Source organism: Streptomyces sp. NPDC052114 (genome assembly GCF_040680155.1).
In the GTDB taxonomy this organism is placed as follows: domain Bacteria; phylum Actinomycetota; class Actinomycetes; order Streptomycetales; family Streptomycetaceae; genus Streptomyces.
This window is the reverse complement of sequence record NZ_JBFAWC010000005.1, coordinates 340,261-453,220: the sequence shown is the minus strand read 5'-3', so window position 1 is coordinate 453,220 and position 112,960 is coordinate 340,261. Positions and strand designations below refer to the sequence as shown.

The following is a 112,960-nucleotide window of genomic DNA, read 5'->3' as shown; positions in this document are numbered from 1 at the left end:
AGCGTCTCGTCGACGCCTGGAAGAAGCAGGCCCCGCTGCTGCCGCCCGGCGGCCCGGTGTACTTCGCGCACTCCGCAGCCGACGAGCTCGGCGAGGACCTGATGACGGTCGCCTACCTGCGCGAGACGGCCGACCAGGCGGGCCTCGCCACGGAGTCCATCTCCATGGAGGACATCGGCTGGGACCGCCTCTCGCACCGCTTCGTCGACAAGAAGCTCCGCTTCATGCGGAGTTGCTTCAAGCTCTACCCGTGGGAGTGGCTGACCACGGACCGCTTCGCGCCGCACGTCCTGGACACCCTCGACAACGGCGGCGGCACGGGCTCGACCCTGTGGATCGAGCCCGCCTGGAAGATGCTCCTGTCCAACAAGGCGCTTCTCGCGGTGTTGTGGGAGCTGTACCCGGGCCACCCGAACCTGCTCCCCGCCTACCTGGACGGCCCGCGCGAGCTGGCCGCCGAGGGCGCCCGCGGCTACGTCGCCAAGCCCCTGCTCGGCCGCGAGGGCGCGGGCGTGACGGTCCACGAGCCCGGCGCCCCCGCCGTCGTGCGCGAAGAGGCCTGCTGTTACCAGGAGTTGGCGCCGCTGCCCGACTTCGACGGCAACCGGGTCGTGCTCGGCGCCTGGGTCGTGGAGGACGAGGCGGCCGGGCTCGGCATCCGGGAGTCGTCGGGCCTGATCACGGACGAGTACGCGAGGTTCATTCCGCACGTCATCCTGTGAGGCCGCCTTCCGGATCCTGTGAGGCCGCCTTCCGGGGCCGGGGCCGCGGCTCAGGAGGCGGCGCCCGTGTCCAGACGGACCAGCATCTTGCCGGTGTTCGCCCCGCGCAGCACCCCGAGGAAGGCCTCCGGCGCCCGGTCGAGTCCGTCCACGACGGTCTGCTCGGTGCGCAGGGTGCCGTCGGCGAGCAGGGGGGCGGCCCGGCCGATCCACTCCGGGAACAGGTCGAGGTGGCTGGTCACGAGCATGCCGCGCAGGGTGGCCTCCTGCTTGGCGGCCTGGAAGAGGTTGTCGGGACCTGGCGCGGGTGACGTCGAGTTGTACGTGCTGATGGCGCCGACCAGCGCGATGCGGCCGCCGGGCCGGATCGCCCCGATCGCGGCCTGGAGGTGATCGCCGCCGACCGAGTCGAGGTAGACGTCCACGCCGTCGGGCGCGGCCTGCGCGAGCTGTTCGGCGAGGCCGCCCGCGCGGTAGTCGATGGCCGCGTCATAGCCGAAGGTGTCGAGGAGCTTCTTCGTCTTCGCCGGGCCGCCCGCCGAGCCGATCACCCGCGAGGCGCCCAGCTCACGGGCGATCTGCCCGGCGACGCTGCCGACGGCGCCGGCGGCGGCGGACACGAACACGACGTCGCCCTCGCGCACCGGAGCGGTGCGGGTCAGCGCGGCGTACGCGGTCAGGCCCGTCGCGCCGAGCGGGCCGAGGTAGGCCTCGGCGGGCGCGACCGCGATGTCGACGACCGTCACGGCGGCGGCGTCGAGCACGGCGTACTCCCGCCACCCCAGGAAGTGCGTGACGGTCGCGCCGACCGGGACCTCGGGGGCGTTCGAGGCGACGACCTCGCCCACCGCGCTGCCTTCGAGCGGGGCGTCCAGCTGGAAGGGCGGGATGTACGAGGGGGCGTCGTCCATGCGGCCCCGCATGTACGGGTCGACCGACATCCACAGGTTGCGGACGAGGACCTGACCCGCGCCGGGCCGGTCGGGCACCTCGGTGGTGGCCAGGGCGAAGTCGGCGGTGGTGGGCTCGCCGGAGGGGCGGGCGGCGAGACGGATTTCGCGGGAGGCGGGCATCGGGGGCTCCTTGGGCGGTGGGTCTGTGGGTGGCTGTTGTCCGGGTGGCCGTGTGGCTTCCCGGGTGACCGCGGTGTCGCGATCACGGGAACACCGTGCCGGGGAGCGCGCACGGAACACTGACGGTTCACGCACGGGCGGCCGTCAGCGGGGTGTGAGCTGGTGGTGGGGGGAAGGGCGCGGGCGCAGGTGCGGGATGCCGTGGCGGGCCCGCGTCGGCGGTGGCGAGGGCCGATTAACGTGGGCGTATGCGATTCGAGGTGCTCGGCCCGTTGACGGTGCGCACGGAGGACGGGGCGGTCGTGCCCGCTCCGGAGCCGAAGGTGCGCACGCTGCTCGCCGCGCTCCTCGTGCGGGCGGGCCGCCCGGTCCCGGTGGACACCCTGGTCGACGACCTGTGGGGCGCGCGGCTGCCCTCGTCGCCCGCCAACTCCCTCCAGACGAAGGTCTCCCAGCTGCGCCGCACCCTGGAACGGGCCGAACCGGGTGGCCGCGCCCTCGTGGCGTACGGCCCCGCCGGATACGAGCTGCGCGTCCCGAGCGAACACGTCGACGCCACGCGGTTCGAGGCGCTGACGGCGAGGGCGTACGGAGAGGGGGCGCGGGAGGGGGCGGTGACCGGGGCGGCCGCCGGGGCGAACCCTCACGCAGGCGCGGACCCTCACGCAGGCGCGGACCCTCGCACGCGCGTCTCGCTGCTGACCGACGCCCTGGCGCTCTGGCGCGGCCCCGCCTACGCCGACTTCCGCGACGCCGACTTCACGCGGCCGACGGCCTCGCGCCTGGAGGAACAGCGCCTCACCGCGCAGGAGACACTGGCCGAGCTGCGCCTCGACCTCGGCGAACACGCCGTACTCGCCGACGAGTTGGCGGCCCTGGTCACCCGCGAGCCGCTCCGCGAACGGCTGCGGGCCGCCCAGATGCGCGCCCTCTACCGCTCCGGCCGCCCGGCCGAGGCCCTGGACTCCTACCGCGCCCTGCGCCAGCGCCTCGCCGAGGATCTCGGCATCGACCCGGGCCCCGAACTCGCCTCCCTGCACGAGGCCATGCTCCGCCAGGACGCGCGGCTGTCGGCACCGGTGCCCACGTCCTCCGCGCCCACGCCCGCACCTACGCCCACGCCTGTGCCCGCACCCACGCCCGTGCCTGAGCCCATGCCCGAGCGTTCCCTGACCAACCTCCCCGCCCAGGTCACGGGCCTCATCGGACGCGAACAGGCCATCACCCGTATCCGGGCCCTGATATCTGCCGGGCGCCTGGTCACGCTCACCGGCCCCGGCGGCGTCGGCAAGACCCGCCTCGCCCTGGAGTCGGCGACGGGCCTGGCGGCCGACTTCCCCGACGGCGTCTGGCTCGCCGAACTCGCGGGCACCCGCGGCGAGGTGACGTCCACAGTGGCGGCGGCCCTCGGCATACGCGACGACGCGTGGACGGGGGAGGAGAAGCCGGAAGCGCCACGGGAAGCGACCACGACCACGACCGCCACCACGGGCGCCGCCATCGCGACCGCCACCACGGGCACCGCCACCGCAGCCACCCCCGACACCGGCACCGTCGCCGACCCCCTGTCCGGTCCCGTCCGCCTCGGCCGCGCCCTCGCCGACCGTCGCCTCCTCCTCGTCCTCGACAACTGCGAACACGTCCTCGCCCCCGTCGCCGAACTGACCACCCAACTCCTGCGCCACGCCCCGCACCTGCGCATCCTCGCCACCAGCCAGGAACCCCTCGCGCTGACCGGCGAGACCCTGGAGGCCGTCGCCCCGCTCGACGGGGAGGACGCGCTGCGTCTGTTCGCCGCCCGCGCCCGGGCCACCGCCCCCGGCTTCGCCCTGGACGACACCAACCGCGAGGCCGCCGCCCTCATCTGCCGCCGCCTGGACGGCATCCCGCTCGCCGTCGAACTCGCCGCCACCCGCGTACGCGCCCTCGGCGTCCACGCCCTCGCCGACCGTCTGCACGACCGCTTCCGCCTCCTGAACCAGGTCCGCCGCGACGCCCCCGCCCGCCAACGCACCCTGCGCGCGATGATCGACTGGAGCTGGGAACTCCTGACGCCCCCCGAACAACGCGCCCTCCGCCGCCTCGCGGTGTTCGGCGGCGGCTTCACCCTGGAGAGCGCGGAAGCAGTCCTGCCCTCACGGCCCTCCCCGGCCCACCCCGAGGCCAGCGTCGAGGACGACGACGCCCTCGACCTGATCACCCGCCTGGTCGACCGCTCCCTCCTCGCCCCCACGACGACGAGTCCCGGCACCGGCGACACCGCCGACACCGCCGACACCCCCGAACTCCGCTACCGCATGCTCGAATCCGTCACCGCCTACAGCCTCGAACGCCTCGACGAGGCAGCGGAGACCGCCACCACCCGCCACCGGCACGCCCTCCACTTCGCCGCCCTCGCCGAACACGCGGCCACCGCCCTGCGCGGCCCCGAGCAACGCACCTGGCTCCGCCGCCTCGACCGCGAGACGGTCAACCTCCGCGCCGCCCTGGACTGGTCCATCACAGACGCCGACGCCCCCACGGCCCTGCGCCTGGTCAACTCCCTCACCTGGTACTGGTTCCTGCGCGGCCGTCTCCGCGAAGCCATGCGCTCCCTGGACCGAGCCCTGAACCTGCCCCTGCCCCCCGACTCGACCGCCGCTCAGACCCCGGACCCACTCCCGTCCCCGCCACCGCCCCCTTCGCTCTCCCTCTCCTCCCTCCGCACCGCCGCCGCCTCGGCGTACGCCGCCTTCGCCCTGCTCACCGGCGAGGACGGCTGCGCGCACGGCAGGACCTGCGAGCGCGCGACCACCACTCCCGCCGACGCCCGCTCGCGCTGGCTGCTCGCCTTCGCGCGCTGCGGCTTCGACCACACGCCCCGCGAGGCCGCCCGCGTCGACGCGCTGCTCGCGGAGTTCCGGGCGGCGGGCGACCGCTGGGGCGAGGCCGCCGCCCTCTCCACCCGGGCCACCCGCGCCCTCTACCGCGGCGATCTCCCGGCCCTGCGCCGCGACGCCACCCGCAGCGCCGCCCTCTTCGCCGAACTCGGCGACCGCTGGGGACAGTTGCAGTCCTCCGAACAGCTGGGCGTCCTCGCCGAGATCGCCGCCGACTACGACACCGCCGCCCGTCTCCAGCACGACGGCATGCGCGGCGCCGAGGAACTCGAACTCTGGACCGACGTCTCCTTCCGCCTCTCCCGCCTCGGCAGACTCGCCCTCCTCACCGGCGACGACCCCGCCGCCACCGACTTCCACCGACGCGCCGCCCGCCTGGCCGCCCAGCAGTCCCACCGCCCCGCGCAACAGTTCGCCGAGACGGGCCTCGCCATCGGCGCCCGCCACCGCGGCGACCTGGACACCGCCGAGGAACTCCTGCTGCCGTGGCTCGACTTCAACCGCCGCTTCGGCGTCGACTCCGGCACGGCCCTGATCCTGGCCCAGCTCGGCTACGCCGCCGAACAGCGCGGCGACGCGACCCGCGCCGAGGCCCTCCACCGCGAGGGCCTGGCCGTGGCCCGCACGACGGGCGACGAACGCGCCGTCGCCCTGGCCCTGGAAGGCCTCGCCGGCGCCCACTCCCTGGCCGCCGACCCGGACGACCACACCTACGCCGCCGGTCTCCTCGGCACCGCCGCCCGCATCCGCGCGTCGGAAGGCGCCCCCCTGCCACCCGCGGAACGCACGGACGTCGACCGGGCCACCCGCCGACTCCGCGCCGCCCTCGGCGACACCGCCTTCGAAGCCGCCCACGAGAAGGACACCGACGCCTGACCCCACCCGACCGTCGACCTGCCGCCGGGGCCCACCCGGACCCGCCCAGAGCGGCCGGAGCCGCCCGGCGCACCGGCGACGCTAGGACTGGTCGTAGTACCCCTCGGTCATGACGACGCCGATCCCCTGGGACGTGTCACCCCGGCCCGCCCCCTTGTGCCGCATCTCCATGGACAAGGGCTTGGCCTCACCCTTGAAACGGAACTCGACGAACCACGTGTCGATGGGGTCGCTGCCGAAGTCCACGACCACCGGCTTCTGCGCGGCATCCCCCCATTCCTTCACCCAGTCCCGTGCGGTCGACGCGGCCCCGCCGCTCTCCCGCGCCAGCTCCGCAAGCCCCTCGGCATCCCGCTCCTTGAGCCGCGCCACGACCTGCTCGGCCACGGCCAACGTCTCCGGGATCGGCCGCCCCGTGACCGTCAGTTCGAGATCGACGGTCCCGTCCTTCACATAGCGCGGCGCCTTGTCCTCCTCACCGAACGCGACCTGGCAGGCGACGAACAGCCCCGCTGCCGCCGCCACCAGAACCATCCAATGCCACGCCCGCACCCCGAGCCCCAGCCTCACCGAAAACCCACCCCGCCACACAAACTCACCCATCAGGACAAAAGAGGAGCAAATCTATGCGGCGACAAGAGCCCCGGCCAGGGGCGAACGTCCCGAAACGGACACCGGCGCGCGGGGCTAGCTCAGCACCGCCCTCAGCTGATCGAGCCCCCAGTCCAGATCCTCCTTGCTGATCACCAGCGGGGGAGCGATACGGATCGTCGACCCGTGCGTGTCCTTGACCAGCACCCCCTTCGCCATCAACTTCTCCGAGATCTCCCGGCCCGTGCCGTACGACGGGGCGATGTCCACGCCCGCCCACAGCCCGCGCCCCCGCACCTGCGTCACCTTGCCGGCCCCGGTCAGCAGCCCCAGCTCGGCGTGCAGATGCTCGCCCAGCTCCGTGGCCCGCTGCTGGAACTCACCCGTCGACAGCATGGCGACCACCTCGAGCCCCACGGCACAGGCGAGCGGATTCCCGCCGAACGTCGACCCGTGCTCACCCGGCTTGAACACCCCGAGGACGTCCGCGTCGGCCACCACCGCCGACACCGGCACGACCCCGCCCCCGAGCGCCTTGCCCAGCACATACACGTCCGGCACCACGCCCTCGTGCTCACACGCGAACGTGCGTCCCGTCCGGCCGAGCCCCGACTGGATCTCGTCCGCGATGAAGAGCACCCCGCGCTCCCGGGTCAACTCGCGCACCCCCGGCAGATATCCGGCCGGCGGCACCAGCACCCCGGCCTCACCCTGGATCGGCTCGATCAGGACCGCCACGGTGTTGTCGGTGACCGCTTCCCGCAGCGCCGCCAGATCGCCGTACGGCACGATCTCGAAGCCGGGCGTGTACGGCCCGAAGTCCGCCCGTGCCTCGTCGTCCGTGGAGAAGCTGACGATGGTCGTGGTCCGGCCGTGGAAGTTGTCGGCCGCGACGACGATCTTCGCCTGCCCGTCCGGCACCCCCTTGACCCGGTACCCCCACTTCCGCGCGGTCTTCACGGCCGTCTCCACGGCCTCCGCGCCCGTGTTCATGGGCAGCACCATCTCCTTGCCGCACAGCTCGGCGAGGCGCGTACAGAACTCGGCGAACCGGTCGTGGTGGAAGGCCCGCGAGGTCAGCGTCACCCGGTCCAGCTGCGCCTTGGCGGCGTCGATCAGCCGGCGGTTCCCGTGCCCGAAGTTGAGCGCCGAGTACCCGGCGAGCATGTCGAGGTAGCGACGCCCCTCGACGTCGGTCATCCACGCCCCCTCGGCCGAGGCGACCACGACGGGCAGCGGATGGTAGTTGTGCGCGCTGTGCGCCTCGGCCGAGGTGATGAACTCCTCGGTCGTCGGCGACGGTGCGGTCGACGACGATGACGAGGGCGTACGGGGAGATGACGTAGTCGACACGGGTTCTCCGATCGTCCTGCGGCGTGGGGCGGATGTGGCGCCCATGTTCTATCGTCGCTCGCATCGCGGACGAAGAAACCTGCCGTGTCGGCGTGCCAGCTATGGTGACCCCTACAGCACGGCGACTGGCGTACGGGGAACGGACCCCGAGGAAGCCGTGTGAGGCAGAACCTTCGAGGTGCCGCCCGCCTGGGCACCCCGGGACCACGACCGGACACTCACCGCTCGCCCCGGAGGACGCCATGACTCTCCCTGCCACTTCCTCTCCTTCCTCTTCCGTTTCCTCATCCGCCGGGCACCATCCCGCCCTCGCCGCCGAGGACCCCGAACTCGCCGCCCTCGTCGGCGCCGAGGAGCAGCTCCAGGCCGACACCCTGCGGCTGATCCCCAGCGAGAACTACGTCTCCGCCGCGGTCCTGGAGGCCTCCGGCACCGTCCTGCAGAACAAGTACAGCGAGGGCTACCCCGGCCGCCGCTACTACGAGGGCCAGCAGAACATCGACCCCGTCGAGCGCCTGGCCATCGCCCGCGCCAAGGCCGTCTTCGGCGTCGAGCACGCCAACGTCCAGCCCTACTCCGGCTCCCCGGCCAACCTCGCCGTCTACCTCGCCTTCGCCGAGCCCGGCGACACCGTGATGGGCATGGCCCTGCCGATGGGCGGCCACCTCACCCACGGCTGGGGCGTCTCCGCCACCGGCAAGTGGTTCCGCGGTGTGCAGTACGGCGTGCGCCAGACCTCGGACCCCGAGACGAACGGCCGCATCGACCTGGACGAGGTCCGCGATCTCGCCCTCAAGGAACGCCCCAAACTGATCTTCTGTGGTGGCACCGCCCTTCCTCGCACCATCGATTTCGCCGCCTTCGCCGAGATCGCCCGCGAGGCCGGCTCCGTGCTGGTGGCCGACATCGCGCACATCGCCGGCCTGATCGCGGGCGGCGCCCACCCCTCACCGGTGCCGCACGCCGACGTGATCTCCACGACCACCCACAAGACCCTGCGCGGCCCGCGCGGCGCGATGCTCATGTCCCGCGAGGAGCACGCCAAGGCCATCGACAAGGCCGTCTTCCCCGGGCTCCAGGGCGGCCCGCACAACCAGACCACCGCGGCCATCGCGGTCGCCCTCCACGAGGCGTCCCGGACCTCCTTCCGTGACTACGCCCACGCGGTCGTCGCCAACGCCAAGGCCCTCGCCGACGCCCTGCTCGCCCGCGGCTTCGACCTGGTCTCCGGCGGCACCGACAACCACCTGATCCTGATGGACCTCACCCCCAAGGACGTCCCGGGCAAGATCGCCGCGAAGGCCCTCGACCGGGCCGGGATCGTCGTCAACTACAACACCGTGCCGTTCGACCCCAGGAAGCCGTTCGACCCCTCGGGCGTCCGGATCGGCACCCCCTCTCTCACCTCCCGCGGACTGGGCACCGAGCACATGGCGACCGTCGCCGACTGGATCGACCGCGGTGTGGCCGCCGCACGCACCGGTGACGAGGACGCCCTGACGAAGATCAGGTCCGAGGTCTCCGACCTGATGGCCGCCCACCCGGCCCCGGGCCTGCCGACGGCCTGACCGCGGCCGCGCACCTGGAGCCGCGCACCCGCAGCCGCCCGGCCGCTGTCCCGCCCCCGTGGCGGGGCAGCGGCGGGGGAGCGGTCGTCGGTCAGATGTCCCGCAACTCCTGCCGGGGCCCCGTCTCCTTGGGACGTCGGCGCCATGCCACCGCGGTCGCCCAGCGCTCGGCCACCGGCCTCCGCAGCAGCAGCGCGGCGACCGCGCCGGCCCCGGCGCCCGGTATCGCCCACCACCAGTCCGTGCCGGCACTGCCCGGTCCGCCGCCTGCCGCGGTGCCCGCCTGTTCGTCCGCGCTCTCCTCGGAGGCCGCAGGGGGCGGATACTCCCCGGTCTCGGGCGGGACCCCGCTGGTGCCCTGGTCGGACGCCTTGCCCATCAGGCCGAGCTTCTTGAACAGGGAGGCCAGGCGCTCGGGATCCTTGGCGCGGTACCAGTCGCCGTTCAGGCTCTTGGTGTCCGTCGACCTGTGCACCCAGACATCGGCCCCCTTCTTGGCCGGCAGCGGCGGATAGACCCGGTCGATCCGCCAGGGCCGCACGTCGTGGACCATCCACGTGATGTTGATCTGACGGCTGCCGTCGCCGATGTTCAGCCCCGGCGGGGTCTCGCTCTGCGTCGTGCCGGATCCTGCGGGCTCCAGCCAGCGCTCCAGCTGGTCGTACTTCTCGTCGTTGTAGTACAGCGACGCGCTCCGTGTGCTTTCCGGCGCGACCAGCAGCACGCTCGTCGGTCCGCCCGCCACCGCCTGCGGCGCGCTCAGCAAAACCAACGCCGCCGCGGTCCCCAGCCCCGCCGCAGACCCGCACAGCCCCATTGACGTCCGCATTCCCGATCCCCCCAGCCGCCCGCCGGCGCGGCCCTTCCGCGCCGGTTCACTTCTGGTACACCGCCCGAGCCGCTCAGGTTCCCTATTCGGGCCGACCGGTCGGAGCGGGTTCCGGCGGCACCGATTCCGCGATCTCCAGCGCCCGCTCCTTCGACGCCACGCCTTCGAGCCGCAGCGTCAGCTCCTGCCCGCGCGCCCACAGCAGCGTCGGCCCCGCCGTCCGCTCGGACCGTTGCCAGGGCTCGCCGTCGCCGTCCATCAGCCGGAGCGTGAGCCGGTGCGGCCGCGCGAACCACAGGCCCGGCTCCCGCCCGACCTCGACCCACTCGGGCTGCACCGGCACCGTCTTCGCGAAACCGGGGTCGAGGAGCGCCCCGAACTCGTCGAGGCGTATCGTCCGGCCGGCCTCGCGCCAGCAGAGGCTGACCAGGGCGCGGGAGCCCGGCTCGCGCGTCACCGACATCGTGTCCGGCGCGCCGAGCGCCTTCGGCACCGCGGGCGTGAACCCGGCCAGGCGCCGGGCCCGGGCCGCCGTCACCGGATCACCGCACCCGGGCGCGCCCGGCCCGGCCGACGGGGTCGCCGCGGGGTCGTACCGCACCTCGACCCCGCCGAAGTCGAGCCACTCGAAGACCGCCGCGCGCACGGGAGGGGTGAGCGCGAGCACCGTGAACAGCCCGCACAGCGCGGCCGTCACCGCCCGCCACCGCACCCGAAGCCCGCGCCGCAGCCGGCGCAGCCGCTCCGCGGGGCCGGGCGGCTCGGCCACCGGCACCGGCACCTTCTCCGCGAGTATCTGCGCGAGGACCCGCTCGGCCATCGACTCGCCCCCCGCGCCTCCTGAATCCATCGACCGGCCGAGCGCCCGCAGCTCCTCGCGGAGCCGCGCCGCCTCGTCGGCCCGGCCCGGTCCGTCCTCGCGCCGCCGCTCATCCATGCTCCTCACCTCCCTCCGCCGCCACCGATCCTTCCGCGACCAGCAGCCCGCTCAGCTTCTGCAGCGCGCGGTTCAGCCGTGACTTCACGGTGCCTCGCGGACAGTCGAGCGCCTGCGCCGTCTCCGCCTCGTCCATCTCCAGGAGATAGCGGTAGGTGACGACCAGGCGGTGTCCCTCGCTGAGCTGGTCGAGGACGGTCATCAGCGCCGCCTTGCGCTCGTGCTCCAGGGCCGCCACCGCCGGGTCCGCCGATTCCGGTATCAGCGGCTCGGCTTCGGCGAGCGCCGCCTCCCGTCCGACGACCGACCGCTGCCGGGCCGCCGAACGCACTGTGTTCCTCGTCTCATTGGCGACGATCGCGAGCAGCCACGGCTTGAACGCCGAACCGTCCCTGAATCGCCCCAGCGAGCAGTACGCCTTGAAGAAGGCCTGCTGCACCACGTCTTCCGCGTCCGATCCCGCGCCGAGTGCCACCGCCGCCCTGAGTGCGATGCCGGTGAACGCGCGCACCAATTCCGCGAACGCCTCGGTCTCCCCGGCGCGCACGCGGGCGATCACCGCACCCTCGTCGACGACGCGGCCCCCCTCCAGGACCTCCCCCTGTGTCCTCACACCTTTGATACACCGGCCGTGCCCGATCGGTTCCCACCCGTCACACACCTGTTTCCGAGCTATGAGAGTCACCTGAGAGAATGGGGACCATGGCCTCTGACCGACCCCGTGTGCTCTCCGGAATCCAGCCCACCGCAGGCTCGTTCCACCTCGGCAACTACCTGGGCGCGGTGCGCCAGTGGGTGGCGCTGCAGGAGTCCCATGACGCCTTCTACATGGTCGTGGACCTCCACGCGATCACGGTCGCGCAGGACCCCGCGGACCTGCGTGCGAACACGCGACTCGCCGCGGCGCAGCTGCTCGCCGCCGGCCTCGACCCGGAGCGCTGCACGCTCTTCGTCCAGAGCCATGTGCCGGAACACGCCCAGCTCGCGTGGGTCATGAACTGCCTCACCGGCTTCGGCGAGGCCTCCCGCATGACGCAGTTCAAGGACAAGTCCGCCAAGCAGGGTGCCGACCGCGCCTCCGTCGGCCTCTTCACGTACCCGATCCTCCAGGTCGCGGACATCCTGCTGTATCAGGCCCACGAGGTCCCGGTCGGCGAGGACCAGCGCCAGCACATCGAGCTCACCCGTGACCTCGCCGAGCGCTTCAACGGCCGCTTCGGCGAGACGTTCACCGTGCCGTCGCCGTACATCCTCAAGGAGACGGCGAAGATCTACGACCTCCAGGACCCGTCGATCAAGATGAGCAAGTCGGCGTCCACGCCGAAGGGCCTGATCAACCTCCTCGACGAGCCCAAGGCCACCGCGAAGAAGGTCAAGAGCGCCGTCACCGACACCGACACGGTGATCCGCTACGACGCGGTGGAGAAGCCGGGTGTCAGCAACCTCCTCGGCATCTACTCCACGCTCACGGGCACCGGTATCGCGGAACTTGAGCAGAAGTACGCCGGCAAGGGCTACGGTGCGCTCAAGACCGACCTCGCCGAGGTCATGGTCGAGTTCGTGACCCCGTTCCGGAACCGCACCCAGGAGTACCTGGACGACCCGGAGACGCTCGACTCGATCCTGGCCAAGGGCGCGGAGAAGGCGCGTGCCGTCGCGGCCGAGACCCTCGCGCAGGCGTACGACAAGGTGGGCTTCCTGCCCGCCAAGCACTGAGTCACCGCACTGAGCACACCAGCTGTATCCGCGCCGCCCACCGGGCGGCGCCGCCCTGCCCATCGACACGACGACAGGAGTACGACGTGGGGACCGTAACGATCGGCGTCTCGATCGCGGTCCCGGAGCCACATGGCAGCCTGCTCCAGGAGCGGCGTGCGGGCTTCGGGGACCCCGCGGCGCACGGCATCCCCACGCACGTGACCCTGCTGCCGCCCACCGAGGTGGAGGCGTCGGCGCTGCCCGCGGTCGAGGCGCATCTCCTCTCGGTCGCGGCGGCCGGGCGGCCCTTCCCGATGCGGCTGTCGGGGACGGGCACCTTCCGTCCGCTGTCGCCCGTCGTCTTCGTGCAGGTCGTGGCGGGCGGCTCGGCCTGCTCGTGGCTGCAGGAGCGCGTGCGGGACGCGTCGGGGCCGGTGGCGCGTGAGCTGCAGTTCCCGTACCACCCGCATGTCACGGTGGCGCACGGCATCTCCGAAGAGGCCATGGACCGGGCGTACGAGGAACTCGCCGAGTACGAGGCCGAGTGGCCCTGCACCGGTTTCGCGCTGTACGAGCAGGGCCCCGACGCCGTCTGGCGCAAGCTGCGCGAGTTCGTCTTCGGCGGCCCTGTAGTGCCCCCTCAGGCCCCGGCCCCGGCGGCCCGGGGTACGCTGCCCGCTCGCTGACCGGGGGCGGCGCCCCCGGCCGATCGTGTCGGGGGGACCATGCGCAGAACGCGGAAGGCGGCGGCTTTCGCCGTCGTGCTCGCCGTCGTGGCGGCGGGCTGCGGTACGGAGCGGTCCGGCAAGGACGCCGACTCCAGGCCGAGGCCCCGCGCGACCGGGCTCTCCTGGGAGTACGAGCGCATCGACGACGTCGACGGCGACCTGATCGACGGGGCCGCCCTGGCTCCGGACGACATCTGGGCCGTGGGCGCCGACCGCGTCGACGACGGGCGGTTCGCCAAGGGGCACCTGCTGCACTTCGACGGCAAGAAGTGGTCGCGCGAGCCGATGCCGATCAAGGGCAAACCGTTCCTCTCGCGGATGGAGTCCCTGGGGTCGGCGGGCATCTGGCTGCAGACTACGGAGAACAGCGCGTCGGCCCCGACGAACCCGCGGTACACGCTCTGGGACGGCACCCGCTGGGGGCCCGTGGGGGACGCTCCGGCCGGGCCGATCAAGGATGTCGAGCTCATCTCCCCGGACGACGTGTGGGTGCTCCAGGACGACGGCAGGGTGACGCACTGGGACGGCCGCCGCTGGACGGTGACGCCCATGCCGGCGCAGAAGATCGTCGCCCTCGGCGGTTCGGCCAGGGACGACGTGTGGGCGGTCGGCGCCCGGACGACGGGCCCCGGCGTCGGTGGTCCCGGCGGCGAGGTCAGACAGCTCGCCGCGGCCCACTTCGACGGTGAGAAGTGGTCGCTCACCAAGACCCCCACGTTCCGTTTCCCCGACCCGGTGCCGCCCGAGCCGTACGCCGAGTTCACCGGGATCGACGTCGCCTCCAAGACGTTCGCCCGTGTCTACGGAGGGCACTCCTACAAGGGGTACGACGGCGAGGAGGTCCGCGATCCGGAGTCGGAGGGTGTCCAGCTGAGCTGGGACGGCTCGCGCTGGACGGACTCCGAGCCGTTCCCCGGAGCTTGTGAGTACCGCACTCCCGTGATGCGGGACGGCAATCGCGGCTTCTTCATGAACGGCAACTGGCACCTCACCACCGACGGCACCTGCACCAAGATCAAGAAGCATCGGCTGCCCGCGGCGACCGCCGGTGTGCGCCCGGAGTCGGGGCAGCAGCTCTGGCTCAAGCGGATCATTCCGGTGCCGGGCACGGACAAGGTGCTCGGCGTCGGCAAGGTCGACATCACGCAGTCGGGATCGCCCACCTACAAGGCCGTCGTCGTCACCCTCAAGCGCTAGGAGCAGGCCGTGAGGAAGGCCGCCGCGATCCTGGCCGTGCCGGTTCTCGCCGCGGCGGGCTGCGGTGGTGACGGCGGCGGACCCGCCCGCACGGCCCACAGCGGCCGCCCCTCAGGCGGTGACGCCGCTGTGGGAAGGGCCGCTGCGTCGAGCCGTCCTGGCCGCGCCTGCCCGCGGAGGGCGAGGTCACGGCCAAGGGCAAGCAGCAGCTGTGGCACGACCCGATCGTGCCGGCGCCGGGCACCGGCCGGTTCGTCGGCGTGGGCAAGGTCTACGTGATGCGGAGCGGCAACCCGCTGACCCTGCCCGCCGTCGCCCCGTACGAACCGGCCAAGGGCTGACCCCTAGACGGGCAGGCGCCGGAACACGGGCCTCGGCACGTGGCGCAGCGCCGACATGACCACCCGCAGCGCGCCCGGCACCCACACCGTCTCCGAGCGCCGCCGCAGCCCGGTCTCGATGGCCGCCGCCACCGCGTCCGGGGTGGTCGCCATGGGCGCCTCCTCCAGGCCCGCCGTCATCTTCGAGCGGACGAAGCCGGGGCGGACGACCATCACGTGCACTCCGGTGCCGTGCAGCGCGTCCCCGAGGCCCTGGGCGAAGGCGTCGAGGCCCGCCTTGCTGGAGCCGTAGATGAAGTTCGAGCGGCGCGCGCGCTCGCCCGCCACCGAGGAGAGCACCACCAGGGAGCCGTGCCCCTGGGACTGCAGGGCGCGTGCGCAGACCAGCCCGGCCGAGACGGCGCCGGTGTAGTTGGTCTGGGCGACGCGCACCGCGGCGAGCGGCTCGTCCTCGTCGCGGGCCTGGTCGCCGAGGATGCCGAAGGCGAGCAGCACCATGTCGATGTCGCCCTCGGTGAAGATCTTGCCGAGGGCCGCTTCGTGGGACTCGGAGTCCAGCGCGTCGAAGGGGACGACGTGCACGTCCGCGCCCATGTCGCGCAGCCCGGCCGCGGCCTTCTCCAGGTCGGGCGAGGGGCGGCCGGCCAGCCACACCGTGCGGGTGCGGCGGGCGACCAGGCGTCGCGCGGTGGCGAGGCCGATCTCGGAGGTGCCGCCGAGGACGAGCAGGGACTGAGGGGTGCCGAAGGCGTCTTTCATGAGTACCGGTCTCCTAGAGGGCGAGGCGGCGGGAGAGGTCCGAGCGGAACACGCCGCGCGGGTCGAGATCGGCCCGCAGGGCGCGGAAGTCGTCCAGGCGCGGGTACATGGCGGCGAGCGTCTCGGGCCGCAGCCGGGAGTCCTTGGCGAGGTAGACGCGCCCGTCGGCGGCGGCCACCTCCTCGTCGAGGTCGTCGAGGAAGGCGCCGAGTCCGGGGAGGTTCGCCGGGATGTCGAGCGCGAGCGTCCAGCCGGGCATCGGGAAGGACAGCCACCCGGGATCGCCCTCTCCGAAGCGCTTCAGTACGGCGAGGAAGGACGGGCAGCCGCGCTCCGAGATGCGCCGCACGATGTGGCGCAGGGCGTCCTCCTTGCCGTATCCGACGACGAATTGGTACTGCACGAAGCCGCTGCGTCCGTAGATGCGGTTCCAGTGCGGGACGCCGTCCAGGGGGTGGAAGAAGGTGGAGATCTTCTGGAGCTCGCCGGTGCGGGAGCGGGGCGCCTTGCGGTACCAGAGTTCGTTGAAGAGCCCCACGGAGGCCTTGCCGAGCAGGCCCTCCGGTACGAAGGAGGGGGCGGCGGGGAGCTGTCCCGGGCGGAACGCGAGGGGGGCTCTACGCGCGCGTGCCCGCTCCGGAAGGGCGTCCAGGGGAGCGTGGTCGCCACGGGTCAGGACCGAGCGGCCCATCGACGCCCCGCGCGCGAGGAGGTCGATCCAGGCGACCGAGTAGCGGTAGCGGTGGTCGGTGGCGGTGAGGCGGGCCATCAAGTCGTCCAGGTCCGCCGCGCGTTCGGTGTCGACGCTCATCAAGGACGTCTCGACCGGCTGCAGTTGGATGGTCGCCGACAGGATCAGGCCGGTCAGGCCCATGCCGCCCGCGGTGGCGTCGAACAGCGGGCTGCCGGGGGCCACCGTGTGGACCGCCCCGTCGGCGGTGAGCAGGTCCATCGCGAGGACGTGGCGGGAGAACGACCCCGAGACGTGGTGGTTCTTGCCGTGGATGTCGGCGCCGATCGCTCCGCCGACCGTCACGTAGCGGGTCCCCGGGGTCACCGGCACGAACCAGCCGAGGGGGAGCAGGACCTCCATCAGGCGGTGCAGCGAGACGCCCGCGTCGCAGACGACCGTGCCCGCGTCGGCGTCGATGGTGCGCACCCGGTCGAGGCCGGTCATGTCGAAGACGGCACCGCCCGCGTTCTGCGCGGCGTCTCCGTAGGCACGGCCCAGGCCCCGGGCGATGCCGCCGCGCTCCCCGCAGTCGCGCACCGCGGCCGCGGCCTCCTCGTGCGTACGGGGTCTCACCAGCCGCGCGGTGGTCGGTGCCGTGCGGCCCCACCCGGAGACGGACACGCAGGGCGACGCGGGGACGGGGGCGAGGGAATCGGCGGGGGAGTCGGCAGGCATGAAAGCGACCGTATCGTCCGGAGAAGTGCGGTTCGCTCTAAACCGTTCCAGCCCTCACCGAAATGGGTGATTGATGGAGTGTCACCCAACATTGCCGGAATTATCAGTGCGTTGCCTAGAAGAGTCGAGATGCCCAGCTCTCGAAATGTCTTCGAAAACGAGGCCACATGCACGACATGGACCACCGGTTGCTGTCGGCCCTGCGCGACTGCGGCACCGATCCGCGCGTGGCGGCCGCCGCACGCGCCCTGTCCTGGAGCGGTGAGCACGGCGCGCTCTGGATCGCCGCGGGCCTCGCGGGCGCCGCCGTGGACCGCGAGCGCCGCGGCGCCTGGCTGCGCGGCACCGCCCTCACCGCCGCCGCCCACCTGGCCAGCATGGGCGTCAAGCGGGTCGTCCGCCGCCCGCGCCCCGGCACTCACGTCGGCATCGAACCTCTCGTGCGCACCGCGGGCCGCCACTCCTTTCCGAGCTCGCACGCCACCTCGGCGGCCGCGGCCGCCGTCGCCTACGGAGCGCTGCGCCCGGCCGGTGCCCGCCTCGTCCCGCCGCTGGCCGCCGCGATGTGCGTCTCCCGGCTGGTCGTCGGCGTCCACTACCCCACTGACGTGGCCGCGGGCGCGGCGCTCGGCGCTCTCACCGCGCGCGTGGGCGCCGCCTGGATGAACGGAGGCAGCGATGCCTGAACGTATCTCCGCAGTCCTGGAGCGGCCCCGCCCGCCCCAGGACTCCCGGCCGGGCCCCGTCGGCCTGCCGCTCGGCCTCCTGAAGACCGCACGCCCCCGCCAGTGGGTGAAGAACATCCTCGTCGTCGCGGCGCCCGCGGCCGCGGGCGAGCTCTTCTCGCGGCACGCCCTGACACAAGTGGCGATCGTCTTCGTGCTGTTCACGGCCGCCGCGTCCGCCGTCTACCTGATCAACGACGCGCGCGACGCAGACGCCGACCGGGCCCACCCCACCAAGTGCCGAAGGCCGGTCGCCGCCGGACAGGTGCCGGTCACCGTCGCGTACGCCGCGGGGGGCGTCCTCGCCGTCCTCGCGCCCGTGGCCGCCGTCGTCCTGTGCAACCCGCTGACCGCCGCGCTCCTGACCGCGTACGTCGGCATGCAACTCGCCTACTGCGTCAGCCTCAAGCACGTCCTCGTCGTCGACCTCACGATCGTCACGACCGGCTTCCTGATGCGCGCCATGATCGGCGGCCTCGCGCTCGAGATCCCGCTCTCGCGGTGGTTCCTGATCACCACGGGCTTCGGCGCGCTCTTCATGGTCTCCGCCAAGCGCTACTCGGAGGCCGTCCAGATGTCCGCGAGCAACGAGAAACCGGGCGCCACGCGCGCGTTGCTCACCGAGTACACCACCGGCTATCTGCGCTTCGTGTGGCAGCTCGCCGCCGGAGTCGCCGTCCTCGCCTACTGCCTGTGGGCCATGGAGGAGGGCGGCACCGCCAACGGTCTGCTGCCCTGGCGCCAGCTGTCCATGGCCGCCTTCATCCTCGCGATCCTGCGCTACGCCGTCTTCGCCGACCGGGGCACCGCGGGCGAACCGGAGGACGTCGTCCTGCGGGACAGGGCGCTCGCCGTGATCGGCCTGGTGTGGATCGCGATGTACGGACTCGCGGTCGCGGACTGGTGAGTTCACTTCTCCGACGGGACTCTCCAAGGAGTGGCCGCCCGTGAACGTGCACCGTCTGCGCGAGCGACTGCGGTCGCTCGGGCCCGAACTGCTCGGCTTCGCCGCCGCCGGGATCTGCGCGTACGCCGCCGACCTCGGCCTCTTCATCTGGCTGCGCGGGCCCGTGGGCCTCGATCCGCTGACCGCCAAGTCGCTCTCCTTCGTGGCGGGCTGTTCGGTGGCCTACGCCGGCAACGCGCTCGGCACCTACCGCGACAAGACCGCCGGGGTCCCGCGGCTGCGCCAGTACGCGGTGTTCTTCGCCGTCAACATCGCGGGAGCCCTGGTCCAGCTGCTGTGCCTCGCCGTGTCCCACTACGGACTCGGCCTCACCTCCCAGCGCGCGGACACCGTTTCCGGTGCGGGAATCGGTATGGCACTCGCCACAATTCTGCGGTTCTGGGGTACCCGGACCTTGGTCTTCCGATCAACGGGCAGGACCTCGGGCAGGACAGCAGGCACGGAGGCGTCATGGACTGGCTGAAGAAACTGCCCGGCATCGGGCCGCTGGTGGAGAAGGGCATGCGCACGCACGCGTGGCAGGCCTACGAGCGGCTGGACCGCGTGCACTGGGCACGTCTCGCGGCCGCCATGACGTTCATCAGCTTCCTGGCGCTCTTCCCGCTGCTCACCGTCGCGGCCGCGGTCGCCGCCGCGACGCTCTCCAAGAAGCAGCAGGACGCCATCGAGGACAAGCTCACCGAGCAGGTCCCCGGCATCTCCGACCAGCTGGACCTGGACGCCCTCGTCGCCAACGCGGGCACCGTCAGCCTCGTCGCGGGCGCCCTGCTGCTCTTCACCGGCATCGGCTGGGTCGGCTCGATAAGGGAGTGCCTGCGGGCCGTCTGGGAGCTGGAGGACGAGGAGGAGAACCCCGTCCTGCGCAAGGTCAAGGACGCCGGGGTGCTCATCGGGCTCGGCGGCGCGGGCCTCGCGTCGTTCGCCGCGTCCGCGCTCGCCTCGACCGCCGTCGGCTGGACCGCCGACCTCATCGGCATCGACGAGAAGGGCTGGGGCGCCGTCCTGCTCCAGGTCATCGGCTTCGCCGTCGCCGTCCTCGCGGACTTCCTGCTGCTGCTCTACGTCCTGACGCTGCTGCCCGGCGTCCAGCCGCACCGGCGGGACCTCGTGACCGCCGGGCTGATCGGCGCGGCCGGGTTCGAACTGCTCAAACTGCTGCTCGGCGGCTATATGAAGGGGGTCGCCGCGAAGAGCATGTACGGCGCCTTCGGAGTGCCCGTCGCGCTGCTCCTGTGGATCAACTTCACCGCGAAGCTGATGCTGTTCTGCGCCGCCTGGACGGCGACGCAGAGAGCCTCACGTACGGAAGAGACAGCACCCTCCGAAGAGGCGTCTTCCGAAGAGGGGACACCCTCCGAAGAGGAAACAGCCTCTCCGGAGGATGCGCCCTCCGTCAGTCCTGACGCGCGCGACGGCCGGCCGGGCCCGGCAGGGGCATCCGGCGCCTGATCACGAAGACACCCCCGGCGAGCACCACGAGCACGCCGCCCGTGATCGCGAGGGCGGTGCCCATGCCGCTCGACCCGCTCTCGGAGGCGTGCGCCGCCTTCTCGGCCGCGCCGCTGCCGCCGTTGCCCGGGGCGCCCTTGCCCGCGCCGCCCGTGGCGGTGCCCTTCGGCGCGACCAGCTCACCCACCGGGTCGACCTTGCCCGCGGCCTTGAAGCCCCAGTCGAAGAGCCGTTCGGTCTCCTTGTAGACCGCGTGGGGCTCTCCGGAGGACGGGTTCATGACGGTGACAAGGAGAACCTTGCCATCGCGCTCGGCAACACCGGTGAAGGTGTTTCCCGCGTTCGTGGTGCTGCCGTTCTTGACGCCGGCGATGCCCTTGTAGGGGCTGATGCCGATGTCGCCGGTCAGCAGTCGGTTGGTGTTCTGGATCTCGAAGGACTCGCGCTTGGTCTTGCCCTTGTCCTTCCCCTTGGTGACCTTCTTGGTCTCACCGGGGAACTTGGCGGTGGCCGTCGCGCAGTACTCCCGGAAGTCCTTCTTCTGCAGGCCGGAGCGGGCGAACAGCGTCAGGTCGTACGCCGAGGAGACCTGCCCCTTCTCGTCGTAGCCGTCCGGGGAGACCACATGCGTGTCGAGCGCCTGGAGCTCCTCGGCGTGCTTCTGCATGTCCTTGACGGTCTCGTCGACGCCGTCGTTCATCGCCGACAGGACGTGCACCGCGTCGTTGCCGGAGCGCAGGAAGACGCCGAGCCACAGGTCGTGGACGGTGTACGTCTCGTTCTCCTTGACGCCGACCATGCTGCTGCCCGCGCCGATGCCCGCCAGGTCGGAGAGCTGGACCTTGTGCTTCTGGGTCTTGGGGAACTTGGGCAGAACCGTATCTGCGAAGAGCATTTTGAGGGTGCTCGCCGGGGGCAGGCGCCAGTGCGCGTTGTGCGAGGCGAGGACCTCGCCCGACTCCGCGTCCGAGACGATCCAGGAGCGTGCCGACAGCTCCTTGGGCAGGACGGGGGCGCCGGCCTTCAGTCGCACCTGGGTGCCCGGCTTGCCCAGCTGGGCACCGCCGACGGTCGACATCGAGGCGGGCGGCTTCGGCTGGTCCTTGTCGCCGGGCTTGTCGTCCGCGAAGGCGGGTGCGGTGGCCGACATGGTGAGCAAGGTCGCGCCAGCGAGCAGCATGGCGGCTTTTTTCGAGGCAGGCACGGACGAGAACGTACAGGGCTCGGCAGGTGAAGTCGTCGCCGAGGTGCGCTGTGTCCCGTCGTCCCCACCCCGGCGGCGGTGCGGAAGAGAGCCTCGCGATACTGAGGGTATGAAGCTCAGCCGACCGGTCTCCTGGTTCCTGCTCGCCTTCGGGGTGTGGAGCTGGTTCATCTGGATCACTTTCGTCAAGAACCTGTGGAAGGACGGCAGTGGGCTGGCCTTCGATGATGCGGACAACCCGACCGGGTACTTCTGGGTGCACCTGACGCTCGCCGTTGTCTCCTTTGTCTTGGGGACGGTGGTAGGGACCATCGGGTTCCGTGGAGTCCGTGCTCTGCGCAGAACTTCATAGCCGTGGCCGCCGTCCTCATGGTTCTCGCGGTCATCGCCGTCCTCGCGGCCTTCGCCGGACTCCACTGGTACGCGTGGCGCAGGCTGGTCCGTGACACCACGGCCGGACCCGGGCTCGCCCGGCGCGCCGGCACGGTGGTCTTCGTGGCCGGACCGCTGCTCCTGTTCGCGGCCCTCGTGGCCGAGCGGACCGGGGCGCCCTTCCTGCTGCAGCGGATCCTCGCCTGGCCCGGCTTCATGTGGCTGGCCCTCTCGCTCTATCTGCTGCTCGCGCTGCTGGTGGGGGAGCTGGTACGTCCCCTGCTGCGGCGCTGGGCGGAACGCGAACGGGCGGTCCCCGCGCCGGTGCCCCCGGCCGAGCCCGCCCCGGCCTCCGGGACCGCCCCGGCCCCCGATCCGGCGCCGGTCCCGGAATCCGTGCCGAAGCCCGGGCCCGAACGGGCATCCGAGCCCGAACGGGCGCCCGTGTCCGAACGGGCACCCGACCTGGAACCGGCACCCGACCTGGAACCGGCGCCCGAGCCCGATGCGGAGCAGGCCGCCGCGACCCCCGCCCCGGCCCGTACGCCCGCCCCCTCCCGCCGCCTCTTCGTCTCCCGCATCGTCGGCGGGACCGCCGCGGCCGCCGCCGTCGCGACCGTCGGCCACGGGACGTACGGCGTGCTGCGCGGTCCCCGGGTCAAGCGCGTCACCGTGCCGCTGGCGAAGCTGCCGCGCGCCGCGCACGGGTTCCGGATCGCGGTGGTCAGCGACATCCACCTCGGACCGATCCTCGGCCGCGGCTTCACGCGGCGCGTGGTCGACACCATCAACGCCACGCAGCCCGATCTGATCGCCGTGGTCGGCGACCTGGTGGACGGCAGCGTCGAGGACCTGCGCCCGGCCGCCGCCCCGCTCGCCGGGCTGCGGGCGCGGCACGGCGCGTACTTCGTCACGGGCAACCACGAGTACTTCTCCGGCGCCGAGCAGTGGGTGGACCACGTGCGCGAACTCGGCCTGGTCCCCCTGGAGAACGCCCGCACCGAACTCCCCGCGTTCGACCTCGCGGGCGTCGACGACGTGGCGGGCGAGAACGAGGGGAAGGGCCCCGACTTCGCCAAGGCGCTCGGCGACCGGGACCGTTCCCGGGCCTCCGTGCTCCTCGCGCACCAGCCCGTGGTCATCCATGACGCGGTCGAGCACGGCGTGGATCTGCAGCTTTCCGGGCACACCCACGGCGGCCAGCTCTGGCCGGGCAACTTCGTCGCCGAACTGGCCAATCCGACCCTCGCGGGCCTTGAACGATACGGCGACACGCAACTTTATGTGACGCGCGGAGCGGGTGCGTGGGGGCCGCCGGTGCGGGTCGGCGCGCCGTCGGACATCACGGTCGTCGAGCTGGCGTCGCGACACGCCTGAGCAGGCAATAAGCGCGTACGGCCGCCCTATGGCAGGCAGTTGGCCCGTACCTGGCCAGATAAGGGCGGGCCAGAGCGTGACGCAGTGACACCGAGCGACTCCTCTGCGCAGCATTAGTGCCGGATGTTTGTGCGGTTCTTGAAGTGATCTGAGCCGGAGGGGGAACGAGGACTTGTTAAGACGTGATGCCTTCAGACTGCCACCGCACCCGGCGTCCGTGCCGCTCGCCCGGACGCGGGTGCACGAGCATCTGTCGGCCTGGGGCCAGACGGAGGAGGACGGAGCACGCGACGACGCCGTGCTGCTCGTGTCGGAGCTCGCGACCAACGCGATCGTCCACGGGCTCGTACGCGAGAGGGAGTTCGAAGTCGCGGTGACGGTGCTGGCCGACGGCTCGTGTTTCATCGAGGTCTCCGACGAATGCGCGTCGGGCCCCGAGATGCACAAGGCCGAGAGCTGGGAGGACGAGAACGGCCGGGGCGTATGGCTCCTCGACACGCTCGCCGAGGCATGGGGGGTGTGGCGGCGCGGCCGGTACGGGAAGACGGTGTGGGCGCTGGTCCGAGGGTGAACGCCGCAGGTCACGCGGTGCGGGGGCGGGTGCCGCCGGTGCCGGGGGGCGCGGAGCGGGGCCGTTGTCAGTGGCGGGCTCTACCTTCGAGACATGGGAATGGTGACCTTCGTCGACGAGACGACATCGGGGGAGCGCGGCACGGCCTGGAGGCTGGAGGTCGCGGAAGAGCGGCTCGCGCTGCGGGAGTTGGTCCGGCGGCGGGTCTTCCAGGAAGTCGCGGAGTACAACGCCCGTACGCCGGGCGTGTTTCGCGGGCTCGTCCGCCCGACGGACGCGGAGCAGACCCTGAACGGGTACGCGCTGCGCACACCGCGCCGCATGGATCCCGAGCGCCAATTCGAGCGGGCCGTGGATGCGTTCGGGCGCAACGGCTTCCTCGTGCTGGTCGGCGAGCGGCAGGTGGAGGACCTGGACGCACAGGTCGAGCTGTCCCCCGGCACGGAGGTCACGTTCCTCAAGCTCGTCCCCCTGGTGGGTGGCTGATGAGCAGGCACTACCCGGATCGGGTGCGGAACGTCCGGCGGCTGACCGCCGAAGGCGACATGCCGGGCCTCGCCGAGGAACTCCTCAAGACGGCGATCACCAACGACAACCAGTGGAGCCACGACGGCGAGAAGATCCTCGCCACCGTCGCCACCCTGCCCCCGGAGCAGCGGCTGCGGCTCACCGACTCCCTTGTGGAGCTGAGCAGTCCGTACCACGTGACGTCGCCGACGCGGATCAACGCGCTCACGCTCGTGGATCTCGTCGGCAAGGACCTGCCGGGCGACCCGCTGGCCGCCGAGCGGACCGCACTCCTGGAGGAGATCGGCGGACTGTACTGCGTGGAGTCGACGAGCGCGGCCGTCACGCTCTTCGAGGCCGAGCGGTCCGCAGGACGCACCCCGCCGGGCCTGGCCGTCGCCGCCCTGCGGCGCACCCTCCTCGTTCGGTACTGGGAGGGGAACGCCTCCCTGAAGAAGGCCGTCGACGCGCTGGCCGAGCCCCCGCTCAACCCGGGCGAGGCCTGGTCGGACCGGGTGCTCGCGGACCTCGCCGACCGGGACGAGGCCTGGCGCGCGCTCGTGCGGCACGCGCTCACCGCCACGTCCGCCAAGCCCACCACCAAGTGGGAGAAGACGGCCCGCGCCCTGGTCGAGCCGCTGGACGCGGACAAGGTGCGGGACGCCCTGGTGGGCTGGCTCGCCCTGGTCGGCCGGCCCCGCACCCGGCCGTTCCTGACCGTCGCCCCCGTGTACTGCGCCGCGCCGAACGACGAGTACGACCCGTTCAACGCCAACGCGATCCGCGGCCTGGCCTGGACCCTCGCGCTGCTCCCGCCCCACCCGGAGACGGCGCGCGCCCTCGGCACCCTCGTCGAGACGTCCCTGCGCAAGGTCCCGGGCCTCGGCCCGCGCAACCCCAAGGTCGCCAACGCCGGCGTCGTCGCCCTCACCCGGACCGGGGGCGAGGCGTCCCTCGCCGAACTGGCCCGCCTCGCCTCCCGGGTCACGTACAAGACCACGCTGAAGATGATCGGCAGCGGTCTGGAGGCCCGCGCGCGGGCGCTGGGGCTGACGCGTGCCGAGGTCGAGGAGATGGCCGTTCCGGTGTACGGCCTGACGGAGGTCGGGAGGTCCGAGCACCGGCTCGGCGACTGCGCGGCCGAGGTGACGGTCACCGGCTCGAAGGCCGTCCTCCGCTGGCGCAACGGCGCGGGCAAGCAGGTCAAGGCGGCGCCCGCCGTCGTCAAGCGCGACCACGCGGACGAGCTGAAGGAGCTGAAGGCCGCCGTCAAGGACATCGACAAGATGCTCTCGGCGCAGACGGAGCGGCTCGACCGGCAGTTCCTGGCCCGCCGTGAGTGGACCTACGCGGCCTGGCGCGAGCGCTTCCTCGACCACCCCCTGGTCGGCACCCTTGCCCGCCGTCTCCTGTGGACGGTCGACGGGACGCCCTGCGGATACGCCGACGGGGAACTGCGCACCCTCGCCGACGAACCGGTCACCGCGGGCGGGACGGTCGCGCTGTGGCACCCCGTCGGCCATCCGCCCGAGGAGGTCGTCGCCTGGCGGGACTGGCTGGAGCGGCACGGCATCACCCAGCCCTTCAAGCAGGCCCACCGCGAGGTGTACCTCCTCACCGACGCCGAGCGGACCACGGGGACGTACTCCAACCGCTTCGCCGCGCACGTCCTGCGCCAGCACCAGTTCAACTCGCTCGCAGCGGTGCGCGGTTGGCGCAACAAGCTGCGGCTGTGCGTGGACGACGAGTATCCGCCCGCCGTCCGCGAGCTGCCGCAGTGGGGGCTGCGTGCCGAGTACTGGATCGGGGGCATAGGGGGCGAGAGCTGGACCGAGGACCTCACCGACGCGGGCAGCTATCTGCGGGTCCGTACCGACCAGGTCCGCTTCTATCCGATCGACGCCCCGGAGAACTTCGCGCACGCGGGCGGCGGTGAGTACCGCATGTGGCCGCGCGACGGCCAGGAGCGGGTCGGCGCGCTTCCCCTGACGGAGATACCGGACCTCGTCCTGAGCGAAGTCCTGCGCGACGTCGACCTGTTCGTCGGGGTGGCCAGCGTGGGGAACGACCCCACCTGGCAGGACGGCGGCCCCGCAGGACGCTTCCGCGAGTACTGGACCGCGTACGGCTTCGGTGAGCTCGGGCCGAGCGCCGAGACGCGACGGGACCTGGTCGCCCGCCTGGTGCCGCGGCTCGCGATCGCCGACCGGTGCTCGGTCGAGGGGCGCTTCCTGCACGTGCGGGGCGCGTTGCACACGTACAAGATCCATCTGGGTTCGGGGAACGTGCTGCGGACGCCGGCGGACCAGTACGTCTGCATCGTCCCGGCCGCGGCGGGGGCGGCGCCCGTGGGCGGGACCGGCTATCTGCCCTTCGAGGGCGACCGCACGCTGGCGGTCGTCCTCAGCAAGGCGATGATGCTGGCCAAGGACGACCGAATAACGGATCCGACGATCCTCAGCCAGCTCTGAGGGCGTCGGGCCGGTCGACGTGGCGGGGCGGGGAGGTCCGCTCGGGTGTCTGCTCGCTTTGTGTCTGCGGGTGCGTCTTGGCTGATCGCGCAGTTCCCCGCGCCCCTGACGGGGCGCGCCCCTTTCGGGGCGCTGTTGTCGGTCGGTCAGGTGTTGCGGGCCAGTTCCGGGCGTTTGAGGTAGTCCGTGAAGCCGGTGACGTTGCCCCAGGCGTCGGCGATTTCCACGGTCCAGCCCGTGGCCACGGAGAACGGTTCGGTGAGCAGGGGGATGCCCGCGGACGCGAGGGCCCGGCCCTTCGCGCGGGCGTCCCGTACCTCCAGCCAGAGGCGGGGCGAGGGCCACGGCGGCGTGCGCGGCACGATGCCGTCCTCCACGCGCAGCAGCACGCCCGGCGTCTCCTTGCCCACCTTCAGGATGGCGAGCCCGATCTCGTCGAGCCGGAAGGCGACGGGGAAGCCGGCCCGCTCGTAGAAGGCGACGGCCTCGCCGAGGTCGCCGACGGGGAACAGGACGTTGTCGAAGCCGAGCAGGTCCGCGTGGTGCTCGGCGGACTGGTCAGCGGACAGGCCGACCGACTGGTTGTCTGACATTCCGTCAGGCTAGGGCGGTGGGCGCCGCAGGGGCGCAGGCGCGCATGGGGCGTGCCGTCGGCGGCCACAACTTCGGCCGTCCGGCGGATGGCCGGCGGACGTGCGCGGGCCCTCGCCCGAACTCCGAAGACCCGACTGGCCCCGCTTCGCGGTGCCCCCGTGAGCCCTACCGCCCCCGCACCACATCCAGCTCCGCCACCGACGCGTACGTGCCCTCGCCGCCGTGTTCGCTCAGCACGCGCAGCACCACGCGCCGGGCGTCCGTCGCGGGGAACGGCACGATGAACTCCGTACGGTCCGCGGGAAAGGCCCCACGGGCGACCCTCCGCCAGCCGTCCCCCGGAGTCGCCCCCGGCGCTGCGCCCGCCGCCTCGTCGGAGACGAGGACCTCGTACTCCTTCACCATGCCGTTCACGCCGCCGTCCTGGCGCGGCATGTAGCGGAGGCCCGCGATGCGCCGGTTGTCGCCGAGGTCCACCGTCAACTGCTGCGGCAGCGTGGCGTCGTAGGCGGAGTGCCAGTGGGTGTACGGGTCGTTGTCGACGGCGCGCGAGGCGTGGCCGGGCTCGCCCGCGTGCTCCTCGCTGGTGGCGGTGGCGGTGAAGCCGGTCCCCGGGAGCATCCCGGGGTTCGCCCCGATCTGCGACTCCAGGTCGGCCGGGTCGGGGTCGCGCACCGGCGTCGCGTCGCCCACCTGGTCGTAACGGTCGAGGAAGGGACGGACGTCCGAGCCGGCCGGCGTGGCCCAGGTGCGGTCGGCGACCACGGCGAGCGGCCGCCGCGCGAAGTGGTCGACCCAGCCCACGGCGAAGCTCTGGGTGCGGTCGGACCAGCGGGAGACGCGGTAGCCCTGGATGCCGGGGGCGGCCGTGAACGGGTAGTCGCGGTAGGTGGTCCTGACGTCGAAGAAGCCGTAGCTGCCGGGCTTCGCGCCGAAGCCGGGGGAGACGTACAGCGGCCCGTCCTGCGAACCGACGACCTGGTAGCCCTGCGCCGCGCGGTCCTCGGGGCCCGACAGCCATTCGTTGACGACGATCCGCTGGTCCGGGTCGATGCTCGTCTCCTGGCCGAAGTCCCACCACTGCCAGATCTGGGTGGTCTTGCCGTGGGAGCGGACGGCGGCGTCGAGTTCGTCGATGAACTCCACGAGGACGTCGCCGGGGTGCGGGTACCCCTTCGCCTTCTGGTACGCGACCAGCTCCGGGCAGGCGTTCTGTGCCGCGGTCTGCGGGATCTCGTCGGTGCCGATGTGGACGTAGGGGCTGCGGGGGAAGGTCCGGGCGACCTCGGCGATCAGGTCCTTGGCGAAGGCGCGGGTCTGCGGCTTGGTGTAGTCGAGCGTCCAGTGGCCCCGGTCGGAGCCCTCCCAGCTGTTGGCGGGGCGGGACATCGGCTCGCAGCGGAAGGCGAGGTCGGGCCGTGCGTCGCCGATCGACACGGCGTGGCCGGGGAGGTCGATCTCCGGGACGATCGTGACGCCGTAGCGGGCGGCGTACTCCTCCAGGTCCCGCAACTCCCGCCGTGTGTAGTGCTGTTCGGCCACAATTTCCGGGTGGGAGGGGCTCTCGACGCGGTAGCCGTTCCAGTCGGACAGGTGCAGGTGGAAGGTGTTCAGCTTGTACCAGGCGGACTGGCGGATCTGCTGCTTCAGATAGGCGACGGGGAAGTACTTGCGGCCCACGTCCAGCATCTGGCCGCGTGAGGACTGCGTGGGCCAGTCGGCGGCCGTGCCGCGGGCCACGGTGCGGGGGACGGGGGCGGTGCGCAGGGCCTGGAGGAGGGTGCGGGTGCCGTGGAGGACGCCCTGGCGTTCGCGGGCGGTGATGCGGAGTTCGGCGTCGATGTCGAGGGCGTACCCCTCGGCCGCACGGGACGTCGGGACACCGGTGGCGGTGCCGAGGCCGAGCACGATGTCGTGGGTCCGCGGTCTGCCGTCGACCACGGCGGGGCGGATGCCCTCCTGGTCGGCGAGTTCGCCGGCGAGCAGGGCCGCGGTGGGCCGCAGCGCCTCACCGGCACCGCGCGGCACGACGATCCGCGTGGCGCGGCTCAGCTCCCACGTCCCGCTGCCGCCCTGCCAGTCGCGCAGGGCGGGCACGGTGACGGGCACGGGATTGGCCGCGTCCTTGGCCTCGGCACCGGACGGCACGGCCAGCGCGCACCCGAGCAGCACGACGGCGAGAGCGGCCCTGACGACAAGGGAACGGGGTCTGCGACGGGGCATGGGCGGGTCCTCCGTGGCGCGGCGGCGGGCGTCCGTTCACGTCCGAGTCCCCTTCAGGTGAAGGGGACTTGAAGTGGAGTGTGGCGGGGCGCCGACGCCGCGTACATGGAGGGACCGACGTACCGCTTGGACTTACTGGTGGGCGCCGGAAGTCAGCGGTTGATCGACTGGATCTCCTGGACGTTCACGTCCTGGGTGCCCTCGAACGTGCCGTTGGGGAGGTCGTGCACGCCGTCGTTGTCGGAGCCCTCCCAGGTGATCTCCCAGGTGATGGAGGCCTTCATCTGGAACGGGGCGCCGCCGGTGGCGCGCTCGTACTTGATGCCGCACGGGGGGTCCTCCTTCGAGGAGCCCTTCCTGTACGGGGTGCCGATGCTGCCGTCGTCGTTGACGGCGCACTCGCCGTCGGAGGGGAACGTTTCGGCGTCGGCGGTGCCCGGGTCCAGGTGGAGGCTGACCGGCTTGGCGGTGGTCTCCGCCCAGATGCCCGTGCCGGGCAGCTCCGCGCGGACCTTGACCGGCTCGAACTTGCCCTTGTCCAGCCACACCCAGGTCGGCAGGTTCACGGTCGACTTGCCCTGGGGCTTCATCTCGACCTCGGTGTCCGGGACGTTGATCTTGTCGTAGGCGTAGGAGGCCAGCACCTCGGGGTCCGGAGCGTTGGCGATCTTGGGAACCGCTCCGGCGTCCTGCCAGAAGAGGTTCTTCTCGCAGTCGAAGAAGTCGAGCTCGTCACGGCGGTTCTCGTTGATGACGCCCCGCCAGAACATGCCCTTCTTGCCGGTGTTGAAGTCCTTGTAGCCGTCGTCGCCGTCGGACTGGGTCTTCCCCTTCTCGTAGTGGTCGACCATCAGCTCCTCACCCCAGCTGAGGGTGGGCGTGACCGGCACGAGGTTCTCGTTGGGGTTCTTCTTGAGCTGCTCCACGGCAGCCTTCAGCTGCTCGGGCGTCGCCACGGGCTCGTACCAGCAGACGGGCGGCTCCCAGTTGGGGTCCACCGGCGTGAGGGGCTTGGTCCCCTTGCCCCCGCTGCCGCCACTGACCTTCGACACCTTGATGTTCGACTTGCCTGCGCCGGCCATGAGCGTGTTGCCGGAGGCTCCGCCGGAGGGTCCGGTCGGCGTCGTCGGCTCCTTGTCGCCCTCGCCGCCGACGGCCGAGGCCAGCGGGGCGCCCGCGGCCACCAGCGTTATCGCCAGCAGGCAGGAGCCCAGTGCGGTACGGGACTTCCTCATCGTCAGCAACCTCCCCGTTCGGTCTGCGACCTGGTCGTCTTCCACACTCCGTCGGCGGACTTGTGCAGCATGGTCCGGTAAAGGATGTGCGGGTTGTCGCCGGGCGGCGTGCCCTCCTTCTTGCCGGTCTTGCGGTCCTTGGTGAACGCCTTGCCCTCATCGAGGCAGTAGAAGAGCACGCCCGCGCCGCTGTCGTTGATCTCGACCTTCGGGTTGAAGATCCGCATCTTCCCGACGAGGGTCAGGTCGTCGTCGACGTACTGCTTGATCCACTTGCGTGAACCCTGCAGGGACGCGTCGCTGTTGTAGAAGTTCACGTACGAGGCGTCGGCGTCGCCGTCGATGATCGCGGCGTGGTCGCCGCGCAGCTGCTCCTTGCCGTCGTCCAGGATGGCCTGGAGCTTCGGGTCGCTGTTGGCCCAGCTCTCGAAGTCCATCCGGAACGAGTCGGGCAGCTTGATCTCGGGCCGCTTCGCGCCGCCGGACCCGGCATCAGCGGACGCCGAGGCAGACGCCTTCGGCTTCCCGCCGTCGTCCGCCCCCTCGATCTTGTCCGAGGAGCCGCCGTCACCCCCTCCCGAGCCACACGCGGTCAACAGCAGGGCCGCGGACGCGGTCAGCGCGGCCGTCATGAGACGGAGGGGGCGGTTCACTCTGGGACTCCCGTGGAAGAGGTGGGGGGAACGCACAGGGACCCACGCTATCCGTGGGTCCCTTGGGTACTTCAACCGCAGGGGTGAAGCCGTGAACGCACTGATACACAGCTGAACCGAAGCGGATACCGGGCAGGGCAGGGACGAGGGCGAGGGCGAGGACGGAGCGAGAACGGGTGCCGATGCGGACGTGGGCCCCGCTCCCGGGAAAGGGAGCGGGGCCCACGGAGCCGTACGCGCGGAGGAAGGATCAGAAGCGGCGCGTGATCAGCGCGCGCTTCACTTCCTGGATCGCCTTGGTGACCTCGATGCCACGCGGGCACGCGTCCGTGCAGTTGAACGTCGTGCGGCAACGCCACACGCCGTCCTTGTCGTTGAGGATCTCCAGCCGCTGCTCGCCCGCCTCGTCACGCGAGTCGAAGATGAAGCGGTGGGCGTTCACGATCGCGGCCGGACCGAAGTACTGGCCGTCGTTCCAGAACACCGGGCACGAGGACGTGCACGCCGCGCAGAGGATGCACTTCGTCGTGTCGTCGAAGCGCTCGCGGTCCTCGGCGGACTGCAGACGCTCGCGCGTGGGCTCGTTGCCCTTGGTCACGAGGAAGGGCATGACGTCGCGGTACGCCTGGAAGAACGGGTCCATGTCGACGACCAGGTCCTTCAGGACCGTCAGACCCTTGATCGGCTCGACCGTGATCGGCTTCGCCGGGTTGATGTCCTTGATCAGGGTCTTGCAGGCCAGACGGTTCTTGCCGTTGATCCGCATGGCGTCCGAGCCGCAGATGCCGTGTGCGCAGGAGCGGCGGAACGTCAGCGTGCCGTCCTGCTCCCACTTGATCTTGTGGAGGCCGTCGAGGACGCGCTCCTTGGGATCGATCTCCAGCTGGAAGTCTTCCCAGACCGCGTCCGCCGAGACCTCGGGGTTGAAGCGGCGGACGCGGAACGTGACCGTGATGAGGTGGGAGGACGTGGAGTCCTTCTCCAGGGCCTCCAGCTTGTCCATCGTCGGGGTAGCCATCAGTACTTACGCTCCATCGGCTGGTAGCGGGTCTGGACGACCGGCTTGTAGTCGAGCCGGATCGACTCGGCGCCGTCGTCGCCGACCTCGCGATACGCCATGGTGTGGCGCATGAAGTTGACGTCGTCGCGGTTGGGGAAGTCCTCGCGGTAGTGACCGCCGCGGGACTCCTTGCGGGCGAGCGCGGACTGCGCCATGACCTCGGCCAGGTCGAGCAGGTTGCCCAGCTCGATGGCCTCCAGGAGGTCGGTGTTGAACCGCTTGCCCTTGTCCTGGATGGAGACGTTCTTGTAGCGGGCGCGGAGTTCGGCGATCTTCTCCACGGCCGTCTTGATCGTCTGCTCCGTGCGGAACACCATGACGTTGGCGTCCATGGTCTCCTGCAGCTCCGTGCGGAGCGCGGCGACCCGCTCGGTGCCCGTGGCGTCGCGCAGCCGCTCGACCTGGGAGACGACCAGCTCCTCCGGGTTCTCCGGGAGCTCGACGAAGTCGTGCTTCGCCGCGTAGTCGGCGGCGGCGATGCCCGCGCGACGGCCGAAGACGTTGATGTCCAGGAGCGAGTTGGTGCCGAGGCGGTTGGCGCCGTGCACCGACACGCAGGCGACCTCGCCCGCCGCGTACAGACCCGGGACGACCGTCGTGTTGTCGGCGAGGACCTCGCCCTCGACGTTCGTCGGGATGCCGCCCATGGCGTAGTGCGCGGTCGGCTGGATCGGGATCGGGTCCGTGTAGGGCTCGATGCCGAGGTACGTGCGCGCGAACTCGGTGATGTCCGGGAGCTTGGCGTCCAGCTGCTCCGGCGGGAGGTGCGTGAGGTCGAGGTAGACGTGGTCGCCCTCGGGACCGCAGCCGCGGCCCTCACGGATCTCCGTGTAGATGGAGCGGGACACGACGTCACGGGACGCGAGGTCCTTCATGACCGGCGCGTACTTCTCCATGAAGCGCTCGCCGTCCTTGTTGCGGAGGATGCCGCCCTCACCGCGGGCGCCCTCCGTCAGCAGGATGCCCATGCGCCAGATGCCGGTCGGGTGGAACTGGAAGAACTCCATGTCCTCCAGCGGCAGGCCGCGCCGGTAGCAGGCCGCCTGGCCGTCACCGGTGAGCGTGTGCGCGTTGGAGGTCACCTTGAAGAACTTGCCGGTGCCGCCGGAGGCGTAGACGACCGCCTTCGCCTGGAAGATGTGGATCTCGCCGGTCGCCAGTTCGTACGCGACGACGCCCGCGCTCTTCTTGACCCCGTCGACCTCGACGATGAGCTGGTCGAGGACGTAGAACTCGTTGAAGAACTCCACACCCTCCTTGACGCAGTTCTGGTAGAGCGTCTGGAGGATCATGTGGCCGGTGCGGTCGGCCGCGTAGCAGGACCGGCGCACGGCGGCCTCGCCGTGGTTGCGGGTGTGGCCGCCGAAGCGGCGCTGGTCGATGGTGCCGTCCGGCGTGCGGTTGAACGGCAGGCCCATCTTTTCGAGGTCCAGGACCGCGTCGATGGCCTCCTTCGCCAGGATCTCGGCGGCGTCCTGGTCGACCAGGTAGTCACCGCCCTTGACCGTGTCGAAGGTGTGCCACTCCCAGTTGTCCTCCTCCACGTTGGCCAGCGCCGCGGCCATGCCGCCCTGCGCGGCGCCCGTGTGGGAGCGGGTGGGGTAGAGCTTGGTGAGCACGGCGGTGCGGCTGCGCTTCGTCGCCTCGATGGCGGCGCGCATGCCGGCGCCGCCCGCGCCGACGATGACGGTGTCGTACTTGTGAATCTTCACGGAAGTCGCCTCGGCTTTAGCGGATGTTCGGGTCGAAGGTGAAGATCACCAGCGTGCCCAGAAGGATGGTGAACACCGTGGCGGTGTACAGCAGGCCCTTGAGCCACAGACGCGTGTTCGGCCGCTCGGCGTAGTCGTTGATGACCGTGCGCAGGCCGTTGGCGCCGTGCAGCATCGCGAGCCACAGCATCAGCAGGTCCCAGACCTGCCAGAACGGCGAGGCCCAGCGGCCGGCGACGAACGCGAAGCCGATCTTGGAGACACCGCCGTCGAGCACCAGCTGGATCAGCAGGTGGCCGAGGACGAGGACGACCAGGACGACGCCGGACAGGCGCATGAAGAGCCATGCGGCCATCTCGAAGTTGCCGCGGGTCGAGCGCGGGGTCTTGGAGGTCCGCTTGCGCGGGGCCTCGATGACCGGGGCCGGGTTGTCGACGTCGTAGAGCGACACGCCCTCGACGGGACCCACACCGGACGTTCCGGACTTCTCAAGCGTGGTGTCGGACATGTCTGGCGTCAGCTCCCGAAGAGTTCGCGGACGGCGTGGCCGAGGACCGGGTACAGCGCGCCGACCATCAGCACGACCCAGATGCCCACGACGGTCCAGAGCATCTGCTTCTGGTAGCGCGGGCCCTTCGACCAGAAGTCGACGGCGATGACGCGCAGGCCGTTGAGCGCGTGGAAGAGGATGGCGGCGACCAGGCCGTACTCGAGGAGTGCGACGAGGGGCGTCTTGTAGGTGGCCACGACATCGTCGTACGCCTCCGGAGAGACGCGAACGAGAGCGGTGTCGAGCACATGCACGAACAGGAAGAAGAAGATGAGGACGCCGGTGACTCGATGAGCCACCCAGGACCACATTCCTTCCCGGCCGCGGTACAGCGTTCCAGCCGGCACGGCAGAACCCTCCGAAAGCGGGGATTGGGGCCGGCCGCCACGCGTAAGCAAATCGAACTCCGCGGCGTCGGACGAGCCCGGCCGGGTACGGTCCACCGGCCGCTCGTCATCGTATCGACGAGTTGTCGGTGGACCTGCCCCGGGTCCGCCGGTGTGATCAAACAGGCAATCAAACAGGCACGTACGGGCTATCGGGGCGCGTTTGTGGGCGACTTTCCCGCGCGGCGTGTCCGCCGGGGGCCCTGACCTGCGTGTCGGCGCTCATCGCGAGGACGAGACGGGTGAGGCGGCCGCGCGCCAGCCGCCGCAGCTCCTCGGCGGCGAGGGCGAGCTCGTCCTCCGGATCGTTGCCGAGGCGTGACCGGATGCCGGAGAGGAGCTGGTCGAGGGCCTCGTCCGGGGCGACGTCGTCCAGACAGATCACGAAGGTGTGCCCGAAGCGGCTCTCGTACGCGGCGTGGGCGGCGCGCAGGGCGGTGTGGGCGGCGGTGGTGGTGGCCGGCGCCGGCGGGCGCAGGCCCCGGCCGCGCGGGGTCTGCAGCGGGACGGTCGGGTCGAGGGGTTCGCAGGCCAGGGCCTCGGCGAGGTCGCCGGGAGCGAGGTCGTACGACGCCTCGTCGGAGGCGGCGAGCAGCGCGTCCAGGTCGGGATACGGGCGGTGGGCGGCGACCCGACGGGCCCAGTGGCGGCTGCTGCAGCAGGTGAGGAGTGCGGCTTCGGCCTCGCCGGGGGCGGCGGAGTTCAGCCGGTGCGGCGCGACGAGGTGACGGGCAGGGGCTGGGGACCGGTGCGGGGGCAGCGTGCGCTCCTGGGCAGGGGGCGGCAAGGGGTGGGGCGATGCGGTGTGGGGGTTGTCGTAACGCTAGCGAGGCGTGGTGAGAGGTGTCCGATGGATGAGCGAATTTCACTCGAACGGGAGAGTTTGGGTTCGCGGTGTGGACGGGCCTCTCGCCGGGGCGCGTCGTAGCGTGGGAGGCATGGCTCTGGCTGTGGTTCCTACGTCAGGTGCGGCTTCGCGGGCGTCGTCCCGCGCCACCGCTTCGCGGCGGAATTCTTCCACCCGCCCATCCGTCCGCCCCGGGCCGGGAGGCGGGCGGTGAGGCGGGCGCCGCTGGTCGTCGGGGGCGCCGTCGCCGCCGGGACCTTCGCGCTGACCCTGGCCCTGTGGCCCGGCGGCGGATCCGCGCCGGGCAGCCGGCCGCCCTCGGACGGCAAGTCCGCCTCCTCCCCTTCGGCCACCCCGAGCAGGAGCTACGCCCTCTCCGACGCCCCGGCCACCGTGCCCGCCGTGCGCGAGCACACCGCCGCCCGCGGGCCCGGCTGGCGGCCCGTCGAGGGAAAGGGGCGCGTGGTCGTCGGTGACGGGGACCTCGCGGACGAGGGGCGGCTGCTCGCCGGGGAGCTGAAGCTGGAGTACGCCGGTGAGGACGGCCCGCGGCCGGGCGACGTCGAGCTGGCGCTGACCTCGGAAGGGGAAGGGGAAGGGGGCGACGAGGGCGCGGGCCCGGAGTCGTACACCCTGACGGTGAAGGGGGAGCGGGTGCGGATCGCCGCGCCCGCCGAGGCCGGCGTCTTCTACGGGACCCGCACCCTCAAGCAGGAGGTGAGCGGCGGCAGGACCGCGCCCGAGGGCGTCGTGAAGGACCGGCCCGCCAAGCCGCGGCGCGGGTTCATGCTCGACATCGCCCGCAAACACTTCGACGCGGAGTGGATCGAGGACCGCATCCGTGAGCTCGGCGACCTGAAGTACAACCAGCTGGGCCTGCACTTCTCCGACGACCAGACCTTCCGCATCGAGTCGGACTCGCACCCCGAGATCGTCTCCTCGGACCACCTCACCAAGGACCAGGTCCGCCGCATCCTGAAGCTGGCCGAAAGCCGTCACATCACGGTCGTGCCGGAGATCGACTCGCCGGGGCACCTCGGCGCGGTCATCCGCCAGCACCCCTCCCTCCAGCTCCGTGACGCCCGCGGCATCGCCCAGCGCGGCGCCGTCGACATCTCCAAGCCGGGCGCGGCCGAGATCGTCGACGATCTCCTGAAGGAGTACGCCGAGCTGTTCCCCGGCGCCTACTGGCACCTGGGCGCCGACGAGTACCGCGCCCTCACGGTCAAGGACCCCGAGGCGTCCTATCCGCAGCTGGCCGCCGCCGCCCGGGAGCGCTACGGCCCCGACGGGCGGGTGCAGGACCTCGCGACGGGCTGGCTCAACGACCGGGCCGACACCGTGCGCCCGTTCGAGAAGAAGCTGACGGCCTGGAACGACGGGTTCTTCCGGGGCGGGACCGAGCAGGCCGCCGACGACCTCGAAGTGGCGTACTGGACGGGCAAGGAGATCGGGGCGCGCGAGCCCGTCGAATACCTGAGGGCGGGCCGCGAGCTCGTCAACTACAACGACGAGTACCTCTACTACGTCCTCGGGCAGCCCAACACCTTCCGCTATCCGACCGGACAGCGGATCTACGAGAGCTGGACCCCGCTGGTGCTGCGCGGCACCGAGCCGGTGAGCGAGAAGTACGACGACCAGATCCTCGGGGGCACGTTCGCGGTGTGGTGCGACCTCGCGGGTTCGCAGACCCAGGAGCAGGTGGCGCGGGGCATCCGCATGCCGCTGCGCGCGATGACGCAGAAGCTCTGGGACCCCCGCAAACCCGCTCTGTCCTGGAACGACTTCGTGAAACTGGCTGATACGGTCCCATAGCCGCCGTCGGCGCCCTGGGGAGGGACGCGGGCGGTTTTCGTACGCGCGTGCATCACCCGTGGGGGTCGCTCGACCATGCAGTACCCAGTTCTTCCGCCGCAGCAGCCCTCCGCGCCGGCGGGCCCGCCCGCCTGGCTGCGCTCGCCCGTCGGGCTGAGCCGGGCGGTCATGGTGCTGCTCGGCGTCGCGATCGCCGTCGACCTCTATTCGCTGTGGGCGGGCACCGTCATGCGGGGGGTGACCAGTGACCTGATCTCGGGGGACTACGGCCCGGACGTGGAGCGGGACGCCGATCGCGCCGACTCGCTGTACGCCGCCTCCGGCGTGCTCCAGGTGATGGCGCTGCTCGCGACCGCCGTCGTCTTCATCGTGTGGTTCCACCGCGTGCGCGTGAACGCCGAGGTGTTCGCGCCGGACGAGCACCGGATGAGGCGCGGCTGGGCGGTCTGGGGCTGGCTCGTGCCGATCGTGAACCTCTGGTTCCCCCGGCGGATCGCCCTGGACGCCTGGAACGCGAGCCTGCCGCGCCGTCCCGTGACGGAGGACTCGCCCGGCCTGCTCAACGCCTGGTGGTCGCTGTGGGTGGCGGACCTCCTCGTCGGACGGTGGGCCAGCAGGACGTACCTGAGGGCCGAGGAGCCCGAGGAGATCAAGTCGGCCGTCGCGAACATGATGATCGCGGACGTCCTCGACATCGTGGCCGCGGTCCTCGCCGTCCTCTTCGTGCACCGCCTCACGCGGATGCAGGACCTCAGGGCCAGGTCGGGCCCGTCCCCGCTGCCGCCGGTACCGGGGCCCGTCCCTGCCCCATGATTTCCGCTTTCCGGTGGCGAACTCGCGTACGTCTGTGGTGTATTCGGCCCCGGAACGCAGTATGGGCACAACGGGGGGACGTGGCATGGGCTACTGGGGGTACTACGTCGTCGGCAGGAGCGAGCGGCCGCTCGCGGAGCTCGCCGCGGTGGCGGGCGTGCGGGACGAGCTGACCCTCCTCGAACAGCGGGCCGACGGCTGGCAGGTGTGGGAGGTGCCGGGCGGCGACGGCGCGCGCGACGTGGGCAACATGAACGCGCTGGCCGAGGAGACGGGCGCGCCCGCGCTCTTCGGGTACGTGATGGACAGCGACTGCGTGGTCGTCGAGGCGGCGGCGCCCGAGAGCGGGGCGTGGACCACGTGCCTGGCGCGGCGCGCGATGGCCGGCTATCTCGGCGACGCCGAGCTGACCGTGGAGGACTACTTCCTGGAGCCGCGCGACGCCGCCGAGCGTGCGGTGGCCTGGGCCGCGGAGTCGGGCAGGACGGTGCGGACGGGGCCGCTGCTCGACGTGCTCAACGCGGACGCCGAGCCGTCGGCCGAGCAGCTCTTCTTCCGCTTCCTGGACCGGCTGGGCGTCGTGCCGCAGTGACGGGAGTGACCGCAGTGACGTTCCCGCGACCGCGCACGCAGTAAGGGGCAGTGCCGGGTCCGTGACGGGAGACGTACAGCATGAGCCTCGTGGAGCTGATCGCGCAGGCCGATGAGAGAGGCCTGGCGGCCAGCGGTCTCGCCTGCCTGGACCGGTGTGTGCCGGTGCTCGGCGGGGACGACGACCTGCTGCGCCCGCTGTGGGCGAGGCTCGCGGAGGGCGCGGACTGGGGCGGTCCGCTGGCCGCGGCGCGCACGGCGCTGGGTCCCGCGCCCGCGCCCATCCCGGCTTCGGCCTCCGCTTCGGCCCATGCTTCGGCCCCCGGGGAGGCCGTCGCGCTGGCGTGGCGGATGCTCGACGCGGTGCCGGCGGCGTACGCGGGCGCCGAGGTGCGGGAGTGGGCCGACGGCTGCTCCGTCGCCGCGCTCCAGGTCCACCGGCTCCTGGACACCGCGCCCGACGACGGCACCGGCTCGGTGACGGCGCGCCGCGAGGGCCGCACGGACGGCATGACGCCCCTGGTCGCGGCCGAACTCCGCCGCCAGGTCCGGATCCTGGAACTCCTCGGGAACAGGGGCGCCGCCCCGACGGGCGCCCTGCGCCAGGCCCTGGACGTCTCGACGGAGGGCCGCCGGGTGCTCCGGGCGGTGGTGTCGCGGAGGGCGCGGGGGCAAGGGTGAGGGGCGGGGCCGGGGCCGGCGGGGCGATTCGGGGGCAGTCGATCCGTGGCCGGAGGGCTTGAGCCCCCGGTGAGGGTGACGTGTCGTTGAGCGGGCTACAACCAGCCTAATTTCGGCGGCGTGTGAAAACTCTCCCCAAAGCCTCAGGCGTCTCGTTAATGTGACGAGCCATCATTCGTGATCTGTCGCCCCGGCCGCGGAGAGGTCTGTGCCTGATGAACTCGGATTCGACGAGCTGCTGGACGACGGCGGCCTGATCGCGCGGTTGCTCGGGCGGACCTCGGCCGGGCGCAAGCGGGAGCTGCTGTACGGGGACGATCTGCCCGTCGTGCTGCTCGTCGGCGGCCCCGGCATGGGCAAGGGGCGGCTGCTGCGGTGCGTGCGGCAGCGGTTCGGGCCGCGCGTGCCCACGGCGTACGTCGACTGTGCCCTGACCGACTGCCGGGAGCAGGCCGAGGAGCAGCCCAGGAGCCGGTCCGAGGTGACCGAGGTGCTGCGCAAGATCGCGCTTCAGTACGGGGACTGGGGCGGGGACGGCGGCGGGATCGCTGTGCCGCGGCTGTACGCGGGGCTCGCGGCCGTGGCGGGCAGCGACCGGCTCGCCGGTGCCGCGCCCCTCGTCGACGAGGTGGGCCGCCTCGACGGTCTCCTGCCGCCCGGCTCCTTCTGGCGCGGGGTGCTGAAGGGGACGGCCAAGAACTATCTGGGATACCTGGCGGGGCTGGTCAGCAGTCCGCTGGTCGGGCCCTTCCTCAACGCGCTGCTCGACGGGCTGTTCACCCGTGCGTCCGCCGAGGGCAGGGCGGCCCTCGCCGACTGCTACGGCGAGTACCCCGGCGCGGGCGGCCAGCCGCTGGCCGGACTGCGGTCGCTGGGCGACGACTTCCAGCAGGGCGGCGAGGCGCGGCGGATCGCCGAGGGGTTCCTCTTCCGGGCGCTGCGGCAGGACATCGACGCCGCCTACCACTCCGTACGCGGGCGCATGTCGCGCGTGGGGCGGCCCGCCCTGCTCCTCGACCACGCCGACGGCTCCCTGGGCAGACGGCTGGTCAAGCCCGCCCTGGAGGACCGCGAGCGGGGCCACCACGACCGGCTCGTCGTTCTCGCCACCGCCCGGCGCGAGGACGGCGGCCGCTTCCTGCACCGGGCGGGCAGCAGCCACGAGGGCATGGCGAGCTGGCGGCCCGTCATGGGGGCACTGCCCGAGTGGAGCCGCCCGCCGGGCGGAGTCCCCGACCACGCGCCGCTGTGGCGCGGCGTGCTCCTCGTACGGATGCCCGTCCTCACCCGCGACCAGCAGAAGGACGAGCTCGCCCGGCTGCGGGGCGGCCAGGAGCGGCACGACAACGCGCTACGGCTGCGCGTCCACAGCGGGGTGCACCGGCTGAGCGGGGGCCGCCCGCGGTTCGTGACCCGGCTCGGCGAGGCCACCGCCGCCGCGTCGTTCCCCACCCCCGAGGAGTGCACCGACTGGGCCATCCTCGACGCCCGGGTGCCCGGGGGAGAGGACGCCGAGGGACGCCCCGTCGCCGACCGTCCCGTGGCCGACGTGCTCGTCGACGAACTCGTCGGCCGCGAGCGCCCCGAGGAGCTGCCGCCCGAACACCGCGGCCACTGGCTCGACCTGCTCACCCACCTCTCGGTGGCGCATGACGTGGAGTGCGCCCAGACCCTGGTGCGCGCCGTGCAGGAGGGCCGCACCGAGCGGCTGAACGCCTACCGCGTCGCCGAGCTCCTGGAGGACGCCGGCTGGCCCCGCTGCCCCCGGCACTTCATCGGCGACCTCGGCCTGCGCCGCCTCCTGACGCGGCGGCTGTACCGCCTGCGCGACGGCGGCGCGGCCTGGCACGCCGACCACGCGCTGCTGCAGGGCCACTACCGCGACCTGGGCGACCGCCACGCCGACGCCCTGTTCGGCACCGCGGCGGCCCACCGCATGCACCACCTGCTCGCCTCCGACGGCGCCGACCTCGTCGCGCGGTACCTGTCCACGGCCTTCCTCACCCGGCCCATCGCGGACTGGTGCGGGGAACTGCTCGCCATCGCGGACGCCGCGCTGATCGGCGCGGACGACGACCGGTACGCCCGCGCGCTCGGCGAGCGGCAGGTGCGCGGCGACACGCGGCTGCGCCAGATCGACCGGCTGCTGCACGCGGTGTGGCTCACCGAGGACCGGACGCGGCCCCTGGAGGAGACCGTGCCGGGGGTGCTGCGCGGGCCCCTGCGGGAGCTCAGCGAGGAGCTGTCGAAGATCGCCGACGAGGCGGTCCGCGACCAGGGGCCCGAGGGCGCCGACGTGGCCAGGGCGGCGGACGGGGCGGCGCTGCTCATCCGCATGGCCCGCGACTGGGGCGACCGGGCCGAGGACAAGCAGCCGCTGCAACGGTGCGTGTGCACGGAGCACATCGGGTTCGGCTGACCGGGCACGGCGAGGCCGCGCGGCGGCACGACCAGGCTTCACGGCAGAGGGAGGGCAGCGTTGAGGCAGTTCGGGAACTGGCTGTACAACACGTTCGGGGCCAACTGGATGCGCAGGATCCTCACGCTGCTCGGCCTCGCGGCCGCGGGCGTGCTCCTGTGGGTGTTCCTGCCGCCGCTCGGCGCGCCCGAGAGCTGCGCCTCGGGCGTCGAGAAGCACGGCGGCGAGTGCATCGGCGTCAACGGCACCGGCTACGACTTCGGCACGCCGGAGATCAGCGCCGTGGCCCGCGCCATCGCCGAGGAGAACGAGAAGTTCGTCGGCGACAAGCCGCACGTCACCGTCGCGATGATGCTGCCGCTCCAGCCCGACATCGCCGCCGAGCGCGCCCAGCTGCGCAGCGAGATCCAGGGCGCCTACCTCGCGCAGTACCGGGCCAACCGCGAGGAGAACACCCCGCTGCTGCGCCTGGTCCTCGCCAACCCCGGTGACGCGTATGGCCAACAGGCCCGTGTCGTCGACCAGTTGGGGGAGATGGCGGGCGACAAGCACGACAACCTCCGGGCCGTCACGGGCTTCAACCTCAGTCTGGACGCCACCGAGAAGGCCATCACGCGCCTGACGAAGGACCTGCACATCCCCGTCCTCGCGAGCCGCGTCAGCGCGGACGAGCTCGCCAACCCGGAGAAGGGCGGCGGCAAGGACCCGTATCCCGGCCTCGCCCGCATCATCCCGACCAACCGCCAGCAGGCCGACGCGCTGGCCAGCTTCCACGGCCGGCTCAAGGACGCGCAGACCGTCCTGGTCCGGGACGAGCGGCCGCACGACATCTACAACGACTCGCTCGCCAAGGCGTTCAGCCGCGACGAGGACGGCCCGCCCGGCCCCAAGGACCAGACGTTCGAATCCCCCTCGATCACCGACGTGGGCGACACGGGCAACGACTTCACGCTCATCGCCCAGAACATCTGCCAGTCATCGGCGCGCTACGTCTACTTCGCCGGACGCCCCGTCCACCTGCGGCTCTTCGCGCTCAAGCTGGCCGACGTGCAGTGCAGCGGCAAGAAGTACACGGTCATCAGCGGCTCCGGATCGGCCACGCTCAACCGCTACATGAAGGACGGCGACTGGGCGAAGCTGCGCGGCGGCGACGGCAAGGAACCCGCCATCACCGTGCAGTACGCGGCGCCCGGCCACCCCGACGCCTGGGACCGGGAACTGAGCGGCAAGGACGCGAAGGAGCGCCCGGCCCACCTCACCGAGCCGCAGCGGGAGCTGCGCGAACTGCGCGCCCTGGTCGACGAGGGCAGCGCGGGCGCCATCGGGCCCGTCCGCCTGGAGGACTCCCGCACCATGCTGGTGCACGACGGCGTGCTCACCATCGCCAAGGCCGTGCTGCTCTCCAACGCCAAGACCGAGGGCACGGTGCCGCCCCTCAAGCGGGTCTCCGACATGTGGCAGCGCCTCGAAGCGGTCAACCGGGTCCCGGGGACCAGCGGCTGGATCTGTCTGACCAACGCGGGCAACGCCTACGACAAACCGGTCGCCGTGGTCCAACTGAACCCCACCACGAGGGGCCTGGAGTTCGTCGGCATCGGCTGGCCCAAGGGCAGGCCCCAGCCCGACGACTGCCGGGTGCCCAGCGACACCCGGTAGGCGCGGCTCCCGGAACGACGAAGCGCCGTGCCGCGCACCCCGAACTACGGGGCGCGGCACGGCGCTTGACGTCAGCGCCGCGTCACGGCGTCAGTGTCTGCCCCAGGTGCGCGCCCGCCGGGGTGCCCAGCGCCGTACGCCCGTAGTAGACGCCGCTCGAACCCGGCACCCCCGAACTGCCGCTGTCCAGCTGAAGGATGGTGCCGTCGCCCGCGTCCTCGCCGTCGACGCCGATGGCCAGGTCCGCCCGGCCGGAGCCCGACAGGTCGGCCAGGGTCACCGAGGAGCCGAGGCGGTCGCCCGACTCCGTGGCACCGGGCACGCCGGGCTCGTCCTGCGAGAACGCCGTGGCGCCCGTGCCGGTGAGGCCGGACGAGGAGCCCTTCAGGAGCAGGGAGGTGCCCGCGTCCTCGCGGGCGGAGGTGCGGGTGATGTCCTCGCCGGGGGCGCCGGTCAGGACGTCCGCGTAGCCGTCGGCGTTGTAGTCGCCCGCCGCGACCGACCAGCCCATCGCGTCGCCCGCCTCCGCGGCGCCGGGCACGCCGGTGCTCGCCTGGTGGACCGTCCGCAGTCCCGTGCCGGTGAGGCCCGTGGACGTGCCCGGGACCACCGTCACCTGGCCGCCCGCGTGCGCGCCGGACTCGGCGGTGTACGGCTGGCCGATGACCAGGTCGTCGTAGCCGTTGCCGTTGACGTCGCCCACGGCGACCGAGCGGCCGCCGGGGACGGACAGGACGCCGACCCGGCTCAGGCCCGAGCGGCCGCCCCGGAACCAGGCGACCTTGCCCTTGCCCGCCTGGTCGCGGTAGGTGAGGGCCACGTCCGCGTAGCCGTCGCGGTTGAAGTCTCCGGACGCGGCGTCCGCGTACGCGATGGCGGTGTCGCCCGAGGTGAGGCTGCCGCCCGACTCGTGGTCGGCGTCGAGACGCGCGGCCCACGAGCCGCCCGTGCCGGTCGCCGCGGCGAAGACGTCCGCCGTGCCGTCGGCGTTGAAGTCGCCGGACGCGACCGCGGAGCCGAACCGCGCGCCGGGGTAGTGGAAGTCGTCCGAGAGCTGCATGTCCGTGCCCGAGGTGAACTTCGGGCCGTACAGCATGGTGACCGCGCCGCGGTCCTTGTGGCCCGAGGAGTCGTCCTCGCCGGGCGCGCCGATGACGAGGTCGGCGTACCCGTCGGCGTTCAGGTCGCCCCACGCGGTCGCCGCGCCCCAGTCGTCGCCGGTCTCCGAGGCGCCGGGGACGCCCTCACTGGCCTGGGTCAGGGAGATCCTCGACCCCCCGACCGGGCCGTCGAGGCCGCCCGGCACGACGGTGACGCGGCCGCGGTTCGAGGACGCCTTCGGGGTGCCCGCGATCAGGTCGGTGATGCCGTCGCGGTTGAAGTCCCCGGTGGGGAGAGCGGAGTTCCTGCCCGCGCCGCTCGCGTAGCGGCGTATCTCGCCGAGCTTCGCGTAGAGGGTCTTGCCGGGGCAGGCGGTCGCGAAGCCGTCGCGGTGGCCGGAGACCGTGTGCAGCGAGGCCTGCTCGCCCTTCTTCCACACGCCCGTGTCGGCGGCGGCCGTCAGCGTGACCTTGCCGGCCGGGTCGCCGCCGTACTGGCCGAGCTTCCAGGCCGCCACGCGCGCCACGGACTCCAGGGCGGCGCGGGTCGGCCTGCCCGCCGGCTTGTCCGTCGCCGGGTCGCCCTCGAAGTCGCCGAGGACGGCGATGCCCGTGGAGTCGCCGTTGAAGCCGTAGGTGTGCGCGCCGCGCACGGGAACGTCGATGCCGCCCGCGCGGCCCTCGAAGATCTGGCCGCACTTGTCGACGAGGAAGTTGTAGCCGAGGTCGTTCCAGCCCTCGGTCTCCACGTGGTACGTCATGATGCCGCGGACCAGCGCCGCGGACTGGGCGCAGCTGTAGTCGTTGGTGCCGACCGTGTGGTGGACGAAGACCGCCCTGACCTTGTCGAGGTACTCCGGCGGGTCCTTCACCTGCGACTCGTCGGCGCCCCAGGCGGCGCGGCCGATCACGGGCGGCTGGGTGACGGTCGACGGCGGGGGCGTCGGCCTGGTCGGGGCGGGGTCCGGGGTCGGCGAGGCGGAGCCCGTCGGGGCGGGGTCCGTGGCCGAGGGGGTGGTGGGCGCGGGGTCCGTCGGGGGGACGGAGTCCGTGGGGGCCGGGGTCGTCGGGGCCGGGGTCTCGTCCTCGGCGGCGGGGGCGGCGAAGGCGGCGGGGGCCATGGCGGTGCCGGCCGCCGGGCCGCCGGTCGCGTCGGTGCCGCCGTCGAGAGCCGGGTTCCCGGCCTCCTTGGACGTCACGCCCGGGTCCACGAGGTTGACCTCGAGTCCCTTGGGCAGCACGTCGCTCGCCGTGCCGTCGCCCGCGACGACACGGACCTCCACGCCGTCCGACGGGCCGACCCAGAGCGGGTCGGACGCGGCGCGCGTGCCCGCCTCCGCGCGCTCCGCCGGGTGCGTCTCCAGCTCCAGGGACCGCCAGCCGCTCCACGCGCCGGAGCCGATGGCGCGGGTGCGGACCTGCGCGGTGCCGTCGAGCTCCGTGGCCGCGCCGCTCCACGAGACGCCGAGGAGCGAGAACTGCTCGGTCGACGTGCGCGGCAGTTCCCGCTTCGTCGCGCCGTCGGCCCGCAGCGCGAGGTCGTGCACGCGCGCGGGCCGCTCGGCGCGCGGATCGGCGCCGGAGCCGTCCCCGGCGCCCGGGTCGGCCATGGCGTACGTCACGGCCCCCGCGCCTCCCAGGACGACGGCACCGATCGTCAGCCACGCCCTGCGCTTGAGGCTCAGCGGTCTGTACGCATGTGCGGAACGCGCCTTTTCATGCGGTTTACGCGGGCTCAAGTGCCCCACCCCTCGGTGAATTTACGGTGAACCAAGCGACTGCGTACGACTGACCGATCGAACAAACGGTTGTAGCCGCGGGGGTGATTTGTCGCGTGATGTATCCCGCACGCCACACGTGTGACGCCGGGGCGTCCGGCTGCGCTGGGTCATGTGACAGTGGTGGGGCGGGCGCGGATGAGGCTTTGGGCGGGGAATGACGTGGGGATTCACAGTGGGCGGCACGCGGCGGGGGCTACGCCGGGGGCGAGGGTGAACGGCCGGTGGGTGCGGGCCGCGGCGCTCTGTCTCGTGGTGGGCGCGCTCGCGTCCTGCGGCACGGACCGCTCGCCGACGTACTCCGGCGGCACCTTCGAGGAGGTCGCTCCCGAGGAGGCCACCCACGAGGAGGGCGTCCCCGAGGACGAGGTGCGCGGCAGGCGGCTCGCCGTCGAGGGCATGCGGCTGCTCAAGGAGGCCGACTCGGTGCGCATCGGGGTCGACATGACCACCGCGCGGGGCCACCAGAAGGTCTCGCTGCACATGGACCGCGACAGCAACTGCACGGGCACCTTCGACGCGGGTCCGATGCAGCGCGGCGACCTCATCATGATCGCGGGCGGTGCGACCTACGTACGGTTCACCGATGAATCGCTGGACGCGATACGGGAGTTGGGGATCCGGCGGGGCGCCGAGGCCGGCGCCCGGATCCGGGAGCGCACGGAGCTCGCGCGCGGCAAGTACCTGAAGATACCCACCGGTTCGGGCGCGGCGGGCCCCTCGATGCCGGTGGGCAGCTGCGACCTCGACAAGTTCACCGGGTCGATGCCCGGGGTCCCGGAGGCCGACGAGTCCTTCAAGGCCCTTCCGGAGACCCGGCGTTACGGAAGGAGCGTCATCCCGGTCGTCGAGAGCGCGGAGCGGCAGGAGACGACGCTGTACGTGGCCGCCGAGGGCAAGCCCTACGTCGTCGCCGCCCGGGTGGAGGAGAGCGGCGGCCTCGGCGCGGACGGTGAGGGGACGATGACGATGCGGATGTCCGCGTACGGCGAACCCGTTGCCGCGGTGGCCCCGGCGGCGGAGCGCACCATCGACATCTCGCGGATCAGCCCGGACGGTTCGGGCGGAGGTTCGCTCTTCGAGGTGTGACCCGGCCGCCGGCGGTCACCCGGCCCCCGGTGGTTCCCCGAACGGCTCCCGGCGCGTGGGCGTACGTCTGCGCAGTGTGACATTTCGGCGCCCGGCGGCGCTGGTGACCGTAGGGGCACGGGCACGGTGAACTGTGCCGCGTCGGCCGGATGGGAACGTGTTGGGCCAGGGTGGGGAACCCCGTCGCGCGCGGGTGCACGACGAGGAGCTCGGCAGGGCCGTCGCGGCGGCCCAGGAGGGCGACGAGGCGGCTTTCGCCGTCGCGTACCGCCTGGTCCAGCCGGGACTCGTCGGCTATCTGCGCGGACTCGTCGGCACGGAGGGCGAGACGGCCGAGGACGTCGCCGCCGAGGCGTGGCTGGAGATCGCCAGGGACCTCGGGCGGTTCCGCGGGGACGGCGCGGGCTTCCGCGGCTGGACCGCGACGATCGCCCGGCACCGGGCCCTCGACCATCTGCGCCGCCAGAAGGCGCGGCCCCGCCCCGCCGCGCTGGAACAGGACGTGCTCGACCTGCCCGGACCGCACAACACGTCGGCGGCGGCCCTGGAGGCGATCTCCACCGAGCGGGCGCTCGGGCTGATCGCGACCCTGCCGCGCGACCAGGCGGAGGCGGTGCTGCTGCGCGTGGTCGTCGGCCTGGACGGCCCGGCCGCGGCCCGGGTCCTCGGCAAGCGCCCCGGCGCGGTGCGGACGGCCGCGTACCGGGGGCTGAAGAAGCTGGGCGAGCGGCTGGGCCTCGACGGTGTGACGGATGACGGGCCCGGCACGCTGGGGGAGTCGAGATGAACGCCGACAAGTCGCCGGGCCCCGAGGGCACGTGGGGTCCACACTCCTCCGACTCACCCGACGCCCCCGCCCTCGCCGCGCTCGGCGAGCGGATCGCCGACGCGGTGCTGACCGACGCGGGCGCCGGGGCGGAGCGGGACGCGGTCGAGGCGTTCCGCGCGGCACGGGACGGGGGCGCGCACCGGGCGCGGACCCGCCGCCGCGACGACTGGCGCCCCCGCGCACGCCGCCACGTCCGCCTCTCGCTGCGGGCGGCCGGGGGCGTGGCGCTGGCGGGCGGCCTGCTGGGCGGCGCGGCACTGGCGGCAGTGGGCACGTCGAGGGACACGGCACCGCCTCAGGAGCCGGCGCGCCCGGCTCCGTCGGCACCGATGTCCCCGGGCCCTTCGACGGAACCGCCGCCTTCGCGGCCGGGTGCGGAGAGGGGGACGGGGCCGGGTCGGGGCAGGGGCGAGAACGCCCCCAAGGGCAAGGGCAAGGACAAGGACAAGAGGAACAAGAGCGAGAGCAAGAAGAACAAGAACGCGGCGAGCAAGGGGAAGGAGAAGGGGAAAGAGAGGGGGAACGGGCCGGGCAAGGCCAAGGACCCCGCCGGCCCCAAGAAGTCCGTCAAGCCCAAGCCCGAACCCAAGAAGACCAAGAGCCACCACAAAGCCAAGGCCGAGGCCAAGGACGAGGCCAAGCAGGGCAACAACAAGAAGCACGCCTAGAGGGCCGGGAGCCCCGGAAGATGCCCGCGGGAGTGTGGGGCGGACCCGGGAGGAAGCCGGTGCGCGGGAGACGGTCGTGACTCGTGGCGCCGATCGGGGGGTCAACGGCCTTGAGGCGACGTACTTTTGTGGGGTGCCGCTTCAGTTCCGTCGCGGCATTCCGGAAGTCGAGCGGACGGGGGCGGTCGATGCTGACGGAGGCGTTGGCGGCGCTGGCCGCGGCGGGTGGCACGGCGGTGGTCCAGGCCGCCGGGACCAGTACGTGGCAGGGGTTCCAGCAAGCCGTGGCCCGCTGGTTCGGCCACGGGGACGACGAGCGGGTGAGTACGGAGCTCGATCGTCTGGACCGCAGCGCGAACGTGCTGGCGGGCGCCGGTGGCGACGACGAGGACCGATTGCGGCTGCGCGAAGAGGCCGTGTGGCAGGTGCGCTTCGAAACCGCCCTCGCGAACCTGAGCGATGACGAGCGGGACCGGGCCGTCGAGGCGCTGCGGGCCCTGCTCCGTGAGCACGCCCCTGCCGGCGAAGCCTCGCCGGGTGACGGGCAGACGGTCGGCGGAAACGTGCACATCCGCGCCGACCACGGCTCCGTGGCCGCCCTGCGCATGGGAGACGTCACGTTCGGAAACCCTCCGCAGCCGGGCCCGCCCCAGGGCTGAGCGCGCCCGAGCACGACCAAGCCCCGCACATCACCGCCCATACGGCCGTCACCGCCCTCGGCGGGGGCCTGGCGGTCGGTCACGCGGACCACGTCGCCTTCCACGGGCACGCCGACCACGTCGCCTTCCACGGGCACGTCGACCAGGTCACGTTCTACGCGTCGCCACCAGCGCGGGGGGACATCACCGGTGGTGCGCACGACGCTGTGCGCGCGGCGCGGCTCGACTCCTATCTCCGGGCCGCCTCGCGCGCCGCGGGACGCCACCCCTACCCCGATCCGGGCGACGGGTCGGCCCCGCCTCCGCTCGCCACGGTGTACGTACGCCAGAAGGTCACCGCTCTGCGGCCCGGCACTTACCGCGGCGAATCCCTCGACCCTCCCGCTGAGGCGCCCGCGGAGACCGCTCTGCGGCTCCCCGCCGAGCCCGTTCTCGCCGACGACGCGCCCCTGCGGATCCTGGTGGCCGGGGCAGGCGGCGGCAAGTCGACGCTGCTGCGGCTCCAGCTCGCCGACGCGGCCGCCCACGTGCTGTCCTCGCGTCGCCCCGCCCGGGCGGACCATGCGGTTCCGGTCCTCGTGAGGGCCACCACCCTGGCCGTGGGCCCCGTCCTGTCCGACGCCCTGGCCGCGGCGGTGGCCGAGGAACTCGGTCCCCTCGGACTGCGCGAGCCCCTCACCGCGGACTTCTTCAGCAGCCGGCCGCTCCCTCGCGCGCCGTGGCTGGTCCTGGTGGACGGCCTGGACGAGGTGCCCCAACAGAAGGCCCGCATCGCCTTGTTGGAGCGTCTGGCGCTGGAAGCGGAACAACAGCCCTGTGTGTACCGCTTCGTTGTCACGACCCGCCCCTTGCCGGACGGAGAACTCTTCCGCCCCGGCCCGTGCGCCGCCTACTCCGAACTGCGGCTCTTCACGCGCAGCGACGTACGCGCGTACGCCCGCGCGTGTTTCGCGGATCTGCCCGACACGAAGCTCCACATGAACGAATTCATGACGGGCCTCCGCATGTCCGGCCTGGAAGACCCGGCCCGGACCCCGTTGATCGCCTCCCTCCTGTGCCGGCTCTACCTGGCCGACCCCACCCGCCCGCTGCCCGAAGGCCGCACCGCGACCTACCGTTCCTTCGTCGAGCTGCTCTACGAACAGAACGCCCACAAGGACATCCGCGGGACGCATGACGCCGCGATCCGCGCGCTGAAGGACCAGTACCAGATCCCCCGTGACAACCGGGCCGCCGAGCAGGCCGCGCAAGGGGTCCGTGATCAACTGCCGGAACTCATCGACCAGTTGGCCCACGAGAGGATCAACGGCAACACCGCGCCCGCGACCGGGATCCTGGCCGCGCACGTGCCCGTCCGACGTCCCGACCGGGTGACGGAGGCCCGCTGGACGTCCTTCCTGGGCGACCTGCTGAGGCCTACCGGCCTCGTGGCCCAGCGCGGGGACGACTTCGTCTTCCTGCACCAGACCCTGCTCGAATACCACGCGGCCCGGCACGCCACCCGCGACCGGCAGGCGCGGGCCGAACTGCTCGGCGAGCTGTTCCCGCACCACCACGATCCGGCCGCCGAGGCGACGCCGCCTCCTTTCGAGGCGTCCTACCTCGGCTTCCTGCTCGACGGGCTCCTGGACCATGACGACGACGTCGCGTCCGCCGCCACCCGGGCGGTGGAACATCTCGGGACCCATGGGAGGGCCGGAGCCTGCCGGTTCCTCATCGATCAGACGCACCTGCGGACCAACCTCCCCCGCACCACCGACGGTCGCCTCGCGGGCTTCGCCGCGGACACCACCCTGGACATAGGGCAGCGTGTCCACGCCGCCTGGGCGCTCTCCCGGCTGGATGGACACCGGGACGCATCGGCCGGGCTCCTCGCCGCTTTCGCCGCGGACACGGCCCTGCACGGCAGCCACCGTACGAAGGCCGCCGGGCTCCTGGCCCGCCTCGACGGCCACGCCGACGAGGCGGCCGCGCTCCTCACCGCCTTCGCCACCGACACCGCCCTGGACGCCGAGGACCGGGTGTACGCCGCCTGGGCCCTGGGGCAGCTCGACGAACACCGGGCGGACGCGGTCACGTTCCTCGTCTCCTTCGCCACGGACTCCGCCGTGCCCCGCGAGCACCGCGTGCGGGCCCTCGCCGACCTGGCCGACGCGGAAGGGCACGGCGACGAGGTGGCGGCCGCGTTCCTCGCCGTCGCCACGGACACCACCCTGGGCATGTGGGACCGGGTGAAGGCCGCCGCGTACCTGGAGCGGCTCGACGGCCATGCGCAGGAGGCGCTCGGCGTGCTCACCGCCTGTGCCGGGGACACCGCTCTGAAGCCCGCGGACCGCATGCAGGCCGCCGCGCACCTGGCGCGGCGTGACGGACACGCCGAGGGCGCGGTCGCACTGCTCACCGCCTTCGCCACGGACCCCGCCCTGAGCGGCTGGGACCGGGCGCACGCCGCCGGACATCTGGTGGGGATCGACGGACACGGCGAGGGCGCGGTCGACCTGCTCGTCACCTGCGCCACGAACACCGAGCTGGACGCGTGGGACCGGCTGGAGGCCGCCCTGACACTGTTCCGCCGAGCCGGAGACGAGCACGCCACCGAGCTGCTCACGGCCCTCGTCACGGACTCCGGCCTCGACTCCCTCGACCGCATCGACACGGTCAAGCGCCTGGCCGCGATGAGACCGCACAAGGAGCTGGCCGTCGAGCTGTACGCGGCCATCGCCGCCGACACCACGGTGCCCGGGACCGGCCGCGTCCTGGCCGCCCTCACCATGAGCGACCTCAGCGGGGGCTCACCCCGGACGGTGCGGCGGCTCACCGCCCTGGCCGAGGACACGGGGCTGCCCGCCCGTATGCGGAAGCTCGTGGTCGAGAACCTGGCCGCACTCCGCGGGCGGTGAGCGACGAGGCGAGCGGCGTCGGTTGCGCCGGCCCGCGCCTTCCGTGGCCCGCGAGGCCGCGCCCGTTTGGCGAAACGTGCGCGGCCGGGGCCGCCACCCCCCACAGGAGAGGCCCCGGCCGGCACACGGCACGGACCGTGTGCCGGTCCGTACTCTCTTCAGCGCCGCGCGTGCGTTTTCTGTCACACCGCGTTCCGTCACCCGGTAGTTGCGGGTTGTACAAACATGGACGTAGGCCCGGACAAGGCCGTAGCGTGCTGCTTCGCGCCGGGGCCGGGCGCAGATCTCCGAGTGGCAGGATTGTGAGAGTGCTGGGGGACGACGCGGAGCTGACCGCCGCGGTGCTTGCGGCACAGGACGGGGACGAGACCGCGTTCCGGACTGTGTACCGCGCCGTGCACCCACGGCTGTTGGGATACGTACGCACGCTGGTCGCTGACCCGGACGCCGAGGACGTCGCCTCGGAGGCCTGGCTGCAGATAGCGCGCGATCTTGACCGGTTCAGCGGTGACGCGGACCGGTTCCGGGGCTGGGCGGCGCGCATCGCGCGCAACCGCGCCCTCGACCACATACGCATGCGGGGCCGCCGCCCCGCGATAGGCGGCGACGAGTCGGAGCTGACCGGCAAGCCGGCCGACACCGACACCGCGTCGGAGGCGATGGAGTCCCTCGCCACCGGCCAGGCGCTCGCCCTGATAGCCCAGCTCCCGCAGGACCAGGCCGAGGCCGTCGTGCTCCGCGTCGTCGTCGGTCTCGACGCGAAGAGCGCGGCGCAGACCCTCGGCAAGCGTCCCGGTGCCGTCCGCACGGCCGCCCACCGCGGCCTCAAGCGGCTCGCCGAGCTGCTCGGCGCGGCGGGCACCGACCCCGCGGAGACCCTGGGCGCCGTACCCCCTCAGAGAGAGCCGCGCGGGCGCGCGGTGACGTCCGCCGGTGTGACGCATTCGCGTACGCGGACGCAGAAGGACATGTGATGGCCGACGAGCAGTATCAGTGGCTGGACCGCGACGCGGCGGAGCGTTTGCTGCGCGGGGAGCCCCTCGAAGGCGTCGACCCTCACGTACGCGCACAGGCCGACCGGCTGGCCCAGGCGCTCGGCGCGCTGACCGCCGACGAAGCGGCCGCGGCCGACGGCGCCGAGGCGCGCGACCGGGCCGCCACGCCCGGCGGGGCCCATGCCGCCTTCCTCGACGCGGCCTTCGCCGACGCCCCCCGAACCGAGTCCGCCACCAGGTCCGTCACCGGCGCGGAAGCCGGTGAACTCCCGGGCGAGGCAGCTGCGTTGGCCGCCTTCCGGGCCGCCCGTTCGGGCGCCCCGCAGCGCACGAAGGCCACCTCCAGGACCGCTCCGTACGCCACCTCCGCCCACGAGGCCGCCGCCGGCGAGACCGTGCGGCTCGCGCGCGCGGGGGCCCGTCCGCAGCCCACCCGCTGGGGCCGTCCGGTGCGGTTCGGGGTCGCCGCGGCGCTCGCGGCCTGCATGGTCGGCGGCGTCGCCGTGGCCGCGGGCACGGGCGTGCTGCCCTCGCCGTTCAGCAGACACGACGACCCGGGTCCCGCCACGTCCGCGTCGTCCGCCGAGACGCCCCAGGAGCCGTCGGCCACCCCGTCCGACGACGCGGACGAGCCCTCCGAGGACCTCTCCCCGGACGAGACCGCGGTGCCCGACGGCCACGACGAGCCGTCGCGGGAGCCCGCGAGCAGCTCGCCGCCGGAGGCCGAGGCGGACGGCGGCCAGGACACCGGCCCCACGCGCCGCCCCGTCGGCGAGCAGCCGCAGCGCCGCGACGAGGCCAAGGACTGGTACCGCAAGGTCGTGACGGCCTGCCGCGCCTACCGCAGCGGCGAGCTGCAGGGCGAGAAGCGCCGCCGCCTGGAGGAGGCCGCCAAGGGCGCCGCGCGCGTGGAGGAGTTCTGCGGCCGGGTGCTCGGCGGCTCCGGAACCGGCGGTGACGGCGAGCACGCCGGCGACGGCGGGGGCCAGGGCGGCGGCGGGAACGGCGACGACGGCGACGACGGGGAGAACGGCGGCGACGAGGACGGCTCCCCGGGCGGCGGCAGTGGTGGCGGCAGCGGCGGCGACTCCGGGGGTTTCCCCGGCCCGCCGATGTCCTCCCCGGGCTCTCCCCGGCCCACGCCCACGGCCTCGTACAGCGCCCTGCCGAAGCTGCCGTGAATACGAGCGAACGATTCGCGCCGCGAGGTGTGACGTTTTTCGACCTGGTGACGCAGTAAGAAGTGAGCCGACTGGTCATCGGCCCGCGCACGAGCCGGGGGTTCCCCCCGTACCTTCGGCTCCGTGCCCCCAGCGTGGGCGGGATACGTTCCCCCGATCCCGCCCACGCTGCTCTTCCCTCCTGGCGCCCCGCGCCGTCACTTGTAGATGACGACCCGGTCGCCCTTGCGCACCTGCGCGAACAGGCTCGCGATCTTCTTCTCGTCCCGGACGTTCACACAGCCGTGCGACGCGCCGCCGTACCCGGTGGCCGCGAAGTCCGACGAGTAGTGCACGGCCTGGCCGCCGCTGAAGAACATCGCGTACGGCATGGCGGTGTCGTAGAGCGTCGAGACGTGGTGCCGGGACTTCCAGTAGACGCTGAAGGTGCCCTCGCGGGTCGGCGTGTACTGCGAGCCGAACCGCACGTCCATCGTCGACACCGCCTTGCCGTCGATCATCCACGTCAGGGTGCGGCTGCTCTTGGCGATGCACAGGACGCGGCCGGTCAGACAGCGCTTGTCCGGCTGCGCGGGCGGGATCCCGCCGCCCGAGTACAGCTCGTACCGCGTCGGCTCGCGCGTCATGGCGAGCAGCTTGTGCCAGGTGACGGTGTCGGTCCGGCCGGTGCGGGGCAGGCCGCGCTTGCCCTGGAAGCCCCTGACCGCCTCGGCGGTGGCCGCGCCGTACGTCCCCGAGGGGTGCTCGAAGAGCCAGGCGACCTGCCGCAGCCTGGCCTGCAGCTCCCGCACCTGCCCGCCCCGGTCGCCCCGCGCCATCAGGACCTTCGCGGGCGGGGGAGGCGGTGTCGGGGTCGGCGAGGCCGTCCGGCCCGGGTCCGGTGCCGCGGTCCGGCCCGGGTCCGGCGTGGGCGACCGCGAGGCCGACGCCTCCGGTTTCCCGGACCCGCCGCCCGGCGTGCCGTCACCCGGTCTGCCGTCCGCGTCGACCGCGACGGCCTTGCATCCCGCGGTGAGCAGCAGCACCGCCACGGCTCCCGCGGATATCGCGCCCTTGCCCATTTCGACCCCCGTACGACGGTCGGACGACCGTCCTGGACAACACTCCTGGAAGTGTTTCCCGGTTTGCCGCGGGTGACGCGTCCCGGAGGCGGGCGCAAGCTGGAGGCATGACATACGAGTCGGAGTCCGGCCTTCGGGTCGAGCCCGTGTACGGCCCCGAGGCCCTGGCGGACTGGGACCCGGAGCGGCGGCTCGGCGCGCCCGGCGCGTACCCGTACACGCGCGGCGTCCACCCGACCATGTACACCGGCCGCCCCTGGACCATGCGCCAGTACGCGGGCTTCGGCACCGCCGCCGAGTCCAACGCCCGCTACCGCCGGCTGATCGAGCACGGCACGACCGGCCTCTCCGTCGCCTTCGACCTGCCGACCCAGATGGGCCACGACTCCGACGCCCCGATCGCGCACGGCGAGGTCGGCAAGGTGGGCGTCGCCGTCGACTCGGTCGAGGACATGCGGGTGCTGTTCGACGGGATCCCGCTGGACAAGGTCTCGACGTCGATGACGATCAACGCCCCCGCCGCGCTGCTGCTCCTCATGTACCAGCTGGTCGCGGAGGAGCAGGGGGTCGACGCGGCGCGGCTGACCGGGACGATCCAGAACGACGTGCTCAAGGAGTACATCGCGCGCGGCACGTACATCTTCCCGCCCCGGCCGTCCCTGCGGCTGACGGCGGACGTCTTCCGGTACTGCGGGGCGGAGCTGCCCCGCTGGAACACCATCTCGATCTCCGGCTACCACATGGCCGAGGCGGGCGCCTCGCCCGCGCAGGAGATCGCCTTCACGCTCGCCGACGGCATCGAGTACGTGCGCACGGCGGTCGCGGCGGGCCTGGACGTGGACGACTTCGCGCCGCGGCTCTCCTTCTTCTTCGTGGCGCGTACGACGATCCTGGAGGAGGTCGCCAAGTTCCGTGCGGCCCGGCGCATGTGGGCCCGTGTCATGCGGGAGGAGTTCGGCGCCGAGAACCCCAGGTCGCAGATGCTGCGGTTCCACACGCAGACGGCCGGCGTCCAGCTGACCGCCCAGCAGCCCGAGGTCAACCTCGTCCGCGTCGCCGTCCAGGGCCTCGGCGCGGTGTTCGGCGGCACGCAGTCGCTGCACACCAACTCCTTCGACGAGGCCATCGCGCTGCCCACCGACACGTCGGCCCGCCTGGCGCTGCGCACCCAGCAGGTCCTCGCGTACGAGACGGACGTGACGGCGACGGTGGACCCGTTCGCCGGGTCGTACGTCATGGAGAGCATGACGGACGACGTGGAGGCGGCGGCGCTCGAACTCATGGACCGTGTAGAGGAGTTGGGCGGCGCGGTGCGCGCCATCGAGCAGGGCTTCCAGAAGGGCGAGATCGAGCGCAACGCCTATCGCATCGCGCGCGAGACCGACGACGGCGAACGTGTCGTGGTGGGCGTCAACCGCTTCCGTCTCGACGAGGAGGAGCCGTACGAACCCCTGCGCGTCGACCCGGCGATCGAGGCCCGGCAGGCGGCCCGCCTGGCCGAGCTGCGCGCGGCCCGCGACGGCCGCGCGGTGAGCGGCGCGCTCGCCGCGCTCGGGGAGGCGGCGAAGGGCGAGGCGAACGTCCTCCCTCCGATGAAGGAGGCCCTCCGGGCGCGGGCCACGGTGGGGGAGGTGTGCGGGGCGCTGCGGGAGGTGTGGGGGACGTATGTGCCGCCGGACGCGTACTGAGACGTCGTCCATGGCGAGTGTGCCGCCGGACGCGTACTGAGGCGTCAGCCGTGGTGAGTGTGCCGCCGAGCGGGTACTGAGGCGTCGTCCACGGCGAGAGAGCGACACCCGGAGCGCGGCCCCCGGCGGCATCCGGAGTGTGGCCGTCCGCACAGCGGACACCGATGTCCTCTTGTCGTACGTCCGTGCGACACTCCGGCCATGCTGGGTGTCATCGATCTTCCGACCTATCTCGCGGGCCTCGTCCTCATCGTGCTGCTGCCGGGGCCGAACTCCCTGTACGTCCTCTCCGTGGCCGCGCGGCGCGGTGTGCGGTCCGGGTACGCGGCAGCCGCCGGCGTGTGGTGCGGCGACACGGTCCTGATGACGCTGTCGGCGGCCGGTGTGGCCTCGCTGCTGCAGGCCAACGCCCTGCTGTTCGGGATCGTGAAGTACGCGGGCGCCGGGTACCTGACCTGGCTGGCGGTCGGGATGCTCAGGGCGGCGTGGGGCATGTGGCGGTCGCGCCGGGAGCAGGCCGTCGCGGACGGGGCCGGGCGGGACGACGCGACGGCGGGCGCGGGGGAGCGGCCGCTGCGCAAGGCCTTCGTGATCAGTCTCCTCAACCCCAAGGCGATCCTGTTCTTCATCGCCTTCTTCGTGCAGTTCGTCGACCCCGGCTACGCCTACCCCGCGCTGTCCTTCGTGGTGCTCGGCGCGCTGGCCCAGCTGGCCAGCTTCCTCTACCTCACGGCCCTGATATTCGGCGGCACGAAGCTGTCGGCCGCCTTCCGCCGCCGCCGGCGGCTCTCGGCCGGGGCCACCTCGGCGGCGGGCGCGCTGTTCCTCGGTTTCGCGGTGAAGCTGTCGCTCAGCAGCGTGTGACGCCACCGGCGCGGGCGGCGTGCGGGCGGCCTCAGTGGTGCCAGGCCGTGCCGCCCACGTTGTGGATCATCCGTTGCAGGACCTTCAGCGCGGCGACGTACTCCTCGTCGCCGATGCCCTCGTGGATCTCCGCGCGGATCCGCAGCTGGCGCTCGGCCACGCGGGCCTGGAGCGCGCGGCCCTCGTCGGTCAGGGCGATGCGGCCCGCGGCGTCCTCGGTGATCAGCCCGCGGTCGTGCAGGGCGCCGATGTCGTGCAGCAGGGCACCCTCGCCGGTGTCGAGGTAGCCCTTGAGGATCGCGGTGACCTCGTCCCGCGGGCGGCCCTCCGGCGCCGGGACGAGCTGGCTGAGCAGCCACCACTGGGGCTGGGTCAGGCCCAGCTCGGCGAGGGCGGTGCGGATGTGGTGGACCACGGCCGAGCCGGCGGCCGAACTCCAGTAGCCGACGGGCTGGTTCACCAGGTCGGAGTCGCTGTGCGAGTACGTGAAGGTCGTCATGCGGGCGAAGGTAGGACCTCAAGTCGACTTGAGGTCAACCCCGGCATGCCCGGCACCCCGCCCGGCCCGCGTCACCCCCCGGTCCGCGTCACCCCCGGCCCGCGTCACCCCCCGAACCGCGCCAGATAGGCCGTCAGGCCGTCCCGCGCTTCCTCGCCCGCCCAGCCGACGTACCCGTCCGGGCGCACCAGGAAGAGCCCCTTTCCGTACGGCTCGTACGCGGGCAGCCTGCGGGTGCGGACCAGCTCGCCGTCCAGCGGCGGCAGCACCGCGTCCGTGCCCACCGCGAGCAGTGTCCAGTGCGGGCCCCGGAGCGCGTCGAACACCGTCCCCGTGCCGAGCGGCCCGTCCGGTGCCCGGTCGCCCGCCCGCAGCGCGTCCTCCGGCAGGCCCGCGCGGGCGTCCACCGCCAGGGACGCGTCGCGGTAGCCGATGCCGAGCTGGCGGGTGGCCGCGCCCCGCCGGGCCTCGCCGCGGTGGATGCGGGTGGACAGGCCCAGCATCCGCGCGGCGTTGGGCCGACGCTCCTCCTCGTAGGTGTCGAGCAGCTCCTCGGGCGCGCCGCGGCGCAGCACCGCGCCCAGCTTCCAGCCGAGGTTGTAGGCGTCCTGGACGCTGGTGTTCAGGCCCTGGCCGCCCGCCGGCGAGTGGACGTGCGCCGCGTCCCCGGCGAGCAGGACGCGGCCCGCGCGGAAGCGGTCCGCGAGCGCCGCGCGCGGCCGGAAGTCCGAGGCCCAGCCGACCTCGCCCACGTCATCGGCGGACAGGTGCGTCAGGGCGGCGACGGCGCGCCGCACCCCGTCGGCGGAGACGTCCGGCGCGCGGCCGTCGGGGAACTGGGCGGCCAGCTGGAAGTCGGGGATCCCCGGGAGCGGGCAGATCGCCGCGAACCCGCCGCTCGCTCCGGCCCCTTCGCCACCCGGCGAGAAGAGGTGCCAGTGGTCGCGGTCCAGGGCGTCGGGGATGCGGATGTCGGCGACCAGGACCGGTTTGGGGTCGACGGTCTCGCCCGTCATGGCGATGCCGAGCAGCCCGCGCACGGTGGAGCGCCCGCCGTCCGCCGCGACCGCGTACGCCGCGCGCACCGTGCCGCCGGTCGACAGCGTGGCGGTGACCCCCTCGGCGTCCTGCGCGAGGCCCGTGACCCCGGCGCCGAACAGGACCTCGCCGCCGAGCTCGCGCAGCCGCGCGAGGAGGATCTCCTGGGTGCGCCACTGCGGGACCAGCCACGGTCCGGTGTACGGCGCGGTCGGCGACGGCTCCTGCTCGTCGAACATCCGGTGCTCGCCCCGGCGTTGGCCGTTCTGCCAGACCAGGCCGACCGGGGCCGGGCCGCCCGCCGCGAGGACGGCGTCGAGCACGCCGAGGTCGTCGAAGACCTCCAGGGTGCGGGGCTGGAGGCCCTTGCCGCGCGAGCCGCGGAACAGTTCGTCCGCCCGCTCGACGACGAGGGCGCGCACGCCGCGCCTGGCCAGGTCGCAGCCGAGGGCCAGGCCGGTGGGGCCCGCGCCGACGACCAGGGCCTCGGCCTCCTGGGGCGAGGGGGCGGAGCGTGCGGCGGACGTGTCCTTAACGCTGTTAAGTTCCATGGTCCGCAGGATGCGCTTAACGGTGTTAAATTGTCAAGGTGGCTACGACACGACTGGACCGCGCCAAGGTGGCGGGCACCGCGCTCGACCTGCTGAACGAGACCGGCCTCGAAGGGCTGACCCTGCGCGCGATCGCCCAGCGGCTCGATGTGAAGGCCCCCGCGCTGTACTGGCACTTCAAGGACAAGCAGGCGCTGCTCGACGAGATGGCGACCGAGATGATGCGGCGCATGAACGCGGAGTTCCCGGCCGTGCCGGACCCCGACTGGCGCGTGGCGCTCACGAGGTCGATGAGCGGGCTGCGCGACCATCTGCTGCGCTACCGCGACGGCGCCAAGGTCTACAGCGGCACCCACTTCACCGACCTGTCGTACGCGGCCCCGATGGAGGCCCATCTGCGCGTGCTCGACGAAGCCGGGTTCGCGCCGGACGCGGCCGCGCGCGCCTGGGTCACCGCCTACAGCTACACCATCGGCTATGTCATCGAGGAGCAGGCCGCGGGCCCCGGCCCCGCCGGGGGCGAGGGCGGGTACGACCTGGCGGCCCGCGCCGAGCGCCTCGCCGCCTACCCCCTCGCGGCCGCCGCGGGCGAGGTGGTCTTCCGCGGGCGCGACCACGGCTTCGCGGCGGGCCTCGCGGCGCTCGTCGCGGGCATCGGCGTGACGCTCAGCGCTTCGGCGGCGCCGGGCGGCGCGTGAGCCCCGTCCGGATCAGCGGCGTCAGCCACCCCTCCACGTACCGGTTCAGGAGCCAGGCCAGCAGCAGCATCGCGGTGATCGTCAGGCCGAACGTCGCGTACGAGGGGATGCCGAGGCCCCGGTGCAGCGCTTCCACCGTCACCCAGCCCAGGTGCTCGTGCACCAGGTAGAACGGGTACGTCAGCGCGCCCGCCACCGTCAGCCACTGCCAGTTGGCCCGGTGCAGCAGGCCGAGGGCGATCAGGAGCACCGCCGCGAAGCCCGCCGTCACGACCGCGATGATCCCGGCCGAGGAGCGGTAGGAGAAGAAGTCCGGGTTCGGCGCGTGCCACAGCCGGTCGACCGCGTAGTGCTGGCCGATCAGCCAGCTCACGCCCGTGATGCCCCACGCCGTGAGGTCGCGGCGGTCGCGGTGGATGAGGTAGATGCCGATGCCGCCGACGAAGAAGGGCGCGTACTCGGGCATCAGGACGAGGTCGAGCAGGGGCTGGTCGGCGGCCTCCGCGATCGCGGCCGCCAGCGTCCACACCGCGCAGAACAGCACGACGCGGGCGCGCGTCGCGCCCGGCAGGACCACGCACAGCGCGAACAGCGCGTAGAAGCGCAGCTCGGCCCAGAGCGTCCAGCACACGCCGAGCACCCGGTCCGCGCCCAGCGGCTGCTGGAGCATGGTGAGGTTCACCAGCGCGTCGCTGGGCGAGACCGCCTCGTACGCGACCACGGGCAGCGCGAAGACGGCCGTCACCAGGACGATCGCCGCCCAGTAGGAGGGCAGCAGGCGGGAGGCGCGGGAGGCGAAGAACGAGCGCAGCGGGCGGCCCCAGCCGCTCATGCAGATGACGAAGCCGCTGATCACGAAGAAGATCTGTACGCCGAGGCAGCCGTAGGCGAACCAGCCGCTCGCGGTGGGGAACTGGTCCCGGGGCGAGCCGCCCCAGGCCTGGGCGATCTCGCCGTCACGGCCGCCGTAGTGGTAGGCGGCGACCATGAGTGCGGCGACCAGGCGCAGTCCGTCGAGGGCCCGCAGCCGGGGCTGCGGGCGGGCGGAGCCCTTGGGGGTGGCGCTGTGCGGGGAGGTGGTGACCGCTCCCGGGGAGGGCTTCGGGAGCGTGCTGCCGGGAGAGGTCATCCGAGCGCGGTCCGCTTGAGCGAGCGCTGGACGGAACGGGCCCGGCGGGCGACGCGGCGCACGGTCGCGTTGCGCGGGATGAACCCGAGCTGCGAGGGCAGCGCGCCGGGCAGCGCGAGCGCGGTCAGCCGGCGCCGCTTGAAGTAGCGCGTGGTGCGCGGGTTCAGGCCGCGGGAGAGGTAGCGCTCGGCGTCGGTGCGCAGCCCGGGGTAGATCTGCGGCTGCATGGCGAAGCCGACGGCCTTGAGCAGGTTGGTCAGTTCGCCGACGCCCATGCCCGCCTCCTGGGCGGTGACCGCAGCGCGGTCGGTGAGCTCGGGCAGCAGTGCGTCGACGATCGTGACCGGGACGCGGTTGCTGTTCTGGTACGGCGCGAGGCGCTCCAGGAGCAGGTCCGTGCCGGCGCGGGCGGCGGGCAGGCCGTAGAGCGCGGACGCCGTGAGCAGGGCCGTGGAGAAGCAGCCGACGACGAGCGCGGGCCGCATCCGCTGGTAGAGCACCTCGGCGAGCACCGGCGCGTCGAGCACGGTCAGCTCGACGCCGATGGCCTTCGCCTCCTTCTCCAGCGCGCGCGACCAGCGGGCCGGCGCCGTGGGGTGGGGCTTGAACACGACCTGCGTGTGGCCGAGTTCGGCGGCGCCGCGCACCATGCGGATGTGCAGCTCCTCCTCTTCCTCGGCGGTGAGGATGTTCAGCGCGGAGAGGTACTGGCCGAGGACGAGCGCGGGCGCCTCGACGTCCGGCAGCTCCGGACCCAGCAGGCCCGACGACTCCGTCTCGTCGTCGGCGAGTTCGGCGAGCACCTTCACGAACGTGTCGGTCGGCACGACCTCCGGGGCCACCCCGAACTCGGTGAGCAGCAGCGGGGTCAGGCCCGGCACCAGGTCCAGGTGGAGCAGGCGCCGCACACGCGTGCCGACCAGCGGGTCGATCTTGTTGCGGGTGGGGCCGTAGCTCATCAGGCCGTCGGCGTAGACGTCCACGGGGGCGCCGGTGAAGATCTGCGCCAGCGCGAGCGCCGGGTTGACCTGGATCGACTCGACGGCCAGCTCGACCGCGTCGTCGCCGAGGTCCCAGAGCAGCCGCACATAGCGCTCCCACAGCACGACGTCGTCGCCGCGCGGGGCCCAACCACCGGGGTGGAAGGGGGAGATGGTCTCGTTCCAGGACCGCACCTCGTCGAACCGGCCGCGCAGCCGCGCGAACCCCGGCATCCCGTCCAGGGACGGCGTGGTCTCCGGCGTGGCCGCGTTGTTGCTGACCAGCAGGATGCGCCGGTCGGCGGGGCCGAAGCGGTCGGCGTCCAGGGCCGCGGCGAGGGTGGCCGCGCCGTACAGCGTCGACGCCAGGAAGATCTGCGTCGTGCGGGGCGTCGCCATTACGCGGCCACCTCCGCCGAGACCGGTCGCCGGCGCAGCCTGCGCAGCCGGGTCGCCCGCTGGAGGTCCATGGAGTCGAGCGCGTCGTCGAGAACGCCCTGCGGCATCCGCTTCAGCGCGGCCGCACTCATTGACTTCAATTTGCGCGCCACGGATGGCTCGAACCTTTCGATGGATCCCAAATGGTGGGAGATGATCGCACAGTAAGTGCGCACGGCCTTCGGCAGGAGTTTGTCCGCGTCCCGGTCCTCGGCCGTTTCCCGCACCACCTGGTCGAATGCCTTGATGAAATCGAGCTGGCGTACGTCGCCGATCTGCGTCAGCGACGAGGCGACGCCGCGCCGGTAGAACACCCCGAGCAGGCCGACCGCCGCGAAGGATTCCGCCTCGCGGTGCAGCCGCCAGATCCAGGGCCGGTCCTCCGCGGTGCGCAGGCCGTCGGTGAAGTGCAGCAGGCCCGCCTCGGCGAGCCTGCGGTGGTAGATGCCCGCCCAGGCGTACGCGTAGTCGACGGACGTGGAGCGGTCGGCGGGCAGTATGACGTCGCGCGGGTTGAGCACCTCGCCGCGCCTGCCGTGCGGCACCCGGTGGATCGTGCGGGCGCGCGCGGTGCACTGCACATGGTCGGTGCGCACGAAGTCGCAGCCCAACTCCTCGATGGAAGCGACGAGTTGGCTGAAGTACCCGGGGGCGAGCCAGTCGTCGCCGTCCAGGAAGGTGAGGTACTCGCCGCGCGCCGCGTCGAGGCCCGTGTTGCGGGCGGTCGCGAGGCCGCCGTTCGTCTCATGTCTGAGGTGGACGGCGCCGGGAAGCTCGCGCGCCGCACGCTCCAGGATGTCCGGAGTCTCGTCGCGCGAACAGTCGTCGACGAGAATGAATTCGAAGTCCTCACGTGCGTTCGCACGCAGACTCCTCAAGGTGTCGGGCGCGTATTGCTGCACGTTGTAGAACGGCACGATGACGGAGAGCTTAACCACGTGGGTGACGTTAGGTGTCGGCCCGTCATTCGTGTCGACCCGCAGTGGGATGTCAGGTGAACGACGTATGGCGGAATGGTTAACCGGGCTGCCCGGGAGCCTTTTCCGGGGCTGATTCGCCATTCGTCGGCATGCTGTTAACCGTTTGTTGCACCTGAGTTGGGCCGCGAATCGAAATGCCTTCCTAGCGTCTGGGACGTGCAAGGAAGTCATCGAAACCCGCTGCGGGTCGCCGTGCTCGCCGATTCCGATACGCGATGGAAATGGGGCGCTCTCACCGCGAACCGCATCGTATCGGACAATCGGCCCGGACGTCATGAGCCGGACGGCACCGAGCCGGACGGCGCTCGGTCGGACGGCGCTCGGTCGGACGGCCAGGAGCCCGTCGGCCATCGGCTCAGCGGGTACCTGCTCCGCGGCCGGGCCACCCCCACGCCCCGGCAGCTCGAAGAGGTGGGCGTGCGCGCGGACTCCCTGCGCGAGGTCACCGCCGTCGAGTTCCTGCGCGAGGTGGAGCGGGACGCCCCCGACGTGATCGTGCTCGCCCTGGTGGGCGGGGCGGTCCAGGCGGTGCTGCACGGACTCGCCCGCGTCACCCAGGACGCCCGCCTCACCGGCGGCCTCCGGCGCAGGCCCGTCGTCGTCACCGGCTATGTCGGCGTCGTCTACGAGAAGCTCGCCGACGGCCTCCTCCTGCGGCACGGCGCGGACGTCGTCCTCGCCAACTCCCGCCAGGACGCGGACCGTTTCCGGGCCGTGTACGAAGGAGTGGGCGCCGACGCCTCCTCGGTGACGGAGGCCGCGCTGCCGTTCCTCGGCGGCGCCCCCTACGAGAAGCACGACCCCTACACCGTCGTCTTCGCCGCCCAGCCCTCCGTGCCGGAGACCGCCGCGCACCGCACCTACCTGCTGCGCCGCCTCGTCGAGCACGCCCGGCTGCACCCCGACCGCGAGGTGCTGCTCAAGCTGCGCAGCAAGCCCGGCGAGCACACCACGCACATCGAGGAGCTGCCCTACCAGAAGCTGGCGCAGCGCATCGAGGGCGGCCTGCCCGCCAACTGCCGCCTCGTCTACGGGCACATGGGCGAGGTCCTGGACCGCACCGACCTCCTGGTCACCGTCTCCTCCACGGCCGCGCTCGAAGCCCTGCACCGCCGCGTCCCCACCGCGGTCCTCACCGACCTCGGGGTCCGCGAGGCGCTCGGCAACCACCACTTCACCGGCTCGGGCTGCCTCGCCTCCTGGGACGAGCTGGACGCGGGCCACCTGCCCGAGCCCCGCGAGTCCTGGCTGGCCCGGCAGGGCGTCGCCGCCGACGGGACGTACGAGCGGGCCTTCGACGCGGCGCGCGAGCGCGTCACAGACCTCCTTGCCGCAGCCCAACTCCCGCCGATCGAGCCCTACTACAGCCTCGCCACCGCCCGCGGCTATCTGCCCGGCATCCTCGCCCGCCACCACCTCGGCCCCGACGGCGCCCCGCTGCCGGGCGCCCCCGCGGCCGACAAGGACCCCGGCCCCGTACGGCAGATCGTGCGCCGCGCGGCCCGCGGCGCCTACCGCCACGGGGTGCAGCGCGTGGCCCCCGTCATCCGGCGGATGGGCGAGCTGTGACCCCCCACCCCTCCCAAGGAGCGCCCATGACCCACCCCGACCCGGCCGGCCCACCGGTGCGCCGCGTGCTCGCGGTCATCCCCGCACGCGGCGGCTCCAAGGGAGTGCCCGCCAAGAACCTCGCCCCGGTCGGCGGCATCCCGCTGGTGGCCCGCGCCGTCCGCGCGTGCCGGGCCGCCCGCCTGGTGACGGACGTCGTCGTCTCCACCGACGACCACGTGATCGCCGAGGCCGCCCGCGCCGCCGGTGCCGAGGTGGTCCTGCGCCCCGCCGCGATCGCCGGCGACACCGCGACCAGCGAGGCCGCCGTGCTGCACGCGATGGACGTCCACGAGGAGCGGCACGGACACGCGGTCGACGTGGTCCTGCTCGTGCAGTGCACCAGCCCCTTCCTCACCCGCGAGGACGTCGACGGGGTCGCCGGGGCGGTCGTCGAGAACGGCGCGGACACCGCCGTCACCGTCGCCCCCTTCCACGGCTTCATCTGGCGCGACGCGGCGGACGACGCCACCGGCGAGGGCGCGGCCCTGGCGGCGCGCCGCACGGACACCGTGGGCGGCACCGCCACGCTCGCCAACTCCACGCGCACCGGCGGCGGTTACGGCGTCAACCACGACAAGTCCTTCCGCCCGCGCCGCCAGGACCGCCCCCAGGACCTCCTGGAGACCGGCGCCGCCTACGCGATGGACGCGACCGGGTTCCGCGCCGAGAAGCACCGCTTCTTCGGCCGCACCGAACCGGTCCGCACCGACCCCGCGCGCGTCCTGGAGGTCGACGACCCGCACGACCTCGCCCGCGCCCGCGCGCTCGCCCCCCTCTTCGACGCGGATCGCCCCGACGGCGATGCCGCGCTCCCGACCGCCGCCGACATCGACGCGGTCGTCCTCGACTTCGACGGCACCCAGACCGACGACAGGGTGCTGATCGACTCCGAGGGACGGGAGTTCGTCTCCGTGCACCGCGGGGACGGCCTCGGCATCGCGGCCCTGCGCAAGAGCGGCCTGCACATGCTGATCCTGTCCACGGAACAGAACCCGGTCGTCGCCGCGCGCGCCAGGAAGCTCAGGCTTCCCGTCCTGCACGGCATCGACCGCAAGGACCTCGCACTGAAGCAGTGGTGCGAGGAACAGGGCATCGCGCCCGAGCGCGTGCTCTACGTCGGCAACGACGTCAATGACCTCCCGTGCTTCGCCCTCGTGGGCTGGCCCGTGGCGGTCGCGAGCGCCCACGACGTCGTACGCGGCGCCGCACGCGCGGTCACCACCGTCCCCGGTGGTGAGGGCGCGATCCGGGAGATCGCCACCTGGATCCTCGGCCCCTCTCTCGATTCCCTCCACAACTAAGGAATGTTCCTGCCATGAGCACCATCACCTCCATCGGCGCCAACTCCCGCCTCCGCCAGTTCGGTTCGAAGACGGCCGGCCCCGGTCAGCCCGTGTACATCACCGGCGAGATCGGCATCAACCACAACGGCGACCTGGAGAACGCGTTCGCGCTCATCGACGTGGCCGCCGACGCCGGCTGCGACGCGGTGAAGTTCCAGAAGCGCACCCCGGAGATCTGCACCCCGCGCGACCAGTGGGACATCGAGCGCGACACCCCCTGGGGCCGCATGACCTACATCGACTACCGCCACCGCGTGGAGTTCGGCGAGTCCGAGTACCAGGCCATCAGCGAGCACTGCGCCAAGCGCGGCATCGACTGGTTCGCCTCCCCGTGGGACACCGAGGCCGTCGCCTTCCTGGAGAAGTTCGACCTGCCGGCCCACAAGGTCGCCTCCGCCTCGCTCACGGACGACGAGCTGCTGCGCGCCCTGCGCGCCACCGGCCGCACGATCATCCTGTCCACGGGCATGTCGACGCCGAAGCAGATCCGCCACGCGGTCGAGGTCCTCGGCTCGGACAACATCCTCATGTGCCACGCCACCTCGACGTACCCGGCGCAGGCGGAGGAGCTCAACCTCCGTGTGATCAACACCCTCCAGCAGGAGTACCCGAACGTCCCGATCGGCTACTCCGGCCACGAGACGGGCCTGCAGACCACGCTCGCCGCCGTCGCCCTCGGCGCCACCTTCGTCGAGCGCCACATCACCCTCGACCGCGCCATGTGGGGCTCCGACCAGGCCGCCTCCGTCGAGCCGCAGGGCCTGACCCGCCTGGTCCGCGACATCCGCACCATCGAGGCCTCCCTCGGTGACGGCGTCAAGAAGGTCTACGAGTCGGAGCTCGGCCCGATGAAGAAGCTCCGCCGCGTCGCGGGCGTCGTCGCCGAGGCCGAGTCCGAGCCGGTCGCGGTCTGAGCGCCCACCGGTTACCGGGATACGGACAGACGACGATGAGCCCCCGAGTCGGCAGCGCCGCCGACACCACGGCCCCGGACGGGGCGGCCGCCACGCTCGCCTTCGTGGAGAGCCCGGTCCAACTCCTCAACGTCCTGGAGTGGGCGCACGCCGCGGCCGCGACCGGCCCGACCGGGGGCCTCACCGTCGTCGTCCTCTCCCCGAACGACCCCATGACCCGCGGCCAGCTGCGCCGCATGGCCCAGCTCGCCCGTGACGAGGGCGTCGAGGTCCGCTGGGAGGAGGCGCGCGGCGGCGCGTCGGCCCCCTTCCACACGATCGGCGGCCTCGCGGGCCCGCTGCGCAGGGCCGACCGGATCGTCATCGGCGACCCGTTCTCGCGCTACGTCCAGCTGCTGCTGACCATCACCCGGGCGCGCAGGCTGGTCGTCGTCGACGACGGCACGGCCACCATGGAGTTCGTCTCCCAGCTGGCCCGCGGCGAGCGGCTCCAGCGCTGGCACCGCAAGGGCGGCCGGCCAGGACCCCGCGACCTGGTCTTCGCCCCGGTCTCGGCCCGCGCCCGGCGCCGCCTCACCCCCGGCGGCGCCCGCTCGGTCGAGGTCTTCTCGGCCATGCCCATCGACGAGGCGCCCGACGGCGTCGACATCACGGTCAACGCCTTCGCCTGGACCAGGGAGCGCTTCGGCCCGCCCCGGATCACGCGCGGTGCCGACCTCGTCGGGACGTCCCTGGTGGAGACCGGCGTGGTCGACCCGGACCGCTATGTCGAGGCGGTCCGGGCCCTGTCCCTCACGCACGGCGCCGCACGCTACTTCGCGCACCGCCGCGAGAGCGCCGAGAAGCTGCACCGCCTCGCGGTCGAGACGGGCCTCCAGATCGTCCGCCCCGACCTCCCCCTCGAACTCATCGCCCGTCGCGGACCCATCGGCCGTACGGTCCTCAGCTTCCCGTCGACGGTCGTCCACACGCTGCCCCTGGCGCTCGCGGGCACCGAGGTGAAGGTGGCGGTCTGCGACATCGACCCGGGCTGGCTCACCGAGAACGCCTCACCGCGCGCCCAGGGCTTCCTGTCCGGCGTGACGGGCACGGCGCGGGACGTGCACCGGCTCACCTCGGTCATCACCGCTTCGGCAGGTAGTCCTCGAACCGCGGGGTCCCCGGCTCCGGGCTGAGCCGGGTGGCGCGGGTGACCAGGCTGACCGTCTGGTACCAGCCGGCCAGGAACAGCAGGTCGAGGAGTTGCCGCTGGGTGAACTCGGCGGTCAGGCGCGCCCACAGCGCCTCGTCGATGTCGCCGCCGTCGCCGTGCATCGCGTCCGTCAGCTCGATGAGCAGGCGGTCGCGCTCGGTGCTCCAGCACGGGTCGGTGCTCGCGCCGTGGGTGAGCGAGGTGATCTGCTCCTCGGTCAGCTCGGCCTTCGGCGCGAAGAAGGCGACGTGCACGGCCCATTCGTACTCGGCGCGGCACAGTGCGCAGATGCGGTCGATGACGATCTCCCGCTCGCGCATGCCGACCGTCAGCCGGTCACCCAGCTGGTAGGAGCCCCAGCTGTTCATCGCGTCGAGCATCGGTACGTTGTGCGCGAACATCCGGAAGAGCGCGAGGGGTTTCTGCCCCTGTGGCGTCATGCGCGCCAGGACCTCGGCGGCGTCCGGGGGATAGGGCGGTTCGAGGGGCGGTATCCGGTCGGTGTCGGCCATCGGGTCGTGTCTCCTCGGGTCGAGTGGTCGAGTGGTCGGGAGGTCGAGCGGCCACGTGGTCGAGCGGTTGTCAGTCGTGGTCCGCGAATCGCGCCACGTACCGCCGCTGCCAGGGGGTCTCCACCGCGTGCCGGTCGTAGCGGGCGCGCACATAGCTGACGGCGTCCCGCGCGGGCACCCCGTCGAGCACGGCGATGCACGCCAGCGCCGTCCCGGTCCGGCCCCGCCCACCGCCGCAGGCGACCTCGACGCGCTCGCCCGCCGACCGCTCCCACACCTCGCGCAGCAGCTCCCGCGCCCGCTCCCGGTCGCTCGGCAGCCGGAAGTCCGGCCACCGCAACCATCGTGATTCCCACGGGACTTCGGGCGGCCGCTTGCCGAGGAGGTAGACGCCGAAGTGCGGCGCGTCGCCCTCGGGCAGGGCATGGCGCAGCCCACGGCCGCGCACGAGCCGCCCGGAGGGCAGCGCGAGCACGCCGTGGGCCGTGGGCGACCAAGTCGCCTCCGTCGTACGGTCGTTGTCGGACATGCCGATGCGTGCTCCCCTGGATCAGTGGCGTCGGTGGACGCCTCCATTGTCACGGTGGGGAGCACGCGCCGCAGGGGGTTGCTCAGACACCGGTCCGCAGCCACGACCAGGTGTTGGGCCCGACGATGCCGTCGTCCGCGATGCCGCAGTCCCGCTGGAACGCCCGCACGGCCGAGCGGGTGTTCTTGCCGAACTGGCCGTCGATGCCGTCGGGGCCGATGTTGTAGTTCCGGAAGCGCAGGAGCGCCTGGATCTCCTTGACCTTCTTGCCGCTGTCGCCGTAGTCGGCGTACGTGTTGTGGGTGTCGTAGCCGCAGTAGAACCCGAGGCCGGTCCGCCACGAGCAGCCGGCCAGGGCGACGGAGGCGGAGGGCTCGGCGGCCGGGGCGGCGGCCGACGCGGTGGCGGCCGCGCCGGTGACGGCGGTCGCGGCCAGGACACCGGTGGCCAGGACGGCGGCGGTCTTGCGGTGGACGAGCATGGGCGCTCCTGTGGGTCGGGCGGCGTGCGCGCCGCCTCGGATGTGGGATGCCCGGGCACCACTCACGCTAGGGCGGCGGCCCCTCTCGGCGCGTCCCGTGGTGGTGTGATTCCCGCCTGCACCGACGGTTGCAGCGCGGTCAACCCCCGCCGTAGCGCCCGAGGGGCGTCCACCCCGCGCGGTAGACCGCCGCCCGCCCCCGGGCGCTCAACTCGCCGCGGGGAGTGCCGTGTCCGGCCGCCAGATGACGCTCCGCAGATCGCTCCCGCGCACCAGCTGGATCCGCCGGGGCTCGATCCGGATCACGTGGTACCCGGGGTCGTCCGGGCCGCCCCGCCAGTAGTGCACCGGGTCGTAGCCCACGCCCGGCGGCCCGCCCCTGCGGTAGAGGTCCCAGGCGTGGTGCCGCGACGCCTCGTCCTCGGCCCAGGCGGAGAGCGCGTCGACGTGGACGGTGTTCTGGCGCGGGCTCCAGTAGGAGTACGTGGTGTGCGGACTGTGCGCCAGGTGGGCGGTCTTCACCGGGGTCCTGTAGGCCGCGAGCCAGCCGACCGGGACGCCGTCGACGACCTCCCAGACGGGCAGCAGGACCCGGGCGCGGGGCCGGTTCGCGCGGTCGACGGTGATCATCGTCGCGTACTTGATCTCGCGTACGTAGCCGAAGAAGGTGTCCTGGATCTCGGCGAAGGACCCGGCGCGCTCGGTGGCCATCAGCGGGCCGCCGTCAGGTCGGCGGGGACCTCGGCGGGGCCGCCCGCGGCGACCGGTGCGCTCGTGGCCCTCGTACGCAGCCCGAACGCGCTGATCAGCGCGGCGAGCAGGGCGGCGGCGAGCGGCACCCACAGGGCGGCACGGTAGCCGTCGAGCAGGTCGGCGGGCGAACCCGACGCGGTGGCGGCGACGTTGACGGCGGTCACCGTCGACAGGCCGAGCGCGGCGCCGAACTGGAAGGACGTGTAGAGCAGCGCACCGGCCAGACCCTGCTCCTCCTCGGCGACGCCTTCGGTGGCGACGATGGTGAGGGGGCCGTAGGCGAGGGAGAAGGCGATGCCGAGCACGATCAGGCTCGGGAACATCATCGCGTAGGTCCAGTCGGCGCCGACCGGCAGGAACAGCGCGTAGGCCAGCGCGGCGAGCAGCAGTCCGCCGAAGATCACCCGGGCGTTGCCGAAGCGGCCGACCAGGCGGGGCGTGAGGACGGGGGAGAGGATCGCGTCGACGCCGATGACGATCATCGCGAGGCTGGTCTGCAGCGTCGACCAGTCCCGCAGCTCCTGGAGGTAGAGCACGACCAGGAACTGGAAGCCGAAGAAGCCCGCGGCGAAGAGGAGTCCGGCGAGGTTGGCGCGGACCAGGGGACCGCCGCGCAGGATGCCGAGGCGGACCAGCGGGGCGGCCGCCCTGCGCTCGACGGCGACGAACGCGGCGAGCAGCACGAGCCCCGCGCCGATCGTGAGCGCCGTCCACGCGAGCGAGGTGTGCGAGGCCCGCTCCACGCCGAGCACGAGCAGCACGATGGCGGCGGTGATCGTGACGCCGCCCGCCAGGTCGACGCCCTGCCCCGCGCGGTCCGGGCGCGGCGACTTCGGCACGAGGGCGAGGGCGGCCACCAGGATCACGGCGGAGAGCACGACGGGCGCGAAGAACACCCAGCGCCAGCCCACCGAGGCGAGCAGTCCGCCGATGACCAGGCCGATCGAGAAGCCGCCTGCCGCGGTGCCCGAGTAGAACAGCAGCGCCTTGTTGCGCCGCGGCCCCTCCTCGAACCCGGTGGTGATGATCGACAGGCCCGCCGGGGTCATGAAGGCCGCGGCGACGCCCGTGACGAAGCGGGCGACGATCAGCGTCCACCCCTCGGTGGCGAACCCGCCGAGGCCGGAGAAGAGCAGGAAGACCGAGAGCCAGAAGACGAACATCTGGCGGCGCCCGAAGAGGTCGGCGGCCCGCCCGCCGAGCAGCATGAAGCCGCCGTACCCGAGGACGTAGGCGCTCATGACCCACTGCAGTGAGCCGGTGGACAGGCCGAGGTCGGCGCGGATGGAGGGGAGGGCGACGTTGAGCATCGCCACGTCGATGCCCTCCAGGAAGATCGCTCCGCACAGGACGAGGAGGACGCCCCACTCGCGGCCGGTGAGGGATCTGTCGGGGGATTCGGGCGCGTGAGGCGCGGGGTTCTGGTTCATGCCGTCAGCCTCCGCCGGGGCGCGGGACGGAACAACGGCGAAGATCGCAACGTTCGTTCAGTCAGGCTTACCGATACCGAACGACCTGGGGGGACGTCGATGGAACGCGACGAACTGGAGTGCTTTCTCATCCTCGCCGAGGAGACGCACTTCGGCCGCACCGCCGAGCGCATGCGGCTGTCCAGGGCCCGGGTGAGCCAGCTCGTGCAGCGCCTCGAACGCCGGGTCGGCGCACCCCTGTTCCTCCGCACCAGCCGCCGTGTCGCCCTCACCCAGCTGGGCCGTCAGCTGCGCGCCGACCTCGAACCGCACCACCGCGCCATCGAGGCCGCCCTGGAGCGCGCCACCGCCACCGCGCGCGGCATCGAGGCCGTCCTGCACGTCGGCTTCGGCAACCCCCTCACCGGCGAGATCGTCATGAAGGCGACGGAGGCCCTGCGCGTCAGCCACCCCGGCCTGGCCGTGGAGGTCTGCGAGGTGCCGCTCGGCGATCCCTACGGACAGCTGCGCAAGGGCGAGTTCGACGTACAGCTCACCGAGTTCCCGGTGCGCGAGGCGGACCTGGGCGGGGGATCCCTGCTCCTGGCCGAGGACCGGGTCCTGGCCCTGCCCGCCGCCCATCCGCTGGCCGCGCGCGAGACGGTGACCCCGGAGGACCTGGGGGACGTGCCTCTCCTCACGATCGCGGGCGAGGTCCCCGACTACTGGCTGGAGCACCACGTCCCGGCCCGCACCCCGAGCGGCCGCCCCGTCACGCGCGGCCCCGGCGTCACCAACATGCAGGAGGCCCTGATGATGGTCGCCGCGGGCCGCGGCGCCCTGCTCGCCCCCGCCCATACGGCCACGTACTTCGCCCGGCCCGGCATCGCCTACGTCCCCTTCGGCGAGGCCGAGCCGACGGGATACGGCCTGGTGTGGCGGCTGGGCCACGACACGGGCGCGGTGGCGGCGTTCGCGCGCACGGCCCAGGAAGTGGCGCGGGAGCTGGCGGCCTGAACCGGAGGCGCGCGAAGGGCCCGAACCAGCGGCGCTCGCGGGGCCCGAACCGGCGCCGCGCGGGCGGCCGTTAGGCTCCCGGCATGGCGATCACCTATGCATGGCGGGGCGACTTCGAGGACGCCGAGGTCAACGGCCTGCACGCCGAGGGGTTCGGCCATCCGGCGCTGGACATCGGATGGCGGGCGCAGGTCGAGCGGCACAGCCTGGGCTGGGTGTGCGCGCGGGACGACGCGGGCGACCTCGCCGGCTTCGTCAACGTCGCCTGGGACGGCGGCGTGCACGCCTTCGTCCTCGACACCGTCGTGGCGGCCCGCGCCCGGCGCCGGGGCATCGGCGCCGCACTCGTCGCCCGCGCGGCCGAGGGCGCCCGCGCGGCCCACTGCGAGTGGCTCCACGTCGACTTCGACGACGAGCTGCGCGACTTCTACTTCGCGGCGTGCGGCTTCAGGGAGACGGCGGCGGGGCTCATCGCCCTGGACTGAGCCGCGGTCGGCCGACGGGGCGGCCAGCGCCCGCGGGTCCTGAGGTCCATCCGGCGGAACCCGTACCTGGTCGACTCGTGCTCTTTCACGGGGTCCCAGTGGTTCTCGCGGAAAAAACAACGCTAAGCCGTGCGGCAGCCCATTGATCTGGGCTGATGTCCGTGCTCACCATCGGGCGGCAGACCATGGTCGAGCCCCTGTCGGACGAGGGGCACCGGCGCAAGATCGCCCGGCAGCTGAACAAGGGCGAGTCCCTCCACGCCCTGCGCCGCCAGCTCCACTACGCCCGCGAAGGCAAGGTCACCCGCCGCCGGCCCGAGCAGTAAAACGAACAGGCGTGGTGCCTGACGGTCGTGACGAACGCAGTGGTCTGCCGGCACACGGAGTACATGGGCCTGGCCGTCGGTGAACCGCGTACCGCCGGGCGCGGGGTGGACGCCGAGGTGTTGGCGCACATCTCCCCGGCGCGCAGTTCGGTGGTCAACCACTACGGTTCGATCACCGTCGACTACGAACGCGAACTTGCCCAGCTCGACGACCAGGGACACCGGCCGCTGCGGACCGCTGGCATGGACGAGCCCGGAGCCGGGCTGTAGCAGCCGGACACGGGCCTGTTGTCCACTGCGCGCCCCGGACGCATCAGACGATGCCGACGACAGGGCGTGGACCAGCGCGGTGGCCGGCGTTGCCCGCCTGGTTCACTGTCGACTCCCTTGCCGTTGGCGCAGTCAGGAACCACGCAGGAGCTGAGGAGTCAGCGTGACTTGGGAAAGGCGGCGCGCAGTGCGGAGCCCCGGATGATGAACGCGACTCGGATGATGGGCAGCATGCACACGGCCTGCATCACGGCGTACCACGGCGGGCAGACACCCGGGATCAGGTCGACGCCGATGATCGCGATCGGCATGATGACGGCGAGGGCGCTCACGCGATCGAAGGCCCGTCGAGATCCCCGGGAAGCGGAGACGGTCATCCGGTGGATCAGCACGGCGACTGCGGGCAGCAGGGCTGCCCGGACCCACATGAACGTGTTCACCGTATGACCGCTGGTCGACACCGCGATGACCGCCAGGAGGGCGACGGCGCTGAGTGCGCCGTAGACCTTGACGGTGTTCTTCGCCATGTCGAAGGCTTCTTGGATGCGGGTGCTGTCGAGGAGTGCCGCCTCAGTCGCGTGCTTGTTGGTTTCCATGCTCATCGACGCTAGGAAGCACCAGGCCGACGCGGTATCCGTCTGGACCCACGGGTGGGTGGGGCTAGCCCCACTCTCCGGCTGACCAGGGCGGTAGCGGGCTCCGCGCGGTGCACAGTGGGAGCACCGAACGGAAAACGGAGGAAGAACCATGAGGCGGCTGGGTTCGTGGCCGGCGCGCGCCGGCGTGGGGTTCGTACGGGCGTGCGTCGTGGCGGTCATCAGCATGCTGGTCCCGGCCGTGTGGGCCGCCGCCGTGGCGCTGGGGATCTGGTGGGGAGCGGGAAACCCGTGGTCGTGGGTTGCGCCGGTCGTGCTGGTGTGCGGGGGCACGCTCGCCCTGTCCCGCTCGGTCTGCCGGATGGTCCGCTTCCTCGTCGCGAGGTGGACGGCCACCGTCATCCCCGCGGGATACCGGCAGGCCGGGCCAGTGACGCGGATGTCCACCGGGTACTGGTGGAACGGCTTCAGCTACGAGCGCACCCGCCGCGATGCCCTCTTGGATCAGAAGTGGCGGGTCCGGTGGAGCGACCCCGCCAACTGGCGCGACCTGCGGTTCACGGCGATCGCGCCGCTCACCGCGGGCGTGGTCGCGTCCCTCCCGCCGGCCGGGGTGGCCGTAGCGGTCCTCGGGCTCGGCCGGCCGGGGCCCGCCGCGCGTGTCGTCGGGGCGCTCGGCCTGGTCGTGGCCGTCGCCGGCGCCCCGTATGCCTGGCGGTGTGTCGAGCCAGTGGCCGTTCGCTTCCTGCGCCCGTCACCCGCGATGGCGCTGGCGGACCGGGTGGACGAGCTGACCGCCCAGCGCGCGGATGCGACGGTTGCCCAGGCCGCCGAGATCCGCCGGATCGAGCGGGACCTGCACGATGGGGCGCAGGCCCGCCTGGTCGGGCTCGGGCTCTCTTTGGCGACTGCGGAGAAGCTGATGGAAACCGACCCTGACCAGGCCAGGACGCTGATGCGGGAAGCGCGGGCCGGTGCCACCGCGTCACTGACCGAGCTCCGCGAACTGGTCCAGGGAATCAACCCGCCCGTGCTGAACGACCGCGGGCTCATCGATGCCGTTCGCGCTCTTGCCCTGGACAGCCCGCTCGATGCGGCTGTCAGCGCAGACCTTCAACTCAGCCTGGACCCGCCGATCGAGTCCGCCCTGTACTTCGCCATCGCCGAACTGCTGACCAACTCGGTCAAGCACGCCCGTGCGACCCAGGCCCGGATCTCCATCACCCAGGACGACACCGGCATCGTCATCGATGTCGAAGACAACGGCCGCGGCGGAGCCGGCCTGCGAGCCGACGGCGGACTCGCGGGGCTGCGCCGCCGCCTCGCGGTCTTCGACGGCGCCCTGGAGATCACCAGCCCGGAAGGCGGCCCGACCCGGGTGAGGATGATGGTGCCGTGCGAATCGTTGTAGCCGAAGACCTCTACCTCCTGCGTGACGGGATGGTTCGCCTCATCGAGGCATATGGACACCAGGTGGTGGCGACCGCAGCCACCGGACCCGAGACGCTGCACGCGCTGTTGACGTGGCGGCCTGATGTTGCCGTCGTCGACGTCCGCATGCCACCGACCCAGTCGGACGAGGGCCTGCGGGCGGCTCTTGCCGCCCGCAGCGAACTGCCCGGACTGCCGGTCCTCATCCTTTCCCAGTACGTTGAGCAGCTGTACGCCCGCGAACTCCTGGCCGACGGCGCCGGTGGCATCGGCTACTTCCTCAAAGAGAGCGTCTTCGACGCCGATCAGTTCATCGACGCCCTGGAACGCGTCGCCGCCGGCGGGACCGCCATGGACCCGGCCGTCATCGCCAAACTACTGTCCAGCGGATCCTCGAATCGACGGCTCGAACGGCTCACCGAACGCGAACACTCCGTGCTCGGCCTCATGGCCGAAGGACTGTCCAACCAGGCCATCGGCCAACGGCTCTTCCTCAGCGAAAGCGCCATCAGCAAGTACACCACCTCACTGTTCGGCAAACTCGGCATCACCGATGACGACAACAACAACCGCCGCGTCCTCGCCGTTCTCGCCTACCTGAACAACCCCTGACGCGCCTCGGCCCCACCGCAAGTCGGTGTTTCATAGGTGGTCCCCGTTTCAACACCGGGCGCCGGCAGCATCGCCGCAGGTCGATTTGTTTCACGGGCCGTTTCCTTCCTCTTGGCCGGTGAAACGCACTTCTGAAACGACCCGACCGTGATCACTGACCCGTACCAGCTCGTCGAGTCGCACGCCTGCCCGATGTCCACCTGCCAGGCCCCGGCGGGCTCGCCCTGCCGCACCACCTCCGGCAAGGTCGCGCTCAAGTACCACACCGCGCGCTTCCAGCTCGTCCCCGCGCGCCGCTCCGAGCCGCACGTCGCCACCCCGGCCGTACGCCATCCCGGCTCCGCCCGGCAGGCACTGCCCGTGCAGAAGCTCGCGGCGCCTGCCGTGCCGATGGAGGTCCGGCTCGCTTACGCCCGAGTCTCCAGCCGGACGCAGGAGATCCAGTCCCAGGTCGACGCCCTCGAATCCGCCGGCGTACACCGGCTCCGGCCCCCTGGCCGGGAAGCACGACCCGTCCGGCCACGGGGCCGCCCTGTTCGCCTTCTTCGCCGCCATGGCGGAGTCCGAGCGCGACTACATCCGCGACAAGACCCTCGAAGGCCAGGAGACCGCCCGTACGAAGGGCAGAGCGATCGGCGGGGTCAAGGTCTGCGACGAGGACATGCTCGCCACCGCCCTGCGCCTGCGCGACGACGGACACCTCTCGCTGCGCGAGATCGCCTCCCGCCTCGTCATCCGCACCGGCAAGAAGCGCGGCCAACACCCAGCCCCGGCCACCGTCATGCGCATGCTGCGCGAACACGATGAGCAGACAGCCACAGCCGCTCTGGAGCCTACGGCCTGACCTGGGGCTCAGTCTTTGGCGTCACGGCAGGAGGAGACCGGCCTCCCCCGCCCGGCGGACCCCCTCGGGACCCGGCGACGACGCGCGCCGCTCGCGTCGGCGACAGCATCGGAGCATGCCGAAGATCACCGCACTCCCCGACGTCCCCCGCTGGGCCGCGCTCGCCGCGCACGCCGTGCCGCTGCTCACCCTGCCGTCCGCGCTGTGGCGGGTCGGCTTCGTCGCCGGGCTCCCCCTGCTCGCCGAGCCCCAGCGCGGCGCCGGGGAGGCCGTATACATTCTGATGCTGAGTGTCGTCTCCGAGGGGCTCGCCCTGATGACGCTCGGTCTCGTGCGCGGATGGGGTGAGATCGTGCCACGCTGGATACCCCTCCTGGGCGGACGCCGGGTGCGGCCGCTGGCCGCCACGGTGCCTGCGTTCCTCGGCGCCGCCGCCCTGACCTCGCTCGTCGGGTGGGCCTTCTACGCACAGCTCGCCGGGCTCGGCGACGGGGGCGTCACCGACAGCGCGGCGCAGACCACGCTGCTCCTGGTGTGTTATGTGCCGCTGATCGGCTGGCCGCCCCTGCTCGCGGCGGTGGCGTGGGCCTATTACCGGCGGCGGACGGCCCCCGCATCACTCATGATGGCCTGAAAGTTTACCCACCGCGACCAAGGGTCATGCGCCACGCGGCCACAAATTCTTCCCCTATCGGGCTGAACTTTTGTTGATCGTGGGTCAGTTGGCCGTTGTGTCGCCCTACCCTTCAGAGGGTGAACCAACTGATGTCCCGTGCGTCCGAAGAAGAGGTGCCCGACGACGTGTCCGGAGGCGGGTCCGCCATCGCGGACCTGCTCCCCGGCGCGCTGCCCGAGGAGCTGCGCGCCGAACTCGTCGCCTTCCGGCGCGACTTGCACATGCACCCCGAGCTCGGCAACCAGGAGTTCCGTACCACCGCGGCCATCAAGGCCCGGCTGGAGGAGGCGGGGCTCGCGCCCCGGGTGCTCGCCACCGGTACGGGACTGGTGTGCGACATCGGAGCCTGGGACGGCGTACGCCCCATGCTCGCCCTGCGCGCCGACATCGACGCGCTGCCCATCCCGGACACCAAGCTCGGCGTGGCGTACCGCTCGACGGTGCCCGACCGCGCCCACGCCTGCGGGCACGACGTGCACACCACCGTCGTCCTGGGCGCCGGCCTCGTCCTGGCCGAGCTGGACCGGCAGGGGCGGCTGCCGGTGCCGGTGCGGCTGGTCTTCCAGCCCGCCGAGGAGGTCCTGCCGGGCGGCGCGACCGACGCCATCGAGTCGGGCGTCCTCGACGGGGTCGGGAAGATCATCGCCGTGCACTGCGACCCCCGCGTCGACGCGGGCCGCATCGGCCTGCGGCACGGCGCCATCACCTCGGCCTGCGACCGCCTGGAGGTCGCGCTCGACGGCCCCGGCGGGCACACCGCGCGGCCGCACCTGACCACCGACCTCGTGACCGCCGCCGCCAAGGTCGCCACCGAGGTGCCCGCCCTGGTCGCCCGCCGCGTCGACGCCCGCTCCGGGCTCGCGGTGACCTGGGGGCGCATCGAGGCGGGCCACGCCTGCAACGTCATCCCGCAGCACGCCGAGCTCTCCGGCACCGTGCGCTGCCTCGACCTCAAGGCCTGGCGGGAGGCGCCCGACCTGGTGCACGGCGCCATCCAGGAGATCGCCGACCTCTACCGCGCCAAGTCCGAGATCAACTACGTCCGCGGGGTCCCGCCCGTGGTCAACGACCCGGTGGTGACCGACCTGTTGCGGGACGCCATGGCCGTGCGGCGCGGCGCGCTCTCCGTGGAGGACACCGAGCAGAGCCTCGGCGGCGAGGACTTCTCCTGGTACCTGGAGCGGGTGCCCGGCGCCATGGCCCGGCTCGGCGTGCGCAGGCCGGGGGAGCGGGCCGTCCGCGATCTCCACCAGGGCGACTTCGACGCGGACGAGTCGGCCATCACGGTCGGCGTCGAACTCTTCACCGCCGCCGCCCTGCTGGACGCGGTGCGCTAGCGGCGGGGAAAGCGCCGGGGGCCGGTCGCGACACGCCGTGTTCACACGGATGTGACCGGCCCCGACAGGAAAGGGGCGCGGCGGACGCGACCGGCCCCGACGGGAAAAGCACGAAGAGGTAACGGCACCCGGAGAAACCGTTCCCCTCCCTTTCTACGCGCGTTAATGTGCGCCGAAATCAGCGCCGTACGCGGCGCGTTGGGGATCAAGGGGTGCTTCCTGTGCGTCGAATCTCTCGGAAATCTCGCACCACTCATATCGCCGCGACACTCGCCGTCCTCGCACTCGCCGCGGCCGGCTGCGGCAAGACCAGCGGCGAGGCCTCGCAGGACGACGGCGGCAAGGACAAGGGCTCCGCGGGCTCGTCGTACAAGGGCAAGGGCATCGGACTCGCGTACGACATCGGCGGACAGGGCGACCAGTCCTTCAACGACGCGGCCTACGCGGGCTATTCGAAGGCGCGCAAGGAATTCAAGATCGGCGGCGTGGACATGGAGCCGGGCGACGGCGAGTCCAGCGCCGACAAGGTCCAGCGCCTCGAACAGCTCGCCAAGCAGGGCTACGACCCCGTCGTCGGCGTCGGCTTCGTCTACGCGCCCGCGGTCCAGGCCGCCGCCAAGAAGTACCCCGACACCACCTTCGGGATCATCGACGACAACACCGTGAAGGCGGACAACGTCGCCGACCTGGTCTTCCACGAGGAGCAGGGTTCCTATCTGGCGGGCGTCGCCGCGGCGAAGGCGTCCAAGGCCAAGCACGTGGGATTCGTGGGGGGCGTGGACATTCCGCTCATCCACAAATTCGAGGCGGGATTCGTGCAGGGCGCGAAGTCCGTCGACCCGAAGATCAAAATCGAGAAACGGTATCTGACGGAGAAGCCAGAGGAGGGCGGATTCTCCAGCCCGGACCGCGGGCAGAACGCGGCGAGCGGGCAGATCGAGTCGGGCGCGGACGTCATCTACCACGCAGCGGGCCTCTCCGGTCAGGGCGTGATCCAGGAGGCGGGCTCGCAGAAGGTCTGGGCGATCGGCGTCGACTCCGACCAGTACCGGCAGAAGGCCCTCGCCAAGTACAAGGACTACATCCTCGGCTCGGCGCTCAAGGACGTCGGCGGCGCGGTGTACGACCTGACGAAGTCGGTCGTCGAGGGCGACCCGATGACCGGCGAACAGCGCTACGACCTCAAGTCCGGCCGCGTCGGGTTCTCCGACTCCAACCCGAAGTACACGGCGATGAAGGACGTGGTGGCCGCCGTGGACAAGGCCAAGGAGGACATCGTCAGCGGCAAGGTGAAGGTGAAGACGGTGCCGTAGCGGCGGGGCGGCCGCGGGGCCCGCTCGCGGTCCCCGCGGGAGCCCACGGGGCAGGGATCACGTTGTACGTATTACGCGGGCGCGGGACACCCGTATGAAATGGATCAAGGTTGTACGTAGTACGCCTTCTGCCGTCTGGGCGCCCCCTGTTGGCGGGGGCGCCCCTGGCGTGTTCTCGCTCCCGACACACCCCGTACGTCCCGCGGCCACAGCTCGATAACGGACCGGACAGAAGGGTTCTTATGTCAGGTCTACGCGCGTTACGCTGCGGCGAAATCAGCGCCGGGTGTGGCGCTCGTTCGTGCTTGTCCTTGCTTGTACTAAGGAGTTCGTCCCTATGCGCCGGGTGTCTCGAATCGCTGTCGCGGGCGCCGCGACCGCCGCCCTCGCCGTCTCCGTCTCCGCCTGTGGTGGCACGTCCAGCGACGCCGCCGCGAGCAAGGACGACAAGAACAAGGGCGTGGCCATCGCCTATGACGTCGGCGGCGCCGGCGACCAGTCCTTCAACGACGCCGCGACCGTCGGCATGAAGAAGGCCGCCAAGGAGTTCAAGACCGGCGAGAAGGCCGTCGAGCCGGTCGACGGCGAGTCCGACGCCGACAAGACCCAGCGTCTGACGCAGCTCGCCAAGCAGGGCTACAACCCCGTCATCGGTGTCGGCTACGCCTACGCCCCGGCGATCAAGGAGGTCTCGGAGAAGTTCCCGAAGACCACCTTCGGCATCGTCGACGACGAGACCGTCAAGGCCGACAACGTCGCCGACCTGGTCTTCAGCGAGCAGGAGGCGTCCTACCTCGCGGGCGTCGCCGCCGCCAAGACCACCAAGTCCAAGACCGTCGGCTTCGTCGGCGGCGTGGACGTCCCCCTCATCCACAAGTTCGAGGCGGGCTTCGTCCAGGGCGTCAAGGACACCGACCCCAAGGTCAAGGTCGAGAAGCAGTACCTGACCGAGAAGGCCGAGGACGGCGGCTTCTCCAGCCCCGACAAGGGCAAGACCGCCGCGCAGGGCCAGATCGAGAAGGGCGCCGACGTGGTCTACCACGCCGCCGGCCTCTCGGGTCAGGGCGTCATCGAGGCCGCCGCCGCCAAGAAGGTCTGGGCGATCGGCGTCGACTCCGACCAGTACAAGCAGGACGCCCTCGCGAAGTACAAGAAGTACATCCTCACCTCGGCGACCAAGGATGTCGCGGGCTCGGTGTACAACCTCGCGAAGGCCGTCGAGGACGGCAACGCCAAGGGTGGCGTCGTCCGTGCCGACCTCGCCTCCGGCGGTGTCGCGCTCGCCGAGTCGAACCCCGAGTTCATGGGCATGAAGGACGTCCAGGCCGCGCTGGAGAAGGCCGAAGAGGGCATCAAGAGCGGCAAGATCAAGGTCAAGAGCACGCCGTGACGCCGTGACGGCAGCGTGATTCTCGTGCGACGGGGTGTGGGGGACGATGGTTCACCCGCGCCCCGTTCGCGCGGACCACACCTCAACTTCCCGTAGCACCGGGGAAGTTCACATCGTGCGGGACGTCCCGCCGGGACCCCTCCCGGCGGGCGGCCTCCGGCAGGGAACTTCCCCCACCCAGCAGGGGCACTGCGCGCGTAGGCGGCCCCTTTCCCTCAGGCCCTTCCGGCCTTCCGGCCCCCCGAGGAGAGTGCGCCATCGACGCGTCCACCAGCCCTCCCCCCACCGACAAGGCACCCGTCGCCCCCGGTGGCACCGCCGTTGAACTCAGCGGCATCACCAAGCGCTTCCCCGGCGTCGTGGCCAACCACGACATCCACCTCACCGTACGCAAGGGCACCGTGCACGCCCTCGTCGGCGAGAACGGCGCCGGCAAGTCGACCCTGATGAAGATCCTCTACGGCATGCAGAAGCCGGACGAGGGCACCATCACCGTCGACGGCGAACAGGTCGCCTTCGGCAGTCCCGCGGACGCCATCGCCCGCGGCATCGGCATGGTGCACCAGCACTTCATGCTCGCCGACCAGCTGACCGTCCTGGAGAACATCGTCCTCGGCAGCGAGAAGCTGCACGGCATCGGCGCCGCCGCCCGCCGCGAGATCGCCGAGATCTCCGACCGCTACGGCCTCGGGGTGCGCCCCGACGCGTACGTGGAGGACCTCGGCGTCGCCGACCGCCAGCGCGTGGAGATCCTCAAGGTCCTCTACCGCGGCGCCACCACGCTGATCCTCGACGAGCCCACGGCCGTGCTCGTGCCGCAGGAGGTCGACGCGCTCTTCGACAACCTGCGCGAGCTCAAGTCCGAGGGCCTGTCCGTCATCTTCATCTCGCACAAGCTCGGTGAGGTCCTCTCCGTCGCCGACGACATCACCGTCATCCGGCGCGGCACCACCGTCGGCACGGCGGTCCCGGCCGAGACGACGCCCCGCCAGCTCGCCGAGCTGATGGTGGGCAGCGAACTGCCCACCCCCGAGACGGCGGAGTCCACGGTCACCGACCGCCCGATGATCCAGGTCGAGAGCCTCAGGCTGCTCGCCGAGGGCGAGTCGGGCCGCGCGCTGCTCGACGACATCTCCTTCACGATCCACGAGGGCGAGGTCCTCGGCATCGCGGGCGTGGAGGGCAACGGCCAGACCGAGCTGATCGACGCGCTCATCGGCCTCAAGCACGCCGACTCCGGCGTGATCCGGATGGCGGGCGAGGACATCACGGCCGTGCCCACCCGCAAGCGCCGCGAGGACGGCATCGGGTACATCCCCGAGGACCGCCACCGCCACGGCCTCCTCCTGGAGTCGCCGCTGTGGGAGAACCGCATCCTCGGCCACGTCACCGAGAAGCCCAACGCGAAAGGCTTCTGGCTCGACCCCAAGGGCGCCCAGGCCGACACCCGCCGCATCGTCGAGGAGTACGACGTCCGTACGCCCGGCATCGACGTGACGGCCGCCTCGCTGTCCGGCGGCAACCAGCAGAAGCTGATCGTCGGCCGCGAGATGAGCCACGGGCCACGCTTCCTGATCGCCGCCCACCCCACCCGCGGTGTGGACGTCGGCGCCCAGGCGCAGATCTGGGACCAGATCCGCGAGGCCCGCCGCGAGGGCCTGGCCGTGCTGCTGATCTCGGCCGACCTGGACGAGCTGATCGGCCTCTCCGACACCCTCCGCGTGATCTACCGCGGGCGGTTCGTCGCCGACGCCGACCCGGCCACCATCACGCCCGAGGAGCTCGGTTCGGCGATGACGGGCGCGGCCTCCGGCCACCTCGAACACGTAGAAGAAGAGCCCGCCAAGGGCGCTGCCGGCACGTCGGAGGACGAGGCCCGATGAAGAAGTTCGACAAGGAGCGGCTGCTCCTCGCGGTGGCCGGACCGGTCATCGCGCTGATCGCGGCCGTGGCGCTGACCTCGGTCGTGCTGCTCGCCTCGGGCAAGAGCCCGATCGAGCCGTACACCCTGATGCTGGAGCAGGCCACCTTCTCCGACGTCCAGGTCCTGATCATCAACCAGGCCGGGATGTACTACCTGGCGGCGCTCGCGGTGGCCATCGGCTTCCGCATGAACCTGTTCAACATCGGCGTGGACGGGCAGTACCGGCTCGCCGCGATGGTCACCGCCGTCGTCGGCGCGCACGTGGCGCTGCCGTCCTTCCTCCAGATCCCGATGCTGATGCTGGTCGCCATGCTCACCGGCGCCTTCTGGGCCGGCATCGCGGGCGTCCTGAAGACCACGCGCGGCGTCAGCGAGGTGGTCGCCACGATCATGCTCAACGCCATCGCGACGAGCGTCATCGGCTACCTCACGCTCACCGAGAACTTCGGTGTGCCGGTCGGCAACAACCAGACCACCGGCGAGATGGAGAAGTCCGGCTGGTTCCCCGGCATCAAGGTCGCGGGCGGCGAGATCTACGGCTTCGTCGTCATCGCGGTCCTCGCGGGCGTCCTGTACTGGCTGGTCCTCAACCGCACCCGGTTCGGCTTCGACCTGCGCGCCACCGGCGCCTCCGAGTCGGCCGCCGCGGCCAGTGGTGTCAACGCCAAGCGCATGGTGCTCAGCGCGATGCTGATCTCCGGCGCGGTCTCGGGCCTCTCGGGCCTGCCGATCCTGCTCGGCGACACCCACACCTATAGCCTCAGCTTCCCCTCGGGCCTCGGCTTCACCGCCATCGGCATCGCCCTGCTCGGCCGCAACAACCCGGTCGGCATCGCCTTCGCCGCGCTCCTGTGGGCCTTCCTCGACAAGGCCTCGCCCGCTCTGGACTACGCCCAGCCGGAGCCGTACGACAAGGAGATCGCGGTGATCATGCAGGGCCTCATCGTGATCGCGGTCGTCGTCTCCTACGAGGCCGTGCGTCGCTGGGGCCTCAGCCGCCAGCAGCAGCGCGTCGGCGAGGAACTGGCCGCCGCCGCACGGGCGAAGGCCGGCGACGGCTCCCACGGCAACAACGACTCCGCGAAGGAGGTGGCGTCCCGATGAGCACGGCAACCGTCGCCAAGCCCTCGGCCAAGCAGCCCGCGCCGGGCCGCCGCCGCGTCTCGCTCCCCGTCCTGATGCTGATCATCGCGGGTGTTCTGGTGCTGACCTCCGTGGTCCGCCTGATCACCGGCGCGGACGGCATCACGTCCACCGGCCAGATGTCCACGGCCCTCAAGCTCGCCGTGCCGATCGGCCTCGCGGGCCTCGGCGGTCTGTGGGCCGAGCGCGCGGGCGTCGTCAACATCGGCCTGGAGGGCATGCTGATCCTCGGCACCTGGTTCGGCGCCTGGGCCGGCTTCCAGTGGGGCCCGTGGGTCGGTGTCCTGTTCGGCGTCGTCGGCGGCGCGCTCGGCGGTCTGCTGCACGCGATCGTCACGGTCACCTTCAACGTCAACCACATCGTCTCCGGTGTGGCCATCAACATCCTCGCCCTGGGCGTCACCCGCTACCTCTCCACCTTCGCCTTCGAGGGCGAGGAGGGCGGTACGTCCAAGCAGTCGCCGCCCGTCGACTCGCTCGGCAGCTTCTCCGTGCCGGGCCTGTCCGACTGGCTCGCCGACCTCAACGGCAAACACTGGTTCCTGGTCTCCGACCTCGCGGGCCTGCTCGGCGGGCTGATCACCGACCTCTCGCCACTCACCGTGATCGCCGTCGCGATGGTGCCGCTGAGCTGGTGGGTCCTGTGGCGCACGTCGTTCGGTCTGCGGCTGCGCTCCTGCGGCGAGAACCCGATCGCGGCGGAGTCGCTCGGCGTCAACGTCTACAAGTACAAGTACCTGGCCGTGGTGATCTCCGGCGGCCTCGCGGGCCTCGGCGGCGCCTTCCTCTCGCTGGTCGCCTCCAACATCTACCTGGAGGGCCAGACCGGCGGGCGCGGCTACATCGGTCTCGCCGCGATGATCTTCGGCAACTGGATGCCGGGCGGACTCGCGCTGGGCGCGGGCCTGTTCGGTTACACCGACAGCCTGAAGCTCCGGGGTGGCGGCACCAACGTCCACGCGCTGCTGCTGCTCATCGCGATCCTGCTGGTCATCGGCGCGATCTACCTCGCCTGGCGCAAGCGGTACATCCCCGCGGTGATCACCGCGGCCGTCTCCGCGCTGATGTTCCTGTGGTACGGCTTGACCGACGAGGTGCCCAACCAGGTCGTCACCGCGACCCCGTACGTGGTGACCCTGCTGGTCCTCTCGCTCTCCGCCCAGCGGCTGCGGATGCCGAAGGCGGACGGAATGCCGTACCGAAAGGGACAGGGCAAGTGACGACTGCTGCCGCGGACACCGACTGGGACTCCCTGCGGGAGGCCGCGCGCGAGGCCATGGCCCGTGCGTACGCGCCCTACTCGGGCTTCCCGGTCGGCGCCGCGGCGCTGGTCGACGACGGCAGGACCGTCGTCGGCTGCAACGTGGAGAACGCCTCCTACGGCCTCGGCCTGTGCGCCGAGTGCGGTCTGGTCTCCCAGCTCCAGCTGACCGGCGGGGGCCGTCTGACGCACTTCACGTGCGTGGACGGCAAGGGCGACATCCTGATGCCGTGCGGCCGCTGCCGCCAGCTGCTCTACGAGTTCGGCGGCGCGGAACTCCTCCTGGAGACGTCGTCGGGCGTGCGGACGCTCGGGGACATGCTGCCCGACGCGTTCGGACCGCAGCACCTCAACTGACCCACGGCCCCCGCCCGTTGCCCGGCACCGGACGGGGGCCGTCTTCTGCTCGTCGCTCTATGCGCGTAGAGTCGCGACTGAGTGCATATGTACGCCGCTGTACTGCTGGAAGGACTTGCCATGGACGTCATCTCCGTCATCCGCACCAAGCGCGACCGGGGCGAGCTGAGCGACGAGCAGATCGACTGGGTCATCGACGCCTATACGCGCGGCGCGGTGGCCGACGAGCAGATGTCGGCCCTCGCGATGGCGATCCTGCTCAACGGCATGAACCGCAAGGAGATCGCCCGCTGGACCGCCGCGATGATCGCGTCCGGCGAGCGCATGGACTTCTCCTCCCTGACCCGCCCCACGGCGGACAAGCACTCCACCGGCGGCGTCGGCGACAAGATCACGCTGCCGCTCGCCCCGCTGGTCGCCGCGTGCGGCGCGGCCGTCCCGCAGCTCTCGGGCCGCGGCCTCGGCCACACCGGCGGCACCCTCGACAAGCTGGAGGCCGTCCCCGGCTGGCGCGCCTTGCTCTCCAACGAGGAGATGCTGAACGTCCTGGACGGCGTCGGCTCGGTGATCTGCGCGGCGGGCGACGGCCTCGCCCCCGCCGACAAGAAGCTGTACGCGCTGCGCGACGTGACCGGCACGGTGGAGGCGATCCCGCTGATCGCCTCGTCGATCATGTCGAAGAAGATCGCCGAGGGCACCGGCTCGCTGGTCCTCGACGTGAAGGTCGGCACCGGCGCCTTCATGAAGAACCTCGACGACGCCCGCGAACTGGCCTCCACCATGGTCGAGCTGGGCACCGACAGCGGTGTGCGCACGGTGGCGCTGCTCACCGACATGTCCACCCCGCTCGGCCTGACCGCGGGCAACGCGCTGGAGGTCCGCGAGTCCGTCGAGGTCCTCGCGGGCGGCGGCCCGGCCGACGTGGTCGAGCTGACCCTCGCCCTGGCCCGCGAGATGCTGGACGCGGCGGGCCTGAAGGACGCCGACCCGGCGAAGGCCCTCGCGGACGGTTCCGCGATGGACGTGTGGCGCCGCATGATCGCCGCGCAGGGCGGTGACCCGGACGCGGCCCTGCCGGTCGCCCGCGAGCGGCACGTCGTCACCGCCCCGGCCTCGGGCGTGCTGACCCGCCTGGACGCGTACGACATCGGCGTCGCCGCCTGGCGTCTGGGCGCCGGACGGGCCCGCAAGGAGGACGTGGTCCAGGCGGGGGCGGGCGTCGAACTCCACGCCAAGCCGGGCGACTCCGTCGAGGCGGGGGCGCCGCTGCTGACCCTCCACACGGACACCCCGGAGCGCTTCGACTACGCGCTCCAGGCGGTCGAGGGGGCGTACGACATCGCCGCCGCGGGCACGGACTTCGCGCCGTCGCCGATCGTCCTGGACCGGATCGGCTGAGAGCCCGGCGGGGCGCGGTCTGCCCCCGTGGCCGGGGATCGTGCCCTTCCGTACCTGGACCTCGGCGGGGCGGTCCGCGTATGCAGGGAGGAGCCGTAGCCTGCGCGGGAGGGCCACCTTGCACGACCACGATCAGAGCAGAGCCGCCGGTGCCGGGCCCGTCCGCGGCCCGGCCCTGCGGCCCGCCGCCCGGGACGCGGCACCGCCCGGCGGGCTCCTCGCCCTCCAGCGCGGCGCGGGGAACGCGGCCGTCGTCCAGATGCTGCGCCGGGCCGGGCACACGTTCGCGGCCGAGGCGCATCAGCACGGTCCCGGCTGCGGGCACGGGGGAGAGCGGCCCGCCGTCCAGCGTGCGGCCGTGCACGACGTGCTGCGCTCCGCCGGGCGGCCGCTGGACGAGCCGACCCGCACCGACATGGAGTCCCGGCTCGGCGCCGACTTCTCCGACGTCCGCGTCCACACCGACGCCGCCGCGAAGGCCTCCGCGGCCGAGGTCGGCGCCCGCGCCTACACCTCCGGCAGCCATGTCGTCATCGGCGACGGCGGCGCCGACCGGCACACCCTCGCCCATGAGCTGACCCACGTCATCCAGCAGCGCCAGGGCCCGGTCGCGGGCACCGACAACGGCTCCGGTCTCAAGGTCTCCGACCCTTCCGACCGGTTCGAGCGCGAAGCGGAGGCCAACGCGCACCGCGCACTGGCCGGTCCCACGCCGGCCGCCTCCGAGACGTCCGCCCCCGAGACGCCCCTTACCGCCGCCGCACCCGGCGAGGGCATCCAGCGCTACGCCTCCGGCCGGGTCAAGAGCCTGGTCAGTGAACAGGGCGAGGGCCCCTACTTCGAGTCGCAGTCACCGCAGGGCGTCCTCGTCCCGGACCCCGAGCGCACCTCCAAGCACTCGGTGGACCACCTCGGGGCCCGTACGCACGACCCGTTCCAGCAGGACGTGGCCGAGGAGACCGGCGTCGAGCCGCCCCCGGGACAGCACGGGCTGCCCCTGCGCGTCGCGGGCGACGGCACGCTCGCCGTGCACGACACCGAGCGCGAGCCCAAGGAGTTCTACGCGACACCGGCCGTCGTCGACGCGAGCAACGAAGCCCTGTGGGGCGCGAACGGCGTCGGCAGCAAGTACCGGCTGGTGACGCGCGGCGCGCAGATCTCCGTGGAGAACCCCGCCGACGGCCGGCCCGTCGTCCTCAAGCGCGTGCAGCCACAGGCCCGGGACAACCCGACGAACGCCGAGTCGGGCTTCGCCGACCTGCTGAAGTCCGAATGCATCGACGTGGCCCGTGAGTTGATGGGCGGCGGCCGGGAGACCGACGTCGTCCTGACCGGCCAGGCGGCGAGGCCCTGGGAGGACGGCACCGTCGACTCCGTGGCGGGCGGCCTCGCCGACGGCGTCGACGCACCGCAGGCGGCCACCCCGAAGCGCTACGGCGGCGCCCTGCGCGAGCACCCCGAACGGATGGACGCCGCCGCCGCGGACCTCGGCGTCAACAAGGCCGCCGCCCCCGCGGTGGGCGAGGGCTTCACGACGGTCTCCCTGGGCCAGAGCGACAAGCTCGACTTCGCCGAATCCGCCACCCCGACCGAGCGCCCGCAGGACATCTGGGGCTTCCACTTCGCGGGCGTCGCGGCGATCAGCGCCGACGGCCAGGACCGCGTCACCCTGGAGAACTACACCCGCACCGCCAACTCCGGGGACGCGCTCAAGGAACTGCTGCCCAGGCTCGTCGAGGAGTTCAGGGCGAAGACGGCCATCCCGCTGCTGCGCCCGCAGGGCAAGCCGCTGCCGCGCGGTTCGGAGATGGACCAGGTGAACAAGCTGATCCAGGGACTCGCCGGGAACGTCGCGCAGGGCACCGCCGAGTTCATGCGGCTCATGACCGCGAAGGACGAGTGGAACAGCAAGTGGTTCTTCCGCATGTACGGATCGGGCGCGGGCCAGACGTTCCACGAGCAGCAGTACGACAGCGGCCGGGGTGACTTCGTGAACCCCCTGACCCTGCGCGTGCGCAAGCGCCGCCCGGCGTCCGGCTGACCGACGCCGGCCGGGTGGTACCGATGAGTTCCGCCCGGCCCGCCGGTCAACCCTGTGTGACTGCTTCCGAAGAGAACCTCATCCGCATCGCGGGACCCCTGCGACCAGGGGACGTCCCCGGCCTGTGCGAGCGGGTCGCGGCCGCCCGGCACGGGCCCGACGCCGGCGGGACGGCCGACGTCGTCTGTGACGTCGCCGCCGTCACCACCGCCGATCTGACCACCGTCGACGCCATCGCCCGGCTGCAGCTCGCGGCCCGCAGGGCCGGGAGACGGATCCGGCTGCGGAATCCGTCCCCCGCCCTGCTCGCGCTGCTCGGCCTCGTCGGCCTCGTCGAACTCCTCGGCCTAGTCGTCGAGATGGAGGGGCACCCCGAACAGCGGGAACCACCGCTGGGTGTCCAGGAAGCAGTGGAAGCCGGCGATGCGGCCCTCTGAGATCTCGATGACCTGGATCGACCAGGGCATGTAACCGCCGTTGTCCGGGTCGGGCTTGTACTGGGCGAAGCCCGGCGTGCCGTTCACGTTCACCGGCAGCAGGCGGCCGTTGGCGCACGGGGCGCCCATCGTGGACATGAAGCCCGTGATGTCCGCGGTGCCGCGCAGCCAGAGGTCGAACGGCGGCATCGTCATGACGGCGTCCTCGGCGAGCAGCGCCGTGAGCGCCGCCATGTCATAGCCCTCGAAGGCGGCGACATAGCGGTCGAGCAGCTTCTGCTGCTCCTCGTCCAGCGGGTCGGAGACGGCGGTGTCGTCCTCCGGCCGCTCGGCGAGGGTGGCGCGGGCCCGCTGCAACGCGCTGTTCACCGAGGCGACCGAGGTGTCGATCAGCTCGGCGACCTCGCTGGCCTTCCACGCGAGGACCTCGCGCAGGATCAGCACCGCCCGCTGCTTGGGCGGCAGGCTCTGCAGGGCGGCGACGAAGGCCAGGCGCACCGACTCCTTGGCGACCGCGGCCTCCGCCGGGTCGCCGATGGACGGAAGCACCCGGGCGTCCGGCACCGGCTCCAGCCAGGTGTTGTCCGGGCGGGGGGTGAGGGCGGCCTGGGCCAGCGGGGCCGCGGCCGTCAGGTCCATGGGGCGGGCGCGGCGGTTGCCCGCGTTCAGCATGTCCAGGCAGACGTTCGTCGCGATGCGGTACAGCCACGAGCGGACGCTGGAGCGGCCCTCGAACTTCTCGAAGCTGCGCCAGGCGCGCACCATCGTGTCCTGCACCGCGTCCTCGGCCTCGAAGGCCGAGCCCAGCATCCGATAGCAGTACCCGGTCAGTTCGACCCGGTGTTTCTCCAGCGTGACGTCCAGATCGGTCGTCGTCCCTGCGGCGTCGCTCATCCCAACCCACCCCTGCGGCTTCCATGAAAGGCCCAGCACTTCGGAAGCTACAGGAGCCCACTGACAACGGCCCCCTGAGTGGGAAAACCAGCAGGTCGAAATCAGTGCGCGGGGGCCACGACCGCCCGCCGCTCCCGCGTCCTCGCCGCGTGCGAGCCCCACACGGTGACCGACACGACGCCGAGCACCGCGAGGACGCCGAGGCCCACCGTCCCCGCCCAGCCGCCCGCGTGGAAGGCGACCGCGCCGAGCGTGCCGCCCGCGCTGGAGCCCAGGTAGTACGCGGACTGGTAGAGCGCCGACGCCTGGGCCCGCCCCTCGGTGGCCGTGCGGCTCACCGACGAGGACGCGACCGCGTGCCCCGCGAAGAAGCCCGCCGTGATCAGCACGAGGCCCAGCAGCACCAGGACGAGCGAGGCGGACAGGGAGAGCAGCAGCCCGCCCGCCGTCGTGCTCACCGCGAGGTACAGCGCCCCGCGCCGTCCGAGCCGGGCCACGAGGCGGCCGGCCGCCGCCGAGGAGACCGTACCGACGAGGTAGACGAGGAAGATCGAGCCGATGACGCCCTGGGGGAGCGAGAACGGCGCCTCGGTGAGCCGGTAGCCGATCACCGTGTAGACCGCGCCGAACACGGTCATGAACAGCGCCCCGATCGCGTACAGCCGGCACAGGAGCGGGTTCGACAGGTGCGTACGGACCGTGCGCGCCAGCGACCTCGGGCTGAGCGTGCCCGGCGTGAAGTGGCGCGGCGCGGGCAGCAGCGCGCGGAAGGCGAGGGCGCACAGCACCGCGAGGACGCCGACCACCCCGACCGCCACGCGCCAGCCCCAGGCCTGCGTGACCCACCCGGTCACGATGCGCCCGCTCATGCCGCCGATCGAATTGCCCGCCACGAACATGCCGATCGCCGCGACCAGCGCCTTGGGCCGCACCTCCTCGGCGAGGAACGCCATCGCGGACGCGGGCAGCCCCGCCAGGGCCGCGCCCTGCACGGCGCGCAGCGCGATCAGCACCTCCACGGAGGGGGCGAAGGGGACGAGGAGACCGACCACGACGGCGACGGTCAGCGCGGCGGTCATCACCGCGCGCCGCCCGAAGCGCTCGCTGAGCGCGCTCAGCGGAAGGACGAAGAGGGCCAGTGCGCCCGTCGCCGCCGACACCGTCCAGCTGGCCGTGCTCGCGCTCACGCCGAAGTCGGCGGAGACGAGGGGGAGAAGGGCCTGCGTGGAGTAGAGGAGGGCGAAGGTGGCCACGCCCGCGAGGAAGAGCGCGAAGCTCATCCTGCGGTAGCCGGGCCCGCCGGGGGTCAGGCGCGTGTCGGCGGCGGGGGACGACGGAGTGAGGGCGACCGCAGGGGTGGCGGGCGCCCCGCTACTGGCAGGAGGCATGCCATGAACGTACGACCGGCTTTTTGATGCGTCCAATGCATGGAAACCCCATAATCGTTCCCATGCCGCATCAGCAGAGGTCACAGCCGCGCCTGTCACGGAACAGTGACGCAGAGGACATCGTGACGCTGCTCGCGCCCCGCCTCGCGTACTTCGCGGGGGTCGCCCGCACCGAGCACGTCACGCGTGCCGCGCAGGAGCTCCAGGTCCCCCAGTCGACGCTCTCCCGCGCCCTGGTCCGGCTCGAACGGGACCTCGGCGTCGACCTGTTCGCCCGCCACGGCCGCACCGTCGCGCTCACCCCGGCGGGCCGCACCTTCCTCGCCTCGGTCGAGCGGGCGCTCGGCGAGGTCGAGCGGGCCGCCGAGTCGGTGCGCGCGGACGCCGACCCGGCCTCCGGCAAGGTCGCCTTCGGCTTTCTGCACACGATGGGCTCGGAGACGGTGCCGGGCCTGATCCGCGCCTTCCGCGCCGACCACCCGCGCATCCGCTTCAGCCTCGTCCAGAACTACGGCGAGGCGATGCTGGAGCGGCTGCGCGCGGGCGAGCTCGACCTCTGTCTCACCTCACCGGTGCCCGACGCCCCCGACCTGGTCGCCCGCCGGCTCGACGAGCAGCGCCTGCGCCTGGTCGTCCCCGACGACCACCGGCTCGCGTCCCGCAAGCGGGTCCGGCTCGCCGAGGCCGCCGACGAGGCCTTCGTGACCCTGGAGCCCGGCTACGGCCTGCGGCGCATCACCGACGACCTCTGCCAGGAGGCGGGCTTCCGGCCCCGGGTCGCGTTCGAGGGCGAGGAGGCGGAGACGCTGCGGGGCCTGGTCGCGGCGGGCCTGGGCGTGGCCCTGCTGCCGCCGCCGGCCGTCCCCCGCCCGGGAGTCGTGGAGCTGACGGTGACGGGCCAGCGCGCGGTGCGCGAGATCGGCGTGGCCTGGCTGGACGGCCACCCGGACACACCGCCGGTGGCGGCGTTCAAGCAGTTCCTGCTGAGCAGGAAGGGCAGACTGCTGCATTCGAGCCCGTCCGGCGACTGAGGACGAACTCGGCGGAGCCGGTGAGCGACGGAGCCGGTGAGCGGCGGAGCCCCGTCGCCGGGTCACTTCCGAAGGGACTGCCCGAAGCCGGAGGCCAGCGGCATGCGCAGCCCCAGCGGCGGCGGCGCCGCCAGCGCGTCCTCCAGGGGCCGGGCGAAGTCCGCCCCGAACAGCGTGCCCATCACGAAGTCCGAGGCCAGCGCGAGGACTTCGGACTGGTGCTGATGCAGCCGGTGCCCGTCGGAGTGCACCTCGAACCGGCACACGTCACGGTTCGCCTTCTTCGCCCGCTCGGCGAAACGGAACGACAGCTCGGGGTCGGTCCGCTCGTCGTTCGTGCCGTGCACGATCAGCACCCGCCGCCCCACCAGCTGCTTCACCGGCTCCGGCGGCGCGGCCACGTCCTCCTCGGGCAGCCAGGGGGCCAGCGCCAGCACGGAGTCGACCGCCGTGTGCCCGCCCGCCCGGAGCGCCGCGCGCCCGCCCATGTCGACGCCGACCAGGCAGACGGGGACGTCGCCGTAGAGACGTACGATCTCGTCCGCCGCCCACGCCGTGTCCTGGGCGAGCTGTGCCTGCGCGCCGTTCCAGCCCCGGCAGCGGTAGTGCACGACATGGGTGGCGAGGCCCGCCTCGTGCCCGTCGCGGGCCAGTCTGCGCCCCAGCGCGCGCACCGCGCCCGCCGCCAGGGGGGTGGGTCTGCGGGTGGACGTCTCCGCTCCGCCGGGCAGCAGGAGCACCGCCCCGCTCACGGCGGCAGGCGCCGTTCCGATCACACGCCCGAGCCTGGCCGCGCCCGCCGGCTTCGCGGTCCCTTGCTGTGCCATGACAGAACAGTCTCAGAAGCCATGGTGTACGCCACCCGTCCGCACGGTCACTGTTACGTATCGACCAGTGAGTTCTACGCGCGTAGGCGCTAGAGTGCCGAAATGACGAGCCAGACTCACCCGACCGGTCACACGGACCGCGAAACGCCCGACGCCGAACAGATCCGGCGCGCCCCCAAGGTGCTCCTGCACGACCACCTCGACGGCGGCCTGCGCCCCGGCACCGTCGTCGACCTCGCCCGCGAGACGGGGTACGAGGGCCTGCCCGAGACCGACCCCGACAAGCTCGGGATCTGGTTCCGCGAGGCGGCCGACTCCGGCTCCCTGGAGCGCTACCTGGAGACCTTCGCCCACACCTGCGCGGTGATGCAGACGAAGGACGCCCTCAAGCGCGTGGCCGCCGAGTGCGCCGAGGACCTCGCCGAGGACGGCGTCGTCTACGCCGAGATCCGGTACGCCCCCGAGCAGCACCTGGAGCGCGGCCTCACCCTCGAAGAGGTCGTCGAAGCCGTCAACGAGGGCTTCCGCGAGGGCGAGCGCCGCGCGAAGGCGAACGGCCACCGCATCCGCGTGGGCGCCCTGCTCACCGCCATGCGGCACGCGGCCCGCGCCCTGGAGATCGCCGAACTGGCCAACCGCTACCGCGACTCGGGCGTCGTCGGCTTCGACATCGCGGGCGCCGAGGCGGGCTTCCCGCCCACCCGTCACCTCGACGCGTTCGAGTTCCTCAAGCGCGAGAACAACCACTTCACGATCCACGCGGGCGAGGCCTTCGGCCTGCCGTCGATCTGGCAGGCCCTCCAGTGGTGCGGCGCCGACCGCCTCGGCCACGGCGTGCGCATCATCGACGACATCGAGGTCGCCGACGACGGCTCCGTGCGGCTCGGCCGCCTCGCCTCGTACGTGCGCGACAAGCGGATCCCGCTGGAGCTCTGCCCGACCTCCAACCTCCAGACCGGTGCCGCCACTTCCTATGCCGAGCACCCCATCGGGCTGCTGCGCAGGCTGCACTTCCGCGCGACGGTGAACACCGACAACCGCCTGATGTCGGGCACCAGCATGAGCCGCGAATTCGAGCACCTGGTCGGCACATTCGGCTACACGCTCGACGACATGCAGTGGTTCACGGTCAATGCGATGAAATCAGCATTCATTCCTTTCGATGAACGACTCGCCATGATCAACGACGTGATCAAGCCCGGATATGCCGAGCTGAAGTCCGAATGGCTGTTCCGTCAGACGGTCTCGACCAGCGCTTCTGTCGGAAACTGACGGAAGTCCGCGCGTCTTTGCCTGCGGCGTCAGCGGCCGGGGTCCCCGTGACCCCGGCCGCTTTCCGTTCATTGCGGCCCGTGATCTGTGCTGTTTACGGTCGTTGAACCCCGCAAACCCCCTCAGTAAACCGCTCAGCAAAGACACAAGGACACAGTGAAGATGAAGCAGTCTGCCGCCAAGACCCTCGGTGTCGCCGCCCTCGGTGCCGCTTTCGCCGCCGCCGGCGCGGGTGCCGCCAACGCCGCCCCCGCCGTCCCCGAGGCCGCCGCTGCCCTGGGCACCGTCTCCTCCGCCCTCCCCCTGGACCAGGCCGCCAAGACCCTCCCCGCCGGCGCCCCCGAGTCCCTCGCCGCCGGGCAGAACGCGCTGACCGGCGGTCTGGCCGCCGCCGAGAAGTCGGGCAAGCCCGGCAAGCCCGGTGACCCGGTCTCCGGCCTGCTCGGCGGCCTCCCGGTCGGCGGCGCGACCGGCGCCCTCCCCGGCGGCCTGCCGCTCGGCTGACCCCTTTCTCGTCCGTACGCCGATGGGGCGCCCCTCTTCGTGAGGGGCGCCCCATCGTGTTTCCTCGCGGGACCGGTGGTCGGCCGGTCCGTGTGGTCACCAGGCCTGGCGGGCCTTGCTCTCCGAGGGGAGCAGGACCCACAGCGCGATGTAGAGCAGGAACTGCGGGCCGGGCAGCAGGCAGGAGAGCACGAAGATCACGCGCATCGTCGCCGCGGAGGTGCCGAAGCGCTGGGCCAGGGCCGCACACACTCCGCCGATCATCCGGCCGTGGGTGGGGCGGGCAAGGGCGGTCATGTGGGGCTCCTTCGCGAACCGTCGGGGTGAGGCGCTGCGTCGGCCTCGATGTCTCAAAGGTACGGTCGCGAACCGGGTCAAAGCATCGCTCTACGGTGCGATGCCGACCCTGGGAATTGTCGGGGTCGCACCCTGAGAGGTGTCCTCCCGCAGGAGGGCGGAGCGGTCCGTCACGTCCTCATGGCGGCGGAGCCTGGCCCGTGCGGCGGGCACGACCGCGAGGTGCGCGAGGGCCACGCCGAGGGTGTTCAGGAGCAGCGAGTCGATGTCGACGACCTGTCCGGGCACCCCGGTCTGCAGCAGTTCGATGCCGAGCGAGAGCAGCGCTCCGGCGGCGACCGTACGCACCAGCGAACCCCACGGCGAGACGACGAGCCGCCCGCCGGCCAGGGGCAGCAGCACACCCAGCGGGGCGAGCAGCAGCACGCTCTCGCCGATCCGGCGGGCCGCCTGAAGGCCGCCGAGCGCCAGGTCCGCCTTGATCCCGGCGAGCGGCTGCAGGTTCGCGGCGCTCACCCAGGGGACGTCCAGCGGACGCAGCGTGATCCACCCGACGAGCAGGAGATGCGCGACGAGGAGGAATCCTCCCGTCGCGCGGAAGCGGATGGCGGCAACACGGCCGCCCGAGCCTTGACGCACGCCCCCCAAGACGTCACAGGCGGCGGGATCGGTTCCGCGCGGCCTCGGCGGTTACGTGCCGGTTACGCGCCGGTTACTTGAGGGATTCCGCGGGCGGCGCCACCGTCCCGGGCCGGGAACGGACCTCCGCGGTGCACCCGTACTCCCGCAGTGGATCGTCCCCCGGACCACCCATGATCACCGAGTGGTCGTCCGAGGAGGCCGCGCTGTCGGCCAGTGTGCACACGATCTGCGCGAGCGCGAACGCGGACAGGTCCTCCGGCCGCGTACTGAAGCGCAGCGCGTCGGCCGGGTCGCCCTCGCGCGGACCGGAGACGGTGGTGCCGCCCCGCACGTCCGTGGCGAAACCCGCCTCCTTCTCCGGCACCGAGGGGGGCGTGGCCAGCTCGTCGAGGAGCGCCTGGGCGATGCGCACCCGGTCGGTGGTCGCCTTGTCCGTGCTGATCTGCACGGTCCGGTCGACGGTCACCAACTGGGCCGCGCACACCAGGAAGACCTGCACGGGCACGCCGCGCCCCGACTGCGAGGCGATGGCGGAGCCCGACATCACGCACGGCACCCGCGACGGCGCCGGGCCGTAGTCGGTGGGCACCTCCGTCGACCTGATCCCGCACCCGGCGAGCACCGCGGCGAGCCCGACGGCGGCGGCCACGGCACGGATCCGTCGCCCGTTCATGCCTGGCCCCCTTCCGCGTCCTCGTCCCCGGCCCCGTCGGCGCCCTCGTCACCGACGTCGCGCGGCAGCCACAGCGTGAACACCGCGCCGCCCTCGGGCGAGTTGGCCGCGGTGATCTCGCCGCCGTGGATGTGCGCGTTCTCCAGCGCGATGGACAGGCCGAGGCCGCTGCCCTCGGACCGCGGCCGGGACGCGCTGGCCTTGTAGAAGCGGTCGAAGACGTGCGGCAGCACGTCCTCGGGGATGCCGGGGCCGTGGTCGCGCACCGCGATGACCAGCTTCGCGTCCTCCAGGCGCACCGACACCGCCACCGGGGAGCCGCCGTGCTTGAGCGCGTTGCCGATCAGGTTGGCCAGGATGACGTCGAGGCGGCGCGGGTCGAGGCGGACCGTGATGCCCCGCTCGGCGTCCAGCTCGACCGCGTCCAGCCAGGCGCGCGCGTCGATGCACGCGGTGATCTGGTCGGCGATGTCGACGTCGTCCAGGACCAGGCGCGCGGTGCCCGCGTCGAAGCGGGTGACCTCCATGAGGTTCTCCACGAGGTCGTTCAGGCGGCGGGTCTCGCTCACCACGAGGCGTACGGCGGGCTCGATCATCGGGTCGACCGAACCGGTCTCCGCGTCGAGCTCCTCCTCCAGGACCTCGGTCACGGCGGTGATCGCGGTCAGCGGGGTGCGCAGCTCGTGCGACATGTCGGCGACGAAGCGCCGGGACGCCTCCTCGCGGGCGCTCATGTCGGCGACCTTCTTCTCCAGGTTCTCGGCCGTCCTGTTGAACGTCCGCGAGAGATCGGCGAGTTCATCGGTGCCGGACACCCGCAGCCGGGTGTCCAGCTTGCCCTCGCCGAGCCGCCGCGCGGCAACCCCCAGCCGGTGCACGGGTTTCAGCACGGTCGTGGCGGCGGCCTGCGCGAGCAGCGCGGAGCCGATCAGCGCGAGCCCCGTGGCGATGGCCAGCGACCAGCCGAGCGAGCTGAGGTCCTTCGCCTCCGGCTCCAGGGACTTGAGCATGTAGCCGGTGGGGCCGCCGCCGATCACCGTGGCGCCGCCCACCAGGTACGGGGTGCCGTGGTCGACGGTCCGCTGCCAGTACAGGTGGTACGGGCTCTTGTTGCCCGAGCCGATCGGCTGCTTCTTGTTCACCGCCTTCTGCAGCGAGGACGGGACCTTGGCCAGCGTGAACGCGTCCAGGTCGGAGTAACCGACCATCTGGCCGCCGCCCTTCTTCTCGGCGACCAGGAGCACGCTGTAGCGCTGGCTGCTGTTCGCCATCTGCGCTGCCGCCGCCTGGAGTTCCTCCTGCGAGGGGTTGGGCGGCAGCGCGCCCGCGCGGTTCTGCATCTGCTGCCGGAAGTCCTTGAGCGCCGCGTCCTGCGCACGCGTCAGCACGGCCTCGCGGTTGAGCCAGTACGCGATGCCGGAGGCGGAGACGGCGGCGGTGAGCGCCACGAGCCCGAACACGACGACGAGCCGGAGCCGCAGGCTCGTGAAACGCAGCCCCGCCAGTATGGCCTTGCGCGCCGCGGCCCAGCCGCGGAGCTTGTCCTGCGGTTTGGTCACTGAGGCGTGTCCAGCCGATAACCGACGCCGCGCACCGTACGGATGAGGGTCGGCGAGGACGGCACGTCCTCGACCTTGGCGCGCAGCCGCTGCACGCACGCGTCGACCAGCCGGGAGTCACCGAGGTAGTCGTGCTCCCACACCAGCCGCAGCAACTGCTGGCGCGACAGGGCCTGTCCGGGTCTGCGGCTCAGCTCCAGGAGCAGCCGCAGTTCGGTCGGCGTGAGCTGCAGGTCCTCGCCGTTCTTCGTCACGGTCATCGCGGCCCGGTCGATGACGAGCGAACCGAAGGTCGCCGCGTCGTTCGCCTCGCGCTCACCGCGCCGCAGCACGGCGCGGATCCGGGCGTCCAGGACCCGCCCCTGCACGGGTTTGACCACATAGTCGTCGGCGCCGGACTCCAGTCCGACCACCACGTCGATGTCGTCGCTGCGGGCGGTCAGCAGGATGATCGGCAACTGGTCGGTGCGCCGGATGCGACGGCACACCTCGAACCCGTCGATGCCCGGCAGCATCACATCCAGCACGATCAGGTCCGGCCGCTGCTCACTGAGCAGCTTCAGGCCGTCCTCGCCGGTGGCAGCAGTGGCCACCCGGTGCCCCTGGCGCGTCAGTGAAAGCTCCAGGGCCGTCCGGATGGCGTCGTCGTCCTCGATCAGCAACAGGGAAGGCACGGACGTCATTCTGTCCCATGCCACGGCCCCAGTTCGACTGCTGGAGCGCTCCCACACCGCACCCTCACGCGCGGAACGGGATCACAGGGCGCTGTGACAGGCCTGTGACAGTCGGCGGACACCGTCATGAAGTGGCTCGGGCAGAGTTTTGGTCACACGCAAAGCCGGACTCCACCGACGGGGGGCGCAAGATGAATACGCTGCACAGCACCAGCTCACGCGCAGTTGTCACGCGTCTCCACGACGTCGGGCGGGGAACCGAGAAGTCCGGTGCCGTGAGCGGGCGGGGGTGCGCTCGCGGCACCGGGCGTCAGCACACCGGGTTCATGACGGTGGTCGACGCGTTCCAGGGGGGCCACGGGGGACACGGGGCCCACACAGGGGCGGACGGGGGAGCTCACGGGGGAGCCGCGTACGGGGAGGACTCGGGGGAGCGGAAGTCCCTGTCGGAGGCGGAGTTCACCGCCTACGTGCAGGAACGCCGTGCCTCCCTGTACGCAACCGCCTACCACCTGACCGGTGACCGCTTCGAGGCCGAGGACCTGCTCCAGAGCGCCCTCTTCTCGACGTACCGGGCCTGGGACAGGATCAGCGACAAGGCCGCGGTCGGGGGCTACCTCCGCCGCACCATGACCAATCTGCACATCAGCGCGTGGCGCCGCCGCAAGCTGAACGAGTACCCGACCGAGGAGCTGCCGGAGACGGCGGGCGACACGGACGCGATGCGCGGCACGGAGCTGCGCGCGGTTCTCTGGCAGGCCCTGGCCCGCCTTCCCGAACTGCAGCGGACGATGCTCGTGCTCCGCTACTACGAGGGTCGTACGGACCCCGAGATCGCGGACATCCTCGACATCAGCGTGGGCACGGTGAAGTCCAGCATCTGGCGGTCGCTCCGCCGGCTGCGCGAGGACGAGGTCCTCAGCTTCGGCCGTGACCAGGAGGAGTCCTTCGGCGAGTTGGTCGCCTGAGGATCGGGGGGAACACGGGGGAAGTACGGGGGCCGCCGCTCCGGGGGGACGCGGCGGAACAACGGGGATCACGGGGGATCCACGGGGGAAAAAGTGGCGGGACCGGAAGGCCGGGGGGTCTTTCCGGTCCCTCTGCTGTGTGCGGGTGCCCGGGCCCGTCCGCGGCGTGCGGCCCGTCAGCGCCGGTCCGCGGCGTGCGGCCCGTCATGCCCGTTCGCCGCGTGCGGACGCCGGTCCCGTCCGCCCGCCGTACTCGTACTCAGTAGCCCTCAGTCGCCGACCTGGGCCGTCGCCTTCGCGCACCGCCCGGCCGCCGCGTCGGCGACCCGGCCAAGCGCCTCGTCCTTGCCGCACGCGTACGCCCCGAGAGCGGTCTGCCGCGCCACGATGGCGCGTTCGGCGCGCATCAGCCGCCACCCGCGCCGCAGCAGGAACGGCACCGACTTGCGCCCCTCCCGCAGATCCCGCAGCAGCCGCCGCCGGAACGTGGTGGAGGGTCGCCCCCGCAGACAGATCGCGTCGGCGAGCACGCCGAGCTCCCGGCACCGCCGCACGATGTCCGCGGCGAAGATCCCCTCCGCGATGAATAGGGGCGTCCGCTCGATGTCGAGTGCCTCCTGCCCGACGCGCGCGCTGATGGAGATGTCGTAGACCGGCACCTTCGTGCGTCCCGTGCGGCACAGCTCCTCGATGGCGGCGACGGCCACGTCGGCGTCCCAGGACGCCGGGGAGTCCCAGTCGATGTCCGAACTGCCCGGTACCTGCGGCAGCGTGGGGTCGCCGGCCTCCTTGTAGAAGTCGTCCAGGCACAGCACCGGCAGCCCGGACCGCGCGGCGAAGGACGACTTGCCCGAGCCGGAGGGGCCGGTGAGCAGCACGACGCGGGTCGGTATCGGGGGATGGGATCCCAATTCTGTGAACCTTTGCACCTGGGGCTGTGCCGGCGAGGCCCGATGGACCGCGTCTCCCGACACGGTTCGCCAGCGTGGTCGGGAGTCATTATCAACCGAGACGCGAAGAGGGCCCAGACCGCGGCGGCGGTGGTGGCGGTTCCGGAGGTGGCGGACGTGTGAAGGGGGCAGACCCCCCTTCCGGGCGGCGGCCCGCCCCAGTGACCGCGGGCCGCCCGCGCACCACGCTGGTCGGCATGACAGCACAGTCACGCCCCCGCGGCGCGCACGAACCCTCCCGGACCAGGCCCCTCCGCTCCCGTCGCACGGTGGTGGCCGTCTTCCTGGCCCTGGCCGGACTGGCCGTCCCCCTCGCCCCGCCGGGAGCGGCGGCCGAGGCTCCGGCCGCCGCCGCGAACACCGGACTGAGGCAACTGGCACGGGACCTGGTCGCGGCAGGGGCGCCCGGGGTGATCGTGCGGGTCGACGACGGCACGGGCCCGCCGGTCGAGATCACCGAGCAGGCGCCCTGGGCCGCGAAGGAGTACCGGCTCCGCGCCGACGACGAGTTCCGCATGGGGTCCAACACCAAGACCATGATCGCGACGCTCGTGCTGCAACTGGTCGCCGAAGGCAGGCTCGACCTGGCCGACCCGGTGGAGAAGTGGCTCCCCGGCCGGGTGCCCGACGGCCGCGCGATCACGCTGCGCATGCTCCTGAACCACACCAGCGGCCTGTTCGACTACACCGAGGACACCGCGGTCCTGCCGTCGCTCCTGGGCAAGGACCGGCGGCGCTGGACGCCGACGCGGCTGCTCGCCCTCGGCGTGCGGCACGACCCGCTCTTCGCGCCGGGCACGAAGTGGTCGTACAGCAACACCAACTACGCGGCGATCGGCGCCGTCCTGGAGAAGGCCACCGGGGAGGGCCTCGCCGAACTGGTCCGGGACCGGATCGCCCGGCCGCTCGGTCTGCGGCACACCTACTACGCCACGGACGGAGCCTGGCGCGGCCCGCACGCCCGCGGTCACGAACCCGACGCCGCCCACATGCCGCCCGGGGTGCCCGCCGCGTTCAGGGAGTACGCGGGGACGCCCCGCGAGGGGCACGTGGACGTCTCCGACAACAGCCCCTCGTGGGGCGGGCCCGCCGGGGCGGTGGTGTCCACCGCGCGGGACTGGGCCCGTTTCCACACCGCGCTGATGTCCGGCGGGCTGCTGCCCGCCGCGCAACTGGCCCAGCTGCGCACCACCGTGCCGATGTCCCCGGACGAGCCGGACGGACCCGGCTACGGCCTCGGCATCATGACCCTCAAGACCCCCTGCGGCACGGTGTGGGCGCACGACGGCGGCATCCCCGGCTACCTCAGCACCACCCTCACCGACGCGACCGGCAGCCGTACGGCCGCGGTCCTGGTCGCGACGGAGGCGTTCGCCGAACACCCCGACGCCTTCCCGGAGATCACGCGGGCCGCCAGGACGCTCCAGAGCGCCACGCTGTGCGCGATGCTCGGCGAACCCGCACCGGCACCTTCCGCGGGGACCGGCTGAGTTCCCCTCGGGCGGGTCGGCCTTGGTGTCCGCTCCATCCGTCAACTACGCTACGTGTCCGCTCGATCACTCACCCGGTCGGCTTCCGCCGCGCGCGACGTCGACCGTTCGCTCCGTACGACGACATGGGCGGTACCAATGGCACGACACTCAGGATCCAAGGCACCCCGGACCGGCTCCCGCGCGCTGCTGCGTGCGGGGCTGACCCTCACGGCGGCGGGCGCCGCGCTCGTCGGCGGGGCGGCGGCCGCGAGCGCCGCACCGGCCCCGGACGCACCGGCGGGGTTCGCCACGCCGCTGGGCGACGTCGACGCGGCGGCGTCGGGGCAGGCCGTCCTGGGGACGGTGCGGGGCGCGACGGCGAGCGGGCTCGGCCCGGCCAAGAACCTTCAGCTGGACCCGCTGGCCGGCACCGGCGTCGACCCGCTCGACAACGCGCTCGGCACCCAGGTCGCCGACTTCAAGCCCGTCAGCACCGCGGCCGTCACCGGCCCGATCGCCGAGGGCGCCTCGCTGTCCGAGCTGCCGGTGGTCGGCCCCGCGACGGGCCTGCTGCCCGGCTAGTCGGCGGCCCGCGGGTCCGGGGCCCCGGTCCGCGACCGCAGCGGCACCTCGCGGATCAGCAGGGCGGCCGCGAAGGCCAGCGCGCACAGTGCGGCCGTGCCCGCCATGACGCCGTGCAGCCCGCCGGTGACCCCGGCCCGGAAGGCGTCCCTGACCGGCTCGGACAGATCGCGCAGCGCCGCGGGCGTCAGCTCGTGGCCGCCCGCGAGGCGCGCGCCCTCGGCGCCGAGCCGGTCCGTGAGGGCGTCGCTCACGCGGCTCGCGTGGACGGAGCCGAGCACGGCGACGCCGAGCGAGCCGCCGATGGTGCGCAGCAGCGTCGTGGTGCCGCTCGCGGCGCCCATGTCGCGGGGCTCCGCGCTGTTCATGGTGATCAGCAGGGACGGCTGCATGAGGCAGCCGAGGCCCACGCCGAGCACGAGCGTCAGCGCGGAGGCCGCGGCCGTGGGCGTGGCCACGCCGAGGGCGAGCAGCGCCAGGGCGCCCGCCACCGCGACCGCGGCGCCGATGATCGGATATCCGCGGTACCGGCCGCCGTTGCCGACGGCCCGCCCGATGAACAGCTGCGCGCCCATCATCCCGAGCATCAGCGGGAGCAGCAGCAGCCCGCTCTGCGTCGACGACATGCCGTGCACGAACTGCATGTACTGCGGAAGGTACGTCGCAGCCGCCATCATCGCCGCGCCCGCGAGGAAGCTAAGGGCCTGCGCCAGCGTGAAGTTGCGGTCGCGGAACAGGCGCGGCGGAATGACCGGTTCGGGTGCCCGCCGCTCCACGCGGACGAAGGCGGCGAGCGAGAGCGCCGCGAGCAGCGCGAGGCCCGTGATCTGCGGGGAGAGCCAGCCGTACGTCGAGCCGCCCCAGGTGCCGAGCAGGGTGAGCGCCAGGATGCCCGTCGTGAGGAGCGCGGCGCCCGCGTAGTCGACGCGCGCCGTGGAGCGCTCGGCGCGCACGTGGACGAGGAGCCCGACGAGCAGCAGCGCGACGGCGCCGACGGGCACGTTGACGTAGAAGACCCAGCGCCAGTCGAGCCGGTCGGTGAGGAAGCCGCCGAGCAGCGGGCCGCCGATCATCGCGGCCGGCAGCAGCACGCCGATCATCGACTGCGAACGGCCGGCCTGCGCGGGCGGCAGCAGTGTCCCGATGAGGGAGAGCGCGCCGACGAAGAGGCCGCCCGCGCCGAGCCCCTGGAGCGCGCGGAACGCGATCAACTGCCCCATGTCCTGGGCGAGTCCGCACAGCACGGACCCGGCGAGGAAGACCGCGATCGAGGTCAGATAGCTGCCCTTGCGGCCGTAGAGGTCGCCGAGCTTGCCCCAGATCGGGGTGGAGACGGCGGTGGTGAGCAGATAGGTCGTCACCACCCAGGAGAAGTGGCCGAGGCCTCCGAGGTCACCGACGATCGTCGGGAGCGCGGTGCCGACGATCGTGCCGTCGAGCGTCGCCAGGATGATGCCGAGCAGCAGCCCGAGGACGGCGAGCCGGGAGGGCGGGGCCGGCTGCGGGGCCTCGCTCGGGGCTCCTGCCGCAGGCGGCTTCTCCGTACGCTGATTCATGACTTCCCCCAGAGGTGTGACGTGGCGTCAGGCGGCGTACGGGCGGGCGGTCCTGGCCTCGCGCAGCGCCTGCGCCCACCAGGCGAGCTGGTCGAGCATGGCCTTGGCGGCGGCGTCGCTCGCCGGGTCCTTCATCCCGCCGTCCTCGTCGAACAGGCCCCACGCCTGGTGCAGGCTGACCGTGTTGCGGATGGTCGTCGCGTTCAACTCGGCCATCACCAGGCGCAGTTGCTCGACGGCGCGCAGGCCGCCGGAGATGCCGCCGTAGGAGACGAAGCCGACCGGCTTGGCGTGCCACTGCTCGTTGTGCCAGTCGATCGCGTTCTTCAGGGACGCCGGGAAGCTGTGGTTGTACTCCGGAGTGACGAAGACGAAGGCGTCGGCCGCCGCCAGGCGCGGCGAGACCAGCGCGAGCGCCTCCTCGGTGCCGGGCGCGGCGGGGCCGCCGAAGGGCGGCATGACGGTGGGCAGCGGCGTCTTCGCGAGGTCGACGACGTCGGCGCGCATGTCGCCGCGCCCGTCGAGGTGCTCCTTGATCCAGTCGGTGACGACGGGCGCGAAACGGCCCTCGCGGGTGCTGCCGACGACGACGGCGACGCGGAGCGGCTGCGGCTGAGTGCTCATGGGGACCCCCTGGGTGTGTACGACGCCGATGTGTACGTCGTATCGAGACGCGTACAACGTACACCTCGCTGTGTACGCCGTCCACAACGGATACGCTGTACGCATGGCCACACAGAAGAAGGGCGAGCCCGAGGTCTCGCTCTGGGAGCGCATGGAGCGCCCGGCGGCCGCGCAGCGCGCCACGCTGACGCCGCAGAAGATCGCCGCGGTCGCGGTGCGGGTCGCCGACGCCGAGGGCTTCGCCGCCGTCACCATGCGCCGCCTCGCCACCGAGCTGGGCGTCGCGCCGATGGCCGCGTACCGCCATGTCTCGGGCAAGGAGGACCTGCTGGCGCTCATGGTCGACCTGGTCTCGGCCGAGCTGACCCCGGCCGCCGGGGCGACGGGCTGGCGCGACGTCCTGCGCGAATCCGCGCGCGCCACCCGCGAGATGGCGCTGCGCCACCGGTGGATGGCCGACCTGCCCACCCCGCTGCACGCGCTGACGCCGAACCGGTTCGCGGTCGCGGAGCGGCAGCTCGCCGCGCTCGACGGGCACGGCCTGGACGTCGACACGATGATGGCCGTCTTCCGCACCGTCACCGCGTACGTGGGCGGCATGGTGCGGTCCGAGGTGTTGCTGAGCGAGTACCTGCGCCAGCAGGAGTGGGAGAGCCCCGACGAGGCGCGGCGCGGCCTCGCACCGCAGATGAACTACCTGATGGGGACCGGGCGTTACCCCACGTACCGGCGCTACATCCACGAGGCGACGCGCAAGGACGACCCGACCTGGGAGTTCGAGACGGGCCTGGACTGCGTGCTCGACGGGATCGCGGCGCGCTTCGGGCTGTGAACCGGCGCCGGACATGCCGAGGCCCCGGCCTCCTGGACGGAGGAGACCGGGGCCTCGGCGCGGAGAGCGGCTAGTAGGCGGAGCCGGACGCGCCCAGCGAACCCGTGGGGTGCCAGACCGTCTTGGTCTCCAGGAAGGCCGTCAGGCGGTGCGTGCCCGGGTCGGCCGACCAGTCCACAGGCTGTGGACGCAGCACGCGCTTGAGGTTGTCGGCCGCCGCGACCTCCAGGTCGCGCGCCAGGTCCGCGTCCGCGCCCGTCAGGTCGATGGCGTTGACGTCCTGGTGCGCGGCGAGCGGCGCGGCGATCTCGGCGGTCTTCCCGGTGAGGATGTTGACCACCCCGCCCGGGACGTCCGAGGTCGCGAGGACCTCGCCCAGCGACAGCGCCGGCAGCGGCGCCTTCTCCGCGGCGACCACCACGACGGTGTTGCCCGTCGCGATCACCGGGGCGATCACCGAGACCAGGCCGAGGAACGAGGAGTCCTGCGGCGCGAGCACCGTGACCACGCCCGTCGGCTCCGGCGTCGAGAGGTTGAAGAACGGGCCCGCGACCGGGTTCGCCCCGCCCGCGACCTGGGCGATCTTGTCCGTCCAGCCCGCGTACCAGACCCAGCGGTCGATCGCCGCGTCCACGACCGCGGCGGCCTTCGACTTCGACAGGCCCTCCGCGTCGGCGACCTCGCGCACGAACTGCTCGCGACGGCCCTCCAGCATCTCGGCGATGCGGTAGAGGATCTGGCCGCGGTTGTACGCCGTCGCGCCGGCCCAGCCGCCCTGCGCCTTGCGGGCCGCCACGACCGCGTCCCGCGCGTCCTTGCGGGACGACAGCGGGGCGTTGGCCAGCCACGTGCCCTTGGAGTCCGTCACCTCGTACACCCGGCCGCTCTCGGAGCGGGGGAACTTGCCCCCCACGTACAGCTTGTAGGTCTTGAAGACGCCAAGTCGTGCGTCAGACATCGAGGTACGCCTCCAGCCCGTGGCGGCCGCCCTCGCGGCCGAAGCCCGACTCCTTGTACCCGCCGAACGGCGAGGTCGGGTCGAACTTGTTGAAAGTGTTGGCCCAGACGACACCCGCCCGGAGCTTGTTCGCGACCGCGAGGATGCGGGAGCCCTTCTCCGTCCAGATGCCCGCCGAGAGGCCGTACTGCGTGTTGTTGGCCTTGGCGACCGCCTCGTCCGGCGTACGGAACGACAGCACGGAGAGCACCGGGCCGAAGATCTCGTCGCGGGCGATGGTGTGCGCCTGCGTGACGTTCGTGAAGAGCGTCGGCGCGAACCAGTAGCCGCTGTCGGGCAGTTCGCACGGTGCCGACCAGCGCTCGGCGCCCTCCGCCTCGCCGGTCTCGGCGAGCGCGGTGATGCGGGCGAGCTGCTCGGCGGAGTTGATCGCGCCGATGTCGGTGTTCTTGTCGAGCGGGTCGCCCAGACGCAGGGTGGACAGGCGGCGCTTGAGGCCGTCGAGCAGCTCCTCCTGGATCGACTCCTGCACGAGCAGGCGCGAACCGGCGCAGCAGACCTGGCCCTGGTTGAAGAAGATGCCGGTGACGATGCCCTCGACGGCCTGGTCGATCGGGGCGTCGTCGAAGACGATGTTCGCGCCCTTGCCGCCCAGTTCGAGCGTGACCTTCTTGTCCGTGCCCGCGACCTGACGGGCGATCGCCTTGCCGACGGCGGTGGAACCGGTGAAGGCGACCTTGTTCACGTCCGGGTGGGCCGTGAGGGCCGCGCCCGCGTCGCCGTACCCGGGAAGGATGTTGACGACGCCCTTGGGCAGGCCCGCCTGGCGGCAGATGTCCGCGAAGAACAGGGCGCTCAGGGGAGTGGTCTCGGCGGGCTTGAGGACGACCGTGTTGCCCGTGGCGAGCGCCGGGGCGATCTTCCAGGCCAGCATCAGGAGCGGGAAGTTCCAGGGGATGACCTGGCCCGCGACGCCCAGCGGCGCCGGGTTCGGGCCGTACCCCGCGTGGTCGAGCTTGTCGGCCCAGCCCGCGTAGTAGAAGAAGTGCGCGGCGACCAGGGGGAGGTCCGCGTCGCGGGTCTCCTTGATCGGCTTGCCGTTGTCCAGCGTCTCCAGTACGGCCAGCTCGCGGCTGCGCTCCTGGATGATCCGGGCGATGCGGAAGAGGTACTTGGCGCGCTCGGCGCCCGGCAGCGCCGACCACTTCTCGAAGGCCTTGCGGGCGGCCTTCACCGCGCGGTCGACGTCCTCGGAGGAGGCCTGCGCGACCTCGGAGAGGACCTCTTCGGTGGACGGCGAGACCGTCTTGAAGACCTTGCCCTCGGCGGCCTCGACGAACTCGCCGTCGATGAACAGGCCGTACGAGGGGGCGATGTCGACGACGGAGCGGGACTCGGGCGCCGGTGCGTACTCGAAGGGAGTGGAGGTCATGGGTCAGTCCACCGTCACGTAGTCGGGGCCGGAGTAGCGGCCGGTGGCCAGCTTCTGGCGCTGCATCAGCAGATCGTTCAGGAGCGACGAGGCGCCGAAGCGGAACCAGTGGTTGTCCAGCCAGTCGGGCCCCGCCGTCTCGTTCACCAGGACGAGGAACTTCACCGCGTCCTTGGTCGAGCGGATGCCGCCCGCGGGCTTCACGCCGATCTGCACCCCCGTCTGCGCGCGGAAGTCGCGGACGGCCTCCAGCATCAGGAGCGTGTTGGCGGGCGTGGCGTTGACGCCGACCTTGCCGGTCGAGGTCTTGATGAAGTCGGCGCCCGCGATCATGCCGATCCAGCTGGCGCGCCTGATGTTGTCGTACGTCGAGAGCTCACCGGTCTCGAAGATGACCTTCAGACGCGCGGCGCCGCAGGCCTCCTTCACGGCGCGGATCTGCTCGAACACCGTCATGTAGTCGCCGGAGAGGAACGCTCCCCGGTCGATGACCATGTCGATCTCGTCGGCGCCGGCGGCCACGGCCTCGCGGACGTCACCGAGCTTCACGTCCAGGGCGGCACGGCCGGCCGGGAAGGCGGTGGCCACGGAGGCGACCTTCACGCCGCTGCCCGCGACGGCCTCCTTGGCGGTCGCGACCATGTCCGGATAGACGCAGACCGCGGCGGTGCGCGGGGTGCCGCGGTCGGTCGGGTCGGGGTTGACGGCCTTCGCGCCGAGCGCCCGGACCTTGCCCGGGGTGTCGGCGCCCTCCAGGGTCGTCAGGTCGATCATCGAGATGGCCAGGTCGATGGCGTACGCCTTCGCCGTGGTCTTGATCGAGCGGGTACCGAGCGAGGCGGCGCGCGCCTCCAGGCCGACCGCGTCGACGCCGGGCAGCCCGTGGAGGAAGCGGCGGAGCGTGCTGTCGGACGCGGTCACGTCAGCGAATGCAGTGGGCATGGTCACGAGGGGAGCATATCTACGCGCGTAGCTGCTGTACAGGGGTGGGGCCCGCCCGGCGCCGGGGGCCCGGCGGCGGCCCGGCCCGGGGCGCCGCGCGGGGCGTCAGGCAGAATCAGGGTATGAGCGACCCTCAGAACCCCGTGGCGGAGCCCGCGTACCAGGACCGCACCTTCCGGTCCCCGGCCGGCATCGCCGGCGGCGTCCTGCTGCTCGCCCTGGGCGCCTGGCTCGGCATCGACGCCGTGATCCGCGGCGAGGGCCGCACCCCGTGGCTCGCGCTCGCCGGGCTGCTGCTCGCCGTGCCGCTGGTCGTCGC

The 112,960-nt window shown here is 72.3% G+C and carries 104 protein-coding genes, 1 pseudogene and 1 riboswitch (2 of these 106 running past the window's edge); of the genes and pseudogenes, 60 read left to right on the top strand and 45 right to left on the bottom strand.

The features are described from left to right. Window positions 1-722: the 3' portion of a glutathionylspermidine synthase family protein gene (locus AB0L89_RS14345; RefSeq protein ID WP_365139641.1), read on the top strand. Its footprint begins 472 nt before the window's first position; 722 of the gene's 1,194 nt are visible here — the last part of the coding sequence; the start codon falls outside the window, past its left edge; its stop codon occupies window positions 720-722. 50 nt (window positions 723-772) lie between these two features. Here the strand turns inward: AB0L89_RS14345 and AB0L89_RS14340 are convergent, their stop codons facing one another. Continuing rightward, on the bottom strand, window positions 773-1,795 hold the full coding sequence (locus tag AB0L89_RS14340) for an NADP-dependent oxidoreductase (protein WP_365139638.1): 1,023 nt from the start codon (window positions 1,793-1,795) through the stop codon (window positions 773-775). 248 nt (window positions 1,796-2,043) lie between these two features. On the opposite strand from AB0L89_RS14340, the gene AB0L89_RS14335 reads away from it, so the two are divergent. Beyond that, the gene (locus tag AB0L89_RS14335) at window positions 2,044-5,550 is read left to right on the top strand and encodes a BTAD domain-containing putative transcriptional regulator (protein ID WP_365139635.1); all 3,507 of its coding nucleotides are present in this window, start codon (window positions 2,044-2,046) and stop codon (window positions 5,548-5,550) included. An 81-nt stretch (window positions 5,551-5,631) separates the two neighbouring features. Here the strand turns inward: AB0L89_RS14335 and AB0L89_RS14330 are convergent, their stop codons facing one another. Together AB0L89_RS14330 and rocD are read right to left on the bottom strand one after the other, a co-directional pair. Beyond that, complete coding sequence (locus AB0L89_RS14330) at window positions 5,632-6,075, bottom strand: hypothetical protein (protein WP_365139632.1); 444 nt, start codon at window positions 6,073-6,075, stop codon at window positions 5,632-5,634. A gap of 162 nt (window positions 6,076-6,237) precedes the next feature. Then, window positions 6,238-7,494 (bottom strand): ornithine--oxo-acid transaminase, encoded by a 1,257-nt coding sequence (gene rocD / locus AB0L89_RS14325; RefSeq protein ID WP_365139629.1) that lies wholly within the window; start codon window positions 7,492-7,494, stop codon window positions 6,238-6,240. 111 nt (window positions 7,495-7,605) lie between these two features. Then, a riboswitch (ZMP/ZTP riboswitch) is annotated at window positions 7,606-7,696 on the top strand. A 40-nt stretch (window positions 7,697-7,736) separates the two neighbouring features. Between rocD and glyA the strand changes: the two genes are divergently transcribed. Further along, window positions 7,737-9,062 carry a serine hydroxymethyltransferase gene (glyA, locus tag AB0L89_RS14320; RefSeq protein ID WP_365139626.1) on the top strand — a complete coding sequence of 442 codons (1,326 nt, stop codon included), beginning with the start codon at window positions 7,737-7,739 and terminating at the stop codon, window positions 9,060-9,062. A gap of 91 nt (window positions 9,063-9,153) precedes the next feature. Here the strand turns inward: glyA and AB0L89_RS14315 are convergent, their stop codons facing one another. The 3 genes from AB0L89_RS14315 to AB0L89_RS14305 all read right to left on the bottom strand — a co-directional run bounded on the left by AB0L89_RS14315 (window position 9,154) and on the right by AB0L89_RS14305 (window position 11,441). After that, window positions 9,154-9,834: a hypothetical protein gene (locus AB0L89_RS14315; RefSeq protein WP_365139623.1), complete on the bottom strand. Its 681-nt coding sequence runs from the start codon at window positions 9,832-9,834 to the stop codon at window positions 9,154-9,156. Window positions 9,835-9,973: 139 nt separating this feature from the next. Further along, complete coding sequence (locus AB0L89_RS14310; RefSeq protein ID WP_365139620.1) at window positions 9,974-10,828, bottom strand: hypothetical protein; 855 nt, start codon at window positions 10,826-10,828, stop codon at window positions 9,974-9,976. Then, window positions 10,821-11,441: a sigma-70 family RNA polymerase sigma factor gene (locus AB0L89_RS14305; protein ID WP_365139617.1), complete on the bottom strand. Its 621-nt coding sequence runs from the start codon at window positions 11,439-11,441 to the stop codon at window positions 10,821-10,823. The genes AB0L89_RS14310 and AB0L89_RS14305 overlap by 8 nt, the downstream gene beginning before the upstream one ends. 89 nt (window positions 11,442-11,530) lie before the next feature. Here AB0L89_RS14305 and trpS point away from each other — a divergent pair, with 89 nt between their 5' ends. The 3 genes from trpS (at window position 11,531) to AB0L89_RS14290 (ending at window position 14,451) form a co-directional block, all read left to right on the top strand. Then, window positions 11,531-12,544 (top strand): tryptophan--tRNA ligase, encoded by a 1,014-nt coding sequence (gene trpS / locus AB0L89_RS14300; RefSeq protein ID WP_365139614.1) that lies wholly within the window; start codon window positions 11,531-11,533, stop codon window positions 12,542-12,544. 86 nt (window positions 12,545-12,630) lie between these two features. Continuing rightward, window positions 12,631-13,212, top strand: coding sequence for a 2'-5' RNA ligase family protein (locus AB0L89_RS14295; protein ID WP_365139611.1), 582 nt, complete (start codon window positions 12,631-12,633; stop codon window positions 13,210-13,212). Window positions 13,213-13,251: 39 nt separating this feature from the next. Next, complete coding sequence (locus AB0L89_RS14290) at window positions 13,252-14,451, top strand: hypothetical protein (RefSeq protein WP_365139608.1); 1,200 nt, start codon at window positions 13,252-13,254, stop codon at window positions 14,449-14,451. Window positions 14,452-14,795: 344 nt separating this feature from the next. Here the strand turns inward: AB0L89_RS14290 and AB0L89_RS14285 are convergent, their stop codons facing one another. Beyond that, window positions 14,796-15,551 carry a decaprenylphospho-beta-D-erythro-pentofuranosid-2-ulose 2-reductase gene (locus tag AB0L89_RS14285; protein ID WP_365139605.1) on the bottom strand — a complete coding sequence of 252 codons (756 nt, stop codon included), beginning with the start codon at window positions 15,549-15,551 and terminating at the stop codon, window positions 14,796-14,798. 13 nt (window positions 15,552-15,564) lie between these two features. Beyond that, complete coding sequence (locus AB0L89_RS14280; RefSeq protein WP_365139602.1) at window positions 15,565-16,959, bottom strand: FAD-binding oxidoreductase; 1,395 nt, start codon at window positions 16,957-16,959, stop codon at window positions 15,565-15,567. Between the two features lie 167 nt (window positions 16,960-17,126). Here AB0L89_RS14280 and AB0L89_RS14275 point away from each other — a divergent pair, with 167 nt between their 5' ends. The 4 genes from AB0L89_RS14275 to AB0L89_RS14260 are packed head-to-tail and all read left to right on the top strand — an operon-like array spanning window position 17,127 to window position 20,100. After that, on the top strand, window positions 17,127-17,645 hold the full coding sequence (locus tag AB0L89_RS14275) for a phosphatase PAP2 family protein (protein WP_365139599.1): 519 nt from the start codon (window positions 17,127-17,129) through the stop codon (window positions 17,643-17,645). Next, window positions 17,638-18,591, top strand: coding sequence for a decaprenyl-phosphate phosphoribosyltransferase (locus AB0L89_RS14270; RefSeq protein WP_365139596.1), 954 nt, complete (start codon window positions 17,638-17,640; stop codon window positions 18,589-18,591). Before AB0L89_RS14275 ends, AB0L89_RS14270 begins: the two co-directional genes overlap by 8 nt. 55 nt (window positions 18,592-18,646) lie before the next feature. Beyond that, a complete protein-coding gene (locus AB0L89_RS14265) occupies window positions 18,647-19,114 on the top strand; it encodes a GtrA family protein (RefSeq protein ID WP_365139857.1) in 468 nt (155 codons plus the stop codon). Next, window positions 19,102-20,100: a YihY/virulence factor BrkB family protein gene (locus AB0L89_RS14260; protein WP_365139593.1), complete on the top strand. Its 999-nt coding sequence runs from the start codon at window positions 19,102-19,104 to the stop codon at window positions 20,098-20,100. Before AB0L89_RS14265 ends, AB0L89_RS14260 begins: the two co-directional genes overlap by 13 nt. On the opposite strand, the gene AB0L89_RS14255 is transcribed toward AB0L89_RS14260, so the two are convergent. Next, on the bottom strand, window positions 20,045-21,304 hold the full coding sequence (locus AB0L89_RS14255; RefSeq protein ID WP_365139590.1) for a D-alanyl-D-alanine carboxypeptidase: 1,260 nt from the start codon (window positions 21,302-21,304) through the stop codon (window positions 20,045-20,047). The two genes, AB0L89_RS14260 and AB0L89_RS14255, sit on opposite strands and share 56 nt — an antisense overlap. Window positions 21,305-21,413: 109 nt before the next feature. Between AB0L89_RS14255 and AB0L89_RS14250 the strand changes: the two genes are divergently transcribed. The 5 genes from AB0L89_RS14250 to AB0L89_RS14230 all read left to right on the top strand — a co-directional run bounded on the left by AB0L89_RS14250 (window position 21,414) and on the right by AB0L89_RS14230 (window position 26,602). Continuing rightward, entirely contained in the window at window positions 21,414-21,656 is a 243-nt protein-coding gene (locus tag AB0L89_RS14250) for an SCO4848 family membrane protein (RefSeq protein WP_055566125.1), read from the top strand. 17 nt (window positions 21,657-21,673) lie between these two features. Continuing rightward, a complete protein-coding gene (locus AB0L89_RS14245) occupies window positions 21,674-23,053 on the top strand; it encodes a metallophosphoesterase (protein ID WP_365139854.1) in 1,380 nt (459 codons plus the stop codon). Between the two features lie 172 nt (window positions 23,054-23,225). Continuing rightward, window positions 23,226-23,624, top strand: coding sequence for an ATP-binding protein (locus tag AB0L89_RS14240; protein ID WP_365139587.1), 399 nt, complete (start codon window positions 23,226-23,228; stop codon window positions 23,622-23,624). Window positions 23,625-23,717: 93 nt separating this feature from the next. Further along, window positions 23,718-24,110 carry a hypothetical protein gene (locus AB0L89_RS14235; RefSeq protein WP_365139584.1) on the top strand — a complete coding sequence of 131 codons (393 nt, stop codon included), beginning with the start codon at window positions 23,718-23,720 and terminating at the stop codon, window positions 24,108-24,110. After that, on the top strand, window positions 24,110-26,602 hold the full coding sequence (locus AB0L89_RS14230; RefSeq protein ID WP_365139581.1) for a DUF4132 domain-containing protein: 2,493 nt from the start codon (window positions 24,110-24,112) through the stop codon (window positions 26,600-26,602). The genes AB0L89_RS14235 and AB0L89_RS14230 overlap by 1 nt, the downstream gene beginning before the upstream one ends. A 146-nt stretch (window positions 26,603-26,748) precedes the next feature. On the opposite strand, the gene AB0L89_RS14225 is transcribed toward AB0L89_RS14230, so the two are convergent. The 9 genes from AB0L89_RS14225 to AB0L89_RS14185 form a co-directional block, all read right to left on the bottom strand. After that, window positions 26,749-27,195 carry a VOC family protein gene (locus AB0L89_RS14225; protein ID WP_365139578.1) on the bottom strand — a complete coding sequence of 149 codons (447 nt, stop codon included), beginning with the start codon at window positions 27,193-27,195 and terminating at the stop codon, window positions 26,749-26,751. A 166-nt stretch (window positions 27,196-27,361) separates the two neighbouring features. Further along, window positions 27,362-29,419 carry a family 20 glycosylhydrolase gene (locus AB0L89_RS14220; RefSeq protein ID WP_365139575.1) on the bottom strand — a complete coding sequence of 686 codons (2,058 nt, stop codon included), beginning with the start codon at window positions 29,417-29,419 and terminating at the stop codon, window positions 27,362-27,364. 152 nt (window positions 29,420-29,571) lie between these two features. Continuing rightward, on the bottom strand, window positions 29,572-30,654 hold the full coding sequence (locus tag AB0L89_RS14215; RefSeq protein WP_365139572.1) for a hypothetical protein: 1,083 nt from the start codon (window positions 30,652-30,654) through the stop codon (window positions 29,572-29,574). Window positions 30,655-30,656: 2 nt separating this feature from the next. Then, a complete protein-coding gene (locus AB0L89_RS14210) occupies window positions 30,657-31,307 on the bottom strand; it encodes a hypothetical protein (protein ID WP_365139570.1) in 651 nt (216 codons plus the stop codon). A 250-nt stretch (window positions 31,308-31,557) separates the two neighbouring features. Continuing rightward, complete coding sequence (locus tag AB0L89_RS14205; RefSeq protein WP_365139567.1) at window positions 31,558-32,325, bottom strand: succinate dehydrogenase iron-sulfur subunit; 768 nt, start codon at window positions 32,323-32,325, stop codon at window positions 31,558-31,560. Beyond that, window positions 32,325-34,079, bottom strand: coding sequence for a succinate dehydrogenase flavoprotein subunit (sdhA, locus tag AB0L89_RS14200; protein ID WP_365139564.1), 1,755 nt, complete (start codon window positions 34,077-34,079; stop codon window positions 32,325-32,327). Before sdhA ends, AB0L89_RS14205 begins: the two co-directional genes overlap by 1 nt. A gap of 16 nt (window positions 34,080-34,095) precedes the next feature. Beyond that, entirely contained in the window at window positions 34,096-34,587 is a 492-nt protein-coding gene (locus tag AB0L89_RS14195) for a succinate dehydrogenase hydrophobic membrane anchor subunit (RefSeq protein WP_055699964.1), read from the bottom strand. A gap of 8 nt (window positions 34,588-34,595) precedes the next feature. After that, window positions 34,596-34,976 (bottom strand): succinate dehydrogenase, cytochrome b556 subunit, encoded by a 381-nt coding sequence (sdhC, locus tag AB0L89_RS14190; protein WP_365139561.1) that lies wholly within the window; start codon window positions 34,974-34,976, stop codon window positions 34,596-34,598. A 169-nt stretch (window positions 34,977-35,145) separates the two neighbouring features. Then, window positions 35,146-35,721 carry a 2-oxo-4-hydroxy-4-carboxy-5-ureidoimidazoline decarboxylase gene (locus tag AB0L89_RS14185; RefSeq protein WP_365139851.1) on the bottom strand — a complete coding sequence of 192 codons (576 nt, stop codon included), beginning with the start codon at window positions 35,719-35,721 and terminating at the stop codon, window positions 35,146-35,148. A 351-nt stretch (window positions 35,722-36,072) separates the two neighbouring features. On the opposite strand from AB0L89_RS14185, the gene AB0L89_RS14180 reads away from it, so the two are divergent. The 6 genes from AB0L89_RS14180 (at window position 36,073) to AB0L89_RS14155 (ending at window position 43,837) form a co-directional block, all read left to right on the top strand. Continuing rightward, window positions 36,073-37,677, top strand: coding sequence for a glycoside hydrolase family 20 protein (locus AB0L89_RS14180; protein ID WP_365139558.1), 1,605 nt, complete (start codon window positions 36,073-36,075; stop codon window positions 37,675-37,677). Between the two features lie 75 nt (window positions 37,678-37,752). Continuing rightward, window positions 37,753-38,490 carry a DUF4328 domain-containing protein gene (locus AB0L89_RS14175; protein WP_365139555.1) on the top strand — a complete coding sequence of 246 codons (738 nt, stop codon included), beginning with the start codon at window positions 37,753-37,755 and terminating at the stop codon, window positions 38,488-38,490. Window positions 38,491-38,575: 85 nt separating this feature from the next. Then, entirely contained in the window at window positions 38,576-39,082 is a 507-nt protein-coding gene (locus AB0L89_RS14170) for a hypothetical protein (protein ID WP_365139552.1), read from the top strand. Between the two features lie 80 nt (window positions 39,083-39,162). Beyond that, window positions 39,163-39,762: a hypothetical protein gene (locus AB0L89_RS14165; RefSeq protein WP_365139549.1), complete on the top strand. Its 600-nt coding sequence runs from the start codon at window positions 39,163-39,165 to the stop codon at window positions 39,760-39,762. Between the two features lie 208 nt (window positions 39,763-39,970). Next, window positions 39,971-42,181: a hypothetical protein gene (locus AB0L89_RS14160; RefSeq protein ID WP_365139546.1), complete on the top strand. Its 2,211-nt coding sequence runs from the start codon at window positions 39,971-39,973 to the stop codon at window positions 42,179-42,181. A gap of 60 nt (window positions 42,182-42,241) precedes the next feature. Further along, window positions 42,242-43,837, top strand: a complete 1,596-nt coding sequence (locus AB0L89_RS14155) for an amino acid ABC transporter substrate-binding protein (RefSeq protein ID WP_365139543.1) — start codon at window positions 42,242-42,244, stop codon at window positions 43,835-43,837. Window positions 43,838-43,919: 82 nt separating this feature from the next. Here AB0L89_RS14155 and AB0L89_RS14150 read toward each other — a convergent pair whose 3' ends face one another. Then, window positions 43,920-46,559, bottom strand: a complete 2,640-nt coding sequence (locus AB0L89_RS14150; RefSeq protein ID WP_365139540.1) for an FG-GAP-like repeat-containing protein — start codon at window positions 46,557-46,559, stop codon at window positions 43,920-43,922. Window positions 46,560-46,928: 369 nt separating this feature from the next. Here AB0L89_RS14150 and AB0L89_RS14145 point away from each other — a divergent pair, with 369 nt between their 5' ends. The 7 genes from AB0L89_RS14145 to AB0L89_RS14115 all read left to right on the top strand — a co-directional run bounded on the left by AB0L89_RS14145 (window position 46,929) and on the right by AB0L89_RS14115 (window position 55,036). Next, entirely contained in the window at window positions 46,929-47,804 is an 876-nt protein-coding gene (locus AB0L89_RS14145; RefSeq protein ID WP_365139537.1) for a hypothetical protein, read from the top strand. A 160-nt stretch (window positions 47,805-47,964) separates the two neighbouring features. Further along, window positions 47,965-48,591 (top strand): RNA polymerase sigma factor, encoded by a 627-nt coding sequence (locus AB0L89_RS14140; RefSeq protein ID WP_365139848.1) that lies wholly within the window; start codon window positions 47,965-47,967, stop codon window positions 48,589-48,591. After that, a complete protein-coding gene (locus AB0L89_RS14135) occupies window positions 48,588-49,301 on the top strand; it encodes a hypothetical protein (protein ID WP_365139534.1) in 714 nt (237 codons plus the stop codon). The genes AB0L89_RS14140 and AB0L89_RS14135 overlap by 4 nt, the downstream gene beginning before the upstream one ends. A 188-nt stretch (window positions 49,302-49,489) precedes the next feature. Next, the gene (locus tag AB0L89_RS14130; RefSeq protein ID WP_365139531.1) at window positions 49,490-49,960 is read left to right on the top strand and encodes a hypothetical protein; all 471 of its coding nucleotides are present in this window, start codon (window positions 49,490-49,492) and stop codon (window positions 49,958-49,960) included. 206 nt (window positions 49,961-50,166) lie between these two features. Continuing rightward, entirely contained in the window at window positions 50,167-52,860 is a 2,694-nt protein-coding gene (locus AB0L89_RS14125; RefSeq protein ID WP_365139528.1) for an ATP-binding protein, read from the top strand. Window positions 52,861-53,168: 308 nt separating this feature from the next. Beyond that, on the top strand, window positions 53,169-53,834 hold the full coding sequence (locus AB0L89_RS14120) for an RNA polymerase sigma factor (protein WP_365139525.1): 666 nt from the start codon (window positions 53,169-53,171) through the stop codon (window positions 53,832-53,834). Beyond that, window positions 53,834-55,036, top strand: coding sequence for a hypothetical protein (locus tag AB0L89_RS14115; protein ID WP_365139522.1), 1,203 nt, complete (start codon window positions 53,834-53,836; stop codon window positions 55,034-55,036). The genes AB0L89_RS14120 and AB0L89_RS14115 overlap by 1 nt, the downstream gene beginning before the upstream one ends. 197 nt (window positions 55,037-55,233) lie before the next feature. On the opposite strand, the gene AB0L89_RS14110 is transcribed toward AB0L89_RS14115, so the two are convergent. After that, window positions 55,234-56,097: a L,D-transpeptidase family protein gene (locus AB0L89_RS14110; RefSeq protein ID WP_365139519.1), complete on the bottom strand. Its 864-nt coding sequence runs from the start codon at window positions 56,095-56,097 to the stop codon at window positions 55,234-55,236. A 107-nt stretch (window positions 56,098-56,204) separates the two neighbouring features. Between AB0L89_RS14110 and AB0L89_RS14105 the strand changes: the two genes are divergently transcribed. Continuing rightward, a complete protein-coding gene (locus tag AB0L89_RS14105; RefSeq protein ID WP_365139516.1) occupies window positions 56,205-57,785 on the top strand; it encodes a methylmalonyl-CoA mutase family protein in 1,581 nt (526 codons plus the stop codon). Between the two features lie 201 nt (window positions 57,786-57,986). Continuing rightward, window positions 57,987-58,649 (top strand): leucine efflux protein LeuE, encoded by a 663-nt coding sequence (gene leuE, locus AB0L89_RS14100; RefSeq protein ID WP_365139513.1) that lies wholly within the window; start codon window positions 57,987-57,989, stop codon window positions 58,647-58,649. A gap of 31 nt (window positions 58,650-58,680) precedes the next feature. Here leuE and AB0L89_RS14095 read toward each other — a convergent pair whose 3' ends face one another. Both AB0L89_RS14095 and AB0L89_RS14090 read right to left on the bottom strand, forming a co-directional pair. After that, window positions 58,681-59,148, bottom strand: coding sequence for a MarR family winged helix-turn-helix transcriptional regulator (locus AB0L89_RS14095; protein ID WP_365139510.1), 468 nt, complete (start codon window positions 59,146-59,148; stop codon window positions 58,681-58,683). 104 nt (window positions 59,149-59,252) lie between these two features. Next, on the bottom strand, window positions 59,253-60,737 hold the full coding sequence (locus tag AB0L89_RS14090; RefSeq protein ID WP_365139507.1) for an FAD-dependent monooxygenase: 1,485 nt from the start codon (window positions 60,735-60,737) through the stop codon (window positions 59,253-59,255). Between the two features lie 38 nt (window positions 60,738-60,775). Between AB0L89_RS14090 and AB0L89_RS14085 the strand changes: the two genes are divergently transcribed. Further along, on the top strand, window positions 60,776-61,435 hold the full coding sequence (locus tag AB0L89_RS14085; RefSeq protein ID WP_365139504.1) for a TetR/AcrR family transcriptional regulator C-terminal domain-containing protein: 660 nt from the start codon (window positions 60,776-60,778) through the stop codon (window positions 61,433-61,435). Here the strand turns inward: AB0L89_RS14085 and AB0L89_RS14080 are convergent. Genes AB0L89_RS14080 through AB0L89_RS14070 form a run of 3 tightly spaced genes read right to left on the bottom strand, consistent with a single transcriptional unit; the run spans window position 61,404 to window position 64,920 of the window. Then, a complete protein-coding gene (locus AB0L89_RS14080; RefSeq protein WP_365139501.1) occupies window positions 61,404-62,564 on the bottom strand; it encodes an acyltransferase in 1,161 nt (386 codons plus the stop codon). The two genes, AB0L89_RS14085 and AB0L89_RS14080, sit on opposite strands and share 32 nt — an antisense overlap. Continuing rightward, complete coding sequence (locus AB0L89_RS14075; protein WP_365139498.1) at window positions 62,561-63,943, bottom strand: polysialyltransferase family glycosyltransferase; 1,383 nt, start codon at window positions 63,941-63,943, stop codon at window positions 62,561-62,563. The genes AB0L89_RS14080 and AB0L89_RS14075 overlap by 4 nt, the downstream gene beginning before the upstream one ends. After that, a complete protein-coding gene (locus AB0L89_RS14070; protein ID WP_365139495.1) occupies window positions 63,943-64,920 on the bottom strand; it encodes a glycosyltransferase family 2 protein in 978 nt (325 codons plus the stop codon). Before AB0L89_RS14070 ends, AB0L89_RS14075 begins: the two co-directional genes overlap by 1 nt. 222 nt (window positions 64,921-65,142) lie before the next feature. Here AB0L89_RS14070 and AB0L89_RS14065 point away from each other — a divergent pair, with 222 nt between their 5' ends. From AB0L89_RS14065 to AB0L89_RS14050, 4 genes are read left to right on the top strand one after another with little or no spacing between them, the layout of a single operon-like run. Further along, on the top strand, window positions 65,143-66,531 hold the full coding sequence (locus AB0L89_RS14065) for a DUF6716 putative glycosyltransferase (protein ID WP_365139845.1): 1,389 nt from the start codon (window positions 65,143-65,145) through the stop codon (window positions 66,529-66,531). Between the two features lie 26 nt (window positions 66,532-66,557). Further along, window positions 66,558-67,874: an N-acylneuraminate cytidylyltransferase gene (locus tag AB0L89_RS14060; RefSeq protein ID WP_365139493.1), complete on the top strand. Its 1,317-nt coding sequence runs from the start codon at window positions 66,558-66,560 to the stop codon at window positions 67,872-67,874. A gap of 14 nt (window positions 67,875-67,888) precedes the next feature. Next, window positions 67,889-68,830 (top strand): N-acetylneuraminate synthase family protein, encoded by a 942-nt coding sequence (locus tag AB0L89_RS14055; RefSeq protein WP_055696580.1) that lies wholly within the window; start codon window positions 67,889-67,891, stop codon window positions 68,828-68,830. 35 nt (window positions 68,831-68,865) lie between these two features. Then, the gene (locus tag AB0L89_RS14050) at window positions 68,866-70,005 is read left to right on the top strand and encodes a hypothetical protein (protein ID WP_365139491.1); all 1,140 of its coding nucleotides are present in this window, start codon (window positions 68,866-68,868) and stop codon (window positions 70,003-70,005) included. On the opposite strand, the gene AB0L89_RS14045 is transcribed toward AB0L89_RS14050, so the two are convergent. The 5 genes from AB0L89_RS14045 to AB0L89_RS14025 all read right to left on the bottom strand — a co-directional run bounded on the left by AB0L89_RS14045 (window position 69,953) and on the right by AB0L89_RS14025 (window position 73,727). Next, a complete protein-coding gene (locus AB0L89_RS14045) occupies window positions 69,953-70,534 on the bottom strand; it encodes a carboxymuconolactone decarboxylase family protein (protein ID WP_365139488.1) in 582 nt (193 codons plus the stop codon). The genes AB0L89_RS14050 and AB0L89_RS14045 overlap by 53 nt on opposite strands. 70 nt (window positions 70,535-70,604) lie before the next feature. Then, a complete protein-coding gene (locus AB0L89_RS14040; protein ID WP_365139485.1) occupies window positions 70,605-71,063 on the bottom strand; it encodes a protein-tyrosine phosphatase family protein in 459 nt (152 codons plus the stop codon). Window positions 71,064-71,145: 82 nt separating this feature from the next. Beyond that, window positions 71,146-71,544, bottom strand: coding sequence for a peptidoglycan-binding domain-containing protein (locus tag AB0L89_RS14035; RefSeq protein ID WP_365139482.1), 399 nt, complete (start codon window positions 71,542-71,544; stop codon window positions 71,146-71,148). Between the two features lie 207 nt (window positions 71,545-71,751). Continuing rightward, window positions 71,752-72,255, bottom strand: coding sequence for a pyridoxamine 5'-phosphate oxidase family protein (locus AB0L89_RS14030; protein WP_055696585.1), 504 nt, complete (start codon window positions 72,253-72,255; stop codon window positions 71,752-71,754). Further along, complete coding sequence (locus tag AB0L89_RS14025) at window positions 72,255-73,727, bottom strand: MFS transporter (RefSeq protein ID WP_365139479.1); 1,473 nt, start codon at window positions 73,725-73,727, stop codon at window positions 72,255-72,257. The genes AB0L89_RS14030 and AB0L89_RS14025 overlap by 1 nt, the downstream gene beginning before the upstream one ends. 99 nt (window positions 73,728-73,826) lie before the next feature. Here AB0L89_RS14025 and AB0L89_RS14020 point away from each other — a divergent pair, with 99 nt between their 5' ends. The 3 genes and pseudogenes from AB0L89_RS14020 (at window position 73,827) to AB0L89_RS14010 (ending at window position 75,804) form a co-directional block, all read left to right on the top strand. Next, entirely contained in the window at window positions 73,827-74,723 is an 897-nt protein-coding gene (locus AB0L89_RS14020) for a LysR family transcriptional regulator (protein WP_365139476.1), read from the top strand. Window positions 74,724-74,806: 83 nt separating this feature from the next. Continuing rightward, the gene (locus tag AB0L89_RS14015; protein WP_365139473.1) at window positions 74,807-75,208 is read left to right on the top strand and encodes a GNAT family N-acetyltransferase; all 402 of its coding nucleotides are present in this window, start codon (window positions 74,807-74,809) and stop codon (window positions 75,206-75,208) included. Window positions 75,209-75,363: 155 nt separating this feature from the next. Beyond that, a pseudogene (locus tag AB0L89_RS14010) lies at window positions 75,364-75,804 on the top strand (Tn3 family transposase). 158 nt (window positions 75,805-75,962) lie between these two features. On the opposite strand, the gene AB0L89_RS14005 reads toward AB0L89_RS14010, so the two are convergent. Continuing rightward, a complete protein-coding gene (locus AB0L89_RS14005; RefSeq protein ID WP_365139470.1) occupies window positions 75,963-76,400 on the bottom strand; it encodes a hypothetical protein in 438 nt (145 codons plus the stop codon). A gap of 151 nt (window positions 76,401-76,551) precedes the next feature. Between AB0L89_RS14005 and AB0L89_RS14000 the strand changes: the two genes are divergently transcribed. From AB0L89_RS14000 to AB0L89_RS13935, 14 genes are all read left to right on the top strand, one after another. Beyond that, the gene (locus AB0L89_RS14000) at window positions 76,552-77,811 is read left to right on the top strand and encodes a histidine kinase (RefSeq protein WP_365139467.1); all 1,260 of its coding nucleotides are present in this window, start codon (window positions 76,552-76,554) and stop codon (window positions 77,809-77,811) included. Next, a complete protein-coding gene (locus AB0L89_RS13995; protein ID WP_365139464.1) occupies window positions 77,796-78,443 on the top strand; it encodes a response regulator transcription factor in 648 nt (215 codons plus the stop codon). The genes AB0L89_RS14000 and AB0L89_RS13995 overlap by 16 nt, the downstream gene beginning before the upstream one ends. A gap of 553 nt (window positions 78,444-78,996) precedes the next feature. Continuing rightward, a complete protein-coding gene (locus AB0L89_RS13990; RefSeq protein ID WP_365139461.1) occupies window positions 78,997-79,287 on the top strand; it encodes a hypothetical protein in 291 nt (96 codons plus the stop codon). 115 nt (window positions 79,288-79,402) lie between these two features. Continuing rightward, on the top strand, window positions 79,403-79,921 hold the full coding sequence (locus AB0L89_RS13985) for a hypothetical protein (RefSeq protein ID WP_365139458.1): 519 nt from the start codon (window positions 79,403-79,405) through the stop codon (window positions 79,919-79,921). Window positions 79,922-80,052: 131 nt separating this feature from the next. Then, the gene (locus AB0L89_RS13980) at window positions 80,053-81,300 is read left to right on the top strand and encodes an amidohydrolase (protein ID WP_365139842.1); all 1,248 of its coding nucleotides are present in this window, start codon (window positions 80,053-80,055) and stop codon (window positions 81,298-81,300) included. Window positions 81,301-81,530: 230 nt separating this feature from the next. Continuing rightward, window positions 81,531-82,613 carry a BMP family ABC transporter substrate-binding protein gene (locus AB0L89_RS13975; RefSeq protein ID WP_365139839.1) on the top strand — a complete coding sequence of 361 codons (1,083 nt, stop codon included), beginning with the start codon at window positions 81,531-81,533 and terminating at the stop codon, window positions 82,611-82,613. 337 nt (window positions 82,614-82,950) lie between these two features. Next, window positions 82,951-84,003: a BMP family ABC transporter substrate-binding protein gene (locus tag AB0L89_RS13970; RefSeq protein ID WP_365139455.1), complete on the top strand. Its 1,053-nt coding sequence runs from the start codon at window positions 82,951-82,953 to the stop codon at window positions 84,001-84,003. Between the two features lie 257 nt (window positions 84,004-84,260). Next, window positions 84,261-85,886, top strand: coding sequence for an ABC transporter ATP-binding protein (locus tag AB0L89_RS13965; protein ID WP_365139836.1), 1,626 nt, complete (start codon window positions 84,261-84,263; stop codon window positions 85,884-85,886). Continuing rightward, complete coding sequence (locus AB0L89_RS13960) at window positions 85,883-87,031, top strand: ABC transporter permease (protein ID WP_365139453.1); 1,149 nt, start codon at window positions 85,883-85,885, stop codon at window positions 87,029-87,031. Before AB0L89_RS13965 ends, AB0L89_RS13960 begins: the two co-directional genes overlap by 4 nt. Beyond that, window positions 87,028-88,290, top strand: coding sequence for an ABC transporter permease (locus AB0L89_RS13955; protein WP_365139450.1), 1,263 nt, complete (start codon window positions 87,028-87,030; stop codon window positions 88,288-88,290). The genes AB0L89_RS13960 and AB0L89_RS13955 overlap by 4 nt, the downstream gene beginning before the upstream one ends. Then, complete coding sequence (locus AB0L89_RS13950; protein WP_365139447.1) at window positions 88,287-88,688, top strand: cytidine deaminase; 402 nt, start codon at window positions 88,287-88,289, stop codon at window positions 88,686-88,688. Before AB0L89_RS13955 ends, AB0L89_RS13950 begins: the two co-directional genes overlap by 4 nt. 120 nt (window positions 88,689-88,808) lie before the next feature. Beyond that, on the top strand, window positions 88,809-90,086 hold the full coding sequence (locus AB0L89_RS13945; protein WP_365139444.1) for a thymidine phosphorylase: 1,278 nt from the start codon (window positions 88,809-88,811) through the stop codon (window positions 90,084-90,086). Window positions 90,087-90,204: 118 nt separating this feature from the next. After that, window positions 90,205-92,127 (top strand): DUF4157 domain-containing protein, encoded by a 1,923-nt coding sequence (locus AB0L89_RS13940; RefSeq protein WP_365139441.1) that lies wholly within the window; start codon window positions 90,205-90,207, stop codon window positions 92,125-92,127. A gap of 56 nt (window positions 92,128-92,183) precedes the next feature. Beyond that, the gene (locus AB0L89_RS13935) at window positions 92,184-92,564 is read left to right on the top strand and encodes an STAS domain-containing protein (RefSeq protein WP_365139438.1); all 381 of its coding nucleotides are present in this window, start codon (window positions 92,184-92,186) and stop codon (window positions 92,562-92,564) included. Here AB0L89_RS13935 and AB0L89_RS13930 read toward each other — a convergent pair. Together AB0L89_RS13930 and AB0L89_RS13925 are read right to left on the bottom strand one after the other, a co-directional pair. Beyond that, window positions 92,475-93,458 (bottom strand): sigma-70 family RNA polymerase sigma factor, encoded by a 984-nt coding sequence (locus AB0L89_RS13930; RefSeq protein WP_365139435.1) that lies wholly within the window; start codon window positions 93,456-93,458, stop codon window positions 92,475-92,477. The genes AB0L89_RS13935 and AB0L89_RS13930 overlap by 90 nt on opposite strands. Before the next feature lie 101 nt (window positions 93,459-93,559). Then, window positions 93,560-94,846 (bottom strand): MFS transporter, encoded by a 1,287-nt coding sequence (locus AB0L89_RS13925; protein WP_365139432.1) that lies wholly within the window; start codon window positions 94,844-94,846, stop codon window positions 93,560-93,562. Window positions 94,847-94,908: 62 nt separating this feature from the next. Between AB0L89_RS13925 and AB0L89_RS13920 the strand changes: the two genes are divergently transcribed. Further along, complete coding sequence (locus tag AB0L89_RS13920) at window positions 94,909-95,877, top strand: LysR family transcriptional regulator (protein ID WP_365139429.1); 969 nt, start codon at window positions 94,909-94,911, stop codon at window positions 95,875-95,877. Between the two features lie 62 nt (window positions 95,878-95,939). On the opposite strand, the gene AB0L89_RS13915 is transcribed toward AB0L89_RS13920, so the two are convergent. Next, window positions 95,940-96,704, bottom strand: coding sequence for an alpha/beta hydrolase (locus tag AB0L89_RS13915; protein WP_365139426.1), 765 nt, complete (start codon window positions 96,702-96,704; stop codon window positions 95,940-95,942). Between the two features lie 102 nt (window positions 96,705-96,806). On the opposite strand from AB0L89_RS13915, the gene AB0L89_RS13910 reads away from it, so the two are divergent. Further along, window positions 96,807-97,976, top strand: coding sequence for an adenosine deaminase (locus AB0L89_RS13910; protein WP_365139423.1), 1,170 nt, complete (start codon window positions 96,807-96,809; stop codon window positions 97,974-97,976). 162 nt (window positions 97,977-98,138) lie between these two features. Next, window positions 98,139-98,480: an ATP-binding protein gene (locus AB0L89_RS13905; protein ID WP_365139420.1), complete on the top strand. Its 342-nt coding sequence runs from the start codon at window positions 98,139-98,141 to the stop codon at window positions 98,478-98,480. 96 nt (window positions 98,481-98,576) lie between these two features. Here the strand turns inward: AB0L89_RS13905 and AB0L89_RS13900 are convergent, their stop codons facing one another. The 5 genes from AB0L89_RS13900 to afsQ1 form a co-directional block, all read right to left on the bottom strand. Continuing rightward, on the bottom strand, window positions 98,577-98,777 hold the full coding sequence (locus tag AB0L89_RS13900; protein WP_365139417.1) for a PspC domain-containing protein: 201 nt from the start codon (window positions 98,775-98,777) through the stop codon (window positions 98,577-98,579). A 90-nt stretch (window positions 98,778-98,867) separates the two neighbouring features. Then, window positions 98,868-99,416, bottom strand: coding sequence for a VanZ family protein (locus AB0L89_RS13895; RefSeq protein ID WP_365139414.1), 549 nt, complete (start codon window positions 99,414-99,416; stop codon window positions 98,868-98,870). Window positions 99,417-99,489: 73 nt separating this feature from the next. Further along, complete coding sequence (locus AB0L89_RS13890) at window positions 99,490-100,092, bottom strand: hypothetical protein (protein ID WP_365139411.1); 603 nt, start codon at window positions 100,090-100,092, stop codon at window positions 99,490-99,492. Then, window positions 100,089-101,651: a HAMP domain-containing sensor histidine kinase gene (locus AB0L89_RS13885; RefSeq protein ID WP_365139408.1), complete on the bottom strand. Its 1,563-nt coding sequence runs from the start codon at window positions 101,649-101,651 to the stop codon at window positions 100,089-100,091. The genes AB0L89_RS13890 and AB0L89_RS13885 overlap by 4 nt, the downstream gene beginning before the upstream one ends. Further along, entirely contained in the window at window positions 101,648-102,325 is a 678-nt protein-coding gene (gene afsQ1, locus AB0L89_RS13880; protein ID WP_030562528.1) for a two-component system response regulator AfsQ1, read from the bottom strand. The genes AB0L89_RS13885 and afsQ1 overlap by 4 nt, the downstream gene beginning before the upstream one ends. A gap of 191 nt (window positions 102,326-102,516) precedes the next feature. Between afsQ1 and AB0L89_RS13875 the strand changes: the two genes are divergently transcribed. Then, on the top strand, window positions 102,517-103,293 hold the full coding sequence (locus tag AB0L89_RS13875) for a SigE family RNA polymerase sigma factor (RefSeq protein ID WP_365139405.1): 777 nt from the start codon (window positions 102,517-102,519) through the stop codon (window positions 103,291-103,293). Between the two features lie 269 nt (window positions 103,294-103,562). Here AB0L89_RS13875 and AB0L89_RS13870 read toward each other — a convergent pair whose 3' ends face one another. Further along, a complete protein-coding gene (locus AB0L89_RS13870; RefSeq protein WP_365139402.1) occupies window positions 103,563-104,204 on the bottom strand; it encodes an ATP-binding protein in 642 nt (213 codons plus the stop codon). 236 nt (window positions 104,205-104,440) lie between these two features. On the opposite strand from AB0L89_RS13870, the gene AB0L89_RS13865 reads away from it, so the two are divergent. Next, window positions 104,441-105,733 (top strand): serine hydrolase domain-containing protein, encoded by a 1,293-nt coding sequence (locus AB0L89_RS13865; protein ID WP_365139399.1) that lies wholly within the window; start codon window positions 104,441-104,443, stop codon window positions 105,731-105,733. A 138-nt stretch (window positions 105,734-105,871) separates the two neighbouring features. After that, on the top strand, window positions 105,872-106,297 hold the full coding sequence (locus tag AB0L89_RS13860; RefSeq protein WP_365139396.1) for a hypothetical protein: 426 nt from the start codon (window positions 105,872-105,874) through the stop codon (window positions 106,295-106,297). On the opposite strand, the gene AB0L89_RS13855 is transcribed toward AB0L89_RS13860, so the two are convergent. Together AB0L89_RS13855 and AB0L89_RS13850 are read right to left on the bottom strand one after the other, a co-directional pair. Continuing rightward, window positions 106,294-107,853 carry an MDR family MFS transporter gene (locus AB0L89_RS13855; protein ID WP_365139393.1) on the bottom strand — a complete coding sequence of 520 codons (1,560 nt, stop codon included), beginning with the start codon at window positions 107,851-107,853 and terminating at the stop codon, window positions 106,294-106,296. The two genes, AB0L89_RS13860 and AB0L89_RS13855, sit on opposite strands and share 4 nt — an antisense overlap. Window positions 107,854-107,880: 27 nt before the next feature. Next, entirely contained in the window at window positions 107,881-108,477 is a 597-nt protein-coding gene (locus tag AB0L89_RS13850) for an NAD(P)H-dependent oxidoreductase (protein ID WP_365139390.1), read from the bottom strand. Window positions 108,478-108,580: 103 nt separating this feature from the next. Between AB0L89_RS13850 and AB0L89_RS13845 the strand changes: the two genes are divergently transcribed. After that, window positions 108,581-109,309 (top strand): TetR/AcrR family transcriptional regulator, encoded by a 729-nt coding sequence (locus tag AB0L89_RS13845; protein ID WP_365139387.1) that lies wholly within the window; start codon window positions 108,581-108,583, stop codon window positions 109,307-109,309. Window positions 109,310-109,379: 70 nt separating this feature from the next. Here the strand turns inward: AB0L89_RS13845 and AB0L89_RS13840 are convergent, their stop codons facing one another. The 3 genes from AB0L89_RS13840 to deoC are packed head-to-tail and all read right to left on the bottom strand — an operon-like array spanning window position 109,380 to window position 112,641. Then, on the bottom strand, window positions 109,380-110,267 hold the full coding sequence (locus AB0L89_RS13840; RefSeq protein WP_365139384.1) for an aldehyde dehydrogenase family protein: 888 nt from the start codon (window positions 110,265-110,267) through the stop codon (window positions 109,380-109,382). Further along, complete coding sequence (locus tag AB0L89_RS13835; protein ID WP_365139381.1) at window positions 110,260-111,699, bottom strand: aldehyde dehydrogenase family protein; 1,440 nt, start codon at window positions 111,697-111,699, stop codon at window positions 110,260-110,262. The genes AB0L89_RS13840 and AB0L89_RS13835 overlap by 8 nt, the downstream gene beginning before the upstream one ends. A 3-nt stretch (window positions 111,700-111,702) precedes the next feature. Continuing rightward, window positions 111,703-112,641, bottom strand: coding sequence for a deoxyribose-phosphate aldolase (gene deoC / locus AB0L89_RS13830; RefSeq protein WP_365139833.1), 939 nt, complete (start codon window positions 112,639-112,641; stop codon window positions 111,703-111,705). 122 nt (window positions 112,642-112,763) lie between these two features. On the opposite strand from deoC, the gene AB0L89_RS13825 reads away from it, so the two are divergent. Beyond that, window positions 112,764-112,960: the 5' portion of a PH domain-containing protein gene (locus AB0L89_RS13825; protein ID WP_365139378.1), read on the top strand. Its footprint extends 442 nt past the window's final position; 197 of the gene's 639 nt are visible here — the first part of the coding sequence; the start codon lies at window positions 112,764-112,766; its stop codon lies beyond the right edge, outside the window.

Excerpts from the sequence above, each read along its gene's own strand:
- AB0L89_RS13980 (WP_365139842.1), top strand. The coding sequence starts at position 80,053 with ATGTCCCGTGCGTCCGAAGAAGAGGTGCCCGACGACGTGTCCGGAGGC.
- AB0L89_RS14280 (WP_365139602.1), bottom strand. The coding sequence starts at position 16,959 with ATGCCTGCCGACTCCCCCGCCGATTCCCTCGCCCCCGTCCCCGCGTCG.
- AB0L89_RS14035 (WP_365139482.1), bottom strand. The coding sequence starts at position 71,544 with ATGCTCGTCCACCGCAAGACCGCCGCCGTCCTGGCCACCGGTGTCCTG.
- AB0L89_RS14040 (WP_365139485.1), bottom strand. The coding sequence starts at position 71,063 with ATGTCCGACAACGACCGTACGACGGAGGCGACTTGGTCGCCCACGGCC.
- AB0L89_RS14270 (WP_365139596.1), top strand. The coding sequence starts at position 17,638 with ATGCCTGAACGTATCTCCGCAGTCCTGGAGCGGCCCCGCCCGCCCCAG.
- AB0L89_RS13955 (WP_365139450.1), top strand. The coding sequence starts at position 87,028 with ATGAGCACGGCAACCGTCGCCAAGCCCTCGGCCAAGCAGCCCGCGCCG.
- AB0L89_RS14235 (WP_365139584.1), top strand. The coding sequence starts at position 23,718 with ATGGGAATGGTGACCTTCGTCGACGAGACGACATCGGGGGAGCGCGGC.
- AB0L89_RS13900 (WP_365139417.1), bottom strand. The coding sequence starts at position 98,777 with ATGACCGCCCTTGCCCGCCCCACCCACGGCCGGATGATCGGCGGAGTG.
- AB0L89_RS14285 (WP_365139605.1), bottom strand. The coding sequence starts at position 15,551 with ATGAAAGACGCCTTCGGCACCCCTCAGTCCCTGCTCGTCCTCGGCGGC.
- AB0L89_RS13875 (WP_365139405.1), top strand. The coding sequence starts at position 102,517 with ATGAATACGCTGCACAGCACCAGCTCACGCGCAGTTGTCACGCGTCTC.
- AB0L89_RS14340 (WP_365139638.1), bottom strand. The coding sequence starts at position 1,795 with ATGCCCGCCTCCCGCGAAATCCGTCTCGCCGCCCGCCCCTCCGGCGAG.
- AB0L89_RS14205 (WP_365139567.1), bottom strand. The coding sequence starts at position 32,325 with ATGGCTACCCCGACGATGGACAAGCTGGAGGCCCTGGAGAAGGACTCC.
- AB0L89_RS13835 (WP_365139381.1), bottom strand. The coding sequence starts at position 111,699 with ATGACCTCCACTCCCTTCGAGTACGCACCGGCGCCCGAGTCCCGCTCC.
- AB0L89_RS14130 (WP_365139531.1), top strand. The coding sequence starts at position 49,490 with ATGCTGACGGAGGCGTTGGCGGCGCTGGCCGCGGCGGGTGGCACGGCG.
- AB0L89_RS13970 (WP_365139455.1), top strand. The coding sequence starts at position 82,951 with ATGCGCCGGGTGTCTCGAATCGCTGTCGCGGGCGCCGCGACCGCCGCC.
- AB0L89_RS14045 (WP_365139488.1), bottom strand. The coding sequence starts at position 70,534 with ATGGCCGACACCGACCGGATACCGCCCCTCGAACCGCCCTATCCCCCG.
- AB0L89_RS14080 (WP_365139501.1), bottom strand. The coding sequence starts at position 62,564 with ATGACCTCTCCCGGCAGCACGCTCCCGAAGCCCTCCCCGGGAGCGGTC.
- AB0L89_RS14015 (WP_365139473.1), top strand. The coding sequence starts at position 74,807 with ATGGCGATCACCTATGCATGGCGGGGCGACTTCGAGGACGCCGAGGTC.
- AB0L89_RS14230 (WP_365139581.1), top strand. The coding sequence starts at position 24,110 with ATGAGCAGGCACTACCCGGATCGGGTGCGGAACGTCCGGCGGCTGACC.
- AB0L89_RS14175 (WP_365139555.1), top strand. The coding sequence starts at position 37,753 with ATGCAGTACCCAGTTCTTCCGCCGCAGCAGCCCTCCGCGCCGGCGGGC.
- AB0L89_RS13920 (WP_365139429.1), top strand. The coding sequence starts at position 94,909 with ATGCCGCATCAGCAGAGGTCACAGCCGCGCCTGTCACGGAACAGTGAC.
- AB0L89_RS13905 (WP_365139420.1), top strand. The coding sequence starts at position 98,139 with ATGAAGCAGTCTGCCGCCAAGACCCTCGGTGTCGCCGCCCTCGGTGCC.
- AB0L89_RS14020 (WP_365139476.1), top strand. The coding sequence starts at position 73,827 with ATGGAACGCGACGAACTGGAGTGCTTTCTCATCCTCGCCGAGGAGACG.
- AB0L89_RS14105 (WP_365139516.1), top strand. The coding sequence starts at position 56,205 with ATGACATACGAGTCGGAGTCCGGCCTTCGGGTCGAGCCCGTGTACGGC.
- AB0L89_RS13890 (WP_365139411.1), bottom strand. The coding sequence starts at position 100,092 with ATGAACGGGCGACGGATCCGTGCCGTGGCCGCCGCCGTCGGGCTCGCC.
- AB0L89_RS14225 (WP_365139578.1), bottom strand. The coding sequence starts at position 27,195 with ATGTCAGACAACCAGTCGGTCGGCCTGTCCGCTGACCAGTCCGCCGAG.
- AB0L89_RS14025 (WP_365139479.1), bottom strand. The coding sequence starts at position 73,727 with ATGAACCAGAACCCCGCGCCTCACGCGCCCGAATCCCCCGACAGATCC.
- AB0L89_RS14245 (WP_365139854.1), top strand. The coding sequence starts at position 21,674 with ATGGTTCTCGCGGTCATCGCCGTCCTCGCGGCCTTCGCCGGACTCCAC.
- AB0L89_RS14170 (WP_365139552.1), top strand. The coding sequence starts at position 38,576 with ATGGGCTACTGGGGGTACTACGTCGTCGGCAGGAGCGAGCGGCCGCTC.
- AB0L89_RS14115 (WP_365139522.1), top strand. The coding sequence starts at position 53,834 with ATGGCCGACGAGCAGTATCAGTGGCTGGACCGCGACGCGGCGGAGCGT.
- AB0L89_RS13990 (WP_365139461.1), top strand. The coding sequence starts at position 78,997 with ATGGCGGAGTCCGAGCGCGACTACATCCGCGACAAGACCCTCGAAGGC.
- AB0L89_RS13945 (WP_365139444.1), top strand. The coding sequence starts at position 88,809 with ATGGACGTCATCTCCGTCATCCGCACCAAGCGCGACCGGGGCGAGCTG.
- AB0L89_RS14050 (WP_365139491.1), top strand. The coding sequence starts at position 68,866 with ATGAGCCCCCGAGTCGGCAGCGCCGCCGACACCACGGCCCCGGACGGG.
- AB0L89_RS14260 (WP_365139593.1), top strand. The coding sequence starts at position 19,102 with ATGGACTGGCTGAAGAAACTGCCCGGCATCGGGCCGCTGGTGGAGAAG.
- AB0L89_RS13925 (WP_365139432.1), bottom strand. The coding sequence starts at position 94,846 with ATGCCTCCTGCCAGTAGCGGGGCGCCCGCCACCCCTGCGGTCGCCCTC.
- AB0L89_RS13865 (WP_365139399.1), top strand. The coding sequence starts at position 104,441 with ATGACAGCACAGTCACGCCCCCGCGGCGCGCACGAACCCTCCCGGACC.
- AB0L89_RS13845 (WP_365139387.1), top strand. The coding sequence starts at position 108,581 with ATGGCCACACAGAAGAAGGGCGAGCCCGAGGTCTCGCTCTGGGAGCGC.
- AB0L89_RS14220 (WP_365139575.1), bottom strand. The coding sequence starts at position 29,419 with ATGCCCCGTCGCAGACCCCGTTCCCTTGTCGTCAGGGCCGCTCTCGCC.
- AB0L89_RS13930 (WP_365139435.1), bottom strand. The coding sequence starts at position 93,458 with ATGAGCGACGCCGCAGGGACGACGACCGATCTGGACGTCACGCTGGAG.
- AB0L89_RS14030 (WP_055696585.1), bottom strand. The coding sequence starts at position 72,255 with ATGGCCACCGAGCGCGCCGGGTCCTTCGCCGAGATCCAGGACACCTTC.
- trpS (WP_365139614.1), top strand. The coding sequence starts at position 11,531 with ATGGCCTCTGACCGACCCCGTGTGCTCTCCGGAATCCAGCCCACCGCA.
- AB0L89_RS13915 (WP_365139426.1), bottom strand. The coding sequence starts at position 96,704 with ATGGCACAGCAAGGGACCGCGAAGCCGGCGGGCGCGGCCAGGCTCGGG.
- AB0L89_RS13855 (WP_365139393.1), bottom strand. The coding sequence starts at position 107,853 with ATGAATCAGCGTACGGAGAAGCCGCCTGCGGCAGGAGCCCCGAGCGAG.
- AB0L89_RS14135 (WP_365139534.1), top strand. The coding sequence starts at position 48,588 with ATGAACGCCGACAAGTCGCCGGGCCCCGAGGGCACGTGGGGTCCACAC.
- AB0L89_RS14110 (WP_365139519.1), bottom strand. The coding sequence starts at position 56,097 with ATGGGCAAGGGCGCGATATCCGCGGGAGCCGTGGCGGTGCTGCTGCTC.
- AB0L89_RS14060 (WP_365139493.1), top strand. The coding sequence starts at position 66,558 with ATGACCCACCCCGACCCGGCCGGCCCACCGGTGCGCCGCGTGCTCGCG.
- AB0L89_RS13985 (WP_365139458.1), top strand. The coding sequence starts at position 79,403 with ATGCCGAAGATCACCGCACTCCCCGACGTCCCCCGCTGGGCCGCGCTC.
- AB0L89_RS14275 (WP_365139599.1), top strand. The coding sequence starts at position 17,127 with ATGCACGACATGGACCACCGGTTGCTGTCGGCCCTGCGCGACTGCGGC.
- AB0L89_RS14090 (WP_365139507.1), bottom strand. The coding sequence starts at position 60,737 with ATGGAACTTAACAGCGTTAAGGACACGTCCGCCGCACGCTCCGCCCCC.
- AB0L89_RS13850 (WP_365139390.1), bottom strand. The coding sequence starts at position 108,477 with ATGAGCACTCAGCCGCAGCCGCTCCGCGTCGCCGTCGTCGTCGGCAGC.
- leuE (WP_365139513.1), top strand. The coding sequence starts at position 57,987 with ATGCTGGGTGTCATCGATCTTCCGACCTATCTCGCGGGCCTCGTCCTC.
- AB0L89_RS14095 (WP_365139510.1), bottom strand. The coding sequence starts at position 59,148 with ATGACGACCTTCACGTACTCGCACAGCGACTCCGACCTGGTGAACCAG.
- AB0L89_RS14165 (WP_365139549.1), top strand. The coding sequence starts at position 39,163 with ATGAGCCTCGTGGAGCTGATCGCGCAGGCCGATGAGAGAGGCCTGGCG.
- AB0L89_RS14000 (WP_365139467.1), top strand. The coding sequence starts at position 76,552 with ATGAGGCGGCTGGGTTCGTGGCCGGCGCGCGCCGGCGTGGGGTTCGTA.
- glyA (WP_365139626.1), top strand. The coding sequence starts at position 7,737 with ATGACTCTCCCTGCCACTTCCTCTCCTTCCTCTTCCGTTTCCTCATCC.
- AB0L89_RS14335 (WP_365139635.1), top strand. The coding sequence starts at position 2,044 with ATGCGATTCGAGGTGCTCGGCCCGTTGACGGTGCGCACGGAGGACGGG.
- AB0L89_RS14005 (WP_365139470.1), bottom strand. The coding sequence starts at position 76,400 with ATGGAAACCAACAAGCACGCGACTGAGGCGGCACTCCTCGACAGCACC.
- AB0L89_RS13860 (WP_365139396.1), top strand. The coding sequence starts at position 105,872 with ATGGCACGACACTCAGGATCCAAGGCACCCCGGACCGGCTCCCGCGCG.
- deoC (WP_365139833.1), bottom strand. The coding sequence starts at position 112,641 with ATGCCCACTGCATTCGCTGACGTGACCGCGTCCGACAGCACGCTCCGC.
- AB0L89_RS13840 (WP_365139384.1), bottom strand. The coding sequence starts at position 110,267 with ATGTCTGACGCACGACTTGGCGTCTTCAAGACCTACAAGCTGTACGTG.
- AB0L89_RS14055 (WP_055696580.1), top strand. The coding sequence starts at position 67,889 with ATGAGCACCATCACCTCCATCGGCGCCAACTCCCGCCTCCGCCAGTTC.
- AB0L89_RS14290 (WP_365139608.1), top strand. The coding sequence starts at position 13,252 with ATGCGCAGAACGCGGAAGGCGGCGGCTTTCGCCGTCGTGCTCGCCGTC.
- AB0L89_RS14250 (WP_055566125.1), top strand. The coding sequence starts at position 21,414 with ATGAAGCTCAGCCGACCGGTCTCCTGGTTCCTGCTCGCCTTCGGGGTG.
- AB0L89_RS14310 (WP_365139620.1), bottom strand. The coding sequence starts at position 10,828 with ATGGATGAGCGGCGGCGCGAGGACGGACCGGGCCGGGCCGACGAGGCG.
- AB0L89_RS13910 (WP_365139423.1), top strand. The coding sequence starts at position 96,807 with ATGACGAGCCAGACTCACCCGACCGGTCACACGGACCGCGAAACGCCC.
- AB0L89_RS14195 (WP_055699964.1), bottom strand. The coding sequence starts at position 34,587 with ATGTCCGACACCACGCTTGAGAAGTCCGGAACGTCCGGTGTGGGTCCC.
- AB0L89_RS13960 (WP_365139453.1), top strand. The coding sequence starts at position 85,883 with ATGAAGAAGTTCGACAAGGAGCGGCTGCTCCTCGCGGTGGCCGGACCG.
- AB0L89_RS14075 (WP_365139498.1), bottom strand. The coding sequence starts at position 63,943 with ATGGCGACGCCCCGCACGACGCAGATCTTCCTGGCGTCGACGCTGTAC.
- AB0L89_RS14215 (WP_365139572.1), bottom strand. The coding sequence starts at position 30,654 with ATGAGGAAGTCCCGTACCGCACTGGGCTCCTGCCTGCTGGCGATAACG.